Genomic DNA, 115,343 nt, shown 5'->3' on the forward strand with positions numbered 1-115,343 from the left:
CAATAACGGTCGTATTACAGTTCGTCATCAAGGTGGCGGTCACAAACGTCAATACCGTTTGATTGACTTCAAACGTAATAAAGATAACGTTGTAGCGGTTGTCAAAACTATCGAGTATGATCCAAACCGTTCTGCTAACATTGCGTTAGTACATTACGAAGATGGAATTAAAGCATACATTCTAGCACCAAAAGGATTGGAAGTAGGCATGCGCCTAGTTTCAGGTCCAGAATCAGATATTAAAGTAGGGAACGCATTACCATTGGAAAATATTCCAGTAGGTACTGTTGTCCACAACATTGAAATGAAACCTGGTAAAGGCGGTCAATTGATTCGTTCAGCTGGAACAAGTGCTCAAGTACTTGGTAAAGAAGGCAAATACGTATTAATCCGTTTGAACTCAGGAGAAGTTCGTATGATCTTAGCAACATGCCGTGCAACTATCGGTTCAGTTGGTAACGAACAACACGAATTAATCAACATCGGTAAAGCTGGCCGCTCTCGTTGGATGCGTAAACGCCCAACTGTACGTGGTAGCGTAATGAACCCGAACGATCACCCACACGGTGGTGGTGAAGGTAAACAACCGATCGGACGTAAAGCTCCAGTATCACCTTGGGGTCAACCAGCTATCGGCTTGAAAACTCGTAACAAAAAAGCGAAATCCGATAAATTTATCGTTCGTCGTCGTACTAAATAATTTTTTTGACCATGTGTCGTACATTTTGAGAGGAGGTTCACCATGGGTCGTAGTTTGAAAAAAGGACCTTTCGTCGATGAGCATCTAATGAAAAAAGTAGAAGCTCAAGAAGGTGCTGAAAAGAAAAAAGTAATTAAAACTTGGTCTCGCCGTTCTACAATTTTCCCACAATTTGTTGGGTTTACAATTGCTGTATATGATGGGCGTAAACACGTTCCAGTATACATTCAAGAAGACATGGTAGGACATAAATTAGGTGAATTTGCACCAACTAGAACTTATCGTGGCCACGGTGCCGACGATAAGAAAACTAGACGTTAATTTTGAGGGGAGGAAATGCAAATGTCAGAACAAATTACATCAGCTAAGGCAACTGCAAAAACAGTTCGCACTTCACCTCGTAAAGCACGTTTAGTAATCGATCTTATCAGAGGTAAAAGCGTTGCGGATGCAATTTCAATCTTGAAATTCACACCGAACAAATCTGCTGGAATCATTGAAAAAGTTTTAATGTCAGCAGTTGCTAACGCAGAAAACAACTTTGACTTAGACGTTGAAAACTTAGTAGTATCTGAAGCATTTGTCAACGAAGGACCAACAATGAAACGCTTCCGTCCTCGTGCAAAAGGTTCAGCATCACCAATTAACAAACGTACAAGTCATCTTACAGTAGTAGTATCAGAAAAATAATTTGTTTCTTTAAACAGATAACACTAGATAAGAGGAGGAGCCTAGGATAAAGGGATCATAAGGGACAACGTTCCTTACAGACACCTTGTACTGTGCCACATCAGTTCTGCAAAGCAGTCACTGTGTGTTACAGCAATGGCTACCGAACCTCAAAGAGAATTTTTTTCTTCAATAGAAAAAGAATCTCAACAATTAAGAGGAGGGACAATCAGTGGGTCAAAAAGTACATCCAATAGGAATGCGTGTAGGCATCATCCGCGACTGGGATGCAAAATGGTATGCTGAAAAAGAGTATGCTGAGTTCTTACACGAAGATTTAAGAATCCGTAAATTTATCGCGACAAAACTTGCTGATGCCGCTGTGTCTACAATTGAGATCGAGCGCGCTGCAAATCGTGTGAACATTTCAATCCACACAGCTAAACCAGGTATGGTTATCGGTAAAGGCGGATCTGAAGTCGAAAACCTTAGAAAATCATTGAATCAACTAACTGGTAAAAGAGTTCACATTAACATCATTGAAATCAAAAAACCAGATTTAGATGCAAAATTAGTAGGCGAAGGAATTGCACGTCAATTAGAAAACCGTGTTGCTTTCCGTCGTGCTCAAAAACAAGCGATCCAACGCACTATGCGTTCAGGCGCTAAAGGTATCAAAACACAAGTATCAGGTCGTTTAAACGGTGCTGATATCGCTCGTTCAGAAGGTTACTCTGAAGGTACAGTTCCACTTCACACTTTGCGTGCAGATATTGATTACGCATGGGAAGAAGCAGACACAACTTACGGAAAATTAGGAGTTAAAGTGTGGATTTACCGTGGAGAAATTCTTCCAACGAAAAAAAACACTGAGAAAGGAGGGAAATAATCATGTTAGTACCTAAACGTGTAAAGCACCGTCGTGAATTTAGAGGTAAAATGCGTGGTGAAGCCAAAGGCGGAAAAGAAGTAGTATTTGGTGAATGGGGTTTACAAGCAACTGAATCTCACTGGATTACTAACCGTCAAATCGAAGCTGCCCGTATTGCTATGACTCGTTATATGAAACGTGGCGGGAAAGTATGGATTAAAATTTTCCCTCACAAATCATATACAAGTAAAGCTATCGGTGTTCGTATGGGTAAAGGTAAAGGGGCACCTGAAGGCTGGGTTTCACCAGTTAAACGTGGCAAGATCATGTTTGAAATCGCAGGCGTACCTGAAGAAGTAGCTCGTGAAGCACTTCGCCTTGCATCCCACAAATTACCGGTGAAAACCAAAATTGTAAAACGTGAGGAAATGGGTGGTGAATCGAATGAAGGTTAAAGAAATCAGAGAATTAACCACTGCCGAAATGCTTGAAAAAGAAAAGCAATTCAAAGAAGAATTATTTAATCTTAGATTCCAACTAGCAACAGGTCAATTAGAAAACACTGCACGTATTAAAGAAGTACGTCAATCGATTGCACGCATCAAAACAGTATTGCGTGAACAAGCTAACTAATAGTGGAAGGAGGCCAAACGCGTATGACTGAAGAAAGAAATCAACGCAAAGTTTACCAAGGTCGTGTTGTTTCAGACAAAATGGATAAAACAATCACTGTTGTCGTAGAAACGAAGAAAAACCACCCTATTTATGGTAAACGTATGAAATATTCTAAGAAATACAAAGCTCATGATGAAAACAACACTGCAAAAGTTGGAGACATCGTAAGAATCATGGAAACTCGTCCATTATCAGCTACAAAACGTTTCCGTTTACTAGAGGTAGTCGAAGAAGCAGTTATTATCTAATAAAAACGAGATTTTCCTATATAGATTGAAACATAAAATCTGAAAGGGGGATACACATCGTGATCCAACAAGAAAGCCGATTAAAAGTCGCAGACAACTCAGGTGCTCGTGAAATCTTAACGATTAAAGTACTAGGTGGTTCTGGACGTAAAACTGCTAATATTGGTGACGTGATCGTTGCTACGGTTAAACAAGCAACACCAGGTGGAGTTGTCAAAAAAGGTGAAGTCGTAAAAGCCGTTATCGTTCGTACTAAATCAGGAGCTCGTCGTACAGACGGTTCATACATTAAATTTGATGAAAATGCTGCTGTAATTATTCGTGATGATAAGAGCCCGCGTGGAACTCGTATCTTCGGTCCTGTTGCACGTGAATTACGTGAAAACAACTTCATGAAGATCGTTTCTCTAGCACCAGAAGTATTATAATCAGGACACGTATCAAAGGAGGTGCGAAACAGTAATGTTTGTTAAAAAAGGCGATAAAGTGAAAATTATCACTGGTAAAGACAAAAACAAAGAAGGCGTTGTATTAGCAGCGTTTCCTAAAAAAGACAAAGTCATCGTTGAAGGTGTTAACATCATGAAAAAACACCAAAAACCAAATCAAGCAGCGCCGCAAGGCGGAATCCTAGAAGTCGAAGCGCCGATTCATGTTTCTAATGTAATGGTGATTGACGGAACAGGTGTAGCTGGTCGTGTAGGTTACAAAGAAGTCGATGGTAAAAAAGTCCGCGTTTCTAAAAAAACCGGTGAAGTCTTAGATAAATAGATTAAAAGGAAGGAGGGGCTTACTAAATGAACCGCCTGAAAGAAAAATATATTAAAGAAATTACTCCATCATTAGTGGAAAAATTTAATTATAGTTCAGTTATGCAAACACCTAAAGTTGATAAAATCGTTATTAACATGGGTGTGGGTGACGCTGTTTCAAACGCAAAAAACTTAGATAAAGCAGTTGAAGAATTAGCATTGATCACAGGTCAAAAACCTTTAATCACAAAAGCTAAGAAATCAATCGCTGGTTTCCGTTTACGTGAAGGAATGCCAATCGGTGCGAAAGTTACTTTACGCGGAGAAAGAATGTACGAATTTTTAGATAAATTAGTATCTGTTTCTCTACCTCGTGTACGTGACTTCCACGGAGTAAGCAAAAAAGCCTTTGATGGACGTGGTAACTACACTTTAGGTATTAAAGAACAATTAATCTTCCCAGAAGTTGATTATGATTTAGTAGATAAAGTACGCGGTATGGACATCGTTATTGTAACAACAGCAAACACAGATGAAGAATCTCGTGAATTGTTGGCACAATTAGGTATGCCATTCCAAAAATAATAAAAGGAGGCGAACTACGTGGCTAAAAAATCAATGATTGCTAAAAACAAACGCCCTGCAAAACATTCAACACAAGCGTATACTCGTTGTGAACGTTGCGGACGTCCACATTCAGTTTATCGTAAATTTCATCTTTGCCGTATTTGCTTCCGCGAACTTGCCTATAAAGGTCAAATTCCCGGCGTGAAGAAAGCTAGCTGGTAAACAAGTAAACTCGCATAAAGGAGGTAAATAGTTCAATGGTCATGACAGATCCAATTGCAGATTTTCTAACGCGCATTCGTAATGCAAACATGGTTAAACATGAAAGCTTGGAAGTGCCTGCGTCAAAAATCAAACGTGATATCGCTGAAATCTTGAAACGTGAAGGTTTTGTACGCGATGTAGAATATATTGAAGATGACAAACAAGGCGTGATTCGTGTTTTCCTTAAATACGGTAAAAACGAAGAACGTGTTATCACTAACTTAAAACGTATCTCTAAACCAGGCTTACGTGCTTATGTCAAATCTGACGAAGTACCTAAAGTATTAAATGGTTTAGGAATCGCAATTATCTCTACTTCTGAAGGTGTTGTAACTGATAAAGAAGCAAGAGCTAAAAACATCGGCGGCGAAGTAATCGCCTACGTATGGTAATTTAAAAAAACACACAAGGAGGTGTCTCTAAGTGAGCCGTATTGGTAATAAAATCGTTGTACTTCCTGCTGGCGTTGAAGTCAAACAAGAAGGAAACAACATTACTGTAAAAGGACCTAAAGGTGAATTAACACGTGAGTTTTCTGCTGATATCACAATGAATATCGAAGGAAACGAAGTAACTTTCACTCGTCCAAATGATAGCAAAGACATGAAAACAATCCACGGAACAACTCGTGCGAACTTCAATAACATGGTTGTTGGTGTAAGTACAGGCTTTGAAAAAGGACTTGAACTTATCGGGGTTGGGTACCGTGCTCAAATGCAAGGAACTAAATTAGTTCTTAACGTTGGATACTCTCATCCAGTAGAAATCACACCACCAGCTGGTGTAACTGTAGAAGTACCTTCGAACACACAAGTTGTTGTTAAAGGCGCTAACAAAGAACACGTTGGTGAATTAGCAGCTAACATCCGTGGCGTTCGTCCTCCAGAACCTTATAAAGGCAAAGGAATCCGCTATGTTGGCGAATTCGTACGTCGTAAAGAAGGTAAAACTGGTAAATAATAGTAGTTCGTTTGAATTACTATTCGCAGCTTAAGTGCTAGCATAATTAAAGAGGTGACAATTGTGATTACAAAACCAGACAAAAACAAAACACGTCAAAAGAGACATCGCCGTGTACGTAACAAAATCTCTGGTACTGCTGAGTGCCCACGCTTGAACGTTTTCCGTTCTAACAAAAACATCTACGCTCAAATTATTGATGACGTAGCGGGTGTAACGCTAGCAAGTGCCTCTGCCTTAGATAAAGAAATTTCAGGTGGAAACAAAACAGAAACAGCCGCAGCTGTTGGTAAATTAATCGCTGAACGTGCCGCTGAAAAAGGCGTTAAAGTAGTAGTCTTTGACCGTGGTGGATACCTTTACCATGGCCGCGTGCAAGCTTTAGCTGAAGCAGCGCGTGAAAATGGACTAGAATTTTAGGAGAAGGAGGAACACCATTCATGGTTTATATTGATCCAAAACACTTGGAATTAGAAGATCGCGTTGTTGCTATCAACCGTGTAACTAAAGTTGTTAAAGGTGGACGTCGTCTACGCTTTGCTGCATTAGTTGTTGTGGGCGATAAAAACGGTCACGTTGGCTTTGGGACTGGTAAAGCACAAGAAGTGCCAGAAGCAATCCGTAAAGCAATTGAAGACGCGAAGAAAAACTTAGTTGAAGTGCCTATGGTTGGTTCTACTATCCCTCACGAAGTGATTGGGGTATTCGGTGGTGGCCGTATCCTTATGAAACCTGCAGTAGAAGGTTCTGGGGTAGCCGCTGGTGGACCAGTTCGTGCCGTATTGGAATTAGCTGGTGTAGCAGATATTACATCAAAATCATTAGGTTCAAACACACCAATCAACGTTGTTCGCGCAACAGTTGAAGGGTTAAAACAATTAAAACGTGCCGAAGAAGTGGCAGCACTTCGTGGTAAATCTGTAGAAGAAATCTTAGGATAAGGAGGACAAAATAATGGCTGAATTAAAAGTTACTTTAAAACGCAGCGTTATCGGACGTCCTCAAAACCAAAAAGATACAGTTAAAGCATTAGGTTTAGGTAAACTAAACAGCTCTGTTGTGAAACCTGCTAACGAAGCAATCAAAGGTATGATCAACACTGTGTCACATTTAGTGGACGTTGAAGAAGTTTAATTTACAATAGTACATTGTTAAGGAGGTGCCAAACCAATGAAACTTCATGAATTGAAACCTGCTGAAGGCTCACGCCAAGTACGTAACCGTGTTGGACGTGGTACTTCATCTGGTAATGGTAAAACTGCCGGCCGTGGACAAAAAGGGCAAAAAGCTCGTTCAGGTGGTGGTGTAAGACTTGGATTTGAAGGGGGTCAAACTCCATTATTCCGTCGTTTACCAAAACGAGGCTTCACGAACATCAACCGTAAAGATTATGCAGTTATCAACTTAGATATCTTAAATCGTTTCGAAGATGGAACTGAAGTTACACCTGCTGGACTTATCGAAGCTGGAATCGTGAAAAACGAAAAAGCTGGGATCAAAGTTCTTGCCAATGGTGAACTAACGACTAAAAAATTAACTGTGAAAGCAGCTAAATTCTCTAAAGCAGCAGAAGAAGCAATTGTTGCAGCTGGTGGATCAATCGAGGTGATCTAATGTTTAAACTATTAAAAGATGCTTTTAAAGTCAAAGACATTAGATCAAAAATTTTGTTTACTGTATTCATTCTTTTTGTATTTCGTTTAGGTGCGCATATAACTGTACCTGGCGTAAATGCAAAAGGATTGCAAGACTTAAGCAATTTGCCATTTTTAAATATGTTGAATATGGTCAGCGGTAGTGCAATGCAAAACTTCTCTATCTTTTCGATGGGGGTTTCGCCTTACATTACAGCATCAATCATCATTCAATTATTACAAATGGATATCATTCCTAAATTTGTAGAATGGTCGAAGCAAGGTGAAGTTGGACGTAAGAAATTGAATCAAGCAACAAGATATCTAACGATTGTCTTGGGTATTGCTCAATCTATGGGTATTACCGCTGGATTCCAAAGCTTAAGTCAAGCCGGGATTGTAAAAAATCCTAACATCAGTACCTATGTGATGATCGCTGTTATTTTAACTGGGGGAACAATGTTTGTTACTTGGTTGGGAGAGCAAATTACTGAAAAAGGAATCGGTAATGGTGTTTCAATGATTATCTTCGCGGGAATTATTTCTCGTTTACCAGAAGGAATCAAAGAAATCGTTGACGATTACTTTATCAATATTGAAGCCTCTAAAATTTGGCAGTCTGCTATTTTTATTGTGATTTTAATTATTGCAATTTTAGCTGTAGTTACGTTAGTAACATTTTTCCAGCAAGCAGAACGAAAAATTCCGATCCAATATACAAAACGCGTTTCTGGTGCACCAACGAGTAGTTATTTACCATTAAAAGTAAATGCTGCAGGTGTTATTCCAGTTATCTTTGCCAGTTCATTGATCGCAACGCCGAATGCCGTTTTACAAGCCTTCTCTAAGAGTTATTCTGGTGAAGGATGGTATGATATAATGACACAAATTTTTAGTTACAATACCGTTCCAGGTGCAATTATTTATACTGTACTGATCGTTGCTTTCACATTCTTCTATGCTTTTGTTCAAGTTAACCCTGAGAAATTAGCGGAAAACTTACAAAAACAAGGAAGCTATATTCCAAGCGTACGACCAGGTAAAGGGACAGAAGAATATATATCTGGAATGTTAATGAGACTAAGTGTTGTCGGTTCTATTTTCCTAGGTTTAGTTGCATTACTACCAATCATTGCACAAATGATTTGGAAGTTACCGCAATCTATCGGTCTAGGAGGAACTAGCTTGCTGATTGTGATTGGTGTTGCTTTAGAAACAGCTAAACAATTAGAAGGTTTAATGTTGAAACGTCAATATGTTGGCTTTATCAATAAGTAGGAATAGTGTGTTGAGGATTATCCTCAGCACCATTCTCTCATTGGGCTAGCTTCAAAAGCCAGCCTTTAAAATTAGGAGGAAATGAAATGAACCTCATTTTAATGGGATTGCCTGGAGCAGGCAAAGGAACTCAAGCAGAAAAAATCGTTGATACTTACGATATTCCACATATTTCTACAGGAGATATGTTCCGTGCTGCTATGAAAAATGAAACTGCTCTTGGCTTAGAAGCGAAATCTTATATCGATAAAGGTGCTTTGGTTCCAGACGATGTAACAAATGGAATTGTCAAAGAACGTTTAGCTGAACCAGATACTGATAAAGGCTTTTTATTAGATGGTTTTCCGCGGACTTTGGATCAAGCAGAAGCATTAGATAAAATGTTAAAAGAATTAAATAAAAAAATTGATGCTGTCATTGATATACATGTTGAAGAAGACATTTTGGTTGAACGTTTAGCTGGTCGGTTTATCTGCCGTACTTGTGGAGCAACTTACCATAAAATCTTCAATCCTCCTACTGTAGAAGGAACATGCGATCGCTGCGGCGGACATGATTTTTATCAAAGAGAAGATGATAAGCCTGAAACGGTTAAAAACCGTCTGGCAGTAAACATCAAAAGTAGTGCACCGATTTTAGACTTTTATAAAGCTAAAAGCGTATTGCATACAATAGATGGTAATCGCGATATCGATGCTGTTTTTTCTGAAGTGAAGCAAATCATTGAAAAAAGATAGTTGTTTGAATTGCCCGCAGCCTACCATTTTGTTTGATTCAGATTCTCTTGCCAAATAGAATAGTTTATGCTAGAATATATCAGTCCGACTTCTATCTTTTTTAAGAAGAAGTTTAATTGAAAATTCTGGGTGGGAGCTGAAGTTTCCGCCATTTTATCGTGTGAAAATGCGAAACAAGTACAAGGAGGTACTGTGCGTGGCAAAAGAAGATATGATTGAAGTCGAAGGTACAGTCGTCGAAACTTTGCCGAATGCAATGTTTAAAGTTGAACTAGAAAATGGACACCAAGTTCTTGCAACTGTTTCCGGTAAAATCCGTATGCACTATATTCGAATTTTACCTGGGGATAAAGTGACTGTAGAGTTATCTCCATATGATTTAACTCGTGGTCGAATCACTTATCGCTTTAAATAATTGTACTCCGTAAAATTCAGGGAGGTATTATCATGAAAGTAAGACCATCAGTAAAACCAATGTGTGAACATTGTAAAGTAATTCGCCGTAAAGGACGTGTTATGGTCATTTGCCCAGCAAATCCAAAACATAAACAACGTCAAGGATAATAGGAGGTGTAACGAATAATGGCTCGTATTGCAGGAGTAGACATCCCTCGTGATAAACGTGTAGTAATTTCCCTTACTTATATTTTTGGTATTGGTAACACTACTGCTAAAAAAGTTTTAGCAAACGTTGGCGTATCTGAAGATATTCGCGTTCGTGACTTAACGAACGATCAAACAGATGCCATCCGTGCGGAAATTGATAAGTTAAAAGTTGAAGGTGATCTTCGTCGTGAAGTGAACTTGAACATCAAACGTTTGATGGAAATCGGTTCATACCGTGGAATCCGTCACCGTCGTGGATTACCAACTCGTGGACAAAACACGAAAAATAATGCACGTACTCGTAAAGGCCCAGCTCGTACTGTAGCAGGCAAGAAAAAATAATTCCTAAGTGAAGGAGGTTAGATCTTCATGGCAGCAAAAAAAGTTAGTCGTAAACGCCGTGTGAAAAAGAATATAGAAACTGGGATTGCACATATCCATTCTACATTCAACAATACAATTGTAATGATCACTGACAGTCATGGTAATGCATTAGCATGGTCATCAGCAGGATCATTAGGCTTTAAAGGAAGTAAAAAATCAACACCGTTTGCAGCTCAAATGGCCGCAGAAGCTGCAACTAAAGCAGCACAAGAACACGGACTAAAAACTGTTGATGTAACAGTTAAAGGACCAGGTTCTGGACGTGAAGCAGCGATTCGTTCATTGCAAGCAACAGGTTTAGAAGTGACTGCAATTCGTGACGTGACTCCAGTTCCTCATAATGGATGCCGCCCTCCAAAACGCCGTCGTGTTTAATGAGTGCCACTCATTCTGAGTTTGAATTAAGAACGTCATTGAACAAGACACTTTTCGTTTTGAAAGGGGTATAGATAAGAATGATTGAATTTGAAAAACCAAGAATCGAAAAAATTGATGAAAATAGAGATTATGGCAAGTTCGTCGTTGAACCACTGGAAAGAGGTTACGGGACTACTTTAGGTAATTCTCTACGTCGTATTTTATTATCTTCTCTGCCGGGAGCGGCTATTACAAATATTCAGATCGATGGTGTGTTGCATGAATTCTCTACCATTAAAGGTGTGAGAGAAGACGTAACTCAAATTATTTTGAATATTAAAGGTTTAGCTCTTAAGCTTTATGCGGAAGAAGAAAAAACCCTTGAGATCGATATTACAGGACCTGCTACAGTAACTGCTGGCGATATTATCGTTGACAGCGATGTTGAGATCTTGAATAAAGATTTAATTATCTGTAGTGTCTCTGAAGGAGCTACTTTCCATGCTCGCTTAACAGTGAAACCTGGTCGTGGCTATGTTCAAGCAGACGAAAACAAAAAGGAAGATATGCCAATTGGTGTTCTCCCAGTTGATTCCATCTATACACCAGTTCGCCGTGTAAACTACCAAGTAGAAAACACTCGTGTTGGTCGTCGTGATGACTTCGACAAATTAACAATGGAAATATGGACTGATGGTTCAATCATTCCTCAAGAAGCCCTTAGCTTAGCTGCTAAGATTATGACGGAGCATTTAGACATCTTTGTTAACCTAACAGATGAAGCGAAAAACGCTGAAATCATGGTTGAAAAAGAAGAAACACAAAAAGAAAAAATGCTAGAAATGACCATCGAAGAACTAGACTTGTCTGTTCGTTCATATAACTGTTTAAAACGTGCAGGTATTAACACTGTACAAGAACTTACAAATAAATCTGAACCAGAAATGATCAAAGTACGTAATTTAGGTCGTAAATCTCTTGAAGAGGTTAAGCTAAAATTACATGATTTAGGTTTAGGCTTACGTAAAGACGATTAATACTTTTTACGAAGGAGGAAAACCAACGTGGGTTATCGTAAATTAGGACGCACATCAAGCCAACGTAAGGCAATGTTGCGTGACTTAACTACTGATTTAATTATCAATGAACGTATCGTTACGACTGAAGCTCGTGCGAAAGAAGTTCGTTCTACAACAGAAAAAATGATTACTTTAGGCAAACGTGGAGATCTTCATGCTCGTCGTCAAGCAGCTACTTTTGTACGTAATGAAGTTGCTAGCGTACGTGAAGAAAACGAAGCAGTTGTTGTTGAATCAGCTTTACAAAAGTTATTCAATGATCTTGCACCTCGTTACGCTGAACGCCAAGGTGGTTACACTCGTATCTTGAAGACAGAACCAAGACGCGGAGATGCAGCACCAATGGTAATTATCGAATTTGTTAAATAATCAAACTATACCGTCACTTTATAGATGATTCTTTTAGAGTGTTATGATGTTGGAGGCGACTCCTAGTCTAGCTCAACGCTTTCCCTGTCAAACTTGTTTGGCAGGGGAGCACTCATCATATGATAAGGTGTATTTTTTTGTCCTAAGAATTTATTCTTAGGGCTTTTTGTTTTGGCTTGGGAAATTCACTTATCGTTGTTATGTTATTGCATCTTAGTGCGAATTTTAGTATACTTTTATTAGTCGCAATTTTCTGACAAAAGAAAAGGAGTTTTAAAGGGGGATTAACATGGCACAATTGACAGCTTTTACGTTACTAATGGGGATATTGTACATTGGAGACGTTGTATCAGCCAAAACGAAAGCATGGATTTCATCCGTTTTTGTTTGTGCAGTATTATTTGTTATAGGTTACTGGACATTTTTTCCAGAGAATATCGTTGAGATTGCAGGTATTCCTCCAGTAGTTGCTACATTATTGATGTATCTGTTGATTACGAATATGGGGACATTATTATCAATCAAAGAGCTAGCAAATCAATGGAAAACAATTGTGATCACACTTTCAGGGATTTTAGGAATTGTTGTATTATTATTAACGGTGGGATCATTAATGTTTGATTTTAAAACGGTTTTAGTAGCAGTACCGCCATTAGTTGGGGGTGTTGTTTCATCATTGATTATGTCAGAAGCTGCTCAAACGGCTGGTCTGACATCATTGTCGGTATTAGCTATTTTGATTTATGTGATGCAAGGGTTTGCCGGATACCCTTTAACATCTATTATGTTAAAAAAAGAAGGAAAACAAATGCTTGAAAAGTATCGTAATGGTGAATGGACACCAACACATGAGATAGAAAATAGTCAGTCAGAGGAAGTCGATGAAGATATTCCCAAATTATTTAATAAGGTTCCCAAAAAATACCATACGGATTTTTCACGAATCTTTCGTTTAGCGATTGTGGCTTTATTAGCCTATTATATTTCAGTTTGGTGCGGGCCGTTTCTAACGATTAGTCCATTTGTCTTATGTTTATTTTTTGGTGTAGTTGCTTCTTCATTAGGCTTTTTAGAAAAACAACCACTAAAAAAAGCCAACAGCTTTGGTTTTGCTATTCTAGGATTAATGTTATTTATTTTTGATGGATTAAAAAAAGCGACACCTGAGATGTTAGAAGAATTATTGGTACCAATGGTAGGAATCATTATTGTTGGTGTTATTGGAATGTATATTTTTTCTGCAGTTGTCGGAAGGTTACTAGGAGTTAGTAAAGAAATGGCGTTTGCTGTATCTCTGACTGCTTTGTATGGCTTTCCAGCAGATTATATTATTACAAATGAAGTCATTCAGTCATTGACCGAAGATGAAAAGGAAAAAGAAGCCTTAACGAGTCATATGATGCCGCCAATGTTGGTTGCAGGATTTATAACGGTCACGATTGTATCCGTTATATTAGCTGGAATCTTTTCGAGTATTTTACTGAGTTTATAGGAATGAGGGAACGAAATGAGAGAACTAAAAACTTTGATCCAAAAATATACAGAAGACATGATTGATTTTAGAAGAGATTTACATCAACATCCAGAGTTGCAATTTGAAGAGTTTAGAACTACTGAAAAAGTTGCTGAAGCGTTAGACGAAATAGGTATTCCTTATCGTAAAACTGAACCTACAGGAATTATTGCTAATTTAGTTGGCAGCAAACCTGGTAAAACAGTTGCTTTACGTGCCGATATGGATGCGTTGCCTGTTCAAGAATTAAATGAAGATATTTCATATAAATCACTGGAAGATGGCAAAATGCATGCATGCGGTCATGATGCACATACAGCGATGCTTTTGACAGCAGCGAAAGCCTTAAAAGAAGTACAAGGAGAGCTTAAAGGAACTGTTCGCTTTATTTTCCAACCATCAGAAGAAAATGCTCAAGGGGCTAAAGCAATGGTAGCCCAAGGAGCTGTAGACGGTGTGGATGATGTTTTTGGGATCCATATCTGGTCACAAATGCCTTCTGGAACAGCTTCTTGTGTTGTTGGCTCGTCATTTGCTTCAGCGGATATTTTTTCAATTGATTTCAAAGGGCGAGGTGGACATGGCGCTATGCCAGATGCTTGTGTGGATGCTGCAGTAATAGCTTCCTCTTTCGTTATGAACGTACAAGCTATTGTTTCCAGAGAGACAAACCCACTAGACCCAGTCGTTGTGACTGTAGGGAAAATGGATGTGGGTACACGATTTAATGTCATTGCTGAAAATGCTCGTTTAGAAGGGACTGTGCGTTGTTTTAGCATTGAGACACGTGATCGTGTAGAGAATGCACTAAAACGCTATGCAGAGCAAACTGCAGCGGTGTACGGCGGATCGGCGGCTGTAGATTATAATTATGGAACAGTTCCTGTAATCAATGATGAAGCAGATGCATTATTTGCTCAAGGAATCATTGAAGAAAATTTTGGTAAAGAAGCGCTTGTTCAAGAGCCGCCAACTACTGGTGGAGAAGACTTCAGTTATTTCACTGAAAATACCTCAGGTTGTTTTGCATTAGTCGGTTGTGGAAATCCAGAGAAAGATACACAATGGGCCCATCACCACGGGCGCTTTAATGTAGACGAAGATGCAATGGAAATCGGGGCGGAATTATATGCGCAATATGCATTTGAGTATTTAAATCAATAGCCAATTATCTGAAAGTATAGGATAGAACAAAACTGATTTCTTAGTTTTGTTCTATTTTTTTTGATAGTAGGATGAACGATTGATAAAGAACTAAAAAACTTCCTGTCTTGACAGATAAGAATACACATAACTAGACTTATTTTGTTATAATAGAGGTTAGTGCAAAGATAAGAAGAGATGATTGAAAAAACACTGAATTTTTGTTAGTGTTAGTAAGACTAAATATTTGAGGGAGTACGCGATGCAACCGATCATTGAATTAAAAAATATCAATTTTAACTATCAACCTGAAGATGCTTCTCCCGCGTTGAAAGATGTGTCTTTCTCCATCCAACAAGGTGAGTGGATTGCAATTATTGGGCACAACGGTTCAGGAAAATCAACGTTGGCAAAAACAATTAACGGATTATTATTACCAGCTTCCGGTAGTATCGCTGTTGGCGGTAAGGAACTAAACGAAGCGAACGTTTGGGATATTCGTCGTATGGTAGGAATGGTTTTTCAAAATCCTGACAATCAATTTGTGGGATCAACAGTAGAAGATGATGTTGCGTTTGGATTAGAGAACCAAGGAATTTCTCGTGATGAAATGCTTGAACGAGTTAAAGATGCATTAGAAAAGGTTCGAATGGATTCCTTTGCTACACGTGAACCCGCTCGTTTATCCGGCGGTCAAAAACAACGAGTAGCAATTGCTGGTGTTGTTGCGTTACGTCCAGATATTATTATTTTAGATGAAGCAACAAGTATGCTTGATCCAGAAGGACGAGAAGAAGTGATTACAACCATCAAGAAAATCAAAGAGGAAAGCAATTTGACTGTTATTTCAATTACCCACGATATTGACGAAGCGGCCAATGCCAATCGGATTTTAGTGATGAAACAAGGAGAACTTGTAGGCGAAGGTACACCTGCGGAGATTTTCTCGGCTGGAACTGAATTGATTCAGATGGGCTTAGATCTGCCGTTTCCAGAAAAATTGAAAATAGCATTAAAGCAACGTGGCATTAATGTACCCGAGGAGTATTTGACTGAAGAAAGGATGGTGGATTGGTTATGGACATCCGTTTTGAACAAGTAGATTTTACCTATCAGCCCAATACACCATTTGAACAACGAGCATTATTTGATTTGAATTTGACGATAGAAGACGGTTCATATACTGCAATTGTCGGTCATACAGGTAGTGGCAAATCAACCTTGTTACAGCATTTAAATGCGCTAGTAAAACCGACAAAAGGCACGGTAACGATTGGGAATCGCAAAATCGTACCAGAGACAAATAATAAAAATCTTAAGCCGATTCGTAAAAAAGTCGGTATTGTATTTCAATTTCCAGAAGCGCAACTATTTGAAGAAACAGTTGCTAAAGACATTGCTTTTGGTCCAAAAAACTTCGGTATATCAGTAGAAGAGTCTGAAAGACTGGCAGCTGAAATGCTTGATTTAGTAGGACTGGATTCCAGTTATTTAGAACGTTCTCCTTTTGAATTATCAGGTGGTCAAATGCGTCGTGTGGCGATTGCTGGTGTTTTAGCTATGGAACCGGAAGTTCTGGTATTGGATGAACCTACTGCAGGATTAGATCCGCAAGGACGTAAAGAAATGATGGGAATGTTTCAGAGACTTCACGAAGAACGGGGAATGACCATCGTTTTAGTGACGCATTTAATGGATGACGTTGCAAATTATGCGAATCACGTGATTGTCTTAGAGAAAGGCAAAATTGTCAAATCAGGAACACCTCAAGATGTTTTTCAAAATATCGAATGGTTGAAAGAAAAGCAATTAGGAGTTCCAACAGCCGCTTCATTTGCAGAAAAATTAATAGCTAAAGGTGTTTCATTTGAAAAATTGCCGTTAACAGCAGAAGCGTTGGCAGATGATTTATTAAAAGATTTGCAAAAAGCAGGTGACAACCTATGATGAACAAGTTAATTTTTGGGCGTTATATCCCTGGGGATTCGTTTATTCATACGATGGATCCACGAGCAAAATTAATCGCCAGCTTTTACTTTATTGGGATTATATTTTTAGCTAATAATTGGCAAACATATAGTGTTCTAGCTATTTTCACGTTATTTGCAATTTTTCTATCAAAAGTTAATATTCGTTTCTTTATTCGAGGAATTAAGCCGTTGATTTGGCTGATCTTATTTACAGTCGCATTGCAAATGCTGTTTACACAAGGTGGCGAAGTTTACTTTAGCTGGGGAATTTTTACGATTACGGAATTTGGTGTAATCAATGGACTATTTATATTCTGCCGTTTTGTGTTGATTATTTTTATGTCTACATTACTGACATTAACAACACCGCCACTTGATTTATCAGATGCCATTGAGTATCTATTACGTCCCTTAAAAGTAGTTCGTTTTCCTGTTCATGAAGTTTCTTTGATGTTGTCGATTGCCTTACGTTTTGTACCGACATTAATGGATGAAACTGAGAAAATCATGAATGCGCAACGTGCTAGAGGAGTAGATTTTGGTGAAGGGAATTTGATTCAGAAGATGAAAGCAGTTGTCCCTTTGTTGATTCCGTTGTTTGTGAGTAGTTTTAATCGAGCAGAAGATTTAGCAACAGCTATGGAAGCTAGAGGCTATCAAGGTGGAGAGGGACGAACAAAATATCGCATTCTTCACTGGCATTTGAAAGATACTGTTGTAATGCTAGCTTTTGCCATTTTGACTGTGATCTTGATTTTGATAAGAAGTTAGAAGTAAAGGTGGAAAAGAAATGCCGCGTTATAAAGCAATAATTGCCTACGATGGAACGAATTTCAATGGTTTTCAAGCTCAACCAAATGGACGAACGGTTCAAGAAGAGATTGAAAAAACATTAAGAAAAATGAATAATGGCAAAACAATCACGATTTTTGGTTCTGGTCGGACAGATGCTGGTGTTCATGCCGCAGGGCAAGTCATTCATTTTGATTATCCACAGACTAGAGATTTAGAAAAGATGCGTTATGCTCTAGACACCCAAACACCAGAGGACATCGCAGTAAAAAGTGTAGAGATCGTTTCAGATGAATTTCATGCGCGTTATCACGTTGTCGAAAAAACCTATCAATTTCGTGTAGATATCGGTAAACCAAGAAGTCCATTTAAACGCTTTTATGCTAGTTATTTTCCTTATCCAGTAGATGAGGAAAAGATTCGCCGCGCATTACCTGATTTGCTAGGAACCCATGATTTTACCTCTTTTTGTGCTTCTGGCACTGAGATAGAAGACAAGGTTCGCACAATCCATGAAGCAAGTTTAGAAGTTAATGAAGCAGGAGACGAATTAGTTTTTACGTTTCGTGGCGACGGTTTTTTGTATAAAATGATTCGTATCTTGGTAGGTACGCTGCTTAAGATGGGGAATGGTCGGATGGATGAAACAACAATTCCACAAATTATTGCCGCAAAAGATCGAAATTTAGCTGGACCTACCGCGCATCCTGAAGGATTGTACTTGGTTGAAGTGAATTACGAATAATGGAAATAAAAAAGTTCTTAGCTTTTAAATTAGCTGAGAACTTTTTTCTATACTTATTATTGCATGCATAATTAATGAGTGAATCCGTAAGATTTTAAACCATCGTTATTGTGAAAAAGGATATGCGCTTGGTTTAATTCAGTCAGTGCATTTTGTAAGTCATTAATAAAATCATGAGCTAAGTTCATTCCAAAGTCTTCACGCACAACGATTCGTTGGACAAGAGTATTATCCATATTTTTCGGTAAAGGATAAGTGGGAACTTGCCAACCTTTCATTCTTAGACGATCTGAAAGATCGTAAAGTGTCCAATGTATATTATGCTCTTCTTTTAAAGAGTAACAAATAACAGGAAGTTCATTCCCATCATTGATAACATCAAAATCACCCAATTTTGCTAGTTCGTTCCCTAAAAAATTAGCAACTAATCGTGTTTTTTGATGAATTGCCTGGTATCCTTCAAAACCAAAACGTAAAAAATTATAGTATTGACCGATAATATGAGATGCACTATGGGAAAAGTTGATAGCCATTGTTGGCATAGTTCCACCTAAATAGCTGACTTCAAAAATCAGTTCCTCTGGAAGATATTGTTTCCCGCGCCAGATGACCCAACCAACTCCAGGATAAACTAATCCATATTTATGACCGGATGTGTTGATGGAAACGACATTATTTAAACGGAAATCCCAGACAAGTTCTGGATCAACGAAAGGTGTGAAAAGTCCACCAGATGCCCCATCTACGTGGATATACACTTTATAGTCCGTTGTTTGATTATACTGCTCAACTAAGTCGTTTAACTGTTCAATATCATCATATTTTCCTGTATAAGTAATACCAAGAATTCCCACAATGCCAATTGTATATTCATCCACATAATCCATTACAGTGTCAAGATTCAAGGTCATTTCTGCTTGTTCTATTGGCACTTCACGTAATTCTACATCCCAATAGACACCGAATTTTTCCCAACAAACTTGATAACCAGAAGAGATCACTAAATTTGGTTTTTTCTTGGTAAGATCTAATCCTAGTTTCTGAACACGATTTCGCCACGAAAATTTCATAGCCATTCCAGCTAACATACAGGCCTCAGAAGAACCTATAGTTGATGTCCCTAAGTATTCTTCTGATTTATTTGCGTGCCATAAATCAGCAATCATGTTGACACAGCGATTCTCTAATTCAGTCACTTGGGGATATTCAGATTTATCGATAGCGTTTTTTTCTAAAGTGCTGGACATTAAATCCACGGCCTCAGGTTCCATAAATGTTTGGCAGAAGGTGGCTAAATTTTGGCGAGCGCTACCTTCATCCAACAATTCATCTTTCACAAGTTGATGTGCAATCCGCGGTTCAATCGGTTTTTGTGCTAACCGATAGTTAGGCAGTACTTGTCCTTCTGCTTTTGTCCCGAAAATTGGCTCTAAATAATCGGCATCTTCTTGTTTCCTTTTTTTATGTATCATTTGTCTTCACTCCAAAAAGTTATTCTTGTTTAGAAGCGTTCTTCTAGTTCTAGTATATAGGCTTCCGTAAGATAAATATTGTTAAAGCATTAATAATAGTCAAATAACAATCTAGTCCTGAACCATATTTTTCTGTTCAAATAATTGTTGAAGTCTCTTATACAAATCAGCTAAATCTTTATTTCCATAGGACAAATCCCAAAAATACAATGGTAGATCCGGATGTTTTTTTCTTGGAAGCAAGGATGAGCTGATAACTAAATCATAACTACTGTTTAATTCTTCTTGGTAAGGCGAAGAATCGACAAAGCCTAAGTCGTTTAAAAATTGATAGATCATTCGAACTAAAGTAAAGTTGTGCTCAAATGCGACACCGACCTTTAGATGTTCAGAATGTTTTGGTTTATCATAAGCTGGTAATAGAACACTTTTAAATGCATAGGTTAAGTGTTTCTTGATTGTATAAACAAATTTATATTCTTTTTCCAGAGCTTTTTCATCAAAAAATTGTTGTAGTTTTACTTCAAGCAGTTGAGCGGCTTTTCTCTTGTTATTTGGTCCTTCAACTAAACTTTGTAAATTTGGAAAAGGTTTCCTCAATACATAGAAAGTAAATGCAATATTGATAAGATTTCCGATAAGTATTGGTTTATCAAGAAGCTCAGGCTCCTTTTTAAAGATATTGATTTTTGCATAGTCTAAAAACTCTTGAACTAACTCGTAGACAGGATTAGGGCGCTCGGAGAAATCATTGAGTGTCTGAAACAATGAAGGATCATCCTCTAATGTATAAAAAGGAGCATAATGGGCTAAGAAAAAGATGAAACTACTTTCTCCTTTACTATATTTAGGTGGTAAAGCTTGAACAGGACCTAATACTTTATTTAAACGCTCAAAATCATAATAAGGATTATCCTTCATTAAAAAATCATAGCGATCATCATAAGAAACGTACATCTTTTTTCGGGTTCGGCAAAGAAAAATCGCTGCAAAATAATTTAATTCTTTTGCACCTAAGTAAGTTCTGGATAAAGGGAAATATTCCGCAAAGGCGGCAGCAAGATGTTCAGCATCTTCAAGTGCAACACTTTTAAATGGCCAAATTGTTCCTCGTGTTCCTAACCAAAGTGCGTCAAAAAGAGCGACTCTTACTGAGCGTTCATCACCAGTTAAATTAGCTTCCGTATATGTAAAACGAAGACCGAACTGTTTTACATGCTTTTTTAAAGGCAGCATTTTTCTGGAAACAGTTGAGCGGCTGACGTAATGTCGTTCACAAAAATCGTCTATGTTGGGAGAGTCGTGGTTTAAAAAATACATGATATATTGAAAGGGAACCGACTTTTTCAATAGAAAGTAGCGGTATTCATCAATCGTAACAAGTAGTTTGGTACTGTCGATTTTTCCAGCTTTTTGTAAAATCGACGGATGAGTAGAAAGTAGTTTAGTTAGATCATTGTTGATTTCAGTGGCTATAATAAATGTTTGTTGATAATTCAAAGATAGTTCTTCAGCTAATTGGGTAATAGATAAATCAGATTGGTTGAGTTGTGTGATTCGTTTAAACAACATGAATTTTGTTAGCATTCCCGAATCCATCATCAATTTCTCGTATAGCATACTAATCACTTCCTTTTCTCTATTCTACTGTACTTTATAGGAACTTGTCAGCTAAGATGATAAATAACAGACAGTTAGTGAGATAGTTTTAATGAAAAGACAATCTCTGGTGAATTGAATGGAACATGGGAAAGCGAAGATTGTTTGTACTAATATTACATTGCTAAGTCAACGGTCACTAGGTTTTCTTAACATTGTTTTTGACTTTATTTATTGAACACGTGCTTTTCTCAGCACTCACGGAACGATTGTTCTTGGAGCCAGTTAGCAGAACATGTCCATCGTTTACAGTAACATATTATGTAGTCAGCATCCTTTTTTAGGAACTGTGTTGCACAAAGAACAGCGCTTCTATTCTTTTCTATTACTAGAGAGATTGGTAATAATAGGATTTATTTTTCTGAGTTGTCATTCATTACTTGAAATAGCAAACTATTCATCTTTCTTTGATAGGCTATCTTTTTTTATTTGAAACTATAATAAAAAGTCAGTTGTTTTTCAACTGACTTTTTGGTTACACATTACTAATTTTAAGGTTAGAATTAATCTAAATACGATTTTAATAGAATATGAAGGTTATTGAATCAGCAGTCATCTCATCAATCGAAGTCACTGAACGAATTATAATCATACGTACGGCTTTCACTCATGACACTACTGATGTCTGGTAACACAGTAAAATACTGACAAATATCACGATCTAAATCAGCATTGGCGATCTTTTCACGAAAAATCGCATCGGAGTTACGCATGATTTTTAATTTATCTTCCATAATTTCACCAAGTATACATAAAAAAATGAAGTAATAATTTGGAGTCGCCACAAAAAAAGTTAGACTTTCGGGGATGGCTCAATTAGGATTAGCTAAAAAGTAAATTAATTTGTATTATTATAGATCTTTACAAGAGGGAATTTACTATACACTATTTATAACCAGATATTCGTATAGCGTATATTTAGCATCACCGTTCATGTTTTTCTACGATTGAAAATATAATCTTTAAAAACTTTTTGGTTTCTTCAAAGTTAGGCGAATGAGCAGAGTGCTCGAAGGTATAAAATTCTTTTTCAGGAACATTTATACTATCGAAATACTGTTTTGCAACTTCATATGAAACTTGGTAGTCATATTTTCCCTGAAAAAAATACATGGGAATACAAAAATTTGTTTCTGCTTGCATTAAGTTTACTGTTGTAAGTATTTTATCCATCGATTTGACTGAACTTATATTTCCTAAACCAAATTTTAATAAATCTAAAAGACTATATCCCTCAAACCAAAATATTCGTTTTAATATTTTGGACATTTTAAAGTTTTCTTCATGCATTATTCCAATACCATATTTATTTATATATTTTGTTCGCGTTGACAGTAAATACTTAGAGGTTGGAAATGCTGTGTCAGAAGTGTCAAATTTTTCTAATGCTTTTACAGCCTCGGTATCGGCGATTTCTTTGGCATGATTTAGCATAAATTTATGAGCTAGTTGCTCAGATTTTTTTTGATCAGCAACTTGTCCAATTCCAAAATAGGCTTTATAATATTCTGGTTTTGTTTGTATCGCTTTTATACCTAATAAAGTTCCCCATGAATGCCCCATAATATAAATTTTTTCTTGTCCAAATCTTTTTGCAAGATATTCTGTAACTGCAATCGTGTCATTCAGCATTACATCTAATGTCATCTCTTCAGAAGATAATCTAGCCCCATAACTAAGTCCAGCACCACGCTGTTCCCAATAACACACAATAAATTGTTTTTCTAGTCTATTTCCTTCCTCAAAAGTGTGTAATGCTACCTCGGGAGAACCTGGCCCACCATGGAGAAATAAAAGTACAGGTTTAGTTTTATCTTCACCAGTAATAAATATAGATTGTTCACTATCATTGATGTTAATTTTTTCACGAATGGATATCCCATTCGGATAACTATTACCATTTTTATCTAGTAGTGTAATGGGTTTACCCTTACCTTTCAATAAAATCAAAGTAAATAGTATGGTAAATATAAATAAAAGAATCACTATCATTATTTTTAATGCTACTATCACAAACTCGACGTCCTTTCATAATCTACATAAATTGTTCTAAAAAATATTGGCTAACTTGTTCATTAAAATATTTAGAAGTTTTTAGTAATTGTTCTATTATAAAAAAAATGCTATAAACTTTTTTTGTCGGCTACCATAAATGCTCTAAATACTATGTCCTCACCGCAATTATAAATTATTCTAGAAATATCCTCTATATATTTCATATCGAATGCAAACTGTTTAGGTTCTATTTTCTAGATAAGAAAACCTGTTAGATTCTTTGCTCCACTCGCTTTTGGAAGTTCTCTTAACCTATAAAATATCAAAGCCTCTTTTTCCTTTTGAACAAATATATTGAAACCTTGCAAGTATTCGGATGGAGAAGATGTATTCATAAAAAGTAATGCTAATTTTCTTTTCAAACTATGGCATTTATGCACTTCTTCTTCAGTAAGAGCTTTAGTAGCTATGGCATTACATATATTTTCATAACTAGATCTTCATCTACAGATCGTAGTCTTTTAGGTTTATGGTATTGTATTTTTATCATTATGTCAATGCTAGGTGGGGATTCGGTCGATTAAGACTAGCTTAAAGAGGCACAATGTGGTCTTCTCATGACAGATTTTGGATATATTGTTCTATTAGCTAAAAATGTCTTCGAGCCATATTGTTAAGATTTGAAGAACAGAGTAAAATACTAGATAATTTTTTAGTATAAAAAGAAGAATGCCAAAACAAAAAGAACATTTCCACACTAATGAGAAAATGTTCTAAAAGGATTAAGGTTTAGAGAATTAACTTATTTTCTTTAATTCCGGTTCTTTTTTTAAGAAAATCCAAACCAAACCAATCAAGAAACCGATGACTGCAGGAACAACCCAACCCATACCGATTGTAAATAATGGTAGATACTGTTCAGCTGTCTTTAAAATAGTTGTACTGACTGCATTCGTTTTGATAAAATCTGGTGCACTATTTAGAGCATCCAATAATGCTGCAAACAAAGTAACGTATGTCGTCATACGATAAACTTCTTTGCGATGCTGGAATAATGGACTTAGGATAACCAAAATCATCAACGTCATTGCCAAAGGATAAAGAAACATCAAGACTGGTACAGAAAACTGAATAATATTCGTTAAACCAACGTTTGCAAACAAACAAGGTAAAATACTAGCCGCTGCAATATAAAAGGCATAAGAACCTTTTGGGAAAAGCTCGCTAAAGGTTTCTGAAAAAGCCGTAATCAATCCAATAGCTGTTTTTAAACAAGCTAAAATAACGATAAATGCTAGTAAAATACTGCCTAAGTTACCTAAATAATGATTAGCAATTTGAGCTAAAGCGATGCCGCCGTTTTCACTGATTGGAAATCCACCTAAACTCATTGTACCCATATAAGACAATAAGGTATAAATGATTCCCATCAAGAGAACACTGATTGCACCAGATTTTATCGTATCTTTTGCAATATCATTTGGTTTCTCAACACCCATGCCTCGAATGGTCGAAACAATAATGATTCCGAAGGCTAATGAAGCCAAAGCATCCAAAGTGTTATACCCTTCAGTAAACCCTTTGAAAAAAGGATTTTCAGTATAAGCAGCCCCAACGGAAGCAGAAGAAACATCACCTAAGGGATTAATAAAAGCAAATAAAATCAAAATAGCTAACAAAAATAAAAATAATGGATTCAAGAATTTCCCTACATAGTCTAATAACTTAGATGGTTTGCGGGAAAAAGCCCAAGCAATCAAAAAGAATAAAGCTGAAAAAATAGCTAAAAACAATTTATGCTGATCCATTGAAATAAATGGCGCTAAACCAATTTCAAATGATGTTGTTGCAAGTCTTGGTAATGCAAAAAATGGTCCAATGGTTAGATACAACAATACGGTAAAAACAACAGCATAGCGTCGATTCACACGCGTGGCTAAATCAAATACACCATTACTTTTGGAAATACCAATAGCAATTACGCCTAGAAAAGGTAATCCAATTCCTGTAACTAAAAAGCCAAGATTTGCTAAAAGAATATTCGCTCCAGCCTCTTGTCCCATATGAACAGGAAAAATCAAATTTCCCGCTCCGAAAAATAAGCCAAATAGCATGGAACCTACATAAAGATACTCACGCCATGTTAATTTTTTTGTCACACTTCAACACTCCTCAAATTTTGTCCTTAATTAAAATAACAGAATAAAGAGAGTACAGCAAGTGGATTTAGAGAAAGTGCTTAAGAATAAGCTTTAAAATTAAAAATACGTGAGATTATTCGGTGAAATAAGCAAATTGATAGTCATCACAGAAATGCCCATTGATGAAAAATTCATCTTTAAATAAGGCTTCTTGAATAAAGCCATTTTTTTTGTAAAATTGAATTGCATTAGTATTTTGTCCCATCACTCGCAGAGAAATTTTATGAATTCCTTCATTAGAAGCAGTTTGTTTTAAATGATCTAATAATTGTCTCCCAATTCCTAAGGACTGGCTGTCTGGGTGAACACCAATTCCGAGCATCCATTGTTTTTTATGTGAAAGCAGAGGTGTCGGATGGTGAACGTTAATAAATCCATGAACTCTTTTATCATCAACAGCAACAAAAATGAGTTGTTCAGCTATTTTCTCCTTGTATTCATCAACAGAATCATAATAATGAAGTACAGGAGCATTCTCATTTGTCCAAATCATGTTTTCTATCTTCAATAAGCCTGGGAAATCTTTTTCTTCAACTGTCCTAATTGTAATCATTTTACCCCTTCTTTCACCGTGTCTATTTCATTAAAACGAGCCTCTAACTTATTCTTATGAGAAGTTAGGATATCTTCAAAGCGAATATCATATTTATCAGCTAGAATAAAGACGTTATCTAAAACATCACCGAGTTCTTCAGTGAGATCTTGTACTAAAGTATCTAAAGGCTGTTCTTTTTCATCAGGTCGATCACGACCAATCTCCAAAGCACGCACCGCACGAGCAACTTCTCCTGTTTCTTCAGCTAAAAAGCCAACACGAATAAATGGATTAAGTGTATACCAACCTCTTTTTTTGTAAAAATTACTGATCCATTGTTGATAGTGTTGAAGTTCCATATAAATTCCTCCATTCTATACTGTAACGATAGCATATGCTAAGTAGCAAATAAAATCAATGTTCGGAAAAATCAGAAAATAACATTTGTTCTTTATTAGGAATATATAAAAATAATATTTTAATTATTGCTGAAAGTTTCTCTTTTTTTGAAAAACACACTTCTTTGCGCTGATATAAAGCTGTTTTTATATTTTTTTATAATTTTTATACAGATTTACTTTTAAATATTAGGATGCTATTATACGTTTGTAAAATAACTAATAAGGAGATTTTTATGAAGAAACAAACAAAAATAGTTTTGATGAGTGGTTTATTTTTATTGGGGACATTAGCATATAGTAACCAAGTTTTAGCGTATGAAGTGGACGATGCTGATCCGATTCAAAATAATAAACAAACCTTGGACAAAGTAGACAATGGCGATATGGAATTAAAAGGTTGGATTGGAACGTTTGATCCAACGGAAGAACCAGATCCAGAGCAACCGACACCAGGTGATACAGATTCGTCTTGGGTAAATGTTATAATGCCTGTTACTGTTTTATTTGGATCATTAGAATCAGATAAAGGAACAATTTACGGCCCTGGCTATGAGATTAAAAACAACTCTGTCAGAAGTGTTAAAGTTTCAGCACAAAAAGTGACAGCTGTAGCCAATGCAATCGATTCTGGTCTTGAATTGAATATGATAGCTGATAATGGCAATGTAACTATTCCTTTGGTTGAAAACAACGGTTCACTTTTAGATAAAACAACAGAAGTGAAAGCTTTAGCAACAGGAGGATCTGTTGATTTTACGTTACAAGGACAATTCTCTGGTGTATATCCAACTGTTGAAAGTGGTCCACTGACACCGAAATACAACTTGTCTTTAAACTTTGACGTACAGTAATTTGACAGCTAATTAAACTTCTTTAGACAGTTGACTCGAATGAAGAGGTTGAAACAAAGAAAACAAATAGTTGTCTCAACACTCTTCATTCGTAAAAGTTTTTTAGTGAGGTAAAAGTAATGATGAAAAATAAACGATACATATTTTTGGTGTTTTTACTTACTATTCAATCATTAGGACAAATCAGTCCAGTATTTGCTGAAACAATTGCAGATGGAAGATTAGAATTGAGTGAATTAGGAAGCGACCAACAAACAAATGAACTTCAAGATAACTTACATATTATAGACCTTCCAAAAGTAAAGGCAGACTCTCCCAATCAGCCAGCAAGTGAAAACGACGAACCAGAAACCATAGATAATTTAGAACATTCAAAAAATGAAAACCAGCTGGAACCAATAGCACTAGCTGAAGAAATTGTTATTGACGGATACACTTATGTAAAAGTGGGCACGCGCCAAGCATTTCTAGACGCAGTCAATTTGAAGAAAAATGTTGTATTGACTGCAGATGTAGAACTACTAGCAGGCGACCAAGCTGAAATAATTGCTGGCTTTCGCTTATTGGGGCGTACCAATAAATCAATCAAGAAAAGTAAACTTACATTAAATACATTTTCTGAAACAGAACAAAACAGAGGGATGTACGCACTAGATGAATCATTTGGTTCTGGTGACGTTTTTGTGTCAGATATTATTATTGATAACAAAGACAATGGCGGAATTATTTCATTTGAGGAAGATATCGATGGAACACAATATTTTGATGCTGTGGAGTACACATCAAATGGTGGGCAAGCTTTTGTTGCTAAAAACGGAATAATCTTTATCAACGATTCTACCTTCACTCAAACAGCTACTCTAGAACGTTATAATAAGGCATTTGCGGAAACATCTCATTTATTCTTATCTGGAAAAACAACCATCAATCATGATGGCTTCTCCAATGATGTCCGAGTAGGTCCTTTTTTATCTATACAAGAAAGTTCAATAATTTCAGGAAGAGTTGAGATTTTAAAAAATGCTGTGGTTTCAATTGAAACCAAAAAATCATTTATTACAGGTACTGGCTACAACGATTTTACATTGGAAGTTGGGGAAAACGCGACATTCACATTGAAGGTTTCTGGTGACTTAATTGAATCACCAGTCTCACAAAGACCATTACACTATCTATTTGGGGAAGATTCTACAGTTACCTTGATGGATGAAAGTAAGAAAAATAGAAAAACTGGTATGGATTTAACAAGATTTATTCCTTTAAGAGGAACAAGTGGCGAGTTTGTTATTAGTGCGGGTATGGATCTAATCATCGATTCCAATAATCGTTATAGCTTAATTGAACAAGAAACAATCGAAGATGCAATTCCTATCGTTATTCCTGCAACCACGGAAAGAGTCATTCTTCAAAATGCTCGTTCGGATAGTAATGCGGCATATAATGGGAAGATTTTTAACTTGATTGGTAACGATAAAGGCAATCTTTTTGTAAATAGTAGTCGAATTGATTTATATCGCAAAGGAAATTTGTCTGTGTCCACAGGTGCATTTATCAATGTGACCGCAGCAATTAATCAGAATGGTCGTGAAAAAGGGCAGACAAAAGTTGTTTCGTCAACGAATAATAACTTCGAGGCGAACTATGGAGCTGTTTATGAAGATGAAACAGCCAAGCTTAGATTTGCTGCAGAAGTTATTGTACCGTTAGATATTGATGAAATAAAAGATACGACAACTAAGATCACAGGAAAATCCCATCCAGATGCAACAATTGAGATGAGTGGTTTCTTTACAGACGGAGAAGCATTTAATCAAACAGTAGATGTTACTAAGGACAGTACCTTTACTTATGAATTACCGAAACCTCTTAAAATTGGTTCAACTGTATTCTTTTCAGCCTCTGTTGGCGGTGAAGGAGCCATAACGAGAATGGATAAACAAGTAATTGACACATTACCGCCAAGTGCAGAAGCATTGCTTCAAACAGTTTCAATCAATGAAATGGCAGAACTTGATTTAACTAAAATAATAAAAAATATTCAAGATAACAGCGGTATCCCTCCAACTGTCGAAGTTGCCAACACTTTGGAAGCAAAGGTTGGAAGGCAGGAATTAACCGTAAGATTAACGGATGGAAGCAATAATGTTAGCGAGATTATCGTTCCAGTATTTGTTTACGATGATAACAGTCATGTGTATCAAACTTCTGAAAAAACTGGATTTTTACTTTGGGGTTTAGGTTTAGACGTTTATCCAGAAGATGTCACAGGTGATATTACAGACTATTTAAATCAGCGAATCGAAAGGAAAGTTTGGTCTGAAGCGGAAGAATTACCAAGTACTGAGTTCATCTTAGAATCAACAGACTTAGAAGAAATCCCTTTACCAGGAAGCTATCAAGCTAATTTTTCCTATAAACAATATGGCCTGACCGTAAAGATTCAAGTCAAGGATAAGAAGCAGAAAATCAATGTTATGATTCCGAAAAAGGTCTTATTTGGTTCCAGTGATGTATTATCAAATCAAATCATTTCTCCTCGATATGAAGTGAAAAACAACAGTCAATCATCTATCACATTAAGTGTTTTAGGGCTTAAAGAAGAGGCTGTTTCAGACTTTGAATTAGTTGATTTATTTGATAAAGATAAGCAAAAACAACAGGCCAGTATGAGCATTAAAACAGAAGATGCAGAAGTGCATCTGGATACATCGATGGGTGAAGAAGTATTAGGACATCTATCAGGAGAAAGCAGCAAAGTCTTTACGCTACAAGGTTCATACTTTGGTACTTACGAAAAGATATTACAACCAAAATATAAAATTAAACTAGGATTTCAGGTGAATGATGAAAAATAAAAAACAACGAATAACGTTAGATTTCAAAAAATATACAACCAAAGAAGCATTCATTACAGCTATAAAAAAAGAGGATAATAAGATTGATGAAATAAAGGATTTTGACTTTGATTCAGTTTCTAATCAGTCATCTTTCATTTTAGACATAAAAAAAATTGACAGTGAGCAATTTCAACCTGTTTTAATAGAAATGCCTTCTTTGAAAAAAAGGCTGATTCTTTTATTAATAGTCATGATACTTTGTATTGGTGGTTGTTATTTGTGGTTTACAAGTAGTCAAAAAGAAGAACTTGTACAACCTGCAATCATTCCAAGCGATTTAGCGCCAGATATCAAGGATGCAAAAAAAATCGATAAAGAGGAATTAATTAAAAAAATGCAGTCGGTAGTTGATGATGGGTATTTCAACTTACAGATGGATACAGATATGATTTTCAATTCTTCCAATGAGAATGGAAAAATTCAAATAATCAATCCAGAACAAAATAAAAGCATCATTGCTGTGGATGTTTTTTTAAACGGGGATGATGACTTGCTATATGAATCTGGCAGTATTTACCCTGGTCAGTATGTGAATAAGGGAAAATTGTTAAAGAATTTGGCTAAAGGTGAATACAAAGCGTATGCTAAGGCTAAGATATATGATCTAGAGACAAAAAAAGAACAGACGACATCTATTGTTAATTTAACTGTTCAAGTAAAAAACTAATTATTTATACAGAAAATAAAAACATACTAAGAATAGAGGGTAAACTCATCAACGGATGAGTTTACCCTCTATTCTCCTTTTGACTAATCGTAGGAAAGAGCTTGGGACAGAAGCGTTTAGTCCAAGTCTCGTATGCTATTTTTATAGAGCGTAAGGTTCAAGAGTTGTTTTTTGATATCGAGCAGAGTTTACTTTTTTGTAGTATCATATTTAAAGTAGAAGCAACTTTTCAAAAAATGGAGGGACAGAGTAAATGACTACATTTTATTTTGTTAGACATGGAAAAACAGAACTTAATTTAAGCTTGAGATTTCAAGGTGGAGACATTGATTCTCCCTTGTTGCCGATTGGGATTGAACAAGCGATCCAAGCTGGACGCTATCTTTGTGATATATCCTTTGATGCGGTTGCTGTCAGCACTCAAAAAAGAGCAATGGATACCGCCAATTATATTCTAAAAGAAAACAACTATCTAGATGGGCTAACGCTTCAGTATTATGACAATTTAAGAGAAATAAAGTTTGGTAAACGAGAAGGTGCGCAGATCGATCATACAGACGAACAAACCGATCATTTAAGACAGCGCCCTGATTTATACGATCCTACAATTTTTGGTGGAGAAACCATTGATTCTTTAGTAATGCGTTCCACTGAGACGATAGAAAAAATCAGTGAAGAATATCCGGAAGGCAAAGTCTTGATTGTCGCTCATGGTGTTTTGCTAATAACATTAATTAACTCACTGATTGGTAAAGAAAAAGCAAAATGGCGTGAAGGCGGACCATTAGCCAATACGAGTATCACGATTGTCGAAAAGAAAAATAAATACACCTTAACATCATTTAATGACATATCCTATCAAACGCAAACAGAAGATGCATAAAAACGAGTGTTAAGACAAAAGTAACGAATAAGTAAAAAAATGAATGTAGAAAAACATTTATTTATTTAAGTTGGGTGAGGGATTTATGAAGAAAATGGCTGTTTATTGTGGCGCTAGCACGGGAAATAAGATAATTTACCAAGAACGAACTAAAGAGTTAGGACAGTGGCTGACTACTAACAAGTATGATCTTGTATACGGAGGCAGTGACGTTGGATTGATGGGTATTTTGGCGGATACAGTTCTTGAAAATGGCGGCAATGTATTCGGAGTTATGCCGACTATTCTATTAGACCGAGAATTAGCACATCAAAATCTTACTGAAATGTATATTGTAAATGGTATGCATGAACGTAAACAAAAAATGATTGACTTAGCGGATTGTTATCTCGCATTGCCAGGTGGTCCAGGAACGCTTGAAGAAATTTCAGAAGTGGTTTCTTGGGGACGCATTGGCGCACATCAAAATCCGTGCATCTTTTTTAACGTGGATGGATATTATGATTTACTAGCTGAATTCTTTGATAAGATGGTGACTGACGGATTTTTGACAAAGGAAGATAGAGAAAAAATCTTTTTCTCTGATTCTTTATCTGAGATTAAAAAATTTATTGATAATTATGTACCACCAGTAATTCGGCAGTATAAATGATAATAAAAGTGAAGTAGCTATTTCTTATCTATATAAAAAAACAGCCTCCAACATCTTATCATACAAGAATAGTTGGAGGTTGTTTGATTTTTAAGCGATATTATTTTGAAAAAGACTATTGTGAAGCGTCTATGATTGTAAAGAAAGTTCGGTTTCTGATTTTAAGATTTCCTCAGCTTGTTCAACTTCAAGAGCTTGTTTGTCTGCTAACTTTACAAAGGGTAAATAAATCAACGTGTTCAGTACCAAACAGATGGCTAGAATAAAGGTTCCTGCTAAACCACTACCTAGTGGTTTAGTCAAGAAAATCGGTGTTGTCCAAGGCATTAATCCAACTAGGGGATTTAGATTTACTTTGATTACAGAAGTCAATAGCCAAGTAGTTAAACCCAAAACAGGCGGGCTCACTACCATAGGAATAAAAAAGATTGGGTTTAAGACCACAGGAACACCGAAAATCAATGGTTCATTTATGTTAAAAATAGACGGAATAACAGCAATTTTAAAAATTGCTTTATATCGTTTTGATTTAGCAAATAGTAAAGCGATCAGAAGTCCTAGCGTGCAACCCGCACCTCCTAAAATAGTATTTCCTAAAACGATAGCCAAAGTGCCATAAGGCAGAGGTGTACCATGCTGATAGGCAGCGATGTTTTCCAAAATAATCGTATACAATAAAGGTGAAATCGCACCATTTACAACATTAGGATGGATACCAAAGAACCACATAAAACTAGCTAAAGTCAAAATGAAAATAAAAGCGATTGGCGTTGCCGTCAGTAAACTTAGGGGTTTAGAAATAATAAAATTACACCAATCGACCATATTCCCTTCTGCTGTATAAGAAAAAATAATTCTTAAAGTAAAGGCAACTAAAACAACAGCAACTGAAATAATTGCAGGACTCAATGATTCTGAAACCATTGGAGGAATACTGTCGGGTAACTTGATAGCAAAGCCTTTTTTGCTCATCTTCACAAAAATATAAGCCGCTAAAAAGCTAATAAACAGTGCAACCAACAAAGAACGACCACCCAGAGCAGAAATAGGGAAAGCGTTAATAGGAGTCACATCTAATTGACCAGTAATCTGATTCTTTGAAAAGGTTTGAACGACTTCGGTCATGCCTTGTTTAGTTGTAAAGGTCAATGTTTGAGGGGAAACAATTAAAAAACTTAGTAATCCCAACATTCCACCATTTTGAGAATTATATCCGCTGTTTTTACTGTAAGCTGCTGCAAAACTATAAGAAATATATATAGCCATGGCATTGGTACTGGCGTTCAGCACAGCATCAACATGGGTCATGATACCTGTTTCTCTAAGCCAAATCCCCCAACCAGATGGAATAGGCCAGTAGCCAACAATGGCGATTAAAGAAATACCTAGGATGATGAATGTGATTCGAACAAAAGATTCAGAAAGGGAACTGAGAAAAATATTGCGATTGATCTTTTCCGATAACGGGAGCAGGGTTTTTGTCATTAATTCTTCCAGTTTTTTCATGATTAACTCTCCTTAAAACTAAATTTTTGATAAGGTCGTTTGGCTAATTCATCTAGTAACAAGACATTGTCTGCGGTGGATAGTTGTCCAATAATATTGTATTTATCCTGATTTTTTTTCACTTTTTCAGGGTTTAATACAATATGAAGTTCACATTCATATTGACCATATAGATTGTTGTCTATTAGAACAGATCCCTTTTTTATTTCAGTAGAACTGTTTCTAGCAGGAATGGTTATTTGTTTATGAACATGGCGTGAAAAAGCTGAACGTAGCGTTATGCCAGAATATTCAGGGCGGACAAAGTGAAAATCTGAAAATAAGATTTCTTTTTCATTTTCTGTAATCTTTTGATCCATTTCAATATCCAAAGGGACCTCTGTATAATTCAATTCTTCCGCTGCTTTTTTTAACTCATTTTCCGAAGCAAATGCATTCCCAATAATGACAGTTTCAGCTAAATCTAAGAGCTTGATTTGTTTGATTTGGGCAGTGATCGGCAGAAATCTATGTTCTTCAATCGTGCATAGTCCTTCATGCATTTTCCAAGGCCCCATATTTCCTACTCGCGATGTAACGAAAATGGTTGAAGGTACGTTGTATGAATGATAACAGTTACTTATGTCTTTAACGTCTTCTAAGCGCATTCCAGTGTAGGCGTGAGGATAAAAATTATATGAGCCACAGAGATTCGCAATGTTGGGGGAAAAACTCATGATTCTATCAATTAGAGATGAGCCAGAACTCATATTTAGTTCAATCATCATATTATGAGAATTATGAGTCATAAACATCTCTTCCATTCCAGAAAAACCGCCATCTAAGCGTAGGATATCTACACCTAAATCTGAAAAGAACGACAAATCTTTCCATGTTACATCTAATTTAGGTAATAACAAGGAATTAACATCTAAAATGACGGACATGTTCAATTTTTTGATCTCAACGATTATTTCTTTATACTTCTGTACATCCTCACTGGGATTCTCTGAAAATTGCAGCATACTCATAAATACTTTTGAAAAATTAAACGTGCGCGCAAGTTTAATATAGTTGATCATCTCCTGAAAATCACCTTTCTCAGGGTAAATAGAGATACCTAAATCTTTAATCATAGCTTCTCCTCCTAAAAATGAATTAACGTTATTTATAAAATATAAAATAAACAAACTTCTTTATAGTAAAAAAGTAAAATATATAGTATATTTGTGTAACAGTTTTGAAAGCGCTACAAAAATAGGAGAGAGTGGAATTGAGAGAACTATCCATTTTTTTATTATCAAGGCTTCACAATTTGAATACGTATCGACTATCTTTTTCGCCTTTTCAATTAACTCATTTACATTTAGCAAATAAAAAAATGGATAAAAAGTACATGTTTGAACGGTACGAAGAAAAATTCATCGATGGCATGAAAAAGCCTATCTATCTGTATATTGTCCATAATTTGAATTTTGCGCTTATTCTATGTACGAAAAACGAAGACTGTTATCTTTTTGTGATGGATTTAAAAGGACAATACAATAAGCAGAAGTTAGATACACTATCTGAGATTTTGTACTTGTCGATTTTTAACGAGTATCAACCAGCCTATATTCTTACAGATACGATTAACTTTAATACACGAAATATTATTGATGAAATGTATGTTAATAATATAGAGGGGAAGATTCATCAAAATCCGATTGTTGAAAAGCAGTTGCTGCATTCGATAAAAGTGGGGAATGCAGAAGAAGCTATTGATTATTTGGAAACACTTGAATCTATTAAGCCAATTTTAGCGAATACTACATCCAGAAACTTAAAAAATATTATGATTTCCTTTATCACATTAGCATCACGTGCAATCATTGATGGTGGTTTACCGTCGGAAATCGCTTATACATTTAGCGATCTGACCATTCAAAATGTAGAAAAACAAAATAATTTAACTGTATCTGAATTAATGAATCAATTAAAAGAAATTATTCTTGAATTCACACAATTATTAGGGAGATACAGGTATAAAAACTATTCTAAATACGTTGGCTTTACGATTAGATTTGTCCAAAGTAACCTTTATACACCTATTAAAATCTATAAAATTGCAGAACAGCTAGAAATAAGTCCAGGTTATTTGAGTAGCCAATTTAAAAAAGAAATGGGTCTATCATTGAATAATTATATACAAAAAGAAAAGATATCAGAGGCCAAGTTTTTGCTAAAAAAAGGAAAAATGAAAGTGGCTGAAATAAGCGATTCATTGTCATTTAGCGATCAAAGTCATTTTATTAAAATTTTTAAAAAGTATGAATATATGACCCCTATGGTTTATCAAAAAAAACACCTGAGTTGAACGTATTTAGTTCAACTCAGATGCTTTATATTCTATTATTATCCTTGTGCCAAAATCCGATGTAAAAATTCTTTTGTTCGTTCTTCTTTTGGATGAACAAAAATATCTTCAGCAGATCCTTCTTCAGCGATAACACCTTTGTCCATGAAAATCACACGATCAGAAACTTCTTTTGCAAAAGCCATTTCATGGGTCACGATGATCATTGTTAAACCAGTCTGAGCTAAATCTTTCATTGTTTTTAAGACTTCACCGACCATTTCAGGGTCAAGAGCAGAGGTTGGTTCATCGAATAGCATCACATCTGGATTCATAGATAACGCACGTGCAATGGCAACACGTTGCTTTTGTCCACCGGAAAGTTGTGATGGTTTTGCATCAACAAAACGTTCCATACCAACTTTATCTAGATTTTCCAAAGCAATTTTACGTGCTTCTTCTTTATCACGTTTTAAAACAGTAATCTGGCCAGAGGTGCAGTTCTCTAAAACATTCATATTATTAAATAAGTTAAATGATTGGAAAACCATTCCTAAATGAGTACGGTATTTTGGTAGGTTATAGCCACGTTCTAAAACATTTTCATCATTGTAGATGATTTTGCCGCCAGTTGGCTTTTCTAATAAGTTGATGCAACGTAAAAGGGTTGATTTACCAGAACCAGAAGAACCGATGATGGTTACAACTTCTCCCTTATTTACAGTCACATTGATATCTTTTAATACTTCGTTTTCACCGAAGCTTTTTCTTAAATGTTCGACTTCAATAATTGCGCTCATCATTCATTCCCCTTAGCTTTCTTTTAGATTTTCTGCTTCTTCTAGCTTCACATAGGCAGAAGGGCCGTCCATTCTCTTCTCAACAACACGTAAGACACGAGTAATCGCATAAGTCATGATTAAATACATAATACCAACGATTGTAAATGTTTGGAAGAATTGGAAGTTGGCACCAGAGGCCGAATTTCCTTGGAAGAATAAATCAGCTACGCCAATAACACTTAAGACAGCTGTATCTTTAATATTAATAACAAATTCGTTTCCTGTTGCTGGTAAAATATTACGTAAAACTTGAGGGACAACGACTTTACGCATTGTTTGTCCATGAGTCATCCCAATTGCTTGAGCCGCTTCAAATTGACCTTGATCTACAGCGAAGATTCCGCCTCGGACGATTTCAGACATATAAGCACCCGTATTAATAGAAACAATAAACAAAGCTGCAACCGTTCGATCTAACGAAATACCAAAGGCTAAAGCCAAACCATAAAAGATAACCATTGCCTGTACCATCATAGGTGTACCACGAAATACTTCAATGTAAATCGAAAGCAATCCATTACCTAATTTTTGGAAGAAACGTGTTACTTTACTTTCAGATTCTGGAATTGTACGAACAACCCCAATCAATAAACCTAAAGTCGTTCCTACAACTGTACCGATTAAAGCAATAAATAGAGTTAAGCCTGCACCGCGTAAAAACATACCGCCATATTGATCCCAAATATTTTTGAAATCGGCTAAAACGCCAGTCTTTTCACTATCACTTGTTTCAGCAGCTGGTTGATCTTTAATTGCTTGATCCATGATTTTTGTTCGTTCTTCTGAGGAAATACCCGATAAAATTTGGTTGACTTTGCTGATTTCAGGATCAGCTTTACGCATACCAACTGCGATTTGGACATCTTCTGCATTTGTTTGGAAACCATTCTCTTTAGAGAATTCCAACATTTTTAAATCTTTGTTGACGCTTGTTGCAGTGACGCCTTCAGGTCGTTCACTGACATAGCCATCAATCATGCCAGAAGCCAAGGCTGTTCTCATAGCTGAGAAATTATCCATCGCTTGTTGTTTATTCACGCCAGAAATTTGATCGATCACACTATAATGGAAGGTATTTAACTGTGCTGTGATTTTGGCACCAGATAATTCTTTTAAATCTTTTGCATCTGCAAATTCCCCTTTTTTCTGAACAACGACCACTAATTGTGATTCATAATAAGGATCGGTAAAATCAATTTCTTTACGGCGTTCAGCGGTTGGGCTCATACCAGCAATGATTGCATCAACTTTTCCAGATTGTAAGGCTGGGGCTAAACCGTCCCATTTTGTTTGTACGATTACTAATTTTTTATCAAGACCATCCGCAATTTTTTTTGCAATCTGGACATCATAGCCTCCTGCATAAGAAGCGTTTCCTTGAATAGGGACAGCGCCGTTTGCGTCTGTTTTTTGAGACCAGTTAAATGGGGCATATCCTGCTTCCATAGCGACACGAAATTCGCCTTTTGGACTAGCTTCTTCTGCTTGTCCGAATAATGGAGCGCAGAAAACACTTAGCACAACTGCAAATAGTAAGCCAAGTGAAAATGATTTCTTGTTCATGTTTGTCTTCCTCTCTTTTTTCGTACTGAATTTGTTCTACTATAAATTAGTTTAAAGAGTTTTTGAAAAATAGTCTTGTATTGCGAATCAAAATTTCTTCTTTTTTATACAAAAAACAACCATACATAAATGCATAGTTGTCTACTATCGTCAGGTACTCTCAACAAAAACATAGCGCAACTTAGCATCACTACTAAGACAGTCCGCAAGTTGTTCGCTTGCGTCCCAACACATAACAGGGAGGCTGTTATGTATTTCGGCGATTTTCCCTAGACTTATTTCAACGTGTCCTCTCACTCCATAAGCTTAATAAAAATCGCAACCTCTACCTCGAATTGAGGTACTATTTAGTTATTTGATTCAAGTGTATAGTTTACGTTATTTAGTGGAGAAAGTCAATGTTTTAGTCACTGATGTTTCCACGAAAAAGATTTAAAACGAGTTGTTTAGCAGTGATAAATATGAGTCAAAAAATAGAGGTGTGTAAAACCGGAAAATCGTTTTACACGCCTCGAAATAGTAGATAATATTACTTCTTGCCAACAATAAAATAATCTTTTATAACTGTTGGATCTTCCTTGTCTACATACATAATAACAATCTTACTATTATTTAATTGCTTACCGATACAAAATGTATAATAAGATTGAGTAACTAGCTTATCTAATGGCCATGCTTGAACATTATACACACCTGTTCCGTCGGTAATGTCTAATTCACCAATCTTCAAATCATAAGATGCATTTGTTTTTTTTAAGATAGGTTACTATAAAAAAGAAAAGAGAGATATGCGCGAACATATCTCTCTGATGTAGAACCGTTTAAGACGGTAGCAAATTTTATATCATGTTGAAGTAACCGTAACTCGCTAAAGTTATGAACGGTTATTTCTTTTTGTCTTCTAGCAATTCAGCAAGCCGTTTGATTTATGTCTGCTGAAACTGGCTATTATACAAAGAGGCATAAAGAGAAGGTTTCGCCAATAACTCGTGATGATTTCCTTTTTCCACAATATCTCCATCTTTCATCACTAAAATCAAATCAGCATTTTCAATTGTAGATAAACGGTGGGCAATCACAAAGCTTGTTCGATTACTGGTTACTTCATCCATGGCTTTTTGAATGTGAGCTTCTGTTCTAGTATCGACACTAGACGTTGCCTCATCCAAAATAACGACTGGTGGATTCGCTAAGATAATCCGAGCAATGGTTAATAATTGCTGCTGACCTTGTGAAAGTAAGCCGTTTTCGCTGGAAATGATCGAATCATAACCATTTGGTAATGTTCGGATAAAGTGATCACATTGAGCAATTTTAGCCGCTTCAATAATCTCTTCCCGTGTTGCATCCATTTTTCCATAGGCAATATTATCAGCAACCGTTCCTTCAAATAACCACGTATTTTGTAAAACCATTCCAAACATCCCACGAAGATTTGTTCTGGAAAGGTCTGTGATATCCACCCCGTCAAAGGTAATACATCCACTATTTAACTCATAAAAACGCATGAGTAAGTTGACCAACGTTGTTTTACCAGCACCCGTTGGTCCAACGATAGCCACCATTTGTTTTGGTTTAACTGAAAAATCAACTTGTTTCATCAATATTTTTTCCTCTGTATAACCAAATTGAACCTTATTAAATTCAATAGCACCCGTTGGTTTATCAATGAGTTGTAGGTTGGCTTTTTCTGGGACATCTTCTTTGGCATCTAGAATTTCGAAGATCCGATCAATTGCAGCAAATGCTGCTTGAATCGAGTTGATCACATAAGATGCGGTAGAGATTGGTTCAGATACTTGATTGATATATTGGAGATACGCTTGTAGTAAACCGATCGTGATACCGCCTTGTAAGACCAAGAAGGCACCGATAATGGCACTAACGATAAAAGCTAGCTGGTTTATTAAGCGAATCGCTGGATAAATTGCGAAATTCAGAAATTGAGCATTTAAAAAGGCTTTATAATGTTTTTGATTGGTTTCTAAAATAACCTCTTTTGCTTGTTCTTGTTGGTTAAAGGTTTTAGTGACTAAGTTTCCTGATAAAAATTCTTCTGTTTTATTGTTTAGAATCCCTAGCTCTGCTTGACTGATTTCTGCTAATTCTTTATTTTTATTGGAAATTTTACCTGTTAAGAATGAGCTTAATGCAATCAATAAAATCACGATTAACGTTAATTTTACATCGATGTAAAATAACATGATTCCAGCAAAGACGATTGTCGAAATAGATGTGAAAAACTGATTGATTTCTGTTAGGAAAACTTGTGATAACGTATTTAAACTGGTGGTTGTTCGGCTTAAAATATCCCCAACTTGATGTTGGTCAAAAAATGACATCGGCAATTTCTTGAATTTTTTTGTGATTTCTTTTCTAACTCTTAACGTAATTCGTTCACTTAAAGAAGCCATCACACGTTCTTGGATATAAGACATCAAACTACTGATGATGGCAAAGGCAATCAAGACCAAAACAGGGATTAATAAGATATCTTTAACCCTGTTTACCGTGAGTTGACTAAACCCTTCTAGTTTAATCAGAGCGAGTAAGTCATCAATAGCAATCCCCATAATGAATGGCATGGCAATGACTAGAGCATTACCAATCAAGCTACAGAGAATCAAACCGAAAAATATCGGGCGTTCAGGTCGAATGAGCTGAAAGAATCGTTTGAATGTTTGTTTATTTACTTTTTCCATCATGACTGTGCTCCTTCCGTTAGGATTCCTTGTGACCGTGCAAATTCTTGGTAAGTTTGGTTGTTTTCTAGAAGTTCGTTGTGGGTTCCTTGACCAACGATTTTTCCATCGTCTAAGACGATAATAGAATCTGCTTGTTGAATGGTACTTAATCTTTGGGCGATGATTAGTAACGTTTTATCTGACATTTCTTCTTTTAGCGCTACCCTAAGAGCTGCATCTGTTTGATAGTCAAGAGCTGAAAAGCTGTCATCAAAAATATAAATATCTGCAGGTTTGATTAATGCACGAGCGATACATAAACGCTGCCTTTGACCACCAGAAAAGTTGGTTCCCCCTTGGGCTACAAAAGAATCATAGCCATCTTCCAATGTCGAAAGATAAGAAGACAACTGAGAAATATGTGCTGCTTGGTCCATCTCTTCTTTTGTAGCTTCAGGATAGCCCATCTGTAAGTTGCTTTTGATTGTTCCACTAAATAGAAAGGCTTTTTGAGGGACGTAGCTAATTTTAGCGCGTAACTCTTCTTGGGTGACATTTCTAATATCGATACCATTGAACAAAATGCTTCCTTTTGATACATCGCTAAGACGTAGTAATAACTTAGCTACCGTACTTTTCCCAGAACCTGTGCCGCCGACGATAGCGGTTGTTTTTCCTTTGGGGATGCTAAAATGAATATCTTCCAAAACAGGTTCATCTGCCTGGTCATAATTAAACGTCACATGATTTAAATCAATCAAATTTGTAGCTGAAGGCATTTCTTCAAGTGAGCGTGGTTGTTTAGAATCAGAAATTTCATCTTCGGCATTTAGAATCTCTTCAATCCTTTTCACCGAAGCAAAAGATCTGGGCATCATAACTAAGACCATCGCTGCAATCATCAAGTAAGCTAAGGTTAATAAAGAATATTCAATAACCGCTGAAACCGTACCAATTTGCAGTGTACCAACAGCAACAAGGTTTCCACCAAACCATAAAATAGAAGAGAAAACTACACCCATCAACAAGAAGGCAATCGGAGTAATAAAAGCAAAGATTTTATTTACTCGAATCATGCCGTTTGCATAGTCAGAAAAGGTTTTGTTGGATCGTTTTTCTTCATAGTTTTGATTGTTGAAGGCTCGAATCATATTAATTCCAGTAAAATATTCACGTAATGTGACAATGATTTTATCCATTTTTGGTTGAATTAAAAGGGAAAGCGGAGTCCCTTTTTTCATTAATAGATAAACAACCAAGCCGAAGGTAAGTACCGCAATCAAAGGAACCAGTCCCAATGTTGCTGAATACGTAAAGGTCATATAAAGGGAGAAAACAGCAATGATTGGTGCAGGTAAAATCAACTGTAGAAATAAGACGATCATTTGCTGGATATTATCTACATCATTAGTCATTCTTGTCAGTAATGAACCTGTTCCAAACGTATCCGCATCCTTAATCGAAAAAGTTTGAAGTTTATCAAAAATAAGTGTCCGTATTTCAAAGCCAAATTTAGCTGCTAATTTTGCAGAAAGATAGCTTCCCACAATGGCTGAAAGTGCACCAAATAAAGCCATACCTAACATTTTTAAACCGATTATTTGAATGGATTGCTGATTTCCGCTAGCGATCCCTACATCAATTAGTTGCGCAACCATCATTGGCACCCCTAATGTACCGATGATTTGTAAACATAAAAAAAAGATTGTGGTAATAACTAACTTTCGATTATTTTTAATGAAAAAACGATTGATTTTCATAGTATTTTCCTCCTGTTGTTAATAATAAAAATAGTACACCTTCAAGTCACTTGAATGTCAATAGTTTTTGTTTATAATTTAAAGTAAGAGGTGAGTAGATGGAAAAAGAGAAGTTATTGACCGTTGGACAAGTTGCTGAAATCATGAAATTGCCGAAATCAAAAATTCGTTATTGGGATGATAGGAATCTATTGACATCTTCTAGAAATAACCATAATGGTTACCGAATGTTTGATATGGAGGATATTTTAACCATCAGTGATATTGATTTTTATCGTAAATTAGATATTCCTATCAGTAAAATGAGCAATTTATATCGAAAATCAGCAGAAGAATTATGGACCGTTTTGGATGAGACTGAAACGCGAGTTGCATCAGAAATAGCAGAATTAGAAAAAAAGCAACAAGGGATTAAACATAGAAAAGACCAATTACTGAGTTTGATTGAATTAAAAGAAAAAGAGTTTAGTGATAAAACATTAGATATAGAAAGAATTATTCCAATTGATTTACAAGATCCAAATGAAGTACATGCATATATTGAAGATCCGTCAAGCTTAGTGGTTTATATTGATTCAAAAAATGAAAAAGAAATTACTTACGGTTTTGCAGTAACGAAGGAAGAATTTATAGAAGAAACTACAATTTGGCAAAAATTAGAGGAACAAATACTTGAATATAAACAATTTGTACTTACCATTCGTTCAGAAAATCCGTTGGAAAATAATGTTTCTTTAATCAAGAAAAAGTTGGGAAAACAAGGGTATCAAACAGGGACAATCATTGGACGTTATATCATGACTGCAGAAGATCAAGCAGGGTTTTATACAGATCACTACAAGGCATGGATAGAGGTAGCGGATAGATTGAGTACGGAAAAGTCGTAATTTTGATAAGAAGGTGCTATCATTTAGCCAATCAAAAAAAGGAAGATGAACGAATGGAAAAATTAAAAACAATGCAAGAAGTAATGACATTTGTAAAGGAAAATCATTTGGCTTTTTTATATGTCTCTCAAGAAGATTGTTCCGTTTGTCATGCTCTTAAACCTAAATTAATTGAGTTATTAAAGAAGTACCCTAAAATTGAACTAAGAGAAGTTGAAGCTCAAAAAGTGAAAGAAATTACTGGGGAGTATTTGATTTTTTCAGCTCCAACGATGCTTTTATTTGTTGATGGAAAAGAGTCTATTCGGGAAGGTAAATTTGTTCAGTTCAAAAAATTAGAAGCAGCAATCAAAGGGATTTATTCATTTGAAGAGAGTTTACTTTGATCCTAGCTAAGTGATGAAGTGAGAGAATAGCAATAAGGGAAATAAGTAAGGGAGGATAAATGATGGAGTTAATTTCAAGTGAAAAAGGATTTGAATTAGTGCATAAAAACGGCAACTGGGTATTAAAAAAAGAGATTGGTTTTTCGCCAGTCGAAATGTTAGTAGCTTCAATTAGTGCTTGCGGTGCATATGTGTATGAAGAAGTTTTAACGAATTCTAAGGTTAGCTTCGTAACTAAAAAAGTTTCCATTACTTACGAGCGGAATACAGAGAAGCCGGCACAACCTCTGAAGGAAGTTGTGATTACTTTCTTCATGAGTGTACCGTCAAAAGCTCAAGGAAAAGCAGAAAGAGCTCTTCGTTTGATTGGTAAAAATTGTCCCGTTATACAGTCGCTAGACTCGGAAATTAAAGTCGTTGAAACAGTTGTTTTTGTTTAAGATACATTTACTAAGTTTGCAAAAATATACCGTTCTTTTTAGATCAATTAGAAAGGGTCTGAGGTATAACTCTTTGAGTTATACCTCAGGCTCTTTCTAATTAGAATAAACAGTGAGCCGAAAGTTGTTTGTTCTTAATTAAACATTTTTTTATTCAAATATATATTCTTGTAAATTAGCGAATTTATAGAGACAGAAATGATTTTATTTGACATATGACTATCTGTTCATGTATTATGTATTTGAGATATATGAATATCTGTTCATTTGATTGAGTTGAATTTAAATATAAATTAGAAACGGAGGATGAGAAAAATGGAAACACAAAAAAATATTACGCATGATTGCTATAACGAGAAAGGTCATCAACACAAACATGAAAACGGTCATGAACACGATCATAGTCATGGGAAATCTCCCGTTGTTTTATTCTTTATAGGATTAGCAGTTTTTATTGTTGCATTTTTTATCAAGGAGGAAACACTGTTACAAAATATTCTCTTTATTAGCGCGATGTTTCTATCTGGTTATCACATTATCTTAGAAGGAATCACCGATACAATCAATGATACCAAAGAGAAAAGAACGTTTACGCCAAATGTGCATATTTTGATGACATTAGCAGCATTTGGAGCAACTATTATCGGAAAATATGAAGAAGGTGCCTTGCTTATCATCATTTTTGCGGCAGCTCATTTTCTTGAAGAATATGCAGAAGGACGAAGTAAAAGGGAAATTACTAATTTACTTAAAATGAATCCAACTGAAGCACGTTTGATTCAATCAGATGGCAGTGTGAAAACTGTAGATGTTTCTGTTTTAAAGATTGGTGATAAACTCCAAGTATTAAATGGAGATCAAATTGCCACTGATGGGATTATCCTTTCAGGAAACACATCGATTGATGAATCCTCTATTAATGGTGAAAGTATCCCTAGGGAAAAAACGGTCGGTGATGAAGTCTTTGGCAGTACAATCAATGGCAGCGGGACATTTACGATGGAAGTCACAAAAGATAGCAGTGATACCGTATTTGCTAAAATTCTTCAATTAGTCAATCAATCACAATCGAATTTGTCTAAAACAGCTACTAAAATTCAAAAACTGGAGCCTTATTATGTAACGATTGTTTTGATTTTAGTACCGATTTTTATAGCTATGGGGCCATTTTTATTGAATTGGACATGGGAGGAGAGTTTTTATCGTGGGATGGTATTTTTAATTTCCGCTTCTCCATGTGCGTTGGCAGCAAGTGCAGTTCCAGCAACATTATCAGGAATTTCTAACTTAGCTAAACGAGGTGTGTTATTTAAAGGGGGTTCTTATTTAGCAAATTTAGCAACAATCAAATCCGTTGCTTTTGATAAAACTGGAACCTTAACACAAGGAAAACCAACAGTCACTGATTTTTATTTTTTAACAGAGTCGACAGATATCAAAGAGCAAGACTGTATCGATATAATTGTTGCAATGGAAAAGACAGCGAATCATCCTTTAGCAAGTGCAATTTTGAAAAGCTTTAAAGCAGAGAAAGAAATAGAACTAAATGTTGAGAATGAAATCGGTAAAGGATTAGTGACTAAGTACCAAGGAGCTACTTATCAAATAGGGAAACCAGAGAATTTTACATTAGTTAATTTTCAAATCAGTACCCATAACGAACAATACGCAAAAGAAGGTAAAACCGTAGTTTATTTCGCTAAAAATAATGAAGTCATCGGTCTGATTGCTATGATGGATGTACCCAATAAGAATGCTAAAACGGTGATTAACTATTTAAAATCGCAAGGTATCCATACGACAATGATCACAGGTGATGCGGAATTAACTGGTCAAGCAGTTGGACGTCAAATTGGAATTGATGAAGTAGTTGGAAATGTATTGCCGGAAAATAAAGCCGCAATTATTAAAGATCAGCAAGCACGATATGGTAGTGTAGCTATGCTAGGTGACGGCGTTAATGATGCACCAGCTTTAGTCACAGCGGATATTGGTGTAGCCATGGGAGATGGAACAGATATTGCTATAGATGTTGCAGATGCAGTCTTAATGCAAAATGATTTGACAAAATTTAGTTACGCTTACTCTGTTTCTAAACGCTTGGATCGAGTGGTTTGGCAAAATATTATTTTTTCAATGTTTATCGTGCTTCTATTAATCACATTAAATATTTTTGGGAAAATGGATATTACAATTGGTGTTATCGCTCATGAAGGAAGTACACTGTTAGTTATTTTAAATGGGTTACGTTTATTAATTCCATCTAAAGAATAAAAAAAGTGGTTGATACAAAGGTGTCTAGCTTCGAGGGATAAGACGGAATTTCGACTTATCCCTCGAAGCTGATTTTGGTTTTTCGCATAAATAAATACAATGTCGTTAAATCAAAAATTGATTAATTATTGAAGGTTTATAGGGATTGTAATTACGTGAATTGTTGGATTATAACTGAAGTGATTAAAGTGAAGTTAGAATTTTTTAGTGTTTTTACAATAAAAATGCTTAATGACGAAAAAAAAATTATAAGCATTTTTTATTAGTTATTTGTTTGATAATAACGAGATAAATAACAGAAGAAAACAATATGAAATAGGTGGCTACCTACAGTGAGGATTGTTAAAGTAACCAACCCCTATTTTTTCTCTAGATGAACGAAAGATACTAATAGTGAATGGAAATGTAAATACTTGCATCTATCATGAAGGGTAGCTGAATAAGTTTGATTTTTTATAGACGAAAATTGAATGCGTAAAAAAAATAGTAACAGACGATTTTAATATAATGATAAAATACGATAATTGATTTTGGAAAATATAATCATAAAAAAAACATGTATGTAACAATTCGTTTTTTTTGTTTTTTAGAAATTATAAAGTGAGAGTACTTTTAGTTTTGTAAAAATGAAAATAAATACTGAATTCGATTTGTTTGTTGAGGCGTTATCTGATAAAATAGAGAAAGGTAGGCATGTTTTCAGAGTTTTTTTCGAGTAGACTTTTTTATTCTAAATGAAAGCAAATTCAAAATGAACTCAGAAGTGAAGTTGATTATTTTTACAAATAAAAAATTACCACACTTGTCACTGTAGTTACATAAGGACAATTCAACTAATTTACTTAGTGTTTAATTGATACGTTAAAAATAATCATAAAAGAGATAGCCCGATTTTTATAGAAGGAAGTGAGCATATGCTAAAAATTTTTGGCAAAGGTAAAAAAAGAAAAAAATATGAAGATTACGATGAATATGATGACGAAGACTACGATGATGAAGATTATGATGATGATGACTACGATGATGACGAAGATTATGATGATGATGACTACGACGACGATGACGACGAAGATTATGATGATGATGACTACGACGACGATGACGACGAAGATTATGATGATGATGATTACGACGACGATGACGACGAAGATTATGATGATGATGACGATGACGACGAAGATGATCGACCGTTATTCTCACTGAAAAAGAAAAAGCAAGCACCTGCACCAAGAAAACCAAAACCAAAGAAAAAACGAACGCCAGTTAATGAAGTTATTGATGATGAAGAACTAGAAGAACTTCAAGAAGAAAACGAACAACTTCAAGCTGAACTTAGAGAGTTGAAAGCAGAGTTACGCAAGAATAAGAGAGAAACAAGTCAACTACAAAATGAACTAGAAGCGGCACGTCAAACAAGTGAAGCTTTAGAAAATGAATTATCAATGGTACAAGCTGTACCAAAAGATTACGATGCTCGTATGGCAGAACTTGAACAAGTAAAAAGTAAATACAACACTTTATTGCGTGAAAGTAATCGTCAAATCGATGAGACTGATTTGAATCGTAAAAAAGCAGAGCGATTTGCAAATAAAATCAGACAGTACGAACAAGAGCTTTTAGCAAAACAAGAAGAAATTGATAAACTTTCAGAAGATCGTATCGTGATTATGGCGTCAGATGCAGCAACTGATAGTGGCGCTTATGAAGAACTAGCTAAAGTTCGTCAAGAGCTTGAAGCTGCAAAACGTCAACTAGCACAAAGAACGATAGATGTTGACCAACAATTATCTAAAGAAGATATTGGTGAAGTATTGCTAGAAGCGAAAAAACAAGCGAAAGAAATTATCAATCAAGCGAATCAGCGAGCACAACTAATTAACGAAGAAACCAAGAGAAAAGCTGGAGTCTTAAAACGATTAGAACGTGCAGAGCAAGAATATCAAAATTATTACAAGCGCATCAAAGATGTTAAGGAAGAATCAGAACAAGCATTCAATCAAATCATCAATTTAGTGAAAGAAGATCCATACCAATAAAAAAGAGAGGACACAAGATGAAAAAAAGAAATCTAAACAGTAAAAAATTACGATTATTAAGTGTAGGGTTGCTTACTTCAAGTGCTGTCCTTTCTGTTACCGATGTTCAACCAATTGTTGCTAAAGAAATTGATCATAAAGCAACAGAAGGATCAGAAGAAAAAGAAGATGTAGCAATTTTATCTTCGACTAAGGAACATGAAACAACAGAAAGCACGGTAGAAGGAATAGAAAATAGCTCCTCTACTGATAGCAGTACGACTTCTTCAACAGAGGAGTCAACTGAAAGTACTAGCAGTGAGTCGACAAGTTCATCAGATGATACTAGTTCTACACAAGATACAACAGAATCAACAAGTACATCTAACACGTCGTCGTCAACAACTGATTCAACAACGAGCAGTTCTACAAGTACAAGTAGTTCTACGAGTACGACGAGTTCAACGACGACTCCGTCAAAACCAAAACCAAAACCGCAACCAAGTAGACCGTCAAGACCAAGCACAAGTCAACCGTCACAGCAAGTTCCTGGTCCAGTACAACAGCCTAGTAGGCCTAGTACAAATATAGGAACGGTGACGACTGGCAATAATGGAAGCAACTCATCTGGATCAGATCAGGTATTCCATATTAGTCCTAACCTAACAACCAAAAGCTTTGTTAAAGTTATTGGTGAAGATGCTCGTTCAATTGCTGGTGAGAATAATTTATATGCATCGGTAATGATTGCTCAGGCAATTTTAGAAAGTGCCTCTGGTAATAGTGCCTTGGCTTCTGCACCAAATTATAATTTGTTTGGGATTAAAGGTAGCTATGAAGGTGCAAGTGCTAATTTCCTTACTAGTGAAGATAATGGTTCTGGAAGCATGTTTACGATTCGTTCTAATTTTAGAAAGTATCCATCTTACAAAGAATCGTTGGGTGATTACGTGAAACTTCTTAGAGGCGGTACAGATTACAGTAACGCTTTTTACAGTGGGACATGGAAAACAAATACGAAATCATACAAAGATGCTACTAAGTATTTAACAGGTCGTTATGCGACTGATACTAGCTATAACTCAAAATTAAATGGTTTGATTGATGCGTATAATTTAACGCAATATGATACGTTGAAAGATAAAAAGAATAGTAAAAAAGCTAAAAAAATCACGTTAAATACTACTTTTGATAAGATAGAAAAGAAAGATAATCAAAAAGATCAATCAATTGAATTCTTTACCCATATAGTGAAAAAAGGTGAATCACTTAAAACAATCAGCGACTTGTATAATATTTCTACACTAGCTATTTTGGAGAAAAACCAATTAGATAGACGGATGTTATTCATTGGTCAAAAATTAAGTATTCCAAAACAACAAGAAGAATCGACTAGTATGCCAAAAGAAGAGGCCGTAGATCGTTCGTTAGAGATGGTTCAAAAGCTGTCTAACGCATTTACAGGTAAAGAAACTACCTCTTCATCTAAAAAAGAAGCAAAGACAACAGCATCTGATCAGAAAATAAGTACTAAAGAATCTGCAAAAGAAGCTAAGCAAACAAGGTCTACGAAAACGACAAAAGAGACAAAAGAAACGAAAGAAACAACAACAACAAAAGATTATCAAGTAAGCGCAACTCGTAAGAAAACAAAAGAAACATATGAAGTGAAAAAAGGAGATACCCTAGCGAGTATTTCTAACAAAACTGGTATTTCAGTTTGGTCGTTAAAAGAGTGGAACGACTTAGATCAATACTTTTTAACAGAAGGTCAACAGCTTATCTTAGGACCTGTTTATGATCTTCAATCTTAAAGAACAAGAAAGGAGAACGGTTTAATGAATGATTATTTTGATGTATTTTTTCATCAGCAGGCAATCCCATTCACTACAGGGGCCGTTCTCTACCAAAAAGATAGTACTGAAGAGATTGTTGATGCGTGTGAAACACTCTATGAACGTTCAACAGGAGATTTCCTTACTTTTCGGGAGAACAATGAGCTTTCTCGAAAAGTAATTTCTTCATCTATCAGAAAGCACGTGGAAATTCAGTTTTTTCAAGCTCAATTGAATTGGGATGTTTTATTGGAAGAATTAGAAGAGCTCTTTCCACAGTTTATTTGGACAAAGTTAGTTGAAGAAGTGGATGGTTCTTTTAGTACATATTTTTGTGAATTAATTCCTGTTTCGTTTAATGCTGAAGAAGAACCCGTTCATTTTTCCGTTTCAGCTAGCCTAGAGCAAATGGGCTACTCAAAAGGTCAGTCGGTCAGCAGTATTTTGGAAGCAAGGTTTCTTGCTGATTTTCAGGAAGAAGAAGAATTACCTCTTTCTGGCGAAACACTAAGTTTTCCGGTGGAAATGTCGGTAGAAGAGAATGTTGAAGAAGAAGATTTTAAGAGTTGGTTCTTTGATAAAAATGAATTCCAAGATGATGAACCACTGGATCTTGAACTTGTAGAAGAAGTAAAAGCAATGACTCCTGTTCGCTCAGAAGAAAGTGAAGTCCTTTTTCTAAAAGAAAGTTTGAAACGAGAAAAAGCGTCAAAGGAACGTGTGCGGGTAGCAAAAGAAAAATTAGAACACGAGCTGCTCGCCATAGAAAACAGTTTGCTCGTTAGTGGCTTAAAACGATTTAAGAAGCATCAAAAGTCATCAATTGAAGAAGATGACTGGTATAAACCAGTGCGAATTGATTTAATTCAATACGATGATCTTTATAAGAAAGCGAAATTTATCGAACAGTCTTGGCGTTTAAATCGTCAATTGGTAACCATCACTGAAAAAATGACAGTAACTAAAGATCAATGGATTTATGAACGAGCGCGAATTGAGAAAATAAAAAATAGTGTATCTGAAATGGATTTACAGTCTATGATGGAACAATGTCATTTGATTAATGAGCGAGTTAAAATTCGTCCAGGGTTTCTGTTTTTTAAACCACGGGTGAAATTATATCAAATTGATTATGAACAATTAGAAAAAATAAGTTCGTTTTTTGATATCATTCAAACAGAAAATAGATTATTAGAATCAGTGATTGAACAAAGAGATCACAATATATAGGTAAAAAAGAAGTGCTTAATTAAGATAAGTGCTTCTTTTTTTTGATTTTCTGGGGTTATAAAGGAATAAACTTACGTGCTAGAGAGGATAAATTAATAAAAAAGTTCCCCAAAAATAGAAAAATCACAAGAAAATGTCTGTAATAATTCCAGTATCTTGTAATATTACGTTCGTTATGAAAACATTTGAATGAAAATTTCAGAAAAAACGTGATTTTTCTTGTTTGTAAGATTAATTCAAAACGCAGTGCGAACAAGTGTTTCTCCCGTTTTTTTTACAGGCTGTTACTCAATAAAAATACTCGTAACGAATTGTCATTACATTTTCACCTATGAAATATTTTTAGATGTTAAAGTATGCAAAGTCGATAAACAAACGACAAAATATTTTTTTACAAAGGAGAAACAACATGAAATCAATTAAAACGATTTTATTAGCAACAACTTTGACTGCAGGATTTGGCATTTTTATGGGAGCAACTGACGCACACGCTGATAGCTTATATACAGTAAAATCTGGAGATACATTATCTACTATTTCTCATCAATTTAATGGAGATAATAGCCTTATCGAGCTAATCGCTAAAGATAATAATATTTCAAATATAGATATGATCTTTGAAGGAGAAGAACTAATGATCCGTACGGCTGCAGAAGTGGCTCAAACGCCAGCGCCAGTACAAACATCAGTTCAAGAAGAAACAAGTGCACCTGTTGTAGAGGAGTCAGCACCAGCTGCAACAACTGCTGCGACCACATCTTCTGCAAAAGAATGGATTGCACAAAAAGAATCTAGTGGTTCATATAATGCAACAAACGGTAAATACATTGGTAGATATCAACTAGATGCTTCATACTTGAATGGTGACTACTCACAAGCCAACCAAGAGCGTGTAGCAGATAGCTATGTAGCCGGACGTTATGGTTCATGGGAAGCAGCTCAAGCTTTCTGGGTAGCTAATGGCTGGTATTAAGAAAAAATAGAATACTACTTTAAATAGAGAAGAGGCAGCCATTTATTTTGGCTGCTTCTTTTTTTAAACGATAAAATGGTAGTAGGCGACTTTTGGGTAGGATAGCAGGTATAATTAATTAAATGAAACAAATATATATCCACTTCAATGAATAATAGAGTGAACGAATTCGATTTAAGAAAGGATGAATGACATTGGCTATGTTTTATAAAAACCTCAAAACAGGAGCAGTAATAACGGAAAAAGAATATCAGGAAAAAATTGTGAATAATATGGCAGAAGCAAATTCAAATTTAGGAACAATGGGAATAATGAGTTCGTATAGTAATCTTGCTAATGATGTGTTTGAAAGAGAATTTGATAATTATAGTCAATATGTTCCTTGTGACTCAGAGATAAAAGAGCCATGATAAAATAGGTAATGTAAAGAAGGGAAGAAGCTGAATGAAGAAACAAACTGTATTTAATAGTATGTATCGATTATTCCGGTTTATAGTTATTGCTGTCATTGGCTATTTAGTTTATAAATCAATATTCGCAGAAATTTTAACGAAAAAAATCCATATTTTTACGTATGTATTTTTATGGTTGTTCAGTTCTTATTTCATTCTTCCTATCATTAATAAACTGATGACAGGACGGTATTTACCAGACTATTTTATTGGACGTTCCAGAACTAGTGATGGTTTACTTGGAGATCCTATCAACCTTGCTTTTATAGGGAGCAAAGCTGAAGTGGAACAACTTTTCGTTAGTGCTGGTTGGACAAGAGCTGATCCTTTATCGATACGTTCCAGCGTGCATATAGTTACGGCTAGTGTATTTCAAAAGTCTTATCCTAGTGCACCAGTTAGTTCGTTGTTTTTATTTAATAAGAAACAAGATATGGCATTTGAAAAAGAGATAGAAAATAATCCTAGAAGAAGGCATCATGTACGTATTTGGGAAACGCCAGATAATTGGTATTTGCCTGGAGGACGAAAAGTGGACTGGCTTGGTGCGGCGACATATGATAAGAAAGTTGGTTTTTCTTTTTTTACCGGGCAGGTGACACATAAAATAAATTCAGATGTTGATCAAGAGCGCGATTTTGTTTTAGAATCTTTTAAACAAGTGAATAAAGAAATTTCAATTGAACTGGTGGAACATTTTACAACGAGTTATCATGGCCGTAATGGTGGAGGAGATGAGATCTTTACTGACGGTGCATTGCCGTTTATCAAACTAGAGAAGTAGGAAGTGATAGTTAAAATTAGATAGTAACTGGAGTGCTTACTTTAATACAAATTGAGGATTTAGAATTAAGTCGTAAATATTTTCATGGTAATATAAAAATATTTTTGAAAAGTATATTATTGGAATTTTGTGCTGATTTATTATATTATTATGAAGCAGAATTAAGAACTTACTAGGAGGTGCGGATAAAGAGAAATTAGTGAGCTTTTTTGTAAGAAGCCTACTAAAACTAGTATGTATGGTTACGTTACTGAACAAAAACTTAAAACGAGGTGGAAAATTTGAAAAAAGTGTTTAGAAAAAATGTAAACGTTTTATCTTCTTTGGTACTTATTGTTTCTAGTTTGGTTCTATCTTTTTCTATATTAATACCTAGTAAGACTGTCAAAGCGGCAGAACCTTCTCAATATCGCAATGTTATGTATTATGGTGACTGGTCAATTTGGGGTGGTGAAGATAATTTTTACCCTAAAGATATTCCAGCTGATCAACTAACTCATTTAAATTATGCTTTTTTAGATTTTGACAGTGCTGGAAACTTGAAGTTCACAGACAAAGATGCAGCGGTTGGTGCACCTGTTGGACAAGAAGGAGTTCAATGGAATAGTGCGAGTGCCGGAGTTTTAAATGCGATTCAAGATATTCGTGCAAAAAATCCTAATTTAAAGATCGGGATTTCGATTGGCGGATGGTCTAAATCAGGTGATTTCTCTGATGTAGCAGCGAATCCAACAGTACGTGCAAATTTTGTCAGTAACATTGCTAAATTCATCAAATATACAAACATGGATTTTGTCGATTTAGATTGGGAATACCCAGCATCTGTTCGTGAACCCGATAAAGTTGATAACACCAACGATGAAGGAACACCACATGCAAAACCAGAAGACAAACAAAATTTTATTACTCTATTGCAAGATATCCGCACAGCTATTGATAAACAAGGAAAAGATTTAGGGAAAACCTATGAACTTTCTGTTGCTCTACCTGCGTCACAAAACACCTTGAAAAATGGTGTGGATGTAGCGCAATTATTTAAAGTGATCGATTTTGCTAACGTGATGACTTATGACATGAATGGTGCTTGGACACCGAATAGCGGACATCATAGTGCACTTTATGGCAATCCGGCAGATCCTAACTATGCTAGTGGTTTTTCGGTAGACCAAACGGTTAAATTTTTACAAACAAATGGTGCACCATCAAGTAAAATTGTGATTGGAGCAGCCTTTTATACACGTGGTTGGAATAAAGTGGCGCAAGGAACAGATGCAGCTCATCCAGGCTTATTCCAAGCTGCTGAAAAAAATAATAAAGATGCAGATTTGTCACCAACCTATGGTGCGAATAATAAAAATCCATTAAAATCAGGTGACGGAGGTCGTGCAGGAGGCGTTTGGCCATACCGTAATATTGCTGATCTAAAAGTGAAATCGCCTGATTTGAAAGAATATTGGGATGATGTAGCAAAAGCTCCGTATATGTATAACCAAAAAACAGGTGAATTTTATACCTATGACAATACTCGTTCAATTGGTTATAAAGCAGAGTATGTAAAAAATAACCAATTAGGCGGCGTGATCTCTTGGATGCAGTCTCAAGATAAACCAACGGATACAACGAAACGTGATGAATTGACTAAAGCCATCAAAACAGGTTTATTTGGTACAACAGCACTTTCTGGTAACAAAACAATTTACGCAGATTTAAATGTTAAAGCAACCATTGCCCCATATAGTGAGAATGGTGCAGGTTATGAAATCACTGTTAAGAACAATGAAACAGCGAATGAAACTGACGATGTTTTAAAATCAGTTGAAGCGGCCTTTGAAACAGTAAAGCTACCAAAATTATATATTCCAGTCAATGCAGCAGAAACGTTGACAGCAGGTGATTACAAAGCTGGGACTGTAACGGTAGAAAATGGAAATGTTGTTGTAGATTTATCCTCTGTTTACGACGCACAACAAATTCCGCAAGGGTCAAGCTATACATTTAGATTAAAATCTAGTGCAGCAGCAGTTGACGTAAATCGTATTGCCAACATCTCTTTGACACAACGTATCGCAAAAAATGGTGCTGAACTTAGCAAGCAAACAATTTATGGTGGTGGAGCAGTTAATCCAGATCCGACAGATACAACACCGCCGACAGTACCACAAAATTTAGCTGCAGGAACAATTACTGATTCAGCAGCTACCCTAAATTGGACAGCTTCAACAGATAATGTAAAATTAGCTGGTTATAAAGTATATCGTGATGGTGTATTAGTTGGTACCGTTGCACAAACAACATTTACAGATACAAACTTAAAAGCCAGCACAACATACAATTACACAGTAAAAGCTTATGATGCTGCGGGGAACCTTTCAGCTGATAGCAGCATAGTCGCTGTGAAAACGAAAGATAGTACAACGCCACCTGTAACAAATGCATGGGATGCAGCCAAAGCTTATAATGGCGGTGATGTTGTAACTTATCAAGGTAAAACGTACAAAGCTAAATGGTGGACACAAGGAAACGTACCAGGGACAGAACAATGGGGACCTTGGGAATTAGTAGGATAAAAATCAAACCAGCTAGGCATAACATTTATTGTTAGCCTAGCTGGTTTTTTATCATGAAGTGTATCTAGGAATTTGAGAATATATAAAATAAAAGTTGAAAGGGATGTTCTAGAAACACTTACTTTTCTGAGAGTATTTCTTCTTTTAAGACCCAAGCAGAAAGTAAGGACAGTCCACCCATTACACAATAACGTTTCTTTTTCGTAATCAAACCATAGCAAATTGCCGTTGTTCCCAATAAGAAATTAACAGTTGAAGCATTAGCCAGATGTTCATTATTTGGTGAGGGTAAATGAATAGGTAGGTCTAGTGAATCATTTACCTTATTTAAAGTAGTGTTAAGTGTAGATATCATAGCTATTCCTCCTATCATATGGTTATTCAATAACATTATCAATCGTAGAGTCTAAAATAAACTCAAAAACAGATTCAAAATCATCCGTCACCCTGTCGCGGATAATGATGATACTCAACAAAGTATTGACGATTTCAAGTGCTTTTTTTTCACTTATCTTGAGTTTTAAATTGGCAAGGTGTAAAGCTTCTTCAAAAAACTCCTTATTGTCTGTTTCTAGTTCAGTGATGAAATCAGGAGATAATTTACCAACAAAGGCTAAAAAATCAGGATTGGAGAAGTCGTAAAGGAAAGGCGAGTTTTTGTATTCTCTGAATAAGAATTTCATAGCTTCAACGAAACCTTCTTTAGAAGGAGAGGCATTTAAAATAGTCCGCCAATTTGTTTTCAAACGATTTTGAACTCTATTTAACGTATCAACAAATAACTCTTCTTTTGTTCCGTATAACAAGTAAAATGCGCCAGTCGAAATAGAAGCTTTAGAAGTTAGTTCAGCAATATTCGTTTTCTTATATCCATTGGTGCCCCAGCTTTTTTCACATTCCATACACAACGTGCTTCTTAATTCGGCTCTTTTTTCTTCTGAAAATCCTTTAGTACCTATCTTCATTATTATCCTACTTTCTGATCGTTTGAATATTTTTATACTTATATTCATAATTGTAATTTAAATAAATAATTTGTCAAGTTTTGTCATGAAAAGTATCCATGAATAGACTCAAAAATAATAGAAGCGCTTGACAGAATGTATTGTAAGTATTAATATGTGAATATAAAGTTGTGAATATTCATGGTTATATATTCACGGATAGGAGAGTGAGGGTTTATTGAATAATGTGCTAGAAATTAAAAAATTGACCAAATCATTTGAAGATCAGCTTGTTTTAGACAATGTATCACTTTTTTTGAGAAAAGGAATGATTTACGGATTGCTGGGTGCCAATGGAGCTGGAAAGACAACAATTATCAAAGCTATTTTTGATTTAGTAAAACCTGACAGTGGAGAGATTTATCTCTTTGGTAAAAGCGTGCCGCAATCTGTTGAGGAATATAGAAAAGTTGGAAGTATCATTGAAACCCCAGTTTTTTATGAAAATAAGACTGTAGAAGAGAATTTGCTCCTTCATTGTGATTATATGGGCGAAGAATTTAAGTGCAATATAGATAAGGTATTGCAAAATATTGGCTTGTATAAAGAAAAAGAGAAGAGGATCGAACAGCTGTCTTTAGGTATGAAGCAACGGTTAGGTTTGGGAAGAGCGCTCTTGAATGAGCCAGAGCTATTGATTTTAGATGAGCCAATCAATGGATTGGACCCAGAAGGCATTATTGATTTCAGAAATCTGATTTTAAATATTAACCAAACATACGGAACAACGGTCTTGATCTCTAGTCATATTTTGATTGAAGTCTTTAAAATAGTGGATACGATAGGGGTTATTGCTAATGGGAAATTAATCAAAGAAGTCAGCAAGAAAACATTAGAAGAGATGGAAATTGATATTGAAGATTATTATCTATCTCTCGTGAAAGAAGAGGTTAGTGTATGACAAAATTATTAAAAATTGAATTAAAGAAGATCAATCTTAAAAGTCAAATTTTTTCATTGATTGGAATGAATTTTGTTGTACTATTACTTTCTATTTTTACTTCGACATTATTAGCGAATCCATCGAATGAAATCAATCCAACAGGTGTCAAGATTCAATTAACGACATCCGAGTTAGCTTTATTGATTATACGGGCTGTTCTGATTGTCTGGCAAGCCATCTTGATTGTGCAAATCATCATTGAAGAGTACAAAACAAAAACAATCACGGTGCTTTTTACTTATCCCTATAGTAAGAAACAATTAATTTTAGCGAAGTTTTTACTTATTTTCTTGTTAACAGCTGCTTTTGCCGTTTGTTCAACGATATTTCAGGAAATCAGTATTTACTTACTAAGCCAACAACTCACATTTGTCAGCTTTGTTCCAGAAAGTCTGTGGTCCCTCATAATCGTTCTTATTTCTAATAGTTGTTTAGGATTTTTACCATTATTTATTGGAATGAAGAATATTTCGGTTATTGCCACAATCGTGTCATCTTTAGTCATTGTGGTGATTGGCTCTAATTCTCAAGCATCACCAACTGGATTATTGGGAATTCCTGTGGTGTCTTTATTTTTAGGAGTAATCAGTATCATGTTAACGGTTGTTACGTATCGTTCGATGTTAATAAAAGAATGCTAAATAAAAGGAGATAATCTATTATGCCAAGTAAAGTGTTAGACAGTTCATTTATCAAGATTCCCGATCAGTCAGTTTTAATCTATCTATGGACAGGAACGATTATTCTAGGTCTGGTATTAATCATTATTGGTTTGATTTTAGGAAAAAGAAACAAGAGTAAAAACAAAAATACTTCTAAAGTATTATTCTGGGGTGGTGTTGTGATTGTTCTAGCTCAAGGAGCACAGTTGTTGACCAGCTTATTATAAACGAAAAGGATGATGAGATGTGGATGAAATGACTCGCTTTTTTGAAAATATTGCTCAAAGATTGGGGATAAAAATAAAGTTACCAAAAATTACAAATAAGTATTCTATTATTAGTTTACTCATGATGATAATCAGCTTTATTTGTTTAAAGCTATCATTAATTTTTTTAATACCAGGCACTTTCGCGACTATTAATTTTTTTCTGGTAAATAGAAAACGTTAAAAATAATAGCTCTGAGAACGTGTTTAAGTTAGCGTTATATTTAGGGGGATAAAAATGGAAATTGAAAGTCGTGCGATTTGGAATAAAAATTTTGCTTATATCATCATGGGTCAGACCCTTTCGGTTTTAGCAAACTCTGTGATGAAATTTGCTTTATCTTTGTATATTTTAGATTTAACAAAATCAGCTGCTTTATTTGGCACATTATTAGCAGTATCGATTATACCAACAATTATTTTTTCACCAATTGGCGGTGTATTGGCAGATAATTTTAATAAAAAAAAGATGATGGTCATCATGGATGGATTGTATGCATGTATTGCTATTTTAGTCTATGTTGCAGTTGTTTTAAGAGGGAATATTGTCGTCATTGCTGCGTGTTTAATGTTAATGTCAGTTGTTTCAGCATTTGAAACACCGATCGTCCAATCAAGTATGCCTTTGTTATTTAAAGAAGTTCATTTATTGAAAGCCAATTCAGTTGTTAATCAAATTCAATTGTTTTCAAATTTTGTTGGTCCAATCCTTGCGGGATTTTTATATAGCTTAGTAAAGATTGAATGGATATTCATTATTTGTTTTATCTTATTCTTTGGTGCTGCCTGTATTGAATGTTTTATTAGAATTCCTATTTTGATTGTAAAGTTTGAAAATGGTGCAATTGCAACCGTTATCAAAGACTTGAAAGAAAGCTGGTTATTTATCCGAAAGGAAGAACCGGCGATAGTGAATATCATCATGGTTTTGGGAGCAATCAGTTTTTTTATATCGGGTTTATTGTTTGTCGGTATTCCTTACATTATAAGGATTATTTTGAATCTAAACAGTGAATATTTAGGCATTAATCAGGGACTGATTTCGTTAGCGGGAATTGCTGGAGCTGTAATGGTGGGAGTATTTTCAAAGAAATTGAATATGAAAAATAGTTACCTAATTGTGGGGGGATCTAGTCTGCTTATTCTTATTATGGGTGTTATTTTTATGTTTGAGCTGCCAGTGGCGATAACCTTTGGATTATTTACATTGACAATTATGTTGTTGCAGGCGTTATTTACATTATTCTCTATTTTTGTTATTTCAAATATTCAAGCGAATACGCCTGTTCAATTGGTTGGGAAAGTAATGTCTTACGTTACCACTTTAAGCTTATGTGCACAACCACTTTCTCAAGCAGTTTATGGCTTTTTATTCGAACTATTTTCAAGTTCTGTTTATATCCTCTTTTTGATTACAGGGGGAATCATGTTAGTTGTTAGTTATTTTTCAAAAGAGACATTTAAACATTTTAATCAATAGATGGATGAGGCTTCTTGAATGAATTCAGTTAAAGTCATTTTTTTTTCAATATTTTGCGAAAGAATGGGCGAGCAAATAGCGAACTTATATTGGTTATCAATAGTACGAGAGCCAAATTGTACATTGCATTCTAGTTTGCTTATAAGGTTGATTTTCTTCTCACTAAGCGCAAAAGAATATGAATTTAATGGGAGAGATAATCCAAGTCCGATTTGTTTACTGAAAGCTTCTTTTAGTGTCCAGATAGAATACAATGCTTCTAACTGTTCTAACTCATTTTTTTTAGAATGAATGTAATCTTGTTCAGGATCTGAGAAAAAAGAACTAATTCCCTCAATGTCAATCAACCGCATATCCTCAATATCTAAACCAACAGGAGCACTACTTATTGAGCAGCAAACATAATCACCTGAATGGGTTAAATTAAAAAAAATAGTTGGACGGGAAACTAAAATTGGTTTTCCGTATTTTGAGGTTGAAAAAATCATTTCATCTGGAGGTAGTCCACAGTAGTTGAACAACATCGTTTTTAAAAGGATTCCTGCTGTCAGTGAACGGAGCTTATCACCATAAAACTTTAAATATTTGATTTTCTCTCGTCTTTCTAAATCAAGTAGATGATACCATTTCTCCCAAGTAGCAGAGTCTAACGAATGATCTAATTTCAATAAATACGTAACTAGCATAGGCACCTCAATAAGAATGTTGATAATAGTGTTTTTAAGTAGGGTAAGTATATTTTATTTATAATGGAAAGTCAACTCTCTTTTCTGTGAAATATATATGGTTATTACGAGGAATACATAGATGGAATCTTTATTTTTTTGTTATTTATTTTATAAAAAGAGTTGACAATTAGTCAAAAATTCAATATAGTTTGAATTAAAACAAATGAATATTCATGTTTTTAAATTCATGAAAAGTTATTAAAATCAATAAAATAGCATTCAAACTTGTTTTTAAACTAATACAATGGAGTGAGTGATGAGTTGGATAAGGCAAGAGGTAATCAATTAATAATGGACGATTACGAAAAAGTTGTTCATGAGTTTAATGCGAATAAAAATGAAATATGTGAGGGTCTTGATTTAGTTACTTGGTTTGAAAAAGAAGTTCAGAAATATCCGGAAAGAGAAGCAGTCGGGATTAGTAGAACGGTTCTAACGTATAGTGAATTAAACCAAAAAGCGAATGCCGTTGCAAAATTACTGGTAGAATCCGGTGTTGAAAAAGAAGATTTGATTGGTATAATTTTGAATCGTTCAGTCGAATTAGTCGTTACGATTTTAGGCGTTTTAAAATCAGGTGCGGCCTTTTTACCTATAGATTCTGAAAATCCTGAAGAGCGAATTAAATATATTGTTGAAGACAGTCAGGTGACACAAGTAATTACAGAGGAAGATAATAGAAATAAATGGGAAAAACGACTAGATAGAGAAATAATCTGTCCAAATTTTACTAACATTAGTGAAACTAATTTATCTTTATCCTATTCTCCAAATCAACTAGCCTATGTTATCTATACTTCTGGAACAACAGGAAACCCTAAAGGTGTCATGGTTGAGCATAAAGGATTAGTCAATTTTATCAACTGGAAACTTGGAACAGCAAAATTTAATGAGAAAAGTGTAGTTCTCCAAAAAGCTACCTGTTCTTTTGACGCAGCTATAGGAGAAATTTTCTTAGGACTATTAGGTGGTGTCAAACTTCAATTGTTAACAGATCAAGAAAATAATAATTTCAGTATGCTTTTGGATGTTATAAAAACAAATCAAGTAACTCATACGGTAATGATTCCTACTGTACTTTCGGTCTTGTTAGATTATACGGAAGAGGTTCAAAAAGAAGAGTATCTTTCTTGTTTGAATATGGTGTATATTGCTGGTGAAAAATTAGAAAAACCGCTGGTAAAAAAACTCTGCAGGGTAACTTCTTTAACAAAAGACAATATTTACAATCTTTATGGACCGACAGAAACTTCAATTGGAGCAACCTATTTTCGTTTATCAGAGTTAACGGATCAACTAACAATTTCCATTGGTAAAGGAATCGATAATGTGAATATTTACATTATGAATGGGAATCAATTATGTGGGGTTGAAGAGGTTGGTGAACTTTGTATTAGCGGAGTTGGTGTTGCCAGAGGTTATTTAAACCATCCAGAATTAACAAAAGAAAAATTTGTTGATAATCATGTTGATTCATCTGGTCAAATTTATAGAACAGGAGATCTAGCAAAATGGCAGGAAAACGGTTGTTTAGACTATCTTGGTCGTATAGATGAACAAGTCAAAATCAATGGATTACGAATCGAGCTAAGTGAAATCAAAAATCAATTAGCTAGTTATCCTAAAATTGATGATACTGCCGTTATTGTTTCGGAAAAAAATCAGATCATTGCTTACTTTGTTTCAAAAGAAAACTATCAAGAAACACAATTAAAAAAGGATTTAGAAAGAACACTCCCACGATACATGGTTCCAAAACGAATCATAAAAATTGATGCTTTACCCGTAACTAACAATGGGAAATTAGACAAAAGTAAACTGCCAGTTATTGCGGAAGACCCGATAACTTTTTTTAAAGAACCAATAAAACCTAAAAACGAAAAAGAGTCTGTTCTTATTTCTGTCTTTTCTACAGTGCTAAATACTAATACGATTGGACGCAATCATAATTTTTTTGAAATTGGCGGCGATTCTATTAAAGCAATCAGAATTGTATCAAAACTAAGAGAACTAGACTACAACTTAAGTGTTTCAACAATCATGACAGAAAAAAAACTAGCCAACATTGCGGCCCATATGGAATTGATTCATCCTAAATCGATGGAACAGCAAGAGCAAACGATTGTTGGTGAAACTCCACTATCTCCAATTCAAAAATACTTCTTCGACAGTAAACTTCCAGTACCAGAACATTTTAACCAAACCTTCTTACTAGAATACCCAACACTTAAAACAGAACCTTTAAATAAAGCATTATTAGCTGTATGTAATCATCATGATCTACTGAGAGCTGTTTATCTAGATGAAAAACAAATCATCAAAGAACAAGACAGCACGAATCTATTTGAATTGACTTCCGTTGATTTATCTGATGAAAAACCGCAGCTTATTTTTGAAGAAATGGAAACAATCAGTAATAAAATCCAAGCAACCTTAAATTTAACTGCTGGACCTTTGATTAAAGCCGTTGTTTTTCATACAAAAAAAACAGATTATCTTGTATTGATTGTTCATCATCTAATGGTGGATGGTATTTCTTGGCGAATTTTAGTGGAAGATATCAATACTGCTTATAAACAATCTTTAGAAAACAAAACAATTGAATTGCCAATGAAAACAGCTTCCTTTTCTAGATGGTGTCAGTCATTAGAAGAATTTAGTACGTCTGAGATCCTAAAAAAAGAACGTTCTTACTGGCAGAAAATCAGTAAATCAGCAAGAAAGTCTAATACAACGTTATGCTCGCCTCAAAACAATGTTGGAACGGGATTTGATGAAATAGTATTGTCAAAAGAGTTAACTGAAAATCTTATGTTACATTCTAACAAATCTTATAACACAGAAATAAATGATTTATTAGTAACGGCTTTATTTAGAGCGATAGATAAATTAACAACAACTGATACAATCAGCGTTCGGATGGAAGGACATGGCCGCGAACCGATACATAAACCTATTCACATTGATCGAACAATTGGCTGGTTTACAACAATTTATCCTATTGTTTGTGAAGGAATGGGAGACACGTTACAGCAAGATATTAAGAATGTGAAAGAAAATCTACGTCGTATTCCTAACCACGGCTTAGGTTATAGTGTGTTGGATTGTTATGATGATGAGTTTGAAGGTGTTCAAACGGAAGTTACATTTAACTATTTAGGCGATTTCCACCAAGAAACTTCAGCGTATGATATACAAATAAAGGCTGTAGAATATGGCAACCAAATAGCAGAAAATAATCATTTTGGGACACCTATTTCTATTGATGGTTCATTAAATAACGGTATTATCTCTTTTGTTTTCATTTATGATAAATCACAATGTGATGAAGCAAAGATTAAAGCGTTTAAAACTTTATTTGAAAAAGAACTGAAAAGCGTTGTAGATCATTGTTTGAACAAAAAAATAGTTGAAAAAACAGCTTCCGATTATGGCGAAATTAACTGGAGTGAAAGAGAGTTTAGGCAAGTGGAAACAGCTTTTTCCGAGATGAACGATCAAATCGAAAAAATCTATCCCTTGACTCCTCTTCAAGAAGGTCTATTATTCCACCAACAAGAAAAAGCAACCTCAACAGCGTATATTGTTCAATCAATTTATGGATTAGGAGCTATCCAAATAGAAGCATTTAAACAAGCACTAGATCTTTTAGTTAAGAAATATAGCGCTCTGAGAACAAACTTCTTTTATCGAGACATCAGTACTCCACGGCAAATTATCCGGAAAAAAGCAGTTTGTGATGTTGAATTAATTGATTTAAGCGATAGTTCAAATCTTCAAAAAGAACGTAAAAAAATTGAAGAAGAGAATATTGAAAAAGGTTTCGATCTTGAAAAAGATGCGTTATTCCGTATAAAAATAATAAAAGTTGCTACGGATGACTATAAGATGTTGATGAGTTTCCATCATATTATTTTAGATGGCTGGTGCAATGGGATTTTGCTAAATGAGTTAAAACGATTCTATAAACAGTTGATTGCTGGAGAAACTTACGAATCTATCCAACAGAAAATCTATCCAGATTATGCTCATATGGATTACGTAAACTATTTAGCCGAAATGAATACAGAGGCTGCAAAGAACTATTGGCATACGTTATTAGCAGATTATACAACGGTTGCAGGTATTTTACCGACAGCAGTGAAAACGAATAAAGTCGATAAAAATCAAATCAAGCAAGTACTTGATACTCAAACAAGTCAGCAAATCCGTTCTTTAGCAAAAAATTTAAATACAACGGTCAATACGATTTTTGAATCTGCTTGGGGCATCTTGTTGCAAAATTACACAAATACAGAAGATGTTATATTTGGACAAGTAGTTTCTGGGAGAAACAGCCCAATTGCTAATATTGAAGATAAAGTTGGGTTATTTATAAATACGATTCCAGTTAGAGTTCAAAATGAAAAAAATACGCCAATCACGACAATTATAGCTAACCTACAAAAACAATTAAACCAAAGCGGAGAATATGACTTATATCCACTGAGTGACATCCAAAATGAAAATGTATTAGGAAATAAACTGATACAAACCATTGTGGCTTTTGAAAATTATGAACAAAATATTCTATCTAAAGACAACGAACCACAATTTTCACTAGAAAGTATAAGAGAAGAAACAAATTATGATTTAACTCTTTCCATTCAAAATGGGGAAAGATTTACTGTAAATCTGTTATTTGATACGTCAATTTATTCAAAAGCAGGTGTTAATTATATTTTGTCCCATTTTTCTCAGTTACTAAAAACAATTGCAAAATCACCAGAACAGGCGGTTTCAACTATTGATTTTCTTACTGATAATGAACGTGAACTGATCGAAACAAGCATTAATCAAACAGCAACCGATTATCCATCCGACGCATCCATTACAAAGATTTTTGCGGATAGTGTCCCAAGACACCTAAATCAGGTAGCCCTTGCGTCAAAAGAACAGACTTTAACTTATAAGCAACTGGATAAGCGTTCAACAAATGTAGCTCAAAAATTGAGAAATCTTGGAATTGTCAAAGGGGACTTAATTGGCGTTGTGGCAGATAGAAAAGTTGAAACAATTATTCTATTCTTAGGAATTTTAAAAGCAGGAGGAGCCTATTTACCAATAGATAGCAATAGCCCACTAGAAAGGATAAAATTCATTGTTAACGATGCGAAGTGCAAAGTGTTGTATGACGTTGGCGGCCAGTTAAAAGAAACACAACAAATAAAAAATTGTACGATTATTACAAATGACGCTTTTGAAGAAAGTGATATATATGAGAAATTGCCTCAAATGAATCCGGAAGATTTAGCCTATGTTATCTATACATCGGGAACAACTGGGGTGCCTAAAGGTGTTATGATCACGCATAAAAATGTTCTTCGTCTTGTTCAAAATACTAATTACGTTGATTTTGTGGATTGTCATATCCTCCAGACGGGTTCACTAACCTTTGATGCCTCTACATTTGAAATTTGGGGGGCATTGTTAAACGGAGGTCAGCTGTTTATGACAACCTCAAATGTATTACTGGACCCAGCAGGATTGGAAGAAGTCATCGTAACCCAACAAATCAATACTTTATTTATTACGACAGCCTTGTTTGTAAATATCGTTGAACTCTACCCTAAAGCGTTTCATTCACTTCGCCGTATTCTTGTGGGTGGTGAAAAAATTGTTCCAGCACCGATAAAACGATTCAAAGAATATAATCCAAAGGTCAGTATTTGTAATATCTATGGACCAACTGAAAATACTACGTTTTCTTTATTTGAAGATATCGATTATGATCTTGAGAATATTGTACCGATTGGTAAACCAATAGCCAATACAACGGCTTATATTATGAAAAATGAACAATTGTGCGGAATTGGGGTGCCAGGGGAGTTGTATTTAGGCGGAGCTGGTTTGGCTTCTGGTTATTTGAATCTAAAGGAAAGCACAGATGAAACATTCATTATGGATGGGAATAATCAACGCTTATACAAAACAGGAGACCTTGTCCGTTGGCTTGAAAATGGTTCAATTGATTATCTTGGACGTACCGATGACCAAGTGAAAATTAGAGGGTTCAGGATAGAATTAGAAGGGATTACGACTGCTATTAAGCAATTGCCTTATGTAAGTAATGGAATAACACTTATTTTTGAAGAAAAGGGTCAAAAAGAGATTTGTTCTTATATACAGATGGAAAAGCTAGTGGATATTGAAATGATTCGTCATGATTTGATGCAGAAACTACCAGATTATATGATACCTAAAGTGATTATGAATGTAGGGGAATTCAAACTTAATAAAAATGGGAAAATTGATAAACAATCGCTGCCAACACCTGAAATGCCTAAAAATAATGATTTCACAGCGCCACGAAATGAAGCGGAAATACTTGTGAGCGAAGCTTTTACGGAAATATTGAATGTCCCTCAAATTAGTGTAACAGATGACTTTTTCACCTTAGGCGGTCATTCCCTGAAAGTTATGCATTTATCTAGTTATTTGGCAGCTAAAACAGGCACCAAACTATCACTAGAAGAAATCATGACTAGCAGAACGGTTGAAAAAATTGCACGTAATCTTCAAACAGGAGAAAGATATCATCCGATTGGAAAAGGAACAAGTTTAAAGGTGAGTCCAGCCCAAAATCGAATTCTTTTAGTGGAAGAGTCATTAACTGACAGCACAACATATAATATTCCAGTTGTCTTGACGATACAAGGAGACTTTTCAGTTGGAAAATTACAAGAATCATTACAGAAGTTGAGTCAAAAATATGAAATAGTACGAACAACTTTTGAGTTTAGAGAAGGAGAATATCTTCAAACGATTGCTGATAAGATTACAATTCCGCTATCTGTATCAACAGTTGAACGAGAAGTATTGAATCAAGCAATCAGTGCATTTATTCAACCATTCAATCTAACCAAAGGACCGCTTATCAGAGGGCATGTGTTCACTCTTTCAGCGAATGAACATGTCTTTGTCATAGACATTCATCATGGGATATTCGATGGTGAATCAATCCCAACTTTTGTGTCAGAACTTGCTGCATTTTATAACGGAGAAGAAACAAAAGATGTAGCCATTCAATATAAAGATTACAGTTCTTGGCAAAATAAACTAGACGTGCAAAAGCAAGAGAAATTCTGGTTGGATACATTTACCAATGCTGAACTAAATACTGAATTTCCAACAGATTACGCTAGAGGATCAGCAGCAAGTTTTGCAGGTGCAAGTTTTTCGACACCATTGCCTGAAAAACTAACTACCAAAATGAAAGAATTTGGGAAGGAAAATGGCGTAACCAGCTATATTTTCTTTGCAGCAATCTTCCAGTTACTGCTTTCAAGATATTCAAGAAAAGATCAAGTTGTTATTGGGACAGCTATCTCAGGTCGAAACCATCCAGATTTAGAGGAAATGTTGGGGATGTTTGTAAATACGGTAGCCATAAAACAAGACATTGAAGCAGATGTACCATTTACTCAGTATGTAAAACAAGTTCAATTGAATTTCTTTGATGTTTTCAATAATCAGGAGTATCCGTTTCAACAATTGGTAGAGAAGTTGAATATAAAATCAAGCCAAACTCGTAATCCGATTTTCGATGTGATGTTCTCCTACGAAAATATAGGGAAAGGACATTATTCATTAGGGGATGGAGAGATGACTCTCTATGAGCTAGCTAATAATACAGCTAAATTTGATTTAACCTTGACTATCAAAGAACAGGCAGAAAATATAGTGATCAATTGGGATTACAACGTCCAATTATTTAAAGAAGAAACGATGAAAAGAGCCTCAGAACACTTTTTCACTTTGATATCAAAAGCTCTTGAAGGACCGAAAAGTACATTGGCAGAACTTTCGATGATTGATAAAACAGAGGAAAACAAACTTTACCATAGTTTCAACACACAAGAAGAAAGTGACTTACAACACAAAACGATTGTTTCCTGGTTTGAAGAAAATGTAGAGAACTATCCAGATAGAATTGCGGTAGGAATTGAAGCACAAGAAATCAGTTATTCCGATTTAAATAAGATGGCCAATGCCATTGCGAAAAAACTAAAAGAGTCAGGAATCAAAAAAAATGATGTCGTGGGAATATTGTTTCATCGTTCGATTGAATTTGTTGCAGCTATTTATGGTGTTTTAAAAATAGGTGCTGCATACCTACCAATTGATAGAGAACTTCCAGCAAATAGAATCCATTATATTTTAGAAAATAGTCAGGCAAAAATGATACTGACAGATGAACAATCAAACCAATGGAATGTCCAAACTCTTGTTGTATCGCCAAAGGATAAAGTAGTGGAAAATCCTCAGCTGGAGCATTCTCCAGAAGATTGTGCGTACATTATCTATACTTCAGGAAGTACAGGAAATCCCAAAGGAGTCAAAATCCAACACAAAAGTTTGATTAATCTGATGGAATGGCAAAAGAAACAGAGTGAAATCAACGAACAGAGTGTTGTTCTGCAAAAAGCGACCTGCTCATTTGATGCATCGGTTTGGGAAATTTTCTTAGCGACATTATCTGGTGTTAAACTCCAAATGATTACGGAAGAAGAAAACCATGACTATAAAAAATTACTAAACGTGATTCAAGAAAGAAAGGTTACGCATACCTTGATGGTTCCAACGGTCTTTGATTCTATCTTAGATTATATGCAAGTAGAACATTTATCGACAGCTTTAGAAGGTGTGAAAAAAATCTATTTAGGCGCAGAAGCTTTAACAACACAACTACTAAAAAAGTATGCAGCAATCACTGGTGATAAAGGAAATATCGCGAAGATAACGAATTTATATGGGCCAACAGAAACAACGGTTTGCGCCACATTTTATGAAGTAAGAGTTCAAGATTTACACGAGCAAATACCGATTGGTCAGCCGATTCGAAATACTCAAGTTTACATTATGAATAATGAGAAATTATGCGGTATCGACATGGTAGGAGAAATTTGTGTAGGCGGAGTTGGATTATTCAAAGAATATATAGGGTCGCAACGTTTGACTAAAGAAAAAATGTTCCCAAATCAGCTAGATCAAAATCAATTTTTATATCAAACAGGAGATCTTGGAAAAGTAGATGAAAATGGTCAAATTCATTATCTCGGACGTATGGATAAACAAGTGAAAATTCGTGGCTTCAGAATTGAAATCGACGAAATTGAAAAGGAACTTCTAAAACAACCTGAAATTTTAAGTGGGGCAATAATCGTTAATGAAAGCCGAGGAGAACCGCAATTATGCGCCTATTTTGTTAGTCGATCCACTGTGGATATTCACACAATTTTAGCTGGATTTAAAGAAATGTTCCCAGATTATATGATTCCTAGCTTTATCAAACAAATTGATGAATTACCTAAAAATCATAACGGAAAATTAGATAGAAATGCGTTGCAAGATATTCCAATTGAATACAATACAACGATTGTCCAGCCAAAAACAAATGATGAAGAAAAGCTGCTATCAATTTTTAAAGAAGTTCTGACTGTTGAAAAAATAGGTGTGACGGATAACTTTTTTGAACTTGGCGGCTATTCGATCAAAGCAGTTGAACTCTCTAGACGAATTGAAAAAGAATTTAATTCACGGATATCGTTAAAAGATATTATGAAAGAGCAAAACGTAAAAAATATTGCCAAGATCATTAAAACAAAAAATAAAAAGGGATTTCAACCATTACTGAAAGCTGCTGAGGAGTATTTAAATGAGTAAAAGATATTTAATGAGTTCCAACCAAAGAAGAATTTACACTCTTGAACAAACGCAAGAAGCAAGCGTTACGTATAACATGCCAATCATTTTGACGTTCAAAGAATCACTAGATTATGTTCGTCTAAATCAGGCATTTAATCAATTATGTGAAAGGCATGAAGCTTTTCGGACTAGCTTTTCAATTGAAAAAGATAAATTTGTACAACACATTCATTCGCCAAAAAAACTGAAAGTGGAGAGTCTTAAAAACTGTAAAGTAGACGAAATCAAGGAGAAATTTATCCGTCCTTTTGACTTAAGTCAAGCACCTCTTATCCGAATGGGGGTAGGAGAGGAGCCGGGGAATGGCGCCACATTCTTAATTATTGATGTTCATCATATCATTTCAGATGGCGCTTCAATGGGGATTTTACTAAAAGAATTTAGTGAGCTTTATGATGGCATTGAATTGGAGCCGATGGAACTTCACTATAAAGATTTTTCTGCTTGGCAAAATACGCTAGATTTAAAAGAACAAGAAGCATTTTGGCAAGAAGAATTTTATAATCCTATGCCCGAAACAGACCTACCAATAGATTTTAAAGAACATAAGGTACTAGAGTTTGAGGGAAAGCATATGGAAATGAAGCTCAGCGCATCAATCAAAGAAAAAATTGAGGCAATCAATAAACAACACCAAACGACTAGTTTCATGGTTTATTTAACAACACTAATGATTTTTTTTACTAAGTTAAATCGTCAAGATCGTATAGTCATCGGAACAGCTGCTGGAGGAAGAAACCATTCTTCAGCAGAAGAAATGATGGGAATGTTTGTAAACACCTTACCGATTATTGGAACAATCGACCATCAAAAAAGTTTTATTGATGTTTTAGAAGATGTGAAAAATAAGAGTTTGAATGTTTTTGAAAACCAAGACTATCCCTATGAAAAGATGGTAGAACTAGCTCCTAAAAATCCGATTTTTGATGTGATGTTTTCTTATGAGGTCGGTTTTGATGAGTCTGTTTATTTAGGTGGGCAACTAGCTAAGGTAAAGCAAGTTCAATTAGATGTATCAAAATTTGATATCACGGTCACTTTGATTGAGCATCCATCAGATTATACGATCAACTGGGAATATAATTCAGGGCTTTTTAAAGAAGAAACAATTCAACGATTGGCCGATTATTTTCAGGAGCTTTTGAATAATTTACTAGCGTTACCAACTCGATCAATCTGCGAGATTCAATACTTGAAATCTATAGAAATGAATCGAATTAAAGAAGAATTTAAACCCTTGAATAGCGCGCTAGAAAAAGTTTCATTCGTCTCGCCAGTCCAAAAATTTGAAGAACAAGTTCTAAAAAATCCAGAAAAAACAGCCCTTCATTATTTAGATGAAGAAGTAACATACCGCCAACTTAATGAACGTGCAAATGCCGTGGCGAAAAAGTTAAAACAAGCAGGGATTGGGAAAAATGATTGTGTGGCCTTGATTGTTGAGCAATCTACGGAATTAGTGATCGGTCTATTAGGGATTTTAAAAGCAGGTGCCGCCTATCTTCCAATTACTGTAACAACACCAATTGAGCGGATCAATTATATTATAAAAGATAGCCAAGCCAACGCCGTACTATGCTCACCAAAAACAAATCAACTGGTTTCAAATGAACATATCTGTAAGACAATACTTATTCAGTCACAAGAGAGCCAAAAAAATATTGTTAAACAAGAGGAATCAGAAGGGGCAGATCTTGCCTATATTATTTACACTTCAGGCAGTACAGGAAAACCAAAGGGAGTAATGATCGAAAACCATTCTTTGATGAACTTGATAGAATGGCAAATAACAGAAGCCGACGTAACAGAAAACAGTAGAATTTTACAAAAGGCTATCTACACATTTGATGCATCTGTGTGGGAAATATTTTTAGCTTTACTTTCTGGTGCAACATTACAGATGCTATCACCGGAAGAGCATGATGATTTTGGTCAATTGTTGGATGTCTTTGAAAAAAATCAGGTCACTCATTTTCTGATGGTTCCGACCTTTTTAGAAGCCTTATTAAACTATACAAAAGAAAACAAACGGGAAAAATCTTTTGAATCAATTGAGGCAGTTTACGTCGGCGCAGAAAAAGTAACGAATCATCTGCTGAGGCAATTTGCTGAAACTACAGGAAAGAGTTTATCGATTATTCGTAATTTATATGGACCGACAGAAGGCACAGTATGTGCAACTTATTATAAGTACTCAGATCTCTTAGATAGTCAAGACACATTGATTGGTAAACCTATTCAAAATGCTCAAGTGTATGTTATGAACGATCAAACATACTGTGGTATCGGTATTCCAGGAGAATTATGTATTGGCGGTGCAGGTGTTGCGAAAGGTTACTTGAATCAATCAGATTTGACAGCTAAGCAATTTGTCCTAATGGATGACCAAATTATTTATAAAACAGGTGATTTAGGCCAATATAGAACAGATGGGTCAATCGATTACCTTGGGCGAATGGATAATCAAGTCAAGATTCGTGGTTTTCGTGTAGAACTGTCTGAAATCAGACAGACCCTTTTACAAGTACCGGAGATCATATCCGCAGCAGTAACAGTCAAAAATCATACAGGAACAGACTACCTTTGTGCCTATGTTGTGTGTGACCAGCCATTGACAGATAGTGTTTTAATTGAGTATTTAAGCCAGAAACTGCCAGATTATATGGTGCCAAATTATTTTAGTTTCCTAGATAAATTACCAATCACTGCAAATGGCAAATTGGCTGAAAAACAACTTCCTGAACCAAAATTATCCATCAAAAAAGAATTTCTAAAACCAGTAACTGAAAAGGAAGAACAGCTTGTTGACTTATTCAAAGAAATTTTACAATTGAAACAAGTCAATCTATTAGATAGTTTTTATGAATTAGGCGGAGACTCAATAAAAGCGATTCGACTCGTTTCAAAAGCAAGAGAACTAGACTATCGCTTGACCGTAAAAGGAATTATGCAATCAAGAACAATCAAGGAAATTGCGCAAAAAATGACCATTATTACACAAGAAATGAATCAAGAAATGGTCACAGGAACAGTTCCATATAGCCCAATTCAGCAATTTTTTTATTGGAGCCAGTTAAATCAACCAGAACATTTTAATCAATCGTTGATTTTAGAAACAGCACAATTACTAGATGAAGAAGTTCTAAAAAAAGCACTGGATGAACTTGTCCAACATCACGATATGTTGAGAATGCGTGTTAAAGGGAGTGAGCAAAGGATTTTTGGCTGGGAACAAGAAACAAATTATTCGTTCCACTCATTTAAATTAGATGAGAGTAACGTAAATCCAGCTGAAGAAATTCAATCGATTGGTGCATCATTTCAAGGAAGATTTACCTTTGACGAATCGCCATTGCTGAGGATTTTAGTATTTCAATCAAATGATACATCTTATCTCTGGATTCAGATGCATCATTTGATTGTGGATGCTGTATCATGGCAAATTTTTATTGAAGACTTGAATCAAAGTTATGATTGTTTAATCAAAAAACAACCCCTTCAATTACCTCAAAAGACGATTTCCTATCCATCGTGGAGTGAAGGGGTCAAGGAACTAGCGCAGCGTTACGAAATCAGAAAAGATCAAACTTATTGGCAAGAAGTTAATAAAAAAGTAGCAATGACAAAGGTATTTAATAAGGAGAGACCAACAACAGGAAGTCAGACTTTAACATTTGCATTGAGTAAAGAAGAAACCAACCACCTTCGTTTTGATGCAAATCAGGCATTTTTTACAGAAATCAGTGATTTATTATTGACTGCACTAGCTAAAACACTAAGAAATATTTTTGGGCAAGATCGTCTTTCCTTTACATTAGAAGGACATGGACGTGAACTTTTTGAACAGATAGGAACTGTGGATCGGACCATTGGGTGGTTTACTTCGATGTATCCATTACTGATTACAGTGAAAGAGCAGTTAGCTGAAACAATTATGCATGTCAAAGAATCTGTTAGAAAAATTCCAAATAAAGGGATCAGTTATGGAATACTAGCAACTTATACGGATACGATTGAACCCCTAAAAACAGATGTGGTATTTAATTACCTTGGAGAATTGGCAAGTAGCCAGGATGACGCCCAACTATTTAAAATCAGTGATATTGCTAGTACGAATGATAGTGGTAAAGAAAATACGATTGGCAGTCCATTGTCGGTTAACTGCTATATTCAACATGATCAATTGATTACTGATTTAGTTTATGCCGTACCAATTCTTTCGAATGATGAAATAGAGGCGATCAGCAACGGCTACCAAAAAGAACTATCAGCCATCATAGATTACTGTATCACTTTAGAAAAACCGCAAAAAACAGCATCTGATTTAGGTGAATATTCATGGGAACAGGCGGAATTTAACTTAGCTCAAAAAAGAGTGGATGGACTTGGTGTTGGAGAAATCCAGAGAATCATTCCGTTAACCTCAATGCAAGAAGGATTGCTTTACCACAAACTATTGGATGAAGCTTCCACTAGCTATGTGATTCAATGTTCTTACACTGTAAACACAAAAATAAATCAAAAGCTGTTGGCTCAAAGTTTACAATTACTTGCTGAAAAACATCCTGCTTTAAAAACGAATATAATCTACAAAGACATGAAAGAACCGAGACAAGTTATTTTTACTGAGGCTGCACTAGAAAGCATAACTGTAGATTATTCAGAAAAAGAAAACGCAAACGAATTATTCAACCAATATAAAATTGATGATGTCGATCGTGGATTTAATTTAGAAAAAGAGGCGTTATTTAGAGCGACTCTTGTAGAACTGCCGAAGGAACAGCGACTTATTTTTACATTTCATCATATTATTATGGATGGTTGGTGTTTGTCGATTGTTTTAAATGATTGGATGCACATTTATACAAGTCTGTTGTCTGATGGAGGAGTGGAAAACTTATCTATAGGAGATTCAGATGTTGTTTACGAAGAGTATGCAAGAATTGTTGCTAAGCTTGATAAAGAAGCTAGTTTGACTTATTGGGAAAACTTGTTAGAAGAGTATGACACCCAAGCAAGCTTCACAGGCATGTATCCTAGAAATGATAAAAATCCAGAAATGAACGCATTATTTGACGCTTTATCTAAAGAAGAGACACAGGTGATTCAAACTTTTGCTAAAGAAAACAATGTAACAATGAACACAATTGTAGAGGCTGTTTGGGGGTTGATTCTACAAAGATATAATCACACAAATGACGCTGTGTTTGGAAAAATGGTTTCTGGTAGAAATATGCAATTAGAGGGAATTCAACAAGCTGTTGGACTGTTTATCAATGCAATCCCAGTTAGAGTTAAATGCGATGGAAAAGAGCCATTTGTAGACTTAATTCAGGCGATTCAACATCAGTCAATAGAAAGTGATGAGCATACCTATTGTTCGTTATCTGAAATTCAAAGCAGAAGCTCATTAGGCAAAGAGTTGATTCATACCATTGTTGTTTTTGAAAACTATGATGTTCAAGAAGTAGACGAAACGTGCTCTTTACTTGGTGAAATGGAAGAATACCGTGAACAAACAAGTTACCCCATTTCATTAAGTGTAGGATCTTTTGAGGCGTTGAGTTTTAAATTGATGTTTGATGAGCGTTTATTTACAGAAGCAGAGGCTAAACGTATCTTGTCGCGTATTATTTGTGGGTTAAAAGAGTTGGCACAGAATCAGACTTTGACCTGCGGTGATTTCTCTTTAGTTAATGAAGAAGAACGAAAACAAGTAGTGGTTGAATTTAATCCAGAAAGCTCGGACAATAGTAGTTATCCCACCATGTTAGAAGTGTTGAAAACACAAGCTCAAAAACGACCCAATCAGATAGCTGTTGTTTTTGAAAAAGAACAACTAACATACGCTCAGCTAGAAGAAAAGTCAGATGTTCTAGCAAAACGTTTACTTACAGCTGGTGCTGGGGAAACAGGATGTATCGGCTTATATTGTGATCGAACCATCGAAATGCTTGTAGGGATTTATGGCGTAATGAAAGCAGGAGCGGCCTACGTACCTTTATCTCCGGCCTTGCCGCAAGAAAGAATCGCCTATATTTTAAAAGATAGTGATATTAAATTTGTACTGAATGGACAAAAAGCCAGCATGGTACCTATTGAAGCAATAGTCATTGATTATACAGTCGCTGATTTAAAAGAAGATGGGCAGACTCAGATAGTGTTGCCTAAGGTTACAACTCATGATGAAGCTTATGTAATCTATACGTCTGGTACAACTGGAAACCCTAAAGGAGTCGTTGTGGGACAGGCTTCGTTGATGAATTTAGTCAATTGGCAAAAAGATTATTTTAATCTTCACTCAGATCAGACGGTTTTACAGCAATTTTCATTTGTTTTTGATGGATCATTATTAGAACTATTTGCTATTTGCCTCGCCGGTGGAACACTTGAGATACTCTCAGACGATGTGAAAAACGATCCAGACGAATTCTTGAAAAAGTTAGATCAAAAAATGCTGTTTACTGTCCCATCAATCTTTAAAATGTTGCTGGAATACGCAGAAGAAAATGGTCGCCAAGAGGAAATTAATCAATTAAGAAAAGTAGCTCTTGGTGGAGAAGCGACAACGATGGCTTTAGTTGAAACTTTCTATCAGGTAATAACAACAGGACAAACTGAGCTGTACAATCTATATGGACCAACGGAAGCAACCGTTTGTACAGCAGCATATCAAGTGGAAAATCAATTGTATAAATCCGTTCCAATAGGTCGTGGAATTGCTAATTCTAAATTATTTGTCTTTCATGAAGAAAAGTTATGCGGTATTGGGATGTTAGGTGAACTTTGTATTAGTGGGGATAATTTGGCTTTGGGTTATTTAAACAATCCTCAGATGACAGCGGAAAAATTTGTTCAAAATCCAGTTGTGCCATCAAAACGAATGTATCGAACAGGGGATTTAGTTAAATGGCAGGAAGACGGAATGATTCAATATGTAGGACGTGTGGATGAACAGGTGAAAATTCGAGGTTTTAGAATCGAGCTAGGAGAAATTGAAAACCAGTTAGGTCTTCTTTCAGCCGTTTGGGATGCCTGTGTGATTACGAAAACCATCAATAATGAACAATTCCTGTGTGCTTATCTTATAACAAATGAAGAATTAAGTGCTTTTGAAGTCAAAGAGGAACTGAAAAAAACATTACCAGACTATATGATTCCCCCGTATATAACGTTTATGAAGCAGTTTCCGTTTACGAAAGCAGGAAAAATAGACAAGCAGAATTTACCTAAACCTGTTGGCAATCAAAAGGCTGTTTATGAAGAACCGAGAAACGAATTGGAAGAAACGATTTGCAGGTTGTTTGAAGAAATTTTAGAAGTCAAACCAATCGGTATTAATGATGACTTCTTTGAACTAGGAGGACATTCGCTAAAAGCTGTTTATCTGGCTAACGGCATTTCAAAATTCTCAGGGATAAAAGTTCCATTAAGCGATATTCTTCAAGAAAAAAATGTTCGAAGTTTAGCAAAAAAAGTAGAGGAATTGACAGCTGAAGGTTCTTTAGTACTTGAGAGTATTGATATTGTTGATGATGAGGAGTTATAAAGGTGAGTAAAAAATATTTAATGAGTTCCACACAAAAAAGAATTTATACTGTTGAGCAAGTTCAAGGAGAAAATGACACATACAATATTCCAATTACGTTTCAATTATCCCAACCGATCAATTTAGAGAAACTCGAAAATTCATTGAATGAGTTGATTGAGCGGCATCAAGTATTACGAACCTATTTTGAGATGATTGACGGAAAATTTGGGCAAATTATAGAAGAAAAATACCAAGTTACTATCGAATTAGTGACAGATTCTTTAAACACGCTAGAAATGATTACGAAGGAATTCATTCGACCCTTTAATACTGGCAGACTGCCTTTGTTACGAGTGTGCTACTGCACGCTTGTAACCGGCGAAATGTACCTGTTATTGGATGCACACCATATCATTATGGATGGCGGCTCCATGGGTATCTTTTTAGCAGAGCTGAGTCAGTTGTATAATGGGAAAAAGTTACAACCTATGAAGCTGCAATATAAAGATTACAGTGCTTGGCATAGAAAAAAAGATAAAAGTCTTAGTAAACAATTTTGGCTAGAGGAATTTTCTGAAGGATTGCCTGAGTTTGAGCTGTTTTATGATTATCCTCGTCCAAAAGAGAGTGCTTATTTAGGTGATACAGTCAGTACACGCTTATCCTTAGAGCAAATCAAGCAACTAAACCAATTAACTGAACAAACAAGTGCAACCAACTACATGATCTTTATTGCGTGTTTTATGATTTTCTTATCGAAATATTCTGGCAGTCAAGAAGTTGTGATTGGAACAACGATGTCAGGGAGAAATCATCCAGATATACAACATTTATTAGGCATGTTTGTAAATACGGTTCCGATCAATGATAAGATTCAGCCAAATGAAGATTTCATTAGTTATTTAGAAGGAATAAAGCATAAAATGATGCAGGTTTTTGACCATCAAGATTATCCATTAGATGAAATTATCGCGGCATTAGATGTACCAGTTTTCGAAAATAAACATCCTATTTTTGATATTTTATTTAATTACCAAAGTAATGGACAGTTTGATGCAACACTTGGGGATAGTAAATTAACAGAGGTGTCTAGAGATTCTCACGTCGCAAAATTTGATTTAACATTTAATTTAGGAACAGAAGACAATCAAGTGGAACTTGTGTGGGAGTACGATGTTCACTTGTTTAAAAAAGCTACAATCGAAAGAATGCAGCAGCATTTTGTCATATTGATGGGAGATATTTTAGCAGATCCAACAAAATCGATTAGTGAGTTCACTTGTTTAAATCAAGAAGAAGAAGCTGAAATCATGACTACGTTTAACAAGGAAGAACCTGCGATACCAGAAAGTGATACGGTTATTGTTCACTTTAAAGAGCAAGTGGCAAAACATGCTGCCGACATTGCAATAAAAGGAACGGATCAAACACTGACCTATGCCGAATTAGATAATGAGTCATCGAGAATAGCTGGAATGATTCAAGAAAAAGGAATCGAATCAGGTATTGTAGCAATTATTGCAGCTAGAGAAGTTCAAACAATCATCGCGTACTTAGGCATTTTAAAAGCAGGCTGTGCTTATCTACCGCTAGACCCTAAAAGCCCTAAAAAGAGAAATAGAGAAATCCTTGAACAGAGTCAGGCTAGGCTATTAATTGATTTTAGGGAAGAGGGACAAGCGCTTGATTTTTCTTTAGAACAAGTAACTTTCACTGATTTGAAAAGAATGCGACCGATGTCTGACTATCAGTTGAAACCATTGACGAAACATACATTGGCCTATGTAATCTACACGTCTGGTACAACTGGAGAGCCCAAAGGAACGATGATTGAACATAAGAGTATTATTCGCTTAGTCAAAGACCCTAATTATATAACATTGAATCGACCAAAAATACTTCAAACAGGCTCATTAACTTTTGATGCTAGCACCTTTGAAATTTGGGGAGCTTTGTTAAATGGAGGAACATTATATGTGTCAGACATTGAGAATTTAGTTGATCCAGATAAATTACAACAAATCATCGAAAACAATAAGATCGATGTGATGTGGTTGACCTCTTCTTTGTTCAATCAATTAGTTTCTTTAAATGAACACATTTTTGCCTCACTAAAGTATCTACTTATTGGCGGTGAAAAACTATCAACTTACCATGTCTCTAAATTTAAGCAAGTAAATAAGCAAACCCATTTAATCAATGGATACGGCCCAACTGAATGTACAACATTTGCATTGACCTATGAAATTACAGAACCTTTCATGGAACTGATCCCCATTGGAAAACCAATCAATAATACTAGCGCATTGGTTTTTGAAAAAGAATCTCTTTGCGGAATTGGAATGCCAGGAGAATTATATTTAGGTGGTGAAGGCTTAGCAAGAGGATACCTAGGTAACAAAGGATTAACCAACGAAAAGTTCATAAATCATCCGTTTAAAGTGGGAGAAAAGCTATATAAAACTGGAGATTTAGTTCGTTGGAATGAAGAAGGTTTAATTGACTATTTAGGAAGAATCGATCAACAAGTAAAAATTCGCGGCTTCAGGATCGAGTTAAAAGAAATTGAAGTTCAATTATTGTCTATCCCTGAAATCAAAGAAGCGACAGTCAGAGTCGTTGAGAATGAAACCAAAACAGAAAAACAATTGATTGCTTATATAAGCACAGAACGCGAAATAGCTGAAAAACAGATAAAAGAATATTTAAGAAGTCAGCTTCCAGAGTATATGATTCCAAAAGGGATTGTTTTTCTAGAATATCTACCAATAACAAAAAATGGAAAATTAGCGATCAATCTATTACCAAAACCTATCGTTAATATGGAAAAAGGAGTCAAAGAATTACCGGAAAATCAATTGCAAAGCAACATGTTAGCGATTTTTAAAGAGATCCTTAATTTAGAAGAAATCGGGATAAATGAAAATTTTTATGACTTAGGTGGAGAGTCGATCAAAGCTATTCGAATTGTATCTAAACTGAAAGAACAAGGGTACTCGTTAACGATCAATGACATTCTTCACTATCGAACGATCAAAGAACTAAGCAATAATCTAAAACAAAATAAACAATTGATCGTCGATCAAAGTGACGTAACGGGAACAGTTCTTTTTACCCCAATCCAGCAAAAGTTTTTTGAAGAAAAATTAAATGCACCTAATCACTTCAATCAATCTATCATGTTGGAATTTTCAAATGAAAAATTAGATCAAGAGAAAATAGAGAATGCCTTGCAAGCACTAATGATTCACCACGATATGCTAAGAGCTACCTATAATGAGAATCAAATGATCCAAGGAAGTGACTCTGTGGAATCATTTAGTTTGGAGCAGCATATTTTTGAACAAGAGAGTCAAAGGATTAACTGGTTTGATGAAACGACAGACAGTTATCGATCTATGCAAAAGCGAAGTAATCAAGCACAAGCTAGCCTTTCATTATCAGAAGGTAAAATCTTTAAAGCGGTAATCTACCAATTTAAAGACAGTAATTTTCTATTACTCATTGCCCATCATTTAGTGGTTGACACGATTTCTTGGAAGATTATTCTAGAAGATCTTGAAACAGCTTGTCAAAATCTAATAAGCGATCAAAAGGTCAAATTACCCTTAAAAACAATGTCTTATAAAAACTGGAGCCAAGAATTAGTCAACTATTCTAATACGGAAGAGTTAAGGAACGAATTGCCTTTTTGGAAAGAGACTGCAGCCATTGTTGAGAAAAGCCAGCTACAAATCAAATCTGACAGCGGAAAAGAGCACCAACTAGCGATTTTTTCTACTCAATTAGGCGTCGAGAAAACGGCTGAACTTTTAAAACAGAAAAGTCGATTCAGTCATTTTCATGTCAAGGAGTTATTAATTACAGCTTTAGTTAGAGCCATTTCGACATTGTCTGAAAATCCAGAAGTTTCTTTATTGATGGAAGGTCACGGAAGAGAACAGTTAACGGCTGAGATTGAAATTGATCGAACAGTAGGATGGTTTACAATTACTTATCCAGTGGCGTTTTCCTTACGTAACGAGGGAGTAGAGGCAGATATTTTACAAGTGAATCAATCATTGCAAGCAATTCCAAATAATGGCATCGGCTACGGACTTACTAAGACAATAAAACCAGATATTTCAACGACTGAACCTATGGTGACATTTAATTATTCAGGTGAGTTTAACGAGTCAAAACAAGCGGATCATTTATTTACAATGAGTCCAGCACCACAGGGAAATGAAGTCAGTTCAGACAATCCATTTGGGACACCGATTGCTGTTAATTTAGTGATTGTAGATAAGAACTTAAATAGCAATATCTCTTATGATAAGAGTCTTTTTTCCGCGGAATTTATTCAAAAACTAGCTGACCTATTCTTAAAAGAGATTGATCAAATCGTGGAATTCTTAGAGAATGAGGCTCAATATGTAAGCCAAGTCGATCCCTTTCTCCCACAGAGTTGGGCTGAATATACAATCAAACAAAGCATTCAACCTTCAGCGATGCAAAAAATGTTTTTGGAGACACTAGAACAAACCATGATTTATGCTCTTTTTGAGCTACATGCAAGTGATCAAGATTGCATAATCGATGCGCTGAAAATAGTGATTAAAGAACAGCCGCTGCTGCGGACAAGTTATGCAAAAACTGGAGGAGAGTATGTTTTATATGAGCATAAGTTTGATGATAAATTTACAGCTCCTTTCATTGATTTAAGTATGAAATCTGAGAAAGAAATCTATACGTTCCAAGAAGAGATGAAAAAGAAAATGGTGGCAGGATTTAATAAGAATCAATCAACAGCTCTGTATCATATGCTGCTAACTAAAATAAATGCAGAAACATTTATTTTACATGTACTAATTTCTCATAGTGTTTGGGACAAATATAGTGATACAGTATTTTACGATCGATTAAAGGAATGCATAACGGATCACAGCAAGCCTGTAAAAGTGGTCAATGAAGATACACTTTTACAACCTAACATCACTAGCAAGTTCGATTTAAAAAAATTGCAGGAACACTTTTTACTATTTAGAGAAACAAAAGAAGCTATTTCTGTTGCACAGACAAAGGACAAAAACTTTATTATTCGCTTATCTATACTGCATTTAGGTGAGAAAACAAAGAAATATTATGCTAAAAATCATTGGACACTAATCATGCACCTAGCCAAGATAATTATTCGACAAAATCAGGCTATCAATCAATCACAAACGATCCCTGTTTATATCGTACAGGAAAATAGAAAATATATGCCTGTATCCTTTGCTCAAGCAATCGGTCCTTATATTGACCTGTGGCCTATTTTACTTGAAGGATCTAGTACTGGCAGTGTTTACGAAGTAGAAAATCAAATGGCCTATTTTCAACAACTAAAAATGAAGACCCAGATTAATTTAATTGATGAGTTAAGCAAAATTGATCCTCATTACACTGACAAAGGAATTTATTCAATCAACAATCAAACGATTTTTGAATTGACCAAAGAAACATTAGAGATCGCCAAAAAACAAGTAGAGAAGATGGGAAATATTGATGGATTTGAGATAGTTATCAATAAATATTTAGATCAGTTAGTGTTGATTTATCCAGAAAATAAGAAGCAAGCAAATCAACTGGATAGTGTGCTGCAAAAAGCCTGTGATCAGTTAGAGCTAGATTTAGCATGAGGGCGGAGAAATCGAGGATTCAATTAGTTATGTTTCCTTACGCAGGAAGTATCATCAATCCGTATAAAGAATGGCTAGCTTTGTATGATGATCAAATTGAAATTATACAAATCGAGTATGATGGCAGAGGTCGAAGAAGTTTTGCTGAAAGACCGCAAACGTGGCAACTATTGATTGAAACAACAATGAAACAAGTAGTAGAGCGTGTGGATTTTACAAGAGACTATATATTATTTGGACATAGTATGGGAGCAAAAGTCGTAGCTGATATCTACAAAAAAATTGACGTAATGACGATTCGACAACCTAAGTATATTATATTTTCAGGAAGTGAAGTCTTTCATTTTAAAAACTATGATTCGCTTTTATGCGCGCCTGTAAATAAATTCAATCAAATTTTCTTTAAATTAGGAGGAATCCCTAAAGAAGTTTTTCAAGAAGTGGAGCTTTTAGCATTAGTCTCAGATTATCTGCGAGAAGATTTGACCTTATTAAGTCAGTTCAAATTCAATTTGACCAAGGAAAGAGTTACTTGTCCGGTCCTTATTTTTAATGGAGAACTGGAAGAAAAAAGTGAATTGAAGGATTGGATAGATTTGATAGGACCGAATTGTGAACAGAGGATTTTTCAAGGAGATCATTTTTTTATTCGCAGCAATGTGGAAGAAATTCTTGCAGTCATCAAGCAAAAAATAAACGAAAATAAATAGAAAAAACCTGAAATAAGCACGTCTGTTAATTAGTATGACAGGTGCTTATTTTTAGATTTCGAAGATGAATGTAAAAGTTAAGTATCAAGCAATAAGGTTATTTTCTGTACTAAAAACTGTCTTAAATTCAAATTTCTGTTATATAAAATAAACTTTTTCCTTACAATATAAAGCTTTTTTGAGCAAATATATGTAATATTATAACTAGGAATGATAGACTAAGCCTGTAATTGGAATTGTCAGAAATTTTCCAATATTTTTAGTGAAAGCACTTTTATAGAAAAGAGGAATAAAATGTATTATGTTATTATGCCCTCTCAGGATATCCGTCGAAACTTAGCGACTGAGCAATATTTATTAAATCAACGAACATTTGACGAACCGCTAGTTTTATTTTATATTCAAAAACCTTGTGTAATTGTTGGACGTAATCAAAATGTACGGGCAGAAGTCGATTTACATTATGCCAGAGAACACCAAATCACGATTACACGAAGATTATCCGGCGGCGGTGCGGTATATGACGATTTAGGGAACTTAAGTTTTAGTTTTGTCGTTAATGCTGATCATGAATCCTTTGGGAACTTTAAACTTTTTACACAACCGATTATTGATGCTTTGCATGAAATGGGAGCAACCGGAGCTGAGATTAGTGGTCGTAATGACTTGCTGATTGATGGGAAAAAATTCTCAGGTAATGCGATGTACACAAAAAATAAAAAAATGTATTCACATGGGACCTTGATGTTGGATGTTGATCTTAATGAAGTGAGTCGAGTATTGACTGTTTCCGAAAAAAAACTGGCATCTAAAGGCACAAAATCAGTTAGAAGCCGAGTAACCAATCTAAAGCCGTATCTATCTAAAGAATATCAAGGGATTTCGACGGAAGCCTTTCGAGATCGCTTATTGCTGCATTTATTCAATGCTGAAACAATGGAAGAAATCAAAGCACAAGAATACCATTTGACTCAAGAAGATGAGCAGTCTATCGATCAGCTAGTGGAGAATATCTATGGAAATGATGCTTGGATCTTTGGGGAAGAACCTAAATTTACAATCAAAAGAGAAGAAAAATTCCAAGGTGGATTGATTGAAGCGAATATCTCTGTAGAAAAAGGGCGGATTGATGCCATCACGATTTTCGGCGATTATTTCAATCAAAAAGATACCAAAGAAATAGAACGTTTATTGACTGGCTGCAACTATGAGCACGGGGCAATTAAACGAGTATTGGATGAGGTTGAGGTAGGCGAGTATTTTAACAATGTTTCTAAAGAGGAGATTCTTCGGTTGTTGGTTGATTAAGTTGGAGGAAATGAAATGATTACATTTGAACAAGTTTCAAAAAAATATAGCCATAATGGGATAGAAATTACTGCGTTAGACAACGTCGATTTACAAATCAAAGACCATGAATTATATGGTGTAATCGGCGAAAGCGGCTCTGGAAAATCGACATTATTGCGAATGATCAATACGCTGGAAGAGCCTAGCAAAGGGCAAGTTAAAGTAGGCGGCATCAACGTGATGCAGCTGAATGAGACTGAAAAAAGGTTAAACCGTAAAAGAATAGGTATGATTTTTCAACAGTTTAACTTACTTTATAATCAAACAGTGAATGAAAATATTGGTTTGCCCTTACGTTTAAACAAGTCATATGATATAGAGAAAGTGCAAGAAGTCTTAGCCTTTGTCCGACTCTCTGATAAAGGAAATCATTACCCAAGACAGCTTAGCGGTGGTGAAAAGCAGCGAGTAGGAATTGCCCGAGCACTGATTACACAACCAGAAATTTTACTCTGTGATGAACCAACTTCAGCTTTGGATGGACAAAATGCTTATGACATAATGGAATTATTACGGAAAATCAATCAAACTTTCGGGACAACAATGGTTATTGTCAGTCACGAACTGAATTTAATCAAGCAGTTATGCAATCGAACTGCCGTTTTAGAAAAGGGCAAAATCCTAGAAACTATCGAGATTCAAAACGGGCAGCAACAAGCACAATTTGGTTCTTATTATGAAAGAGTTCGGGAGAGTTTAGGATGATGACAGCGTATATAGATAAAATTAGTTATTACCTTCCAGAGTTGAATAAAGCCTTGGCTGAAAGCGGGATAATGATTCTTATTTCAATAATCGCTGCAATCATTGTCGGCTTACCCTTAGGAACAATTGTGTATTTGACAAAGAAAAGACCAACCAAAGCCAATCGTCTGATGGGGATTTTCTTAAATGGATACATTAATATTGTTCGTTCATTTCCCTTTTTGTTGTTTGTAGTTGCATTGATTCCTTTTACTCGTTTGGTATTAGGTACGGCCTTTGGGACTTATGCTGCTTCGTTGCCGTTGAGTTTTGTGGCAGTGGCATTATATGCTCGATTGGTTGAGCAAGTATTGTTAGAAATTCCCAATGACATTTTAGAATTAGCCCAGTCTTTAGGGAGTAGTAAAACGCAGTTGGTTTTTCGTTTTTTATATGTAGAGGCACGATCTGGGTTAGTCTTAACCTTGACGTCAGTCATTATTAGTATGGTATCTTATTCAACTGTTATGGGTGTCATCGGCGGTGGCGGTATTGGCGATTTTGCATTACGTTACGGTTATCAGCGGTATGAATATGCTGTGATGTATACAGCAATTGTTCTTATGATTCTTTTTGTTAGTGTTATACAGATCAGTGGAAGCTGGCTGGCTAAAAAAATAAATAAAAAATAATAGTTAGGAGCAAAGGTATGAAAAAGAAAGTTTTGATTAGTATGTTAGTGGTGGCGGGATTAGCAGTTGTAGGATGTAGTGGACAAAAAGGTAAAGCAGATACAGCTAAAAAGGAAGATAAAGTAATAAAAGTCGCCTCTCATATCCCTTCGACTGTTGAAGTTGTTGAGTTGGCAGGGAAAAACATCGAAGACGGGTACAAAGTTGAATTGGTTCAGGTTAATGATAATATTCAATACAATGAGTTGTTAAATGCCAAGGAAATTGATGCCAATTTTGCACAACACGAACCTTTTATGCAAAAATTCAATGAAGAAAAAGATGGAAATTTAGTTGTTGTACAAAAAATTTACAATGCTAAAGTCGGTTTTTATTCTAAGGATTACAAAGACATCAAAGACTTGCCAAATGGTGCGAAAATTGCATTGCCAAGTGATGTGTCCAATGAAGGTCGTGCACTAGCGATTTTGGATGATGCTGGTTTGATTAAGCTAAAAGAAGGTGTAGGTTTTAAGGGTACGACCAAAGATATCATAGACAATCCAAAAGACTTTAAATGGGTATCCGTTGATTTACTGAATTTAGCTGAAGCATATAACGAAAAAGATATCGCTATGGTCTACAATTACCCAACCTATATTGCCAAAATTGGTTTAACACCGAAAGACGCGATTTTATTAGAGAAAAAAGTGGATGACCGTTTTGCAATTAGCTTGGTGGCTAGAGAAGATAACAAAGACTCAGATAAAATCAAAGCCTTGAAAAAAGCTATGACCAGTGCCAAAGTTAGAGAGTTGTTGGAAACAAAATATAGTGAGACATTAACGCCAGCGTTTTAAAAAAAATAAAAAATCAGAAAATACGACAATTTTACGAAAGTAGACGGAAATTGTTATATTTTCTGATTTTTTTAATTTTTGAGTTTATCCCATAATATTATTGTTTTCAATGGATCCTTTAATTTCTTGTACATAGTGATCCATATAGGTTTTGGAACCATCACTCAACGTAAGATTCTTTTCAATATGACCTAATCGGGCATTCAACTCTTCGATTTTTACTAATGTTTGTTTCAAAACGTCTAACATCCGTTCATCTGTATTCATACTATCTTCTCCTATTCTTCTTCCAATTGTCCTGCTGGAAGTCGTTTATTGTCCGTTTTTGATTGATAAAATAAAGCATAAAGAATGATGCAAATAACAGGGATGACACTTGCAACTAAGTACAGTCCTGAAAAAGATAGACTACTTTGAAGTTCACCTAAGAGATAAGGACCCACACCAAGTCCAAGATCTAAGCCAATAAAATAAGTAGACAAGGCAATCCCAATTCGATGACTATTTGGGCTGACTTTCAGACAAATCGCTTGGCCGTTAGACATAAAAGTACCGTAGCCTAAACCAATCAAGCCGCCAGAAACCAATAACATCCAACTATTGGTTGTCATGCTCAATAAAAGCAAACCTGCAGTTAAAAAAAGAAAACTAGGATACATTACAGCATTTTCACCACGAGCATCAAAGATTCTTCCAGACATCGGGCGAGTCGCAGTGATTACTAAAGCATAGACAACAAAGAAAAATGAACTTGCATTAACAAGGTCGATCACTTTTGCATAAGAAGAAAGGAAAGATAGAACACTTGAATAAGAAAGACCCATCAAAAAGGCGATAAAAGAAATAAATAGCACCTTCTTTTCAATAAAGCTATCAACTGTCCAACGAGACAAACTTGCTTTATGTTCAGCATTCAATTGGATATTTTTTACTGGGAAGATAAAACAAGCAATTGTTGTAAGTAAAATAAGTACGATTGAAAATAGGATAATAAAATAAAAACTCATTGTATTTAAAAGAACCATTCCAATAAAAGGGCCAATTGCGGCTGCCAAGCTAGTACTTAAACCATAGTAATTGATTCCTTCTCCATGTTTGGATTTAGGAATATAAGCAGTAACGATGGCATTTGTCGCGGTCGAGACCGTTCCATAACCAAAACCATTCAATAAACGCACTAAATAGAGAATACCAATACTCGGTATATATAAATAAGCAATGGTTGTAATGAGATAAAATAATGCGCCGTATCTTAAAACAGCTTTTCTACCAATCAATTCCAATGTTTTTCCCATAAATAATCGAGCAAATAGCGTACCAATAATATAAATCCCTGAGGCAAGTCCTGCTTGACCTAAAGAAGCGTGAAGCGTATCTTGAGCGATCACGGCAATGATTACCATCAATAAATAATAGACGAGATAGACGACAAAATTGATCAAAGTAATACTGATAAACCCTTTGTTAAATAACTTTTCTTCTGAATCTTGCTTCATTGTAAGTTGTTCCTTCTTTCTTTTGTGAAATTTCACGATAATTTCTGAAAACATCTTTGTAGATGTAACTATACGAAAAAATACATAGAAAAAAATGCGGATTTGTCATAAAAAAAAGATGACAACAAAAGTCATATACATTTGTTGTTGTTTTTAGATGTGTTATCCTTTTAAATAATACTTGCTTTTATTTTTAATGAAAAAGGATGAGGAGTTAGAGAATGGACAGTCATGTGCTACAAGAATACCTAGATAATCATTCATTTCCAATAGTAGTAAAGAAAAAAAAGACCTATCTCACCTATGAAGGGTTACAGGATCGTTATGCGTATATTTTAAAAAGTGGAATCATCAAAACAAGTGTCATTTCTCCTGATGGGAGAGAATTTAATCTCCGATATATCAATAGTTTGGAGATTGTTTCGCTTTTAAGAGATGAATATTCTCAATTTATCGATGCGCCGTTTAATATTCGAATTGAATCAGAACAAGCGGAATTATATCAGATTGATCGTGTTCAGTTTTGGAAGGATATTAATCAGAGTAAAGAGCTGCAGATGTATGTGAAAGATTATTATCGTGTTCGTTTAATGTATTCAATGAAAAAGATGCAGCAAATGTTGATGAATGGTAAATTTGGCGCTGTTTGTACACAGATTTATGAGTTATATGATACATTTGGTGTAGAGACAGATGAGGGATTGTTGATTGATTTCGTAGTGACGAATGAAGAAATTGCTCATTTTTGCGGGATTACGTCTGCTAGTAGTGTCAATCGAATGATGCAGCAGTTGAAGGATTTGGGAGCAATCAGAATTCAAGATAGGAAAATAGTGATTACGGATATGGAAATTTTGAAGGACAATATCATTTTGTAGAGAAATGTGCCTAAATTTCGATTTTGATGTATTCACTGACTATATCGAATTGTGGTATGAGCAATTACACAGTATAATAATGATACAAAAATAAAGTAAGAAAGAATCAATGAGTGTTTAGCGAATGGATTCTTTTTTTATCTGTATAGATGCGATGAAAAGGAGAAAATATGAAAATTGATCGCTTACTTAGTCTGGTAAATTTGTTAACAGAAAATGACCGAATGACTGCTAAAGGATTGGCTGAACGGCTGGAAGTATCTAAACGAACCATTTACCGTGATATTGAAACCTTGAATTTAGCTGGGATTCCGATTATTTCTTATTCAGGAGTTCGAGGTGGTTACGGCATTGTTGATGGTTATAAAGTTAGTAAACATATTTTTTCAACAGAGGATATTTCGACGATTATGACCGGACTTTCGGCGATTCAAAGTATCTCGACATCCGCTGAAATCAGTCCTTTGTTGGCAAAAATTGCACCGAATACGACGATACAACAACCTCAAAGTGATTTGTTGATCGATTTATCTTCTTGGTTTAAACCAAACGGAAGTAAAAATATATTAAACGATTTTCGGCAAGCCATAGCAATGCAAAAAATCATTGCTATTCAGTATCACTCCAGAAAAGGTTATTCTAAACGAAAAGTAGAACCATATAAACTTATTTTTAAAGCTTCACATTGGTATCTTTATGGATTTTGCTTGAAAAGACAAGCGTTTCGGTTGTTTAAACTGACTAGGATTCAAACGTATACTCTACTAGAGGAACCATTTGATTTTAGAAAGCTAGAAGCTGTGAAGTTAACTATGGAATCTGAAAAAGATTATCTAGAAGCAATGCTATCGCCAGAAACTCAGCAAATCGTTTTAACTTATAAGCAAAAAGATAAATTATATTTAATTGACAAACTAGGTGCAGAATTTTTTGATGAGCATGAAAAAGACGGCGTTATCGGAAGGATCGTATTTCCGCTGATAAATCCCAAAAAAACGGTAGATTTTATTCTACGTTTACAGGACAAGGTAAAAGTCATTGAACCGCCGATAATAGTTGAGGCAGTCAAAGAGAAAATCGAACAAATGTATTTTCTTTATAAAAGCTGACAATCAGTTGTCACACTTCTGTTGTATGATAAAATCCAATTGATAAAGAGGAGGAATGAAACATGACAGAAGTGTTTTTTGTACTATTAGAAGAATATGCAGATTGGGAAGCAGCATCAATTGCGGCTGTACTAAATCAGCAAGAAGGTTTCACTGTTAAAACTGTTTCAAATGAAAAACAAGCAATTCATTCGATGGGAGGTTTTTCTATACTACCTGATTATACGCTTGTAGAAGCGTGTCAAAAAGAATTTGGGGCGTTGATTTTAATTGGCGGAAAGTCTTGGCGAACGAACAAAGCAGAAGCAGTTGAGGCCTTAGTGGAGAAAGCCGAACAACAAGGTGCTGTGATTGCTGCGATCTGTGATGCAACTGTTTATCTGGGAAAGATAGGTTTGTTAAACAATCTCAAACATACCAGCAATCAATTACAAGATTTAAAAGATTATGCGGATGATCGATATACCGGTGCGAATCAGTTTGTAGAAGTACAAGCAATAAGAGAGAATAACCTGATTACAGCCAATGGGACTGGACATTTAGAGTTTGCTAGAGAAATTTTGCTGGCACTGGAAGTAATGTCAGAAAAAGAAGTGGAACAATGGTATAACTTTTACAAATTAGGTTACTACGAAGCGCTAAAACAAGAATTAAGAAATACTGGTGATGATAATATTGGTTAAAAGTACTTTTGAACGTGTTTCATAGATTGATAAAAGACTTGGTAGATAGGAAAAGTGGACAATGGTGCTATAAAATAGGGGATAACGGGTATAAATGTTGTTGTTTTGAGTACATCTTATTCCAATTTTTAGTTCCCAATTTTTAAAACAAACATAAATACAAAATTTTTATAGGAAAAATTATGAAACTATCTAAAAATTTAGATAGTTCTTTTTTGTATAAATGATATAATGTATTTAATACATTTAGTGAAAAGTAGTTTTTTGCGTATATCGCACACGTGAGGAAATCAGATAGAGAAAAGCAATTATTAAAAAATCACCTAGTAGAACGTGCCCAACTAAGTACTGATTGAAGTGGGAAAATCGGATTAAGAAAAACGAGCTATTTAGCTGGTTTACTCCACGATCTAGGGGAAATATTCAGATAACTTTCAAGAGTATTTGAAAAATCTGTTGCTGATCCGAACAGTGTGACACGTGGTAGTGTAGATCATTCAATAGCTGGTGGCAAGTTACTGTTTGATTATTGTCATAAAAATGCTTGTGATCCATTTTCATATATACTTGCTGCATTAGTAGGTAATGGAATTATCTCTCATCACAGTAGCCGAGGTCGGCAAGACTATTTTACACCAGAAGGAAAATTAGAGTTAGACAAAATGATACATTTTAGTCTATTAGGAGAAAGTATTAATGCTTTGGAACATTACAAACGAACCCACGGCTCTGCTCTTTGTTGGCTTTTAGAAGCAGTCCTAAAACAGTAGGGAAATATTTTCAGGTCATTGATAGCCCAACAACATCAGTACTTGTTCCATATAAAGAAGGGAATAAACTTATCGCTGATTTAAATGGAGAGTTGAGGCCTGAAAAGTATGCCCCAACATTAAGAAAAACACAGCAATACATGGTGAATATCTTCCAACATAAGCTTATGGAACTTCAAAAAAATGGCGCAATTTATCCATTGTTGAATGGAGATATCCTAGCACTTACAAGTAATGCATATGATTTGGATTTTGGTATAGATATAAAAGCAGAAGCGGCGAGGGGTTCTCTAGGGTTTTAAAAAGGAGGAGTTAATAATGAAATATAAAAATCAAATCTCATATAGAGTTGAAGGTGATTACGCTCTTTTTACTGATCCTTTGACAAAAATGGGTGGGGAAAAAATGACGTATCAGATTCCTACATATCAAGCACTAAAAGGAATGACAGAAAGCATTTATTGGAAACCATCAATCGTTTACTACATTGATGAAGTTCGTGTGATGAAATCCATTCAAATGGAATCTAAAGGAATTCGTCCAATGAAATATAATGACAGCAGTGCCAGTGATTTAGCATATTATACGTATTTAAAAAAGCCTGTTTATGAAGTGAAAGTACACTTTGAATTTAACCAACATCGTCCTGATTTAAAAGGTGATTGGGATGAAGATAAACATTACCAAATTTTAAAACGTTCAATCAAAGCTGGTGGAAGAAGAGATATTTTTCTAGGAACTAGAGAATGTCAAGGTTACGTGGAGCCAGTTGCGTTTGGTAAGGCGAAAGGCGATTATGATGATTATGAAGGAGAGCTGCATTTTGGCACAATGGTACATGGATTGTCTTATCCAGATGAAACAGGAAAAGATGAGCTAGCTGTTCGCTTATGGCGGCCGATAATGGAAAAAGGGATCATTACCTTTAAACGTCCTGAAGAATGTACACTCGTTCGACCGTTAAGAACGATGCAGGCGAAAACCTTTGAACATTCAGAAATAGAAGCTGTCGATCATTTATTTGAAACCTTAAAACGTGAGGTGTAATAATGAGTTGGCTAAATGATTTATATGAAACATACAAAGAAAATGAGGATCAAGTAGGACAAATCCAGCGAACCTCATATGGAAAAGAAATCGTTCTTTTACCAATTGCTCATGCTTATCAAGATGCGCAAATTGAAGTAGTGATTACGCCAGCGGGTGAATTGTATTCGGCCAGTATAGTACCTAAAGAAGACAGGCAGACAATGATTCCAGTAACCATTGAATCAGCTGGAAGGTCTGGTTCAAAATCTGCGCCACATTTAATTCATGATAACCTTGTTTATGTTGCTGGTGATTTTGAAAAGTATGGTGGTGTATATAAGAGGAATAAAGCTGGAAAAAATTCCTATGAGATGTATATAGAAAATTTGCACGCATGGTGCCAATCGGATTATTCTCAGGCTGTTGTTAAAAGTGTTTTGACCTATTTAGAAAAGGGAAAGTTAATTGAAGATTTAGTACGAGCAAATGTGATGATTGAGAAAAATCATCAACTTATCCCAAAGTGGTCAAAGAATCTTGAAGCAGAATTTGGTGAGAAACCGCCTTTATTTGGCGTATTAGTTGGTGAGCAAAGCACGTCATTTGTCCGATTTGCTATCCAAGAAAATGGCAAAGGAAAACGACCGCTCTGGGGAGACTCAGAAATAATTGATTCATTTGTTGCGTACTACACAAAACAATTGACGAATGAGGATTTTGATTATGTAACGGGGAAAATCTTACCGCTAACAGAAAATCATCCATCAAAAGTACGTTTTAGTGGTGATATGGCAAAATTGATTTCTGGAAATGATTCTAAAAATTTCACGTATAAAGGTCGTTTTACAGATAAAAACCAAGTCGCTTCCATTAGTTACGAAGTCTCTCAAAAGGGACATAATGCTTTGAAATGGCTGATTGGTAAACAAGCGTTTATATTAGATGAACGAGTCTTCTTAACATGGGGGAGAAAAGAAACCAAGGTTCCTAATCCCGAAGCATCAAGTGCGGATCTTCTTAATTTTGATGAGATTTTTGCAAAAGATGAAAAAGCGGAAGTTCTGCTGAATGCAGTTACGACCTATCAACAATTTTCTGAATTATTTAAAAAAGCATTGAAAGGCTACAGTGTAAAACTAGCTTATCATGAACCTATCTATATTATGATTTTAGATGCTGCTACTCCTGGTAGGATGAGCATTCTATATTATCGATCAATTGAAAAAGAGAAATACTTTGCTCAAATTGAAGAATGGCATCAAACTTGTTTTTGGCGTCATACTTACGGTAGCAAAGATAAACAACGTTACACATTTTGGGGTGCGCCATCGCTGAGAGATATCGCTGAAGCAGCTTATGGTGCCAGAGCAAGTGACACTTTAGTAAAAAATACAATCCATGAACTATTTCCTTGTGTTGTAGATGGAAAAAGAATTCCGATAAATTTAGTTAGGAATCTTTTGCAAAGAGCATCAAATCCCGTAAGCATGGAAAAACGGGAATGGGAAAAAACGTTAAGTATTACATGTGCAGTTATGAATAAACAGTTTAATTTTAAAGAGGAGGAAAGAAATGTGGCATTAGATAAAAATGAAACAGATAGAAATTATCTATTTGGGAGAATGTTGGCAGTGGCAGATAAGTTAGAAGAAGACGCACTAGCTGCAAATGGAAAACTAGGAAGTAGACAAACGAATGCGATTCGTTATATGAATGCTTTTAGTATGCATCCAGAAACGACTTGGAAAATTATCCAACAAAACTTAGTTCCTTACCAATCCAGGTTATGGGGGAGAGGTAAAAAATTTCAGGATATATTAAAAGAAATAGGAAATACATTTGATTTGAAACAGTATAATGATGAGATGCTAAATGGAAAATATTTGTTAGGATATTATAGTCAGAAATACGAATTAGAAAATAAAGAAGAGGAAACGGAGGAATAAATAATGACAGTTTTAACACACAAAATCGACTTTAAAGTAATTACGTCAGTAACTAGCGCCAATCCAAATGGTGATCCATTAAACGGAAATCGCCCTCGCCAAAATTTTGATGGGTTTGGTGAAATATCAGATGTTGCAATCAAACGAAAAATCCGTAATCGTCTGCAAGACTTAGGAGAGCGTATTTTTGTTCAATCTGACGATCGTACTGATGATGGATTTAAAAGTTTAAAAGATCGAGCAAATGCAGTAAAAGAACTAGAAACAATTATTAAAGACAAGAAAAAAGATGCGGATCGTTATGCAGAAGTTGCCTGCGAGACATTTATGGATACAAGAAGTTTTGGACAAGTCTTTGCATTTAAAGGATCTGATTTGTCTGTGGGTGTTCGAGGACCTGTTTCAATTCAGACAGCTATAAGTTTAGATCCGATTGATATCAATACCATGCAAATTACGAAAAGTGTTAACTCTGTGACTGAGGAGAAAAAAAGCTCTGACACAATGGGAACAAAACACTTCGTAGATTTTGGTGTTTACGTCTTTAATGGCAGCATCAATGTCCAACTTGCAGAGAAAACAGGCTTCACCAAAAATGACGCAGAAAAAATCAAAGAAGCATTAATCACTCTATTCGAAAACGATGCATCATCTGCTCGTCCCGATGGCAGTATGGCGGTAGAAAAAGTTTACTGGTGGGAACACCCAAGTAAAATGGGCAAAACCTCTTCTGCCAAAGTTCATCGCTCTGTAAAAATCGAAAAAATGCCTGAAGTTGATCGTGCAAAATCATTTGATGATTACAAGGTAAGCGTGGAATCACTAGAAGGAATCAAATTAACAGTTATCGACGGACTATAATATGTACGAGGAACAAGATTATTTAATGATTTCTGGTATTCAGCATTTTCTTTTTTGCCGTCGACAATGGGGGTTGATCTATATTGAACAGCAATGGCAAGAAAATGATTTGACAATAGAAGGTCAATATCTTCATGCAAAAGCAGATCAACCAACGATTAGAGAAAAACGAAAAGATCGTTTGATCGTTCGTGCATTACCTATCCATTCACCAACTCTTTGAATCACGGGAATTTGTGATGTGGTTGAATTTGTTCAAGATCCTAATGGTACCCTTAAATGGAGAAACAGTTTTTTTTCTCCTGTTCCGGTGTAGTATAAACATGGTAAACCAAAGCAAGAACATAGCGAGAAGAACTACAAAAAAATGTAGCTGAAATGCATCAACACTGGAAAAGACGATATACACCAAAAGTCAAAACAGGCAACTTCTGTAAAAAATGTTCCTTGCAAAATATCTGTTTACCAAAATTAATGAATGTTCAAACTGTCAAAGACTATTTAGATAGGAGATTATGTGAATGAGAAAGTTACTAAATACCCTATTTGTAACAACACCTGAGACCTATTTAGCATTAGATTGGGAGAACATTGTCATTTTAAGTGCACATGAAATGACTGGGGATTTGCACTAAACATTTTTTGTTTTTATGTGGTAAACGCCTTTTTTCTCATGTGATTTTGATGTTTAAAGTATGTTTTTTTGAATTGGTAAAAATATAATACTTATTTTTACCAATTCGTGGTCTAACTCTAAACAGAGCTAGTGGATTGAAATCAATTGGATGTGTTGTTAATTTAGCCATTGTGAATGTCTAGCTTTTTTTAGAGCTAGTGGATTGAAATACTTTTGAAGTTCTGACCCCTGTGCCTTAGTAGTCAGTCTAGCTCCGTTTAGAGCTAGTGGATTTAAATAAAGTAAAGAGTAACAAAGATGATTGATAGTTGTTTGTCTAGCTCTATTTAGATATAGGCAAGGAAAGTCAATTTATTACTGGATTCATTCATAGATTTTCAACCATAAGTCTGCTCCTAAATTTTGGTGAGTAGGCTTTTTTTATGTATCATACTTTCTGTTAAACGATTAAAGGGATTACGATCTTTTTTCAAATTGTCCAGATTAACCTTGTTCAAGAGTTGAAATATTCGTTATTTTTTTAGTGTATTTTTTTTATTTGTTTCGTGTTATATTAACAAACAAGAATAAATACAAATTCAAAAGTAAATTAAACCTTATTAAAGTGATGATATATTGTTTTGTCAGATTTGTCAACATGTTGTTTTTCGTTTTTATTTGTTTTTTATTTATTATTTATTCTTTTGGAGTTGGTGATACGTAGTTTTTGAGGGGGAATTCATTAGCCGTCAAATCGCCGTCAGAATTTAAGCAAAGGGGGAAACAAATTATGGTGAAAAAGGGAGAAAATATTTATAAGCGAAAAGATGGTCGTTGGGAAGGAAGGTACATAAAAGGAAGAAGGAGTGATGGAAGTGCAATTTATGGTTATATGTACAGCAATAAATATGTAGAACTGAAAGAAAAATTGTTAAAGATGAAAGCTCTTTATGCCACTAATTATACCTTTAAAAATAATAGTACATACCTAGGAACCTTTGGTGATTGGACGTCCTATTGGCTTGCTGAAATTCAGAGTCAACTAAAACCTAGCACATATGCTAGTTATGCAAATAAAATGATGAAACACATACTTCCCTTTTTGGGAGGCATCTCTTTACAAGCAATTACGACAGAAGATATAAATAAATGGATTAAAAAATTAGAACAGAACCTATCTCCAAATTCTGTTAGGGTCATCTATCAAGTTTTAACCGCCTGTTTATCAATGGCTGTAAAAAAAGAATTAATTTCAGAAAATCCCTGTAAAAATGCTATATTACCCAAAAAAATACCAAATAATATAAATGCAATTACAGCTACTGAGCAAGAACAACTAAAGAAAAAAGCAGCAGCACATCCTAACGGCTTGGCCATTATACTAGCTTTAGAAACTGGGATGAGAATTGGCGAAATTTCTGGATTAAAGTGGGAGGATATTGACTTTTCAGCGAATATTCTTACTGTAAAACGAACAGTTCAAAGAATTCAAATTATAAATGGAATCAATAAAAAAACGCAGGTCATTGAAGGTCCACCGAAAAGTATAAGCTCTAAAAGGACTATTCCGTTTAGTCAAAATTTGAGCGAAATTTTGACTAAGCAAAAAAATAAAAGTAGCGGTGTCTTTGTCTTAGGAGGAGACAAACCAATAGAACCACGTCTTATTTCAAATTGGTTAAAACAAATATGCCAAAGTCTCTGTTTTCCAAATATTCGTTTTCACCAGCTTAGACACAGTTTTGCGACTCGTTGTTTAGAAAAAGGTGTAAATATAGCAACCATTAGTGCGTTACTAGGTCATCATTCAACAAAAATGACATTAGATGTTTATGTAAATTCATTTTTATCTGAAAAAAGAAAAGCAATTGAATTAATTAGCTAAACGAGGCAAGAGTAAGAATGAAGGAAATAAAAACGTGAACCATTAATTATGTTTACCCCGCAATTTATTTGATTATGAGTGTGAGGCAAAAGTATTTTTTACTTTTGCCTCACACTCATTTTGTTTTATTGAATTATTAAAAAACGAGTTGATTTTATCAACTAAAGTTACTGCTATTCAGTTGCATCTCGAACTGGTTTCCGCCGTCAACTTTACCGTCAAGCAAAAAAATGAGGCCTGAAATGGAAAGTTTTTTTTAGGCAATTCTTGTTTGTTAATAAAACAAGAAGATATATAGTGAAGAATCTTGAACAGAAGTGAGTTTTTATTATCCTTCAATTGATCTACTACATATTCAGAAACAGAGCAGTAGTAATTTTTTTATTGGAAACGTCAAAATAGTTCAGTAACAGACTGAAAAAACGTTAAAAATTATTTGTTATAGGACTAGGTAATATGCTAAAAAAATTTTAAAATGGACTATTAATTACAAAAGTAAAAATGTTTGATACTCATTTTTGAACGCATCAAAATTGAGTCTAATAATTACAAAAAAATAATAACATTAAAAACGATTAAATTCAAATTTATTGAATTATTCTATGAAAATGAAATAAACGGTTTGGGGAAAAGCAAGTTTTAAGAAACAAAATTCATCGTTTATCTATCTAATATTATATGGAATAGTTGATAGAGGACATGGAATAATTGGGTAATTATATTAAAGAAATGGATGGGTAAAAGTGTGAAGGATAAGGGAAATTACTATCAAAAATATAGAAGTTACTATCTCTGTGAAGCAATAATTGTAATTGGTTGGGTAAGCAACTTCATTTTCTTTTCAAAATTTTATGAAAGAGCTATGTTTTACGTTGATAAAAAAGACAAGTTCATTATTCAGTTGTTATTTGTTGTTAATTACTATTTAGATGAATTATTGGGTTATCTGTTTGTTGTCTTTTTATTGATGACATTAAATTTATTGCTTGTTTTAATGTTTTACATTCAAAATAAACGTGCAGTAATCAAACAAAAAGAAATGAATAGTTGGGTGATTATTTTCCTAATAATTATAGGAATGAATGGGATAGCTTTATTAAAACCTGTTGTTTGGCCGCTGTTGTTATTACTATATATCGTATCTTTAACTATCGTATATATCATATACGTCATTACAACCTATCTGTATGAGGAAAAAGATGAGCTATACGAGGAAAATGAATTGGTTAAAACAGAAGGCCATTTCAAAACAAAGGAAGATGCAGAAAACTATGCCAAAAATTTCGTGGCTCATTGGACAGATTATTTTGAGAAAAAAGGCTATCAATTAGTGACATTTCTGAAAAATGATGAGAAAAATGAATGGCTCGTTGAATTTATTGTTCAATCGATTAAACAAGAATAAATAGCTAGTAGTTAGGAGAAACTTTTTTCATGAAAAAGATTAATACGATATTTACATTACTTATTTGTCTCTGTTCACTATTTTTTTTCGCAAATCAAGTACGAGCAGCCGATGATGAGAATAATCTAGGATATACGGTGACGCTTGTACAACCAAATACGCAAATAGATCCCAACAAAAGCTACTTTTATGTAAAAACATCACAAGGAGAAGCACAAATGTTGGAAGTAAGAATCAAAAGTACTAAAAAAGAAGAGGTTCGTCTTAAAATATATGGAACAAATGCTATTACAGGAGATGCAGGCAGCATTGAATATAGTGATGATAAAACCTACTATGATTCAACATTAAATGAACCTGTAACGTCGATGCTAAAAATAGAAACCCCAAACATTACAGTTGGTAATTATGAAGAAAAAACGGTGAAATTTCAATTAACCCCTCCAAAAAACCAATATGAGGGCGTTAAAATGGGTGCTTTGGTATTCGCTGTGGATCAAGAAAAACAAGCCAAAAACGGTGTGTCTACAGAATTTTCTTACCGAGTAGGATTGATTACCTCTGAATCAGGAGACGAATTTAATAACGGTCAAACCTTGAACTTAAACTCAGTAAAAGCAGCAATAAAACGTGGGAAAAAAATGGTTTTAGCTAACTTGCAAAATCCTGAACCAAAAGTACTAGAAAATTTAAGTATCATAGCTACTATGACAAAAAAAGGAACAGGGGAAGTTGTTAAAAGAAAAACAGTAGAAAATTACAGTATGGCACCAAATAGCTTCTTTGATTTTGAAATGGATTGGGGAATAGCTTCGCTGCCATCGGGGATGTATACGTTGAAATTGGATGCATCAAATGATTATCAAGAGTGGCAACTAAGCAAAGAATTCTTGATTACAAATGAACAAGCAAAAAAAATGAATGAAGAGAGCGCGTTTAAAATCATTACACCTAATTGGATAAAGGGAGCAACAATTGCTTTATGTATGGTGACTGTTTTGATTACGCTGTATCTCCTTTTTAGAAGAAAAAAATGGGAAAAATTATGGAAGAAAATCAGAATTACAAAACGCAAAAAAAAGAGAATAAAACGCAAAAAAAATGAGGGTGAATAAGTATGAAAAAATATTACTATATTTGGCCGCTGTTTATTATAATAGGTGTATTTTTTATGGTCACAAGCCAAACAACTTATATTTTAGCAGATCAAGAAAAGACAGAAACAGGCATTTCATTTGGACAGTTTGTTGAAGTAGATAAACAAAAACCTGCCTTGTATGAAGTGAAACCAACTACATACCCCTCAACAAATGCTGCACTTCCAAGGTTGGGTCAGTTGATGACATCATTCATCTTATTACTATTAGGAGTAGGTTGTATGATTGTATTTTTAGGAGTCATAAGTTTACGCAAAGTATACAGCATGGATGTATAGGAGGAGGGAAAGATGAAAGATTATTTATGGGTGTATATATTGGGAGGGCTATCCACTAGTTCATTATTGTTTTTTTTGATAACACTTTCCAGAGATGTATTTTTAGTAAAAAAATTACGTAAAAAAAAACTAGTTGTAGTGTTCAACTTTAGTCTATTAGTAGTGTCTATGGCAAGTTTGTCTCTAATTATTTATTTATTCACCTTGTTAAAAGATCAAATCAAATTAATTGGATAACATTAGGATGAATGTACGATTCTGTGAACTATTTACAACAGTAACTGTCGCCTGTTTTATTTTATGCTAAATAATAAGGGGGATTAAATTTTGAAAAAAATACTATTTACAACGTTACTTGCATCAATAGCACTAATCGCTTTTGCAAAACCTATGAATGCAGAAGAGGTAGGGAAAGAAAAATCAGATATTGGTATCCGCTTCGATGTTGATGGGCCAGTAAAACCAGGACAAGGACCGTTTAAAGATAACTTAGCAATGGCTTGGACGCCAGCGAAGTTTGATTTTGGGCGTCAATCAGCAACGGCCAACATTGCTACATACAGTAACACTGTAGAAGGCGATCAATACTTAGTTGTGAACGATGACCGAAAAGCTACTGAAGTAGAGGGTGAAAAAGGTGGTGCAACAACTCCTGCTTGGAAAGTCACAGCTAAATTGTCTAAGTTAGTTTCTGATGACAAGTCTGCTACTGAATTACCATCAAAACTAACATTTAGTTTGGGCGCTCCTCAATCTTATAATATCGGAGAAGTTGATCCCGATACAAATGACTATCTACCAAACCCAATTACTAAGGAAACATTAGGGGCTCTTGCTGATCCTCATAATATTGTTGTTAATAAAAGTGTCACATTAGAGGCTGGAAATACAACCGCAACCAATATCATTTCTAAAACGAAAGCAGATGGTGTTAAAGGCGGTTTTGCTACAAAATTAACAGATACAAAATTAATTGTCACGACAGGAACAAGCGCTTCTGGTAAAGCATTTAAAGGCAGTGTAAGCTGGAGCCTTGACAATACATACTAAAAATTAAATTAAAGTATGTATTGATCGATGATTAAGTAGATTAGGCGACAGTTATTGTTATAAGTAGTTCACAGAAATGAAATATATCATATGTGTAATTAGTAAAAAAAGTCGATTTCTTAAGAAAGGCGGATCAGAAATGAAAAAAAAAAGAACACTTATTTTCTTACTGTTCCTCTTGGCAGGTTTATTCTATGAACCTATAAAAAACTATGCCGAAAAAGACTCTTCAAATTTGATAAATGGATTATCTTATGAAATAGTTTATCCTGAAAATCAAAAAAATAAAAATCTAGGATACTTTGATCTTACAATGAAACCGGGACTAGAACAGGAAGTGTCAGTCAAGTTATATAATTCATTGCCAAGAGAATTAAAGGTAAAAATCCAATTAAATAGTGCGAAAACCAACAGTATCGGAAAAGTTGAATATGGACCTAATGATTTAAAGAAAGATGAATCTTTAGCAATTGATTTCACAGAGATAGTGAATGGACCAAAGCAAGTCATTATTCCGCCTAGAAGTAGTAACCAAATCAATTTTTCTGTGACTGTACCAAAGGAGACGTTTAATGGATTGATAGCAGGTGGCATTCAACTGCAACCTGTAAATGATGTTAAGGAGAGTGACCAAGTAACCAAAGATATTGTAATAAATGAATTTGCATTTTTAGTTGGTATGCTATTGAGAGTCGGTGAGACAAATAGCATAAAACCACAGTTAAAACTTAACAAGACCTACATAGCATTTAAAGATGGAAAAAGCCATCTTTTCGTCAATCTGTCTAATGTAAATCCTGTATATATGGAAGACATGGATGTGTTTGTTCAAGTAAGAAAAGCCAACAAACAGAAAGTTTTATTTGAGTACCGTAAAGAAAAAATGAGGATGGCACCAAATTCAATGATTGATATTCCTATTGATTTAGCAGATAAAAAGATTATATCTGGAGAGTACACAGCTCAGATTGATGTCGCTTCAAAAAATGGTGGTAGTTGGTCTTGGACAGATGATTTTAAGGTCAATTCATTAGAAGCGAATAGTATAAATACAAAAAATAGTGAAAATAATAGTGGAGGTATGGGAACGCTTTGGCTGACCATATTAATACTGAGCGTCACATTTCTTGTAGGTATTTCAGTCTATAAACGAAAAAGGCACAAAGCATCTACGAATAAAAAAAGATAAGTGGTTGTTTTTTATTGATGAATAAATCAATTAAGCCAACGTTAAAACTCTTTTCTTGTATCAAGTCTACTTAGTAAGTAGGGAATCTGATCATCGAAGTGAGTATCTGGTAGGAAGTAAACTAAGAAGGGAGAAAAAAATGGATTACAAAAAGAAGAAGCATTATAAAACTAAAATAATATGGAAATGTACTGGGATAATAATATGTAGTATTTTTTTTTGTTTGGTTTTATACAGTACAACCAAACCTATATTAGCTAAACCTGAAAATAATATGAAAGAATCAGCGAATAAAGCGACTGATGAAAGCTTACAAGTAATAGGTAGGAAAAACGATTTAGTCAAGGTGTTAGATCCTGTGGAAAATGTAGACGGACTAAAAGCGACACCGAAAGTGTTGACTCTAAAAAAAAATGAAAAATTTCCAGATATTACTAAAGAAGAAGGACGTAAACAGCTTTTTTCCCAAATAATCCTTCCCTACCCAGCACTAGGTGCCTCGTATGAATACGTGAATGAAGATGGCTCACCTGTTATCCCTACGAGTGAGGAACCAGGGTTTCAAATGATCTATGTAGAAATTACTGAACATTTTAAAGAGACCAGCATTCGTGTTCCTATACCAGTAACAATTACCGATGAGAGAACGTCGTTGTTATTAGATAATCAAGTTGTACTCCAATTGGATAAGATTATTTTGTACACAGATGAAATAGTAAATAAAACAGAAGAACAACTGCAACAACTAGTAAAGGCGAAATCAAATGTAAAAGCTTGGAAGTTGGAAAATGGGGCAAAAGTACAGGTGAATATCAGCAAGACAACAATTCCAACGACATCTGTGGGCGTATACACGGCTACTTTTGAAGTAGAGCTGGAAGGTAAAACAGATGCAAAAACACAAAATATTACTATCTTTGGTGCAGAGTTAAAGTCTCCTTATTATTTTAAAGTGGACAAAAATAAAGAATTAGCAATGGGGACGAATGCAGCAAATATTTTTTCGAAATATCAAGCTGTAGAAGATACAGTTGCAGCTAGCTCAACGTATGAATGGGTTAAAAATCCAGCCGGTGAACCAACCGAACCAGTAAATAAGTTTGATACAAGTCAGGCAGGTTTTCACTGGGGCTATATTAAAATGACCGATAAGAAAACCCAAACTGTATCGACTATCATTCCAGTACCAATTACTGTGACTTTGGATAATCAAACGATTATTTTGGAGTCAAAAGCAGGACTGAGTTTTAATTATTCGCTATGTCTGAATGCAAGTGAAATCAAAGACAAAAGTGATTCACAAGTCATTCAAGCATTAACAAAAAAAATAGCACCAAAAGCTTGGGAATTAACTTCAGGAAAAGAATTAGATGCACAAATTACCAATTCAGAGATTGTTCATACCAGCAGAGGTCCTCAAGATATAACTATTACAATTACGTTGAATGAACAGTTATTAACCTATAAATTTACTATTTTGATTCTTCCAGATCAAGTACTTGAAGATAGTGGTAAAGGCTGGAAAAGTATTCCTTTAAAATCTAATGAAGGAGTCATCATTAATCCGGTAAATAATTCTAAGATGGGGTTCCAAGATAGAGGGATCTCTGTGGGCAATGGAAATAATCAAGTGGGCTTTATTATCAAGGATAGTGCTGATAAAACTTATGTTTTTAATTCTGTAAAAGTTGCAGATATTCCTGGAGTAGATGGCAATGTTTTATATGGAACGAATTGGAGTCGGAAAAATGGATTAAGTGATGGTGACGTTGCTTTGAAATTTACATACAAATATTTTCTAAGAAAAGGTAATCAGTTAAAGCAACTTTTAATAGATCAAACAAATCAGATTCTTTATGTTTACAATTTATCGTTGAATAGAAATTTAAATTTTAATGTTCGGTTAGACATGTACAATCTTGCTGCTAAAACGAAGCGTTTTTCAATGTTGGAAAGTGTGGATACGGATTATTATAATGATTACGTCTCAATGTATGCATTAGGGAACAATAGTGGCTTTTACATGGAGCCTTCGAAGGATAAGAGATTTACCATAAAGTTAAAAGATTCTCGAGGAAATTGGTTGTCAGATTACACCAAATATATTGCTGGTCGTTATTCATTAATAGGGGTTAGCGAGGGGAGGAATTACTTTAAAGATGATTTTACGGGAACGGGTTCCGAGAGTAATAATTATAATGAAGGAGTAGCTATAGCATCTTATGTCGATTCGGGATACCAATTAGGTGCACCATGGAAAGCAATTACACAAGATAACGCGTTAAAAGCAGGATACGAAATTTTTGCTGGTAGCGAATTACCTTATATGAAAATAAAAGCACAAAAAGAGAGCTTCAATATTTACCAAGATTACACTGAAGATCTTAAATATAATTATAAGTTGAGTAAGATACCTACAACAACTGACCATGGAACAGTCTATGTTACTTATCCTACTGGGGAAGAAGCAACTATGCCATTTACCTCAAATAGTAAAAAAGAATTCGATGGTCTTTTGACCGTTCCAATAGATAAATTACCAGAAAAACTAAATGAAGAATTAGGAACAATCAAAAATTATGATATCTCTTTATTAGCAATCAATGAGGCGGAAGGACCATACAACGGATTGCCGTCAGAAGATTATGTTGTAAAAATCAATGTGTATAATCTAGGGGCAAAACCAATCCCGCAAATCATCAAAAAAGGAACTGTGTTTAATAAAAAAGCTTCAGCAGTGGTCCAAGATAGCATTATTTTACCAGAACATACATCAGCTTATGAATATGAAGGGGAAATGCCGGATACGTCAACGGTTGGCTTAAAAAGTGTCATGGTGCGGATGACTGATACCAATCAACCAGACAAAACTACGTTGATCAAAGTTCCTGTTCAGGTGATTGATGAAACCCCACCATCTAAAGGGCTGTATATTGCAGTGAACGATTTTAAAAGTAGACCGGAACCTTTTCAAAACCTTACTGAAAGTGAAATTAACAAATTGATTCTTGAAAAATCAGAGGCTGTTGCTTGGGATGTTGCAACGGGTTTGATTAAGGGGACTGCTTTGTCCGTAGAATCGACGACATTACCCAAAAATCCTAAACAAGGAATCTATAAAGCTGTGCTAAAAGCAACTAAAGGTTCGGAAACAATCAGAAAAACGATTACTATCGATATTCAAAGTAATCAAAAGGTGAACGTTGAATTTGTAGATGAAACAGGCGAGCCACTACATGATAAGATCATTTTCAATAAAATAATAGGAACAACGATTGATTTAACAGAAGACAGTGAAGTCAAACAAGTGATTCAAACGATTCTGGATAAAAACTATCAATTAGTGACAAAACCAGAAAGTGAAACAAAAATTCCTGTTACAAGTGAGGAAAGTACCGTTCAGTACCAATTTAAAGGGCGATTGTTCGTGCAATCTTCCCCCAATTTTTTGAATTTTGGCCGGAAGACATTAGGAATACCCCTTATAAAAGTAGAAAAAGCGAAGTATGATAAGCCTTTAATTGTTTGGGATAATCGTAAAAAAGGAGGGAATTGGGACTTAACAGCAACGTTAAAAAAACCATTAACCAGCCAAGAAGACCCAAGTAAAATTCTTCCGTCTGCCCTCCGTTATAAGGTAAGTGATACAGAAACAGTCACTTTATCAGCAGGAACCGCACAATCTATTGCAGTGAAAAAACATGATACGAAAGGACAATACAATTTAAGCAGCGAATGGGATAAAAATCAAACAGGATTGTTACTTGAAGTACCATCAGGAGAAGTTCTTCAACCAGGAGGCTATCGAGCAACCATTTTATGGCAAGTTGAACAAACACCTTAATAGAAATGTGAAAAAGTTCCGCCCGAAGGATTCAGTTATGGGGGGAACTTCTTCACATTGATTCGTTATGTTGTCAATCTGAATTGGAATTTCCTTAAATCGTTGCAATAGAGGTCTTAATTCATAAAAATAACAATTAATAATCCATATCACTCGTTTTATTCAAAGAAATTCTATACAATATAACTAGAAAACAAGTAACGCATTAATGGAGGGGATAATAATGAATAACGTTATGGAACAATTAAGAAAGTATGCATTGTTGCGAGGAATTGTTTATATGATTTTTGGCTTGTTGATTTTGATTAATCCAAGAAGTGTATTCCAAGTGGCTGTCTATTTTATATCCGCTTATATTGCAATTATGGGTGTATTAAATCTTTATGATGGTTTTAAAGTCAAAAAAGCAACAGGAACTTATGGAATGAGTTTTTTAGGTGGAATCGTTTTACTAATGATTGCGGGCATCGTGCTTGTGTTTGCTAAAGGAATCGTAAGTATTTTACCAATTTTCCTAGGTTTAGTGATCGTGATTGTTGGGGTCACTCGTGCTATTCAATCAGTCAATTTACGCACATATGTCAATGTTAGCTGGATGCCGATGCTAATTTACAGTGCAATTTTGATTATTGCTGGATTGGTTTTAACGTTTAATCCATTTAGCAGTTTGCTAGTACTTTTCCAATTATTTGGTGGTATTCTGATTTTTATGGGAATTGGTGAAATCGTTTCGTACTTCCAATTGCGTAAAATCAAATAAGTATAAAAAGGAGCTGGAAATCAGCTTCTTTTTTTTGCTAAAAAACTGTCGTAGTTCATCTAATTCGAGTGACAAGCTGGAGTTTATTTTACATATATATCTAAGTTAGCCAAAACATTATGAGGAGAGGTCTTAGGGAGTATAAGTGGAAATTAGTTAACTAAATCTAAACGAAAGAACTAAAAGAAGAGGTTGGGACGGAAGAGTTTATTTCCGAAGGAGTTGCTTCTGCTCCCACCGTTTATTCGGATTACAAGTAACTGAGACAAGACTCGAAGAGTTATTATACGAAAACTAAACCCGTAAAAAAACAAAAAAGCTTACCTCCTATTTAATGTGTAGTTAGTCATAATTGGTATAGAACACTTTGGCGACTATATGTTAGAGTGTTCTTTCTGTTTTGTAAATAACTTCCTCCAAGTTTATTATAGCGGGACTGATTGGAAAACATCCGATAAATGATACGTAATAATAAATGAACGGTCGCAACAATCGTTTTTTTGTGTCCAGCATTTCTTCTTACCTAAAAGAAACATGCTTGGATCGATTGGTTTTCCCTTTGGAAACGGCCAGTGCCCTTGTGCTAGGCCTTTTTTAGATAAGAATTTCCTTTCCCTACCCGTTTACTTCGTGTCTTTCCAGTACTTTGATTATTTCCTGTACGCGCTCTTGCCCATGAAGCCAAATGTCCAGATGTCGGAAAAACAGACATATCTATCCCAATTTCTGCAAGTACAACTGCCGCCGTTCTTCGATTGATTCCCGGGATTTCCTCTAAATGTTCTACGTATTCTTTATAAGGAACGGGATAATCGTTTATTGTTTCTTCGACTTCTACTAATTGTTTTTCTAAGCACTCAATTTGAATGAGATGAAGAGATAACATTTTACGATAATGAGGTGTCATAAACCCTTCTAAGGATTCGAGAAATTGAGGAACTTTTCTGCGTAATGTTGTATAAACACACTCTAGAATGAGTGTGTCTGTGATTCGTCTGTTTTGTCCCAGCCACTTCTTTTTATCCATTAAAAAATCTTTAAACATCTAATCTTTAATCATCTATATTACTGAATATAGTGTCATTTTTTTTATGCAAGGTAAGTGATACTGTAAAATTAGTTTTATCATGCTCAACAATGTACGATGCATTATTGTATCTATTTAAAATAGAAGAAAAAATATATAGACCTAGTCCTTGATTTTTCTCTTTGGTAGAAAAATTTTTTGTAAAAAGAGATTGAGCAGTTTCTCTGCTAAGTTCTGTAGATGAATTTTTAACTAGTATGAATGTTTCTTTGTCATCTTGTTTTAGTAGAACCAAGATAGAAGGATTTTGTGTGTGTTTTGTTGCTTCAATAGCATTATCTAATAAAATAGAGAAGACACGAATAAAATCTATTAAAGGAATATTCACAGTGTCGATAGCATTAAGGACCTGTAAATCAAATGTAATATTATTATCAAGACTTTTTTGAATATAGTCGTTGATAAGTGTTTGTATTGGAAAAATTTTAATCAAAAATAACTGTGGATATCGGGGCATTTCCAGTAAATTACTAGAGTAGTTAAGAATATTCTCTAGATAATCTTTAGCTTGGTCAAGTTGATCATTTTTCAAATAACCCATTAAACTAATTAGTATATTTTTATAATCATGTTTAAATTCATTAGCTAGGGCTATATATGATTTTTCATTTTTTAGGTGATTTTGAATTAACTCTGTTAGTTTCCTCTGCTGATAGTACTTACTTTTAGCATGAAAATAATTTGAAAAGAGAATGATGATAAATATAATTACTAAGCAAAGAATAGAATAAACGAGTACATTTTTGGATGCAATGAATATCTGTTCTACAAATCTTAATATTGTAATGAAAAAAAAGGTAAAAATCGAGATAATAAGATATTTTTTTTTAATTAAAGAGAGATGAAGTAGGATTTGAAACTTATTTTCAAAATGATTAACAAATAAAAGCAGAATACAAACAAGACATTGCTGAGAAACTAATATAATCACTCGGACGGATTTGTCTGTATATAATTGGTAAGGTATAGCGTCGATAATGTATAGAATTAACCACAAATCAAATGTAAAAATAGATGAAATGAGTATAAGCAAGGTTTGACCAGAAATAATAATAGTAGGAACTATCCAACTGTATTTGTTCCGAATAAAAATAAAATACTGAGAAATAGAAAATAATGAAATTCCAAAATAAACAGCTTCTTTAGGGAATAACAGGTCAAATGATATCTGAAGACCTAGGATGCCTAAAAAAAATAATCTTTCTTTAAGAGAGGTTATTTTTTTTAGACAAGAAAAGAATATGATTGGTATCACATTAATTGAAGTAATTACTAGGTAAAGATGTCTATCGATCAATACTATCACGCTCCTTAATCGCGTTAACAACTTTATTAAATACTTTGACACCAGTAGAAAGTACTATATCATTTTGAAAAATCAACGTAGTAGAAGACTTATTGTATCCAACAATATTATCTAGATTAATAATAAAAGATTGTAAATTGGTTAACATATTTTTTTGTGGAAACTGCTTTTTTACGGTATTGATTTTCATTTTGATTAAATATTGTTTATCCATTGTCCTTATTGATACATATCCTTTGTGACCAGAAACGGATTCAATAAAGAGAATTTGAGATAGTTTAAAGAAAAGAGTTTCACTACGTGTTTGGAATGCAACTACATCATTATGTTTATTTAAAGATAATGTTTTTTTTTCAAAATCATATAGTATTTGTAAAATATTTTTTAATGTCTCATCATCATTAGCAATTTCTTTTTTTAGATATCTAGTTGGATAGATATTTTCATTTATAATATTAATTGCTTGATCAGCTGCGGTTGTTAAGAATATAATTGTTGCTTTTGAATTTATTGTCCGAATCTGCTTAGCAATATCAATCCCGGAAAAGTTGGTTTTTAAATCAATATCTAAGAAAAATATATCTGTGTCTTCGATCAAATTTTTCTGAAAATAGTTCATAAATTCTAGATGATTATGTGGTTGCGGAAAATTAAAAGTAATGAAGTTAGATTTATAGCTAAGAATAAATTCCATTATTTTTTTCCGATAGTTGTTGTCATCTTCTAATATATATATATTCACATTCATAAAAAGATATTTCTCCTTTTAAAATTTTTTTATAAATATATCATAATTATTATAAAAATACATAGTGGTTTTACCAAAAGTATATCGAAAAGCGCTTACAAGTCGTTTTTTTCTGGATAAATAGTTGATAGTATAGTCAATGTACAGTGAGTTGGAAGTAGTTATTTCTGAAGAAATTTTGACTTAGGAGGGAGCCATATGGAAAATACAATTGGCATATTACATATCAGAGAAGATTCTGAACAGAACGAGAACATAGGTTTATTGATAAAAAAGGCTCTCAATGAACAAAGTTATTCACTAATTGAAATTACAGAAAAAAAGCAAATCGGTTTATTGGATGGCTTAGTCATTCATTTGGAGAAATCGTCAGACTATGTCAAAGCATTGCAATGGTTGATTGATTTACAAGAGGATCATCCTTTGTTTATTTGGATTCTAAATGGAGAAAATGATTCTGAACTGACAAAATTGTATCCTCACTTGAGTAAAAATTCTGTAATAGAGATTATTCCGTCGGAGCAGGGAGTTGAGATGCTTGAAATCGTAATAAAAAATGCACTCAATTATAAAAATCAGTTATTAGATAGAGGAAGAACAAAAAAAACATCTGATAAGCATTCCCTAGATGCATCAAAGCTAAGTCTTGTGGTGCATGACAAAATAATAGCATTAACCCAAAAAGAATTCAAAATTATTGAGCTGTTATATGAAAATTTGGATAAGGTTGTTACTTACGATGAAATACATGAAGTAATTTATGGCGCTGCAACAGGAGAAGCGCTAGAAAAATACAGGGCAGCAAACTTCATATTTCATATCAGAAATAAACTAAAAGAACAAACTTATTTTGAAATTAAAATCATTCGAACAAAAGGTTATATACTTACCTATTCAAAAACCTTTCAAAAATAGACGTGAAAAAGTCTTACAATGATCTTTTTAATCAGTAACGATTGGAAGGAACAACGTGACTTGAATTTATTTTCGACCAGTCATCTCGACTCAAGTTCGATTAAATAAAATTTGAGGAACCTGAATAATTATGTGAAGAAATGGATGGCTAAATGTGTGAAAGATAAAAAGAATTATTATCAAAAATATCGAAGTTATTATCTCTGTGAAATTGTACTTTTAATTGGCTGGATCACTAATTTTGTGCTCTTTTCAAGGTTCTATGAAGAGGCCATATTTTATGTCGATAAAAACGCCAAGTTCATTATTCAGCTATTGTTCATGGTGAATTACTACTTGGACGATATATTAAAGTATTTATTTGTTGCCTTTTTACTGATGACGTTAAATCTCTTTCTTATCTTGGTGTTTTACATCAAAAATAAGCAAGAAGTAAGCAAACAAAAAGAAATGACCTATTCAATGATTATATTTTTAGTGCTCATTGGAGGGAATGTGATTGCTCTTATGACGACGATTATCTGGCCGTTGTTCTTATTACTGTTCATTGTGTCTATGACAATTCTTTATATCATATATGTCGTTACAAATTATTTATACGAAGAAAAAGATGAACGATATGAGGAAAATGAAATCGTTAAATTAGAAGGACCTTTTCAAACAAAAGAAGCAGCTGAAAAATATACAGAAGAATTTTTGGCTCATTGGACGGACTACTTTGCTAAGAAAGGCTATAACTTAGTGGAATTTATAAAATGTGATGCAAACAATGAATGGCATGTGGAAATTATCGTTCAATCAATTCGATAAGAACAAATATTAGTAGTTAGGAGAACCCTTTTTCATGAGAAAGATTAACGTGATATATATAGCACTTATTTGTGTCCTTACATCATTTTTTTTTGCAGATCAAGTGAAGGCGGCAGATGATGATAATAATTTAGGGTATACAGTGACCCTTGTCCAATCGAATACACAAATCGATCCTAATAAAAGT

At 34.8% G+C, this 115,343-nt stretch carries 101 protein-coding genes, 2 pseudogenes and 1 riboswitch (2 of these 104 only partly in view); of the genes and pseudogenes, 81 read left to right on the forward strand and 22 right to left on the reverse strand.

What is annotated here, in order from left to right:
• The 31 genes from rplB to truA all read left to right on the forward strand — a co-directional run.
• On the forward strand, positions 1-700 hold the 3' portion of the coding sequence (rplB, locus tag AC4BB2_RS01520) for a 50S ribosomal protein L2 (protein WP_490473708.1). Its footprint begins 131 nt before the window's first position; 700 of the gene's 831 nt are visible here — the last part of the coding sequence; the start codon falls outside the window, past its left edge; it ends in the stop codon at positions 698-700.
• Positions 701-742: 42 nt separating this feature from the next.
• Entirely contained in the window at positions 743-1,021 is a 279-nt protein-coding gene (gene rpsS / locus AC4BB2_RS01525; RefSeq protein WP_069635460.1) for a 30S ribosomal protein S19, read from the forward strand.
• Between the two features lie 21 nt (positions 1,022-1,042).
• Positions 1,043-1,390 carry a 50S ribosomal protein L22 gene (gene rplV, locus AC4BB2_RS01530; RefSeq protein WP_069635459.1) on the forward strand — a complete coding sequence of 116 codons (348 nt, stop codon included), beginning with the start codon at positions 1,043-1,045 and terminating at the stop codon, positions 1,388-1,390.
• Positions 1,391-1,601: 211 nt separating this feature from the next.
• The gene (gene rpsC, locus AC4BB2_RS01535; protein WP_490473709.1) at positions 1,602-2,258 is read left to right on the forward strand and encodes a 30S ribosomal protein S3; all 657 of its coding nucleotides are present in this window, start codon (positions 1,602-1,604) and stop codon (positions 2,256-2,258) included.
• Between the two features lie 2 nt (positions 2,259-2,260).
• Complete coding sequence (gene rplP, locus AC4BB2_RS01540) at positions 2,261-2,695, forward strand: 50S ribosomal protein L16 (protein ID WP_289868718.1); 435 nt, start codon at positions 2,261-2,263, stop codon at positions 2,693-2,695.
• A complete protein-coding gene (rpmC, locus tag AC4BB2_RS01545) occupies positions 2,685-2,873 on the forward strand; it encodes a 50S ribosomal protein L29 (protein ID WP_010766220.1) in 189 nt (62 codons plus the stop codon). Before rplP ends, rpmC begins: the two co-directional genes overlap by 11 nt.
• 23 nt (positions 2,874-2,896) lie before the next feature.
• Positions 2,897-3,163 carry a 30S ribosomal protein S17 gene (rpsQ, locus tag AC4BB2_RS01550; RefSeq protein ID WP_010761681.1) on the forward strand — a complete coding sequence of 89 codons (267 nt, stop codon included), beginning with the start codon at positions 2,897-2,899 and terminating at the stop codon, positions 3,161-3,163.
• A gap of 59 nt (positions 3,164-3,222) precedes the next feature.
• Positions 3,223-3,591, forward strand: coding sequence for a 50S ribosomal protein L14 (rplN, locus tag AC4BB2_RS01555; protein ID WP_010766218.1), 369 nt, complete (start codon positions 3,223-3,225; stop codon positions 3,589-3,591).
• Between the two features lie 34 nt (positions 3,592-3,625).
• Positions 3,626-3,934: a 50S ribosomal protein L24 gene (gene rplX / locus AC4BB2_RS01560; protein WP_010761679.1), complete on the forward strand. Its 309-nt coding sequence runs from the start codon at positions 3,626-3,628 to the stop codon at positions 3,932-3,934.
• Positions 3,935-3,960: 26 nt separating this feature from the next.
• Positions 3,961-4,500 (forward strand): 50S ribosomal protein L5, encoded by a 540-nt coding sequence (gene rplE, locus AC4BB2_RS01565; protein WP_010761678.1) that lies wholly within the window; start codon positions 3,961-3,963, stop codon positions 4,498-4,500.
• Between the two features lie 18 nt (positions 4,501-4,518).
• On the forward strand, positions 4,519-4,704 hold the full coding sequence (locus AC4BB2_RS01570) for a type Z 30S ribosomal protein S14 (protein ID WP_002356214.1): 186 nt from the start codon (positions 4,519-4,521) through the stop codon (positions 4,702-4,704).
• A 35-nt stretch (positions 4,705-4,739) separates the two neighbouring features.
• Complete coding sequence (gene rpsH, locus AC4BB2_RS01575) at positions 4,740-5,138, forward strand: 30S ribosomal protein S8 (protein WP_010761677.1); 399 nt, start codon at positions 4,740-4,742, stop codon at positions 5,136-5,138.
• Between the two features lie 31 nt (positions 5,139-5,169).
• Complete coding sequence (gene rplF, locus AC4BB2_RS01580; protein WP_069635455.1) at positions 5,170-5,706, forward strand: 50S ribosomal protein L6; 537 nt, start codon at positions 5,170-5,172, stop codon at positions 5,704-5,706.
• 63 nt (positions 5,707-5,769) lie between these two features.
• Positions 5,770-6,126, forward strand: coding sequence for a 50S ribosomal protein L18 (rplR, locus tag AC4BB2_RS01585; RefSeq protein WP_010761675.1), 357 nt, complete (start codon positions 5,770-5,772; stop codon positions 6,124-6,126).
• Between the two features lie 20 nt (positions 6,127-6,146).
• Positions 6,147-6,647 (forward strand): 30S ribosomal protein S5, encoded by a 501-nt coding sequence (gene rpsE / locus AC4BB2_RS01590; RefSeq protein ID WP_069635454.1) that lies wholly within the window; start codon positions 6,147-6,149, stop codon positions 6,645-6,647.
• Positions 6,648-6,660: 13 nt separating this feature from the next.
• Entirely contained in the window at positions 6,661-6,840 is a 180-nt protein-coding gene (gene rpmD / locus AC4BB2_RS01595) for a 50S ribosomal protein L30 (RefSeq protein ID WP_010761673.1), read from the forward strand.
• A gap of 36 nt (positions 6,841-6,876) precedes the next feature.
• Positions 6,877-7,320 carry a 50S ribosomal protein L15 gene (gene rplO / locus AC4BB2_RS01600; protein WP_490473710.1) on the forward strand — a complete coding sequence of 148 codons (444 nt, stop codon included), beginning with the start codon at positions 6,877-6,879 and terminating at the stop codon, positions 7,318-7,320.
• Entirely contained in the window at positions 7,320-8,618 is a 1,299-nt protein-coding gene (secY, locus tag AC4BB2_RS01605; protein ID WP_490473711.1) for a preprotein translocase subunit SecY, read from the forward strand. The genes rplO and secY overlap by 1 nt, the downstream gene beginning before the upstream one ends.
• An 86-nt stretch (positions 8,619-8,704) precedes the next feature.
• Positions 8,705-9,355, forward strand: coding sequence for an adenylate kinase (locus AC4BB2_RS01610; RefSeq protein WP_490473712.1), 651 nt, complete (start codon positions 8,705-8,707; stop codon positions 9,353-9,355).
• A 196-nt stretch (positions 9,356-9,551) separates the two neighbouring features.
• Entirely contained in the window at positions 9,552-9,770 is a 219-nt protein-coding gene (infA, locus tag AC4BB2_RS01615; RefSeq protein ID WP_002356224.1) for a translation initiation factor IF-1, read from the forward strand.
• A 32-nt stretch (positions 9,771-9,802) separates the two neighbouring features.
• Entirely contained in the window at positions 9,803-9,919 is a 117-nt protein-coding gene (gene rpmJ / locus AC4BB2_RS01620) for a 50S ribosomal protein L36 (protein ID WP_002288710.1), read from the forward strand.
• Positions 9,920-9,937: 18 nt separating this feature from the next.
• On the forward strand, positions 9,938-10,303 hold the full coding sequence (gene rpsM, locus AC4BB2_RS01625; protein ID WP_010761669.1) for a 30S ribosomal protein S13: 366 nt from the start codon (positions 9,938-9,940) through the stop codon (positions 10,301-10,303).
• Between the two features lie 27 nt (positions 10,304-10,330).
• Positions 10,331-10,720 (forward strand): 30S ribosomal protein S11, encoded by a 390-nt coding sequence (gene rpsK, locus AC4BB2_RS01630; RefSeq protein ID WP_010761668.1) that lies wholly within the window; start codon positions 10,331-10,333, stop codon positions 10,718-10,720.
• An 80-nt stretch (positions 10,721-10,800) separates the two neighbouring features.
• The gene (locus AC4BB2_RS01635; protein WP_010761667.1) at positions 10,801-11,739 is read left to right on the forward strand and encodes a DNA-directed RNA polymerase subunit alpha; all 939 of its coding nucleotides are present in this window, start codon (positions 10,801-10,803) and stop codon (positions 11,737-11,739) included.
• 27 nt (positions 11,740-11,766) lie between these two features.
• Positions 11,767-12,150 carry a 50S ribosomal protein L17 gene (gene rplQ / locus AC4BB2_RS01640; protein WP_490473713.1) on the forward strand — a complete coding sequence of 128 codons (384 nt, stop codon included), beginning with the start codon at positions 11,767-11,769 and terminating at the stop codon, positions 12,148-12,150.
• Positions 12,151-12,439: 289 nt separating this feature from the next.
• Entirely contained in the window at positions 12,440-13,642 is a 1,203-nt protein-coding gene (locus tag AC4BB2_RS01645; RefSeq protein ID WP_490473714.1) for a hypothetical protein, read from the forward strand.
• A 15-nt stretch (positions 13,643-13,657) separates the two neighbouring features.
• Positions 13,658-14,827, forward strand: a complete 1,170-nt coding sequence (locus AC4BB2_RS01650) for a M20 family metallopeptidase (protein WP_490473715.1) — start codon at positions 13,658-13,660, stop codon at positions 14,825-14,827.
• Between the two features lie 241 nt (positions 14,828-15,068).
• Complete coding sequence (locus tag AC4BB2_RS01655; protein ID WP_490473716.1) at positions 15,069-15,908, forward strand: energy-coupling factor ABC transporter ATP-binding protein; 840 nt, start codon at positions 15,069-15,071, stop codon at positions 15,906-15,908.
• Positions 15,884-16,753 (forward strand): energy-coupling factor ABC transporter ATP-binding protein, encoded by an 870-nt coding sequence (locus AC4BB2_RS01660; RefSeq protein ID WP_490473717.1) that lies wholly within the window; start codon positions 15,884-15,886, stop codon positions 16,751-16,753. Before AC4BB2_RS01655 ends, AC4BB2_RS01660 begins: the two co-directional genes overlap by 25 nt.
• A complete protein-coding gene (locus AC4BB2_RS01665; protein WP_490473718.1) occupies positions 16,750-17,547 on the forward strand; it encodes an energy-coupling factor transporter transmembrane component T family protein in 798 nt (265 codons plus the stop codon). The genes AC4BB2_RS01660 and AC4BB2_RS01665 overlap by 4 nt, the downstream gene beginning before the upstream one ends.
• Before the next feature lie 19 nt (positions 17,548-17,566).
• On the forward strand, positions 17,567-18,313 hold the full coding sequence (gene truA, locus AC4BB2_RS01670; RefSeq protein WP_490473719.1) for a tRNA pseudouridine(38-40) synthase TruA: 747 nt from the start codon (positions 17,567-17,569) through the stop codon (positions 18,311-18,313).
• Positions 18,314-18,384: 71 nt separating this feature from the next.
• On the opposite strand, the gene gad is transcribed toward truA, so the two are convergent.
• The 7 genes and pseudogenes from gad to AC4BB2_RS01705 all read right to left on the reverse strand — a co-directional run bounded on the left by gad (position 18,385) and on the right by AC4BB2_RS01705 (position 26,534).
• The gene (gad, locus tag AC4BB2_RS01675; protein ID WP_490473720.1) at positions 18,385-19,785 is read right to left on the reverse strand and encodes a glutamate decarboxylase; all 1,401 of its coding nucleotides are present in this window, start codon (positions 19,783-19,785) and stop codon (positions 18,385-18,387) included.
• Between the two features lie 111 nt (positions 19,786-19,896).
• Complete coding sequence (locus tag AC4BB2_RS01680; protein WP_490473721.1) at positions 19,897-21,405, reverse strand: helix-turn-helix domain-containing protein; 1,509 nt, start codon at positions 21,403-21,405, stop codon at positions 19,897-19,899.
• A 583-nt stretch (positions 21,406-21,988) separates the two neighbouring features.
• Positions 21,989-22,193: pseudogene (locus AC4BB2_RS01685) on the reverse strand (GMP synthase (glutamine-hydrolyzing)); the annotation flags it as partial.
• A gap of 175 nt (positions 22,194-22,368) precedes the next feature.
• Positions 22,369-23,457: an alpha/beta fold hydrolase gene (locus tag AC4BB2_RS01690; RefSeq protein ID WP_490473722.1), complete on the reverse strand. Its 1,089-nt coding sequence runs from the start codon at positions 23,455-23,457 to the stop codon at positions 22,369-22,371.
• A gap of 779 nt (positions 23,458-24,236) precedes the next feature.
• On the reverse strand, positions 24,237-25,598 hold the full coding sequence (gene brnQ, locus AC4BB2_RS01695; RefSeq protein ID WP_490473723.1) for a branched-chain amino acid transport system II carrier protein: 1,362 nt from the start codon (positions 25,596-25,598) through the stop codon (positions 24,237-24,239).
• A 115-nt stretch (positions 25,599-25,713) separates the two neighbouring features.
• Positions 25,714-26,193, reverse strand: coding sequence for a GNAT family N-acetyltransferase (locus AC4BB2_RS01700; RefSeq protein ID WP_490473724.1), 480 nt, complete (start codon positions 26,191-26,193; stop codon positions 25,714-25,716).
• Entirely contained in the window at positions 26,190-26,534 is a 345-nt protein-coding gene (locus AC4BB2_RS01705; RefSeq protein WP_490473725.1) for a MazG nucleotide pyrophosphohydrolase domain-containing protein, read from the reverse strand. Before AC4BB2_RS01705 ends, AC4BB2_RS01700 begins: the two co-directional genes overlap by 4 nt.
• A 275-nt stretch (positions 26,535-26,809) precedes the next feature.
• On the opposite strand from AC4BB2_RS01705, the gene AC4BB2_RS01710 reads away from it, so the two are divergent.
• From AC4BB2_RS01710 to AC4BB2_RS01730, 5 genes are all read left to right on the forward strand, one after another.
• Positions 26,810-27,427: a hypothetical protein gene (locus tag AC4BB2_RS01710; RefSeq protein ID WP_490473726.1), complete on the forward strand. Its 618-nt coding sequence runs from the start codon at positions 26,810-26,812 to the stop codon at positions 27,425-27,427.
• A 119-nt stretch (positions 27,428-27,546) separates the two neighbouring features.
• Positions 27,547-30,282 (forward strand): hypothetical protein, encoded by a 2,736-nt coding sequence (locus AC4BB2_RS01715; protein ID WP_490473727.1) that lies wholly within the window; start codon positions 27,547-27,549, stop codon positions 30,280-30,282.
• A complete protein-coding gene (locus AC4BB2_RS01720) occupies positions 30,269-30,991 on the forward strand; it encodes a hypothetical protein (RefSeq protein WP_490473728.1) in 723 nt (240 codons plus the stop codon). The genes AC4BB2_RS01715 and AC4BB2_RS01720 overlap by 14 nt, the downstream gene beginning before the upstream one ends.
• A gap of 253 nt (positions 30,992-31,244) precedes the next feature.
• Positions 31,245-31,874: a histidine phosphatase family protein gene (locus AC4BB2_RS01725; RefSeq protein WP_490473729.1), complete on the forward strand. Its 630-nt coding sequence runs from the start codon at positions 31,245-31,247 to the stop codon at positions 31,872-31,874.
• 85 nt (positions 31,875-31,959) lie between these two features.
• The gene (locus AC4BB2_RS01730) at positions 31,960-32,526 is read left to right on the forward strand and encodes an LOG family protein (RefSeq protein ID WP_490473730.1); all 567 of its coding nucleotides are present in this window, start codon (positions 31,960-31,962) and stop codon (positions 32,524-32,526) included.
• A 129-nt stretch (positions 32,527-32,655) separates the two neighbouring features.
• On the opposite strand, the gene AC4BB2_RS01735 is transcribed toward AC4BB2_RS01730, so the two are convergent.
• Complete coding sequence (locus AC4BB2_RS01735; RefSeq protein WP_490473731.1) at positions 32,656-34,032, reverse strand: PTS sugar transporter subunit IIC; 1,377 nt, start codon at positions 34,030-34,032, stop codon at positions 32,656-32,658.
• A gap of 2 nt (positions 34,033-34,034) precedes the next feature.
• The gene (locus tag AC4BB2_RS01740) at positions 34,035-35,147 is read right to left on the reverse strand and encodes a DUF871 domain-containing protein (protein ID WP_490473732.1); all 1,113 of its coding nucleotides are present in this window, start codon (positions 35,145-35,147) and stop codon (positions 34,035-34,037) included.
• Between the two features lie 137 nt (positions 35,148-35,284).
• Between AC4BB2_RS01740 and AC4BB2_RS01745 the strand changes: the two genes are divergently transcribed.
• Positions 35,285-36,367: a helix-turn-helix domain-containing protein gene (locus AC4BB2_RS01745; RefSeq protein WP_490473733.1), complete on the forward strand. Its 1,083-nt coding sequence runs from the start codon at positions 35,285-35,287 to the stop codon at positions 36,365-36,367.
• Positions 36,368-36,405: 38 nt separating this feature from the next.
• Here AC4BB2_RS01745 and AC4BB2_RS01750 read toward each other — a convergent pair whose 3' ends face one another.
• The 5 genes from AC4BB2_RS01750 to AC4BB2_RS01770 all read right to left on the reverse strand — a co-directional run bounded on the left by AC4BB2_RS01750 (position 36,406) and on the right by AC4BB2_RS01770 (position 43,195).
• Entirely contained in the window at positions 36,406-37,149 is a 744-nt protein-coding gene (locus AC4BB2_RS01750) for an amino acid ABC transporter ATP-binding protein (protein WP_490473734.1), read from the reverse strand.
• 9 nt (positions 37,150-37,158) lie between these two features.
• The gene (locus AC4BB2_RS01755) at positions 37,159-38,751 is read right to left on the reverse strand and encodes an ABC transporter permease subunit (RefSeq protein WP_490473735.1); all 1,593 of its coding nucleotides are present in this window, start codon (positions 38,749-38,751) and stop codon (positions 37,159-37,161) included.
• Positions 38,752-38,915: 164 nt separating this feature from the next.
• A riboswitch (Lysine riboswitch) is annotated at positions 38,916-39,087 on the reverse strand.
• Positions 39,088-39,280: 193 nt separating this feature from the next.
• The gene (locus AC4BB2_RS01760) at positions 39,281-39,481 is read right to left on the reverse strand and encodes a hypothetical protein (RefSeq protein ID WP_490473736.1); all 201 of its coding nucleotides are present in this window, start codon (positions 39,479-39,481) and stop codon (positions 39,281-39,283) included.
• A gap of 196 nt (positions 39,482-39,677) precedes the next feature.
• Positions 39,678-41,453: an ABC transporter ATP-binding protein gene (locus tag AC4BB2_RS01765; protein ID WP_490474655.1), complete on the reverse strand. Its 1,776-nt coding sequence runs from the start codon at positions 41,451-41,453 to the stop codon at positions 39,678-39,680.
• Positions 41,453-43,195, reverse strand: coding sequence for an ABC transporter ATP-binding protein (locus AC4BB2_RS01770; RefSeq protein ID WP_490473737.1), 1,743 nt, complete (start codon positions 43,193-43,195; stop codon positions 41,453-41,455). The genes AC4BB2_RS01765 and AC4BB2_RS01770 overlap by 1 nt, the downstream gene beginning before the upstream one ends.
• A 98-nt stretch (positions 43,196-43,293) precedes the next feature.
• On the opposite strand from AC4BB2_RS01770, the gene AC4BB2_RS01775 reads away from it, so the two are divergent.
• From AC4BB2_RS01775 to AC4BB2_RS01825, 11 genes are all read left to right on the forward strand, one after another.
• Entirely contained in the window at positions 43,294-44,082 is a 789-nt protein-coding gene (locus AC4BB2_RS01775; protein ID WP_490473738.1) for a MerR family transcriptional regulator, read from the forward strand.
• A gap of 53 nt (positions 44,083-44,135) precedes the next feature.
• Complete coding sequence (locus AC4BB2_RS01780; RefSeq protein WP_490473739.1) at positions 44,136-44,468, forward strand: thioredoxin family protein; 333 nt, start codon at positions 44,136-44,138, stop codon at positions 44,466-44,468.
• Between the two features lie 62 nt (positions 44,469-44,530).
• Complete coding sequence (locus tag AC4BB2_RS01785; protein ID WP_490473740.1) at positions 44,531-44,908, forward strand: OsmC family protein; 378 nt, start codon at positions 44,531-44,533, stop codon at positions 44,906-44,908.
• A gap of 315 nt (positions 44,909-45,223) precedes the next feature.
• Positions 45,224-47,182 carry a heavy metal translocating P-type ATPase gene (locus AC4BB2_RS01790; RefSeq protein ID WP_490473741.1) on the forward strand — a complete coding sequence of 653 codons (1,959 nt, stop codon included), beginning with the start codon at positions 45,224-45,226 and terminating at the stop codon, positions 47,180-47,182.
• 914 nt (positions 47,183-48,096) lie between these two features.
• Positions 48,097-49,218, forward strand: coding sequence for a hypothetical protein (locus AC4BB2_RS01795; protein ID WP_490473742.1), 1,122 nt, complete (start codon positions 48,097-48,099; stop codon positions 49,216-49,218).
• A 17-nt stretch (positions 49,219-49,235) separates the two neighbouring features.
• Positions 49,236-51,011, forward strand: coding sequence for a glucosaminidase domain-containing protein (locus AC4BB2_RS01800; RefSeq protein ID WP_490473743.1), 1,776 nt, complete (start codon positions 49,236-49,238; stop codon positions 51,009-51,011).
• A 24-nt stretch (positions 51,012-51,035) separates the two neighbouring features.
• Entirely contained in the window at positions 51,036-52,262 is a 1,227-nt protein-coding gene (locus AC4BB2_RS01805) for a hypothetical protein (RefSeq protein ID WP_490473744.1), read from the forward strand.
• A gap of 409 nt (positions 52,263-52,671) precedes the next feature.
• Entirely contained in the window at positions 52,672-53,235 is a 564-nt protein-coding gene (gene apf, locus AC4BB2_RS01810; protein ID WP_490473745.1) for an aggregation-promoting factor, read from the forward strand.
• Between the two features lie 194 nt (positions 53,236-53,429).
• Positions 53,430-53,645 (forward strand): hypothetical protein, encoded by a 216-nt coding sequence (locus tag AC4BB2_RS01815; protein ID WP_490473746.1) that lies wholly within the window; start codon positions 53,430-53,432, stop codon positions 53,643-53,645.
• Positions 53,646-53,679: 34 nt separating this feature from the next.
• On the forward strand, positions 53,680-54,471 hold the full coding sequence (locus AC4BB2_RS01820; protein WP_490473747.1) for an LssY C-terminal domain-containing protein: 792 nt from the start codon (positions 53,680-53,682) through the stop codon (positions 54,469-54,471).
• Between the two features lie 281 nt (positions 54,472-54,752).
• Positions 54,753-57,038, forward strand: coding sequence for a glycosyl hydrolase family 18 protein (locus AC4BB2_RS01825; RefSeq protein WP_490473748.1), 2,286 nt, complete (start codon positions 54,753-54,755; stop codon positions 57,036-57,038).
• A 118-nt stretch (positions 57,039-57,156) separates the two neighbouring features.
• On the opposite strand, the gene AC4BB2_RS01830 is transcribed toward AC4BB2_RS01825, so the two are convergent.
• The gene (locus tag AC4BB2_RS01830; protein ID WP_490473749.1) at positions 57,157-57,393 is read right to left on the reverse strand and encodes a hypothetical protein; all 237 of its coding nucleotides are present in this window, start codon (positions 57,391-57,393) and stop codon (positions 57,157-57,159) included.
• A gap of 22 nt (positions 57,394-57,415) precedes the next feature.
• A complete protein-coding gene (locus AC4BB2_RS01835; RefSeq protein ID WP_490473750.1) occupies positions 57,416-58,003 on the reverse strand; it encodes a TetR/AcrR family transcriptional regulator in 588 nt (195 codons plus the stop codon).
• A gap of 226 nt (positions 58,004-58,229) precedes the next feature.
• Here AC4BB2_RS01835 and AC4BB2_RS01840 point away from each other — a divergent pair, with 226 nt between their 5' ends.
• From AC4BB2_RS01840 to AC4BB2_RS01855, 4 genes are all read left to right on the forward strand, one after another.
• A complete protein-coding gene (locus tag AC4BB2_RS01840) occupies positions 58,230-58,943 on the forward strand; it encodes an ABC transporter ATP-binding protein (RefSeq protein ID WP_490474656.1) in 714 nt (237 codons plus the stop codon).
• A complete protein-coding gene (locus AC4BB2_RS01845; RefSeq protein WP_490473751.1) occupies positions 58,940-59,626 on the forward strand; it encodes an ABC-2 transporter permease in 687 nt (228 codons plus the stop codon). The genes AC4BB2_RS01840 and AC4BB2_RS01845 overlap by 4 nt, the downstream gene beginning before the upstream one ends.
• A 20-nt stretch (positions 59,627-59,646) precedes the next feature.
• The gene (locus AC4BB2_RS01850) at positions 59,647-59,874 is read left to right on the forward strand and encodes a hypothetical protein (RefSeq protein WP_490473752.1); all 228 of its coding nucleotides are present in this window, start codon (positions 59,647-59,649) and stop codon (positions 59,872-59,874) included.
• Positions 59,875-60,151: 277 nt separating this feature from the next.
• Positions 60,152-61,393, forward strand: a complete 1,242-nt coding sequence (locus tag AC4BB2_RS01855) for an MFS transporter (RefSeq protein WP_490473753.1) — start codon at positions 60,152-60,154, stop codon at positions 61,391-61,393.
• Here the strand turns inward: AC4BB2_RS01855 and AC4BB2_RS01860 are convergent.
• Positions 61,387-62,079, reverse strand: a complete 693-nt coding sequence (locus AC4BB2_RS01860; protein ID WP_490473754.1) for a 4'-phosphopantetheinyl transferase family protein — start codon at positions 62,077-62,079, stop codon at positions 61,387-61,389. The genes AC4BB2_RS01855 and AC4BB2_RS01860 overlap by 7 nt on opposite strands.
• 303 nt (positions 62,080-62,382) lie before the next feature.
• Between AC4BB2_RS01860 and AC4BB2_RS01865 the strand changes: the two genes are divergently transcribed.
• From AC4BB2_RS01865 to AC4BB2_RS01900, 8 genes are all read left to right on the forward strand, one after another.
• Positions 62,383-71,826 (forward strand): amino acid adenylation domain-containing protein, encoded by a 9,444-nt coding sequence (locus AC4BB2_RS01865; RefSeq protein WP_490473755.1) that lies wholly within the window; start codon positions 62,383-62,385, stop codon positions 71,824-71,826.
• Positions 71,819-79,417, forward strand: a complete 7,599-nt coding sequence (locus tag AC4BB2_RS01870) for an amino acid adenylation domain-containing protein (protein ID WP_490473756.1) — start codon at positions 71,819-71,821, stop codon at positions 79,415-79,417. Before AC4BB2_RS01865 ends, AC4BB2_RS01870 begins: the two co-directional genes overlap by 8 nt.
• A 2-nt stretch (positions 79,418-79,419) precedes the next feature.
• On the forward strand, positions 79,420-85,059 hold the full coding sequence (locus AC4BB2_RS01875) for an amino acid adenylation domain-containing protein (RefSeq protein WP_490473757.1): 5,640 nt from the start codon (positions 79,420-79,422) through the stop codon (positions 85,057-85,059).
• Between the two features lie 29 nt (positions 85,060-85,088).
• Positions 85,089-85,769, forward strand: coding sequence for a thioesterase II family protein (locus AC4BB2_RS01880; RefSeq protein ID WP_490473758.1), 681 nt, complete (start codon positions 85,089-85,091; stop codon positions 85,767-85,769).
• A gap of 294 nt (positions 85,770-86,063) precedes the next feature.
• A complete protein-coding gene (gene lplA, locus AC4BB2_RS01885; RefSeq protein ID WP_490473759.1) occupies positions 86,064-87,077 on the forward strand; it encodes a lipoate--protein ligase in 1,014 nt (337 codons plus the stop codon).
• A 15-nt stretch (positions 87,078-87,092) separates the two neighbouring features.
• On the forward strand, positions 87,093-87,824 hold the full coding sequence (locus AC4BB2_RS01890) for a methionine ABC transporter ATP-binding protein (RefSeq protein ID WP_490473760.1): 732 nt from the start codon (positions 87,093-87,095) through the stop codon (positions 87,822-87,824).
• Positions 87,821-88,495, forward strand: coding sequence for a methionine ABC transporter permease (locus AC4BB2_RS01895; protein ID WP_490473761.1), 675 nt, complete (start codon positions 87,821-87,823; stop codon positions 88,493-88,495). The genes AC4BB2_RS01890 and AC4BB2_RS01895 overlap by 4 nt, the downstream gene beginning before the upstream one ends.
• Positions 88,496-88,512: 17 nt before the next feature.
• Positions 88,513-89,334 (forward strand): MetQ/NlpA family ABC transporter substrate-binding protein, encoded by an 822-nt coding sequence (locus AC4BB2_RS01900; RefSeq protein WP_490473762.1) that lies wholly within the window; start codon positions 88,513-88,515, stop codon positions 89,332-89,334.
• 84 nt (positions 89,335-89,418) lie between these two features.
• On the opposite strand, the gene AC4BB2_RS01905 is transcribed toward AC4BB2_RS01900, so the two are convergent.
• Positions 89,419-89,601 (reverse strand): hypothetical protein, encoded by a 183-nt coding sequence (locus AC4BB2_RS01905; protein WP_490473763.1) that lies wholly within the window; start codon positions 89,599-89,601, stop codon positions 89,419-89,421.
• Positions 89,602-89,612: 11 nt separating this feature from the next.
• On the reverse strand, positions 89,613-90,830 hold the full coding sequence (locus tag AC4BB2_RS01910) for an MFS transporter (RefSeq protein WP_490473764.1): 1,218 nt from the start codon (positions 90,828-90,830) through the stop codon (positions 89,613-89,615).
• Positions 90,831-91,051: 221 nt separating this feature from the next.
• Here AC4BB2_RS01910 and AC4BB2_RS01915 point away from each other — a divergent pair, with 221 nt between their 5' ends.
• The 18 genes and pseudogenes from AC4BB2_RS01915 (at position 91,052) to AC4BB2_RS02000 (ending at position 110,290) form a co-directional block, all read left to right on the forward strand.
• Positions 91,052-91,708, forward strand: a complete 657-nt coding sequence (locus AC4BB2_RS01915; protein ID WP_490473765.1) for a Crp/Fnr family transcriptional regulator — start codon at positions 91,052-91,054, stop codon at positions 91,706-91,708.
• Between the two features lie 170 nt (positions 91,709-91,878).
• Entirely contained in the window at positions 91,879-92,817 is a 939-nt protein-coding gene (locus tag AC4BB2_RS01920; RefSeq protein WP_490473766.1) for a helix-turn-helix transcriptional regulator, read from the forward strand.
• 62 nt (positions 92,818-92,879) lie between these two features.
• Positions 92,880-93,500, forward strand: coding sequence for a type 1 glutamine amidotransferase family protein (locus AC4BB2_RS01925; protein WP_490473767.1), 621 nt, complete (start codon positions 92,880-92,882; stop codon positions 93,498-93,500).
• Between the two features lie 473 nt (positions 93,501-93,973).
• Positions 93,974-94,270 carry a hypothetical protein gene (locus tag AC4BB2_RS01930; RefSeq protein ID WP_490473768.1) on the forward strand — a complete coding sequence of 99 codons (297 nt, stop codon included), beginning with the start codon at positions 93,974-93,976 and terminating at the stop codon, positions 94,268-94,270.
• The gene (locus AC4BB2_RS01935; protein ID WP_490473769.1) at positions 94,240-94,572 is read left to right on the forward strand and encodes a hypothetical protein; all 333 of its coding nucleotides are present in this window, start codon (positions 94,240-94,242) and stop codon (positions 94,570-94,572) included. Before AC4BB2_RS01930 ends, AC4BB2_RS01935 begins: the two co-directional genes overlap by 31 nt.
• Before the next feature lie 16 nt (positions 94,573-94,588).
• Positions 94,589-95,317 (forward strand): type I-C CRISPR-associated protein Cas5c, encoded by a 729-nt coding sequence (cas5c, locus tag AC4BB2_RS01940; RefSeq protein ID WP_490473770.1) that lies wholly within the window; start codon positions 94,589-94,591, stop codon positions 95,315-95,317.
• Between the two features lie 2 nt (positions 95,318-95,319).
• Entirely contained in the window at positions 95,320-97,245 is a 1,926-nt protein-coding gene (gene cas8c, locus AC4BB2_RS01945; protein WP_490473771.1) for a type I-C CRISPR-associated protein Cas8c/Csd1, read from the forward strand.
• 3 nt (positions 97,246-97,248) lie between these two features.
• Positions 97,249-98,106 carry a type I-C CRISPR-associated protein Cas7/Csd2 gene (gene cas7c / locus AC4BB2_RS01950; protein ID WP_490473772.1) on the forward strand — a complete coding sequence of 286 codons (858 nt, stop codon included), beginning with the start codon at positions 97,249-97,251 and terminating at the stop codon, positions 98,104-98,106.
• 1 nt (position 98,107) lies between these two features.
• A pseudogene (locus tag AC4BB2_RS01955) lies at positions 98,108-98,631 on the forward strand (CRISPR-associated protein Cas4).
• An 881-nt stretch (positions 98,632-99,512) separates the two neighbouring features.
• Positions 99,513-100,607 (forward strand): tyrosine-type recombinase/integrase, encoded by a 1,095-nt coding sequence (locus tag AC4BB2_RS01960; protein ID WP_490473773.1) that lies wholly within the window; start codon positions 99,513-99,515, stop codon positions 100,605-100,607.
• Positions 100,608-101,352: 745 nt separating this feature from the next.
• Positions 101,353-102,012: a hypothetical protein gene (locus tag AC4BB2_RS01965; protein ID WP_490473774.1), complete on the forward strand. Its 660-nt coding sequence runs from the start codon at positions 101,353-101,355 to the stop codon at positions 102,010-102,012.
• Between the two features lie 29 nt (positions 102,013-102,041).
• Positions 102,042-103,127: a WxLIP family cell surface protein gene (locus AC4BB2_RS01970; RefSeq protein WP_490473775.1), complete on the forward strand. Its 1,086-nt coding sequence runs from the start codon at positions 102,042-102,044 to the stop codon at positions 103,125-103,127.
• 2 nt (positions 103,128-103,129) lie between these two features.
• Complete coding sequence (locus AC4BB2_RS01975) at positions 103,130-103,447, forward strand: hypothetical protein (RefSeq protein WP_490473776.1); 318 nt, start codon at positions 103,130-103,132, stop codon at positions 103,445-103,447.
• A gap of 12 nt (positions 103,448-103,459) precedes the next feature.
• Positions 103,460-103,684 carry a hypothetical protein gene (locus AC4BB2_RS01980; RefSeq protein ID WP_490473777.1) on the forward strand — a complete coding sequence of 75 codons (225 nt, stop codon included), beginning with the start codon at positions 103,460-103,462 and terminating at the stop codon, positions 103,682-103,684.
• Positions 103,685-103,774: 90 nt separating this feature from the next.
• Positions 103,775-104,497, forward strand: a complete 723-nt coding sequence (locus AC4BB2_RS01985; protein ID WP_490473778.1) for a WxL domain-containing protein — start codon at positions 103,775-103,777, stop codon at positions 104,495-104,497.
• Between the two features lie 139 nt (positions 104,498-104,636).
• The gene (locus AC4BB2_RS01990) at positions 104,637-105,686 is read left to right on the forward strand and encodes a WxLIP family cell surface protein (RefSeq protein WP_490473779.1); all 1,050 of its coding nucleotides are present in this window, start codon (positions 104,637-104,639) and stop codon (positions 105,684-105,686) included.
• 139 nt (positions 105,687-105,825) lie between these two features.
• Complete coding sequence (locus AC4BB2_RS01995; protein ID WP_490473780.1) at positions 105,826-109,530, forward strand: MucBP domain-containing protein; 3,705 nt, start codon at positions 105,826-105,828, stop codon at positions 109,528-109,530.
• A gap of 223 nt (positions 109,531-109,753) precedes the next feature.
• Positions 109,754-110,290, forward strand: coding sequence for an HdeD family acid-resistance protein (locus tag AC4BB2_RS02000; protein ID WP_490473781.1), 537 nt, complete (start codon positions 109,754-109,756; stop codon positions 110,288-110,290).
• A 583-nt stretch (positions 110,291-110,873) separates the two neighbouring features.
• Here AC4BB2_RS02000 and AC4BB2_RS02005 read toward each other — a convergent pair.
• From AC4BB2_RS02005 to AC4BB2_RS02015, 3 genes are read right to left on the reverse strand one after another with little or no spacing between them, the layout of a single operon-like run.
• Positions 110,874-111,317 carry a transposase gene (locus AC4BB2_RS02005; protein WP_490473782.1) on the reverse strand — a complete coding sequence of 148 codons (444 nt, stop codon included), beginning with the start codon at positions 111,315-111,317 and terminating at the stop codon, positions 110,874-110,876.
• Between the two features lie 25 nt (positions 111,318-111,342).
• A complete protein-coding gene (locus tag AC4BB2_RS02010; protein ID WP_490473783.1) occupies positions 111,343-112,674 on the reverse strand; it encodes a sensor histidine kinase in 1,332 nt (443 codons plus the stop codon).
• Complete coding sequence (locus AC4BB2_RS02015) at positions 112,664-113,431, reverse strand: LytR/AlgR family response regulator transcription factor (protein ID WP_490473784.1); 768 nt, start codon at positions 113,429-113,431, stop codon at positions 112,664-112,666. The genes AC4BB2_RS02010 and AC4BB2_RS02015 overlap by 11 nt, the downstream gene beginning before the upstream one ends.
• Before the next feature lie 198 nt (positions 113,432-113,629).
• Here AC4BB2_RS02015 and AC4BB2_RS02020 point away from each other — a divergent pair, with 198 nt between their 5' ends.
• The 3 genes from AC4BB2_RS02020 to AC4BB2_RS02030 form a co-directional block, all read left to right on the forward strand.
• A complete protein-coding gene (locus AC4BB2_RS02020; protein ID WP_490473785.1) occupies positions 113,630-114,346 on the forward strand; it encodes a winged helix-turn-helix domain-containing protein in 717 nt (238 codons plus the stop codon).
• A 156-nt stretch (positions 114,347-114,502) separates the two neighbouring features.
• Positions 114,503-115,156 carry a hypothetical protein gene (locus tag AC4BB2_RS02025; protein WP_490473786.1) on the forward strand — a complete coding sequence of 218 codons (654 nt, stop codon included), beginning with the start codon at positions 114,503-114,505 and terminating at the stop codon, positions 115,154-115,156.
• Between the two features lie 34 nt (positions 115,157-115,190).
• Positions 115,191-115,343 carry the 5' end (the start) of a WxLIP family cell surface protein gene (locus tag AC4BB2_RS02030; protein WP_490473787.1) on the forward strand. The gene runs 951 nt beyond the window's last position, so 153 of the gene's 1,104 nt are visible here — the first part of the coding sequence; it begins with the start codon at positions 115,191-115,193; the stop codon falls past the right edge of the window.

It is taken from the genome of Enterococcus sp. AAFC-DPL-5146 (assembly GCF_058216635.1).

Coding starts and splice junctions, on each gene's coding strand:
- rpmC (WP_010766220.1), top strand. CDS start 2,685: ATGAAGGTTAAAGAAATCAGAGAATTAACCACTGCCGAAATGCTTGAA.
- AC4BB2_RS01800 (WP_490473743.1), top strand. CDS start 49,236: ATGAAAAAAAGAAATCTAAACAGTAAAAAATTACGATTATTAAGTGTA.
- rpmJ (WP_002288710.1), top strand. CDS start 9,803: ATGAAAGTAAGACCATCAGTAAAACCAATGTGTGAACATTGTAAAGTA.
- AC4BB2_RS01770 (WP_490473737.1), bottom strand. CDS start 43,195: ATGAAAATCAATCGTTTTTTCATTAAAAATAATCGAAAGTTAGTTATT.
- AC4BB2_RS01725 (WP_490473729.1), top strand. CDS start 31,245: ATGACTACATTTTATTTTGTTAGACATGGAAAAACAGAACTTAATTTA.
- cas7c (WP_490473772.1), top strand. CDS start 97,249: ATGACAGTTTTAACACACAAAATCGACTTTAAAGTAATTACGTCAGTA.
- AC4BB2_RS01665 (WP_490473718.1), top strand. CDS start 16,750: ATGATGAACAAGTTAATTTTTGGGCGTTATATCCCTGGGGATTCGTTT.
- AC4BB2_RS01900 (WP_490473762.1), top strand. CDS start 88,513: ATGAAAAAGAAAGTTTTGATTAGTATGTTAGTGGTGGCGGGATTAGCA.
- AC4BB2_RS01970 (WP_490473775.1), top strand. CDS start 102,042: ATGAAAAAGATTAATACGATATTTACATTACTTATTTGTCTCTGTTCA.
- AC4BB2_RS02020 (WP_490473785.1), top strand. CDS start 113,630: ATGGAAAATACAATTGGCATATTACATATCAGAGAAGATTCTGAACAG.
- AC4BB2_RS01740 (WP_490473732.1), bottom strand. CDS start 35,147: ATGATTAAAGATTTAGGTATCTCTATTTACCCTGAGAAAGGTGATTTT.
- AC4BB2_RS01680 (WP_490473721.1), bottom strand. CDS start 21,405: ATGCTATACGAGAAATTGATGATGGATTCGGGAATGCTAACAAAATTC.
- rpmD (WP_010761673.1), top strand. CDS start 6,661: ATGGCTGAATTAAAAGTTACTTTAAAACGCAGCGTTATCGGACGTCCT.
- AC4BB2_RS01795 (WP_490473742.1), top strand. CDS start 48,097: ATGCTAAAAATTTTTGGCAAAGGTAAAAAAAGAAAAAAATATGAAGAT.
- AC4BB2_RS02000 (WP_490473781.1), top strand. CDS start 109,754: ATGAATAACGTTATGGAACAATTAAGAAAGTATGCATTGTTGCGAGGA.
- AC4BB2_RS01705 (WP_490473725.1), bottom strand. CDS start 26,534: ATGGAACTTCAACACTATCAACAATGGATCAGTAATTTTTACAAAAAA.
- AC4BB2_RS01990 (WP_490473779.1), top strand. CDS start 104,637: ATGAAAAAAAAAAGAACACTTATTTTCTTACTGTTCCTCTTGGCAGGT.
- AC4BB2_RS01730 (WP_490473730.1), top strand. CDS start 31,960: ATGAAGAAAATGGCTGTTTATTGTGGCGCTAGCACGGGAAATAAGATA.
- gad (WP_490473720.1), bottom strand. CDS start 19,785: ATGATACATAAAAAAAGGAAACAAGAAGATGCCGATTATTTAGAGCCA.
- AC4BB2_RS01645 (WP_490473714.1), top strand. CDS start 12,440: ATGGCACAATTGACAGCTTTTACGTTACTAATGGGGATATTGTACATT.
- apf (WP_490473745.1), top strand. CDS start 52,672: ATGAAATCAATTAAAACGATTTTATTAGCAACAACTTTGACTGCAGGA.
- AC4BB2_RS01855 (WP_490473753.1), top strand. CDS start 60,152: ATGGAAATTGAAAGTCGTGCGATTTGGAATAAAAATTTTGCTTATATC.
- AC4BB2_RS01980 (WP_490473777.1), top strand. CDS start 103,460: ATGAAAGATTATTTATGGGTGTATATATTGGGAGGGCTATCCACTAGT.
- AC4BB2_RS01650 (WP_490473715.1), top strand. CDS start 13,658: ATGAGAGAACTAAAAACTTTGATCCAAAAATATACAGAAGACATGATT.
- AC4BB2_RS01790 (WP_490473741.1), top strand. CDS start 45,224: ATGGAAACACAAAAAAATATTACGCATGATTGCTATAACGAGAAAGGT.
- AC4BB2_RS01715 (WP_490473727.1), top strand. CDS start 27,547: ATGATGAAAAATAAACGATACATATTTTTGGTGTTTTTACTTACTATT.
- AC4BB2_RS02005 (WP_490473782.1), bottom strand. CDS start 111,317: ATGGATAAAAAGAAGTGGCTGGGACAAAACAGACGAATCACAGACACA.
- AC4BB2_RS01835 (WP_490473750.1), bottom strand. CDS start 58,003: ATGAAGATAGGTACTAAAGGATTTTCAGAAGAAAAAAGAGCCGAATTA.
- AC4BB2_RS01920 (WP_490473766.1), top strand. CDS start 91,879: ATGAAAATTGATCGCTTACTTAGTCTGGTAAATTTGTTAACAGAAAAT.
- AC4BB2_RS01700 (WP_490473724.1), bottom strand. CDS start 26,193: ATGATTACAATTAGGACAGTTGAAGAAAAAGATTTCCCAGGCTTATTG.
- rplP (WP_289868718.1), top strand. CDS start 2,261: ATGTTAGTACCTAAACGTGTAAAGCACCGTCGTGAATTTAGAGGTAAA.
- AC4BB2_RS01915 (WP_490473765.1), top strand. CDS start 91,052: ATGGACAGTCATGTGCTACAAGAATACCTAGATAATCATTCATTTCCA.
- cas5c (WP_490473770.1), top strand. CDS start 94,589: ATGAAATATAAAAATCAAATCTCATATAGAGTTGAAGGTGATTACGCT.
- AC4BB2_RS01735 (WP_490473731.1), bottom strand. CDS start 34,032: ATGAAAAAACTGGAAGAATTAATGACAAAAACCCTGCTCCCGTTATCG.
- AC4BB2_RS01775 (WP_490473738.1), top strand. CDS start 43,294: ATGGAAAAAGAGAAGTTATTGACCGTTGGACAAGTTGCTGAAATCATG.
- AC4BB2_RS01655 (WP_490473716.1), top strand. CDS start 15,069: ATGCAACCGATCATTGAATTAAAAAATATCAATTTTAACTATCAACCT.
- rplX (WP_010761679.1), top strand. CDS start 3,626: ATGTTTGTTAAAAAAGGCGATAAAGTGAAAATTATCACTGGTAAAGAC.
- AC4BB2_RS01905 (WP_490473763.1), bottom strand. CDS start 89,601: ATGAATACAGATGAACGGATGTTAGACGTTTTGAAACAAACATTAGTA.
- AC4BB2_RS01845 (WP_490473751.1), top strand. CDS start 58,940: ATGACAAAATTATTAAAAATTGAATTAAAGAAGATCAATCTTAAAAGT.
- AC4BB2_RS01635 (WP_010761667.1), top strand. CDS start 10,801: ATGATTGAATTTGAAAAACCAAGAATCGAAAAAATTGATGAAAATAGA.
- rpsE (WP_069635454.1), top strand. CDS start 6,147: ATGGTTTATATTGATCCAAAACACTTGGAATTAGAAGATCGCGTTGTT.
- AC4BB2_RS01910 (WP_490473764.1), bottom strand. CDS start 90,830: ATGAAGCAAGATTCAGAAGAAAAGTTATTTAACAAAGGGTTTATCAGT.
- cas8c (WP_490473771.1), top strand. CDS start 95,320: ATGAGTTGGCTAAATGATTTATATGAAACATACAAAGAAAATGAGGAT.
- rpsM (WP_010761669.1), top strand. CDS start 9,938: ATGGCTCGTATTGCAGGAGTAGACATCCCTCGTGATAAACGTGTAGTA.
- lplA (WP_490473759.1), top strand. CDS start 86,064: ATGTATTATGTTATTATGCCCTCTCAGGATATCCGTCGAAACTTAGCG.
- AC4BB2_RS01880 (WP_490473758.1), top strand. CDS start 85,089: ATGTTTCCTTACGCAGGAAGTATCATCAATCCGTATAAAGAATGGCTA.
- truA (WP_490473719.1), top strand. CDS start 17,567: ATGCCGCGTTATAAAGCAATAATTGCCTACGATGGAACGAATTTCAAT.
- AC4BB2_RS01720 (WP_490473728.1), top strand. CDS start 30,269: ATGATGAAAAATAAAAAACAACGAATAACGTTAGATTTCAAAAAATAT.
- rplE (WP_010761678.1), top strand. CDS start 3,961: ATGAACCGCCTGAAAGAAAAATATATTAAAGAAATTACTCCATCATTA.
- AC4BB2_RS01890 (WP_490473760.1), top strand. CDS start 87,093: ATGATTACATTTGAACAAGTTTCAAAAAAATATAGCCATAATGGGATA.
- rplO (WP_490473710.1), top strand. CDS start 6,877: ATGAAACTTCATGAATTGAAACCTGCTGAAGGCTCACGCCAAGTACGT.
- AC4BB2_RS01805 (WP_490473744.1), top strand. CDS start 51,036: ATGAATGATTATTTTGATGTATTTTTTCATCAGCAGGCAATCCCATTC.
- AC4BB2_RS01860 (WP_490473754.1), bottom strand. CDS start 62,079: ATGCTAGTTACGTATTTATTGAAATTAGATCATTCGTTAGACTCTGCT.
- AC4BB2_RS01925 (WP_490473767.1), top strand. CDS start 92,880: ATGACAGAAGTGTTTTTTGTACTATTAGAAGAATATGCAGATTGGGAA.
- AC4BB2_RS01750 (WP_490473734.1), bottom strand. CDS start 37,149: ATGATGAGCGCAATTATTGAAGTCGAACATTTAAGAAAAAGCTTCGGT.
- rplV (WP_069635459.1), top strand. CDS start 1,043: ATGTCAGAACAAATTACATCAGCTAAGGCAACTGCAAAAACAGTTCGC.
- AC4BB2_RS01820 (WP_490473747.1), top strand. CDS start 53,680: ATGAAGAAACAAACTGTATTTAATAGTATGTATCGATTATTCCGGTTT.
- AC4BB2_RS01895 (WP_490473761.1), top strand. CDS start 87,821: ATGATGACAGCGTATATAGATAAAATTAGTTATTACCTTCCAGAGTTG.
- AC4BB2_RS01780 (WP_490473739.1), top strand. CDS start 44,136: ATGGAAAAATTAAAAACAATGCAAGAAGTAATGACATTTGTAAAGGAA.
- AC4BB2_RS01975 (WP_490473776.1), top strand. CDS start 103,130: ATGAAAAAATATTACTATATTTGGCCGCTGTTTATTATAATAGGTGTA.
- AC4BB2_RS01660 (WP_490473717.1), top strand. CDS start 15,884: ATGGACATCCGTTTTGAACAAGTAGATTTTACCTATCAGCCCAATACA.
- AC4BB2_RS01765 (WP_490474655.1), bottom strand. CDS start 41,453: ATGGAAAAAGTAAATAAACAAACATTCAAACGATTCTTTCAGCTCATT.
- AC4BB2_RS01755 (WP_490473735.1), bottom strand. CDS start 38,751: ATGAACAAGAAATCATTTTCACTTGGCTTACTATTTGCAGTTGTGCTA.
- AC4BB2_RS02015 (WP_490473784.1), bottom strand. CDS start 113,431: ATGAATGTGAATATATATATATTAGAAGATGACAACAACTATCGGAAA.
- AC4BB2_RS01830 (WP_490473749.1), bottom strand. CDS start 57,393: ATGATATCTACACTTAACACTACTTTAAATAAGGTAAATGATTCACTA.
- AC4BB2_RS01610 (WP_490473712.1), top strand. CDS start 8,705: ATGAACCTCATTTTAATGGGATTGCCTGGAGCAGGCAAAGGAACTCAA.
- AC4BB2_RS01710 (WP_490473726.1), top strand. CDS start 26,810: ATGAAGAAACAAACAAAAATAGTTTTGATGAGTGGTTTATTTTTATTG.
- secY (WP_490473711.1), top strand. CDS start 7,320: ATGTTTAAACTATTAAAAGATGCTTTTAAAGTCAAAGACATTAGATCA.
- rpsK (WP_010761668.1), top strand. CDS start 10,331: ATGGCAGCAAAAAAAGTTAGTCGTAAACGCCGTGTGAAAAAGAATATA.
- AC4BB2_RS01995 (WP_490473780.1), top strand. CDS start 105,826: ATGGATTACAAAAAGAAGAAGCATTATAAAACTAAAATAATATGGAAA.
- AC4BB2_RS01870 (WP_490473756.1), top strand. CDS start 71,819: ATGAGTAAAAGATATTTAATGAGTTCCAACCAAAGAAGAATTTACACT.
- AC4BB2_RS01850 (WP_490473752.1), top strand. CDS start 59,647: ATGCCAAGTAAAGTGTTAGACAGTTCATTTATCAAGATTCCCGATCAG.
- AC4BB2_RS01960 (WP_490473773.1), top strand. CDS start 99,513: ATGGTGAAAAAGGGAGAAAATATTTATAAGCGAAAAGATGGTCGTTGG.
- rpsS (WP_069635460.1), top strand. CDS start 743: ATGGGTCGTAGTTTGAAAAAAGGACCTTTCGTCGATGAGCATCTAATG.
- AC4BB2_RS01785 (WP_490473740.1), top strand. CDS start 44,531: ATGGAGTTAATTTCAAGTGAAAAAGGATTTGAATTAGTGCATAAAAAC.
- rpsQ (WP_010761681.1), top strand. CDS start 2,897: ATGACTGAAGAAAGAAATCAACGCAAAGTTTACCAAGGTCGTGTTGTT.
- rpsH (WP_010761677.1), top strand. CDS start 4,740: ATGGTCATGACAGATCCAATTGCAGATTTTCTAACGCGCATTCGTAAT.